Source organism: Algoriphagus sp. Y33, assembly GCF_014838715.1.
Classification (GTDB): Bacteria; Bacteroidota; Bacteroidia; order Cytophagales; family Cyclobacteriaceae; genus Algoriphagus.
This window is the reverse complement of sequence record NZ_CP061947.1, coordinates 2,997,697-3,113,039: the sequence shown is the minus strand read 5'-3', so window position 1 is coordinate 3,113,039 and position 115,343 is coordinate 2,997,697. Positions and strand designations below refer to the sequence as shown.

The window sequence follows — 115,343 nt, the reverse complement described above, 5'->3', positions numbered from 1 at the left end:
CGTAGGTATCCACTCTTACGTGGCTTCGCAGACAAATCCTGCCAAGGTGCTGAAGAGTGAGTAGTGTGGATTTGAGATTTAGGAAATCTTTGCTAGAAATCCCCCTAGCCCCCTTAAGAAGGGGGAATGGATTCAACGGTACTTCAATCTTTTACATTAAAATGGATAACTATAAAAGTTTAGCTTTGAGGTTCAGTTTGAGGTGAATCCCCCTTTACAAAGGGGGCAGGGGGATTTATTATTTGAAATCACTTCTATTAATCCCGTTTTTATCTTCCCAATCATCAATATAGAGATTTAGCTCATTCAAAACATATCCTATGTCCTTCTTAATATCTATATCCGAAAACCTTAAGAAATTTAGTCCTAAGTCCTCCAAGATTTTCTGACGTTTTTGATCATTCAGGATAGCCTCTTCATTGAAATGTGAGTCTCCGTCAATTTCGATGACGAGATTTAATTGTTTACAAAAAAAATCAACGATGAAATTGCCCAAAGGCTTTTGTCGATTGAATCCATATCCACGGAATTGGCTTGCTCTTATTTTTTGCCAAAGCAAAATTTCCGACAGTGTGCTATGCGATCTAAGTTCACGGGAAAATTCCTTTAGTGACTTGTTGTAGGGTAAAAAATACATAGGATAAATTTATAAAACTTTTAGATCCTATGAAAAAAATCCCCCTAGCCCCCTTAAGAAGGGGGAATAGCCTCAATGGAACTTTGGCCCCTCTTTATTAATATTTTTTATTGTATTGATTGATATCTGAGGTTCAGTTGATGCGACTCCCCCTTTACAAAGGGGGCTAGGGGGATTTATTAAAACAAATTCAAATTTCCGCCCTTGCGAAACTTGCTAAGGTCAAATTCGGGCATGGTTCTACCCGAAAAATATTTCCGTTTTGATGTGGCAAACAGCAGATTGATCATTTCTGCGACTTTGCCTTCACCCCGCATCCTTCTTCCAAATTGCGAATCATTGAGTTGACCGCCATGCATCGAGCAGATTTGATCGATAACTTTTTGGGCTCGGTCGGGAAAGTTTTTGTGAATCCAATCTTCGAAAATGGGGCCTACACTTCCGTTAAGGCGAACTACGGTCATTCCTGCCGTGAGTGCACCATGATCTGCTGCGGATTTGAGGATTGCAGGGGTCTCATGATCAGTCAGACCCGGGATGATCGGTGCGCACATGACCCCCACGGGGATACCTGCTAAAGAAAGTTCTTCTATTGTCTTTAGCCTCTTGGATGCACTGGCAGTTCGAGGCTCCATGGTACGTCTTACATGTTCATCGAGTGAAGTAATAGAAATAAAAACTTTGATCAGCCTATCCTGAGCCAGATCCTGAAGCAGATCTTTGTCACGTAAGATCAGGCTGTTTTTAGTGATCATTCCTACCGGGTGACGATACCGGGCAAAGACTTTCAGCAGACTTCTGGTAAGTTCCATCTTACGCTCCAGCGGCTGATAGCAATCGGTGTTACCTGCGACGCTGATCGGAACGGGTTTCCAGCTTGGCTTATGAAATAATTTTTCCAGAAGCAGGGCTGCATTTGCTTTAGCTATAATTTTGCTTTCGAAGTCCAGTCCTGCATCAAATCCATAATACTCATGTGTATTTCTTGCATAGCAATAGCTGCATCCGTGTTCACAGCCTTGGTACGGATTAAGTGAGTACATCATGCCCAAATCAGGACTTTCAATTTTGTTTACAATCGTTTTGGAGTGTTCTTGGTAAACTTTTGTCTGTGGGGACTGGATCAGCGGTTCATCCAGTCCCTCAATATGCTCGCTGACATAACGGTGCTTGAGGAATTTATTGTCAGTCTTAATCTGCGACCCACGTCCTTTGAAATAACTGTCTTTCAATTCATTTTCTTTTATCACACCTCAATATACCGGCAGTTTGGCATACGAAAAAAGGATGAAGAATGATGGCGACAGGAGATGTCTGGAAAGGTGGAAATGCTTTAGTCATTTAAGGATGAGGACTGTAGACTCCAAAGGAAATGAAAGCAGAGTTACAAGCTCTGCTTAAGGGTAAGATAAGAAAGGATGTGATTGTAAAAGAACACCGTAGGTGTAACACATTTGTAGCCTCAGGTTGACGGAATGAATTACGATTTCGGGTTTTGGCCTAAGGGATAGCTATTGGAAAGATAGTAGTTGGCCAAAAGGAGGATAGGCAAGGATTTTAAATTACAAAAAATAGGAGGATGGAATTACGAACCCCACCCGGTGTCCAACCAAAAATCTGTGGAGTAATAAGTTGCGGTGACAGTGCAGTTTTGGATAATTATAAAAAAACACCTTTCCCGAAAAAATCAATAAATAACCTAATAAGTAAATAAAATTTTTAATTAAGTTTTTTATCCCATAATTCACATGAAAGGTTAAATTGCATTATAAAACTAATCGGATCCCAATTAAAAAGGATAAATTTTATCGCATGTCCAAATCTAATTCTTTTGTTTTTTTGGCGTTAATTTCTACCGCTATAGTAGTAGCATGTAGCAGTCAGAAGCAAAGTTCAGACGAGGGCTTTACTGAGCTTTTCAACGGGAAAAATCTAGATGGTTGGGTAGGGGACAAGAGTTCTTATAGAGCTGAAGGTGGGATGATCGTCATAGACCCCAAAGGAACTGGGGGAGGAAATTTATATACAGAAAAAGAGTATGGTGATTTTATCTTTCGATTTGAATTTCAATTGACATCTGGGGCAAATAATGGTTTGGGAATTCATGCTCCTCTTGAAGGAGATGCAGCCTATGTGGGAAAAGAACTACAGATTTTGGATAATACAGCAGAGAAGTACGCGGATCTTCAAGCATACCAATTCCACGGTTCTGTTTATGGGGTGCTACCTGCCAAGCGTGGATTTCTTAATCCTGTGGGAGAATGGAATACTCAAGAAGTGATAGTAAATCATCCCCGCATCAAAATCATTCTGAATGGAGAGACTATTTTGGATGAGGATTACTTGGAATCAAGCAAAAACGGCACCTTGGATCAAAAAGATCATCCGGGTTTGCAGCGCAGTTCGGGACATATAGGCTTCTTGGGGCATGGAGATGTAGTCCGCTTTAAGAATATCAGAATCAAAAAACTATAAAATAACTTAGAAATAAATTTATTAAAACATGAGTAAGAATATTGAAAGTATTGATCGTAGAGACTTTGTCAAAAAGAGTGGTTTAGGACTGTTAGGCGCTGCGTTGGCTCCTTCACTTTTAGCGAGATTAAATGCCGGTGAGCGTCTGAGAACGGCTCATATCGGGCTTGGAATGATGGGAATGGCGGATCTGGATGCCATTTCATCCCATGAGCTGGTAGATGTGGTGGCACTTTGCGACGTAGACACGGCCATGATGGACAAAGCGAAAGTTCTTCATCCAAATGCAAAGACTTATACTGATTATAGGGAGCTTTTGAAGGAGATGTCTGATGAGATTGACGCCGTAGTCGTTTCTACTCCGGATCATACCCATGCGCCGGCTTCCATCATGGCTATGAAGATGAATAAGCCTGTGTATTGCCAGAAGCCATTGACTCATCATGTGAGTGAGGCAAGGGAGATGAATGAGCTTGCTGCCAAGAAGAATTTGGTGACCCAGATGGGCATACAGGTTCATTCGTTCTATGATTATAAACTGGCAACCTTACTTATTCAGTCGGGAATTATCGGTAAAGTCCATACCGTTCGTGCCTGGTCACCAAAAGACTGGGGTTACGATGGGCCTGAGCCGGAGGGATCTGATCCTGTGCCTGCCAGTTTGGATTGGAACCTGTGGCAAGGAACTGCTCCGGAGCGTCCATACAAGGAAGGTTTCTATCATCCGGGGAATTGGAGAAAAGTGATGGATTACGGTTGTGGTACACTTGGTGATATGGGTGTGCATATTTTTGACACCCCGTATAATGCGCTTGAGTTAGACGTGCCCCGTACGATTATCAATGAGTGTCGTGAACCTACCGGATTCGGTTTTCCTGCAAACAACGTAGTAACCTATGAATTTCCCGGGACTAAGCATACTGCTGAGACCTTGAAATGGGTTTGGTACGATGGAATCGGAGCACCGGAAGCTCATGAGGATTTGGTGTTGCCTAATGGAGATGAGTTGCCGGATCAGGGAGCCATGTTTATGGGGGAAAAAGGAAGGTTGTTGTTGCCACACTTCCAGCAGTTACCGCGTAAAATCGTGGATGGCAAGTATGTGGAAATGGATATAGAATCATTCAATTTGGGCAAGCCGGTGAAAGATTACGATTCCGAAAGCAAGAAGCACTACCACCAGTTTGTGGATGCCTGCCTAGGCAAGGGTCAAACAACGGCACCATTCTCCTATGCATCTAGATTGACAGAGACCATTTTACTTGGTGTGATCGCAGGGAGATTCCCTAATCAGACACTTCACTGGAACAGTAAGAAGGCTAAATTTGATGAGAAGGAAGCAAATAAGTTCTTGAAAGGAAAGTATCGCAAGTTCTAGTCCGGAGTAGTAAGTAGCTAGACACAAGATTCAAGATTCTAGAACTAAGAATCAAGAGCCAAGATTCGAGATCCGGGAATGGGGTTTAAATATTGAGAATTGAACCTTGGGTTTGATCATTGATTTTGTTCGCCAGCGAACAAAAATGTTCGAGATAGTAAGCATGCCTAAAGTATAAAAATGCCTCTGGAGTTTATCCAGAGGCATTTTTTGTGGCATAAAAGTGGAAAAGAGTACAAGCAGTAGTAAGCTGTAGTCACACTGGCTAGGAAATCAGGTACCCAAATGCGTAAATAGAATTAAAACTTAGAATAAATAATTGGATTAACTTAATCTTCCAATATTTCAATTTTACAATCTTTCAATACATTAATGATACAATTAAAAGAAGTAGATAAATACATAGAATCACGGTTTCAGCGTGTGTTTATTCTCAAGGGAATAAATCTTACAATAAATGAAGGGGAGTTTATCACGCTTATGGGGCCAAGTGGTGCCGGGAAATCCACGCTGCTGAATATCCTTGGTTTACTGGATGAGGATTATGATGGGGAGTACTTTTTTGGTGATAGAAACATCAAATCAATGAGGGAGCGAGACCGTGCAGCACTTCATAAAAGTGAGTTCGGTTACATCTTCCAAGCTTATCATCTGATTGACGAATTGACTGTATATGAGAATATTGAGACGCCGCTTTTGTATAGAAAAGTATCTTCCAATGAGCGCAAAAGCATTATAGCAAATCTCTTGGATAGATTCAATATGGTGGCCAAAAAGGATCTCTTTCCGGCCCAGCTTTCCGGAGGGCAGCAGCAGTTGGTAGGTATCGCAAGGGCGGTGGCGGGAAAACCCCGTGTACTTCTTGCAGATGAGCCTACGGGTAATCTCCATTCCGGACAGGCAAAGGAGATTATGGAGGTTTTTCAGGAATTGCACAGGGAAGGAACAACCATTATTCAGGCTACACATGCAAGAGAAAATGCGGATTACGGCACACGATTAATCGATATGCTGGATGGTAAAATTGAAAAAGATGAAGCGATTGTTCATGTATAGAAAGAATTTAATACTGATTATGGCTGTCCTGTTTGCGGGTACTATTCAGGCTCAGGATACATTGAGGATCAATTTTCGTCAGGCGGTAGATTTGGCTTTGGCTGCAAATGTTGACTACCGAACCCAGTCCAATACTTTGGAAGTATTAAAACTGGAGAAGCAGTCTGCTCTGCTTTCCCATCTTCCGAATGCAAATTTCAATAGCTCATTTGGTCGACAATCAGGGCAACAGACCCAACAAATAGAGGGTGAGATCGTAGTGACAAGCGTGACCAATGAAGTGGTAAATGCAGGGTTGAACATGAATATGCCGATTTTTAATTCGGGCAGGAGAATTCTGGATACGCAATCTGCAAAACTTGCCTATGAAGCTGGCGAAAAGGGGCTGGAAAGAGCCTCTCAACAAGTGATGTTTGATGTGTCCAGAAGATACCTTCAAGTGCTTTTGGATAAGGAATTGGTCAGAATCGCTATTGAGAATCTGGAGAACCAGAAAGAAACTCTGAGGCAGATTGATGGATTTGTGGATGCAGGGCTTCGTACCCTGTCTGACAAATACAATCAGCAGTCTGAAGTGGCGAGACTGGAATCGGTGTTGGTAGATGCGGAACTACAATACGAAAATGATCTATGGGATTTGTCAGAATATCTTCAGTTGGAGGCAGGGGTGATGCCTCTTTTGGAACCGGTTGATCCTAGGACGGCTGCTGTAAATATTGAGGGGATGAATATGCAGGATCTATATGAACTAGCGCTGTCAAATCGTGCCGATGGTAGGCAGCAGAAACTTTTAGTGACTTCATACCAAAAGGATATGCAGGCTATCAAAGCGATGTATTACCCAAGAATTGGTGCGTTCTACAATTACAATACGTTCTTTACTTCACTTGATGATAGGAATCTTCGGGATCAACTCCTGAAAGTATATCCCCAGAATACAATTGGGCTTAGCTTGTCGATACCCATCTTCAATAATTTCCAAAACAGATTGGACGTAAGTAGAAGTCGGGTAGCTTATAAAAATCAGATTTTGCAGAAGGAATCCGTCGACAGAAAAATCTATCAGGATGTGAAACTTGCCCATCTCAATTATATGGCCGCTGTGAAAAAAGAAGGAAATACAGGAATTCAGGTACTGGCGGCAGAAGAAGCTCAAAATGCGATTTCAGAGCGTTTCCGTTTGGGGATTTCCAATTTTGTGGATTTGGCTACTGCCAATCAGCAACTTGTAAGTGCACAAGCTGATCAGGCACAGGCCGTTTATACCTTGTATTTCCAAGAAGTCTTGATGCAGCACGCCTTGGGTACCTTGAATGTGCTGGATTGAAACGAACTAGGTTTTGATCACATAGGCACATAGATTTCATAGGAAATGAAATTCTACTTCATTTGTTAAGTCTATGCTTTCTATGTGCCTATGTTGTGTTATAGTTTTTAAGTGGGAGGCATGATGATTTCTCTGGTACGGTTTTACATTGTCAAGTCTTTCGTAGTACTTATTGACAAATGTTTTTTGACCATTATGAAAAATGTTTACCACGTTAAAATTTATAAGTACTCCCTTTGGCGCCTTTAACAAATTGAGGTAGTTAATAATTTGCGCTTGGTGAATTGGGAGAATCTCTGAAACTGATTTTATTTCAACTACAATTTGCTCTTCGACCAAAAAATCGCACCTGAGCTGAGCGTCTAAAAAGTGACCTTTGTACTCAATGGGAATGACGAGTTCACTTGCGAAGGGAATGACGAGTTCACTTGCGAATCTTATGTTCTGGGTCGCTAATTCGATGGCCATACACTTATGATAGATACTTTCTAAAAGACCTGGTCCTAAGCGTTTATGTACTTCTATTGCAGCCCCGATTATTTGGTAGGAGAGCTTGTCAATTGATTTTTGAGTAGGTAGCATCCCATCTTTTTATCAAAATATACCAATTTTTAGAAAGAAATCCACGTCTTACTAATGCGTTATATAATATATGTTCAGGAAGAAATTAAGCCTAGTTTTATGTTTAAGAGGTGAACTGGAGTATTTATGACCCTTCTCATCTTCTCTGGTAAAAGCGAAAAAAGCAGGCTCGGAAGCCTGCTTTTGGGTTGTGGTGGTTAATAGTAGTTGGTGGTTTTAATCTTATAGCATCGCAAAGAACATGTCCAAGTCAGGGATCAATACGATTCTTGTTCTTCTGTTGATTGCCATATTTTCAGGAGTATCATTTTCCACAAGTGGCATATAACTAGCTCGGCCTGCAGCTATCATTTTCTCAGGTGCAACACTGTAGTCCTCTTGAAGTTTTCTGACGATGCTGGTTGCTCTTTTTACCGAAAGATCCCAGTTGTCCTGAACCACTCCCGTAGAAATCGTTCTTGGATCAGTGTGTCCCTCGATCATCACTTGTAAGCTTGGCTCGGCATTGATCACCTCGGCAAGTTTTGCCAAAAGAGGATCCGCTTTGCTGTTAATTCTATAGCTGCCTGTATTGAAAAGTAGTTTATCAGACACAGAGATCATTACTACAGTTTGGTCAATACTGATGCTGACATCATCATCTTCACCGTCTACAGTGGTTGCAGTGATGTTTTTCTTCAAATTATATTCTACTGCCAGATTGACTGAATCCTCCAAAGTCTGCGCTTGGGCCAATTTATTGGGGTCTACATTGGCCAAAGTCTGCTTCATCTTCTCTTTGGAGTTTTTGGACATGACAGTTGCGCCTTCTAAACTAAGCATGCCATCGTTCTGCATGGTCAATGCGTCATTGGTGTCGCGAAGAGAGTTGATTCTTGCATTATATTCTGCAACTCTATTCTCGATGATTTGCATTTTCTCTTCAAGCTCAGCTTTTTCTTGCTCAGTAGTGGCCAGTTCAGTTTGGGTTTTAAAAAGATTGCCTTCCAGCTCAGTGTATTTTTTCTTTGAAACACATGACACCATCACAGTGGCACTCAACAGTCCGGTAACAATTAGTGATTTTTTCATAGTTAATTTCTTTGTATTTCGATCACCTGTTTCAAAGCAATTGCCACAACTGTAAATTTGTTGTATTTTCAGGTGAAAGTCCTGAAAAGACGCAAATGGAGCCTATAAATTGGGTTTTGACAAAAAAAAGAAGCTCCAAAACAGGATTGGAACTTCTTTAAAAAACTGTGGAACGACTACACAACCTGCATAGTAGATTACTCATGAATCCAAGCTTGTTATTCCAGTTGCCTGTTTAGAACTTTAAATTCATTCATCACCCGATATGCCGCTCTGGTGATGTCTGATTGGAAATTTGGGGAATCAGAATCAAAACTGGCTGCAGTGTAACCTTGCCATATTGTATTTCCTCTTTTGCTATCAATTACATAGATTACGAGCATACCTTGATTTTGGGTATATCTTACCTGATTGTATGTCTCATCTTTTTCCTGCTCTTTGTCAAGTTCGCCCTCGGCTGTTTCAGGTACAGTTCCTACACGCTTTAGCCAATAGTCGAATTCCGGCTGGACATATCCGCGGTATCTGATAGAGTCCATGAAAATCTTGTAACTCACCAGCAAGTCCGGCTTAGTGTCATGTTCTCTGAAGCCTTGCGAACCTAATCTAGCCCCGATGGTAGCGCTCAAAACGGGCGAAATCATGCTGGTGTCTGTTTCGGTCGGAACTACAAAGGCAAAGGTTTTGTACTTTTTAAAGGATGCCTGATAATTGTAGTCGTAGTCGGTCACATAATCTTTGGAGGAAAAGCATCCCGCACAAATGAAAATTAGAAGAATAAAAAGGAGGTAAGTGTTTTTCATGGCATAAAGAAATGAGTGGTTGAAAGGTATTTCACTAATTACGAACCCGGGTGGTTAGATGGATTTAACTAAAATTAACATAGAAATGTTTGAAGTAATAAGTTGAATTTCAGTTGACTAGCCCATTAATTTACTATAAAATCAATATAATAAGCAGGTCGACGGTGTATTACTTTCTTTTTCTGTTAAAAAATGAGTAGAAAATGATAATTATGTTGTTTGATGAATAGTTTTCTGAGATTAAACGCTGAGGCACAATCTTGTACTTTATGCAGGGAGTTTTTACCGCTTGGGCCCCGTCCTGTTTTTTCGATTCATCCCAAAAGCAAAATTCTGATTATAGGCCAAGCTCCGGGAACTAAAGTACATGCTACAGGGACTCCATGGAATGACGCCAGCGGGAATGAACTGCGTCGATGGCTGGGAGTAGAGCGAGAGCAATTTTATGATCCGAAGATATTTGGAATAATGCCAATGGGATTTTGCTATCCGGGAAGGGGCAAAGGCGGAGATATGCCGCCCCGGCCGGAATGTGCACCTACTTGGCATGCTCGTATGAGGGCAGAGATGCCGGAGATTCAATTAACCTTGTTGATTGGACAATATGCACAGAAATATTACTTAGGAAAGAACAGTAAGAAAAACCTGACAGAGACGGTGCGGAATTATGAGGCGTATCTTCCCGGGGTTCTGCCTCTTGTGCATCCCTCGCCCCGCAATCTGATGTGGAGGAGGAGAAATCCTTGGTTTGAAGAGGAGGTGGTGCCTACCTTAAGAGATATTGTCTCTTCATTTCTACTTTAATACCCTTGGGTAATCGTGACTTCTGCCTAGCTGATATGAGGAGAGGGCAGTGGTAGCGTTCCGGTTTACATTTCAGGCTTTGTCTTGATATATTGAGACGAATATGCTTAAGCGTTTAGCCGGGATTTTGTGTTAGGCTTCCTCGCAGCTATAGTAGAAATACCAATGAATAAGAAGATTTAATCCTCCTGATTCTTAAGCATCCACATATTTCGTTTAATCAGGGATTTATCAGAGGGGTTGTGGGCCAGTTCTAAGGCAGTTTGATAGTGCGAGAGGGCGAGTTCCGCATCGACATCAGAATAGAGTTTTCCCAGAAGCGAATAATAGAATTGATCGTCTTTAAGGTCTAGTTTTTCTGCTTCTTTAATCGCACTTTTTGCGCCTGATACTTTGGAGACCGCATAGACTCTATTGAGGGCTGCTATCGGAGAATATTCCAGATGCAGCAGATGATCATAGCTTTGCAAGATTTGTTGCCATTTGGCCGGAGTATCCCTTTTAAGGGTGTGACAGGCTGCTATGTCTGCTTCCAGATGATATTTCGAAAGATGGGTTCCGTTAGCAGCATTGTTTAGAAAGTAATTCCCACGTTCAATGAGTTCTTGGTTCCAAAGGCTTTCATCTTGCTCGTGATATAAGACACTTTCTCCCAGGTTATTGGTGCGGGCGTCAAATCGGGAAGAATGATAGCACATCAGCGCCATCAGGGCATTTACCTTTGGGGAATTGGTAGCGGCATTTTGGATCAGCATATAATTCAACCGCATAGCCTCCATACATAGATCCTTTCTGAGATTGGTCTGCTGTGAAGTAGAATAATAGCCTTCAGAAAATAAAAGATAAAGCGTAGTTAGGACAGTTTCTAATCTTTGGGAGATTTCTGCTAGACTCGGTTGGATGATCGGAAGATTAGCTTTTTTCAGTGTTTCTTTTGCCCGCTTAATGCGCTTATAGATAACTTCTACATTGGTTACAAAAGCATCGGCGATCTCCTGTGCGCCAAAGCCACAAAGTAAATTTAGGGCTAAAGCAATCTGGGATGCAGGCGGGATGATGGGGTTACAGACTGCGAATATCATTGCCAATTGGCTGTCGGTGATATTCTGATAAGATAGATCCAGCTCGACTTCCTCACTTAAGGGCGAATCCCTTTTTAGTTGAGGGGAAAGTTTTGAATCAAATAACAGGCTTCGTTTAAGATGATTTTTTGTTTTGTTTTTAGCCACGGTATAAAGCCAGGCCGTAGGATTGTCGGGTAATCCATGATGGCTCCAGTTCTCAGTGGCTGATAGAAAAGTATCACTTACAATATCTTCTGCCTCCTCCACATGGGCTATTCCAAAAAGATTAATTAAGACAGAGACGATCTTCTGATACTCATTTCGGAATATATGGGGGAGTAAGTCTTCTTTGTCCGACATGATTTGGGGCTAAACAATAAAGTTTCTATAAAATTAGAGGGGAAAAGCGATTACTAAAAGTCGCTTTCCCCAATACAATTAATGATCTGCAGGTGTCACTGCTTTTCTGATTTCCACATTGCCGCCAAGTTCCAAAACCGGACATCCATTGGCAATTTCGGCGGCTTCATCATAGCTGGAGGCTTTGATGAATATCATACCTCCAATCGCTTCTTTGATCTCAACATAAGGGCCATTGAGAATCTGATTCTTCGATTTTATAACTCGTCCTTCTCGGTCCCAGCGCTGAACCGGACGGGAAAGTTTGTCTTCTGCGGATAACTTTGCAAACCAATCCTGCCACTGCTTCAGATGATTTTGTAAACCTTCTGCAGATGGCTGACTTTCTTTTGAACCAAAATCTCTCCTGAATATCAATAAGAACTCTTCCATAGCATTTTTTTTAAAGTTACTGAATCAACCGAATTGGCCCACTGTATAAGAGCCTGGTTTTACGGGAAAAGCTGATTGCAACCGGTTCCAGGTGTTGATGGAAGTAGCGATGAGTGTAAGATCAATCAATTCCTCTTCAGTGAAATGTCCACTTACTTTCGCGTAGACTTCATCACTAACTTTGGCTGCGGTAATCGCTTCTGCCCAGGCCAAGGCAGCTCTTTCACGATCTGTGTAATAAGGAGTTTCTCTCCATGCACTTAGACCATACAGTCGCTGCTCAGTTTCTCCCGCTGCCCGGGCATCCTTGGAATGCATATCCAGACAAAACGCACAGCCATTGATTTGGGAAACCCGAAAGACCACCAACTCCTGTAATGATTTTTCGATGCTTGATTTTTTCAAATAGGCTCCCATTGCAAAGATTGGTTTAAGACCATCTGTTGCTTTTTCAAATAAATTAATTCGCTTTTCCATAATATTAGAATTTTGATTGTTATACCTCTATGACAATCAAATTTTCGGATCTGGACAAAATCGAAATCTTTTTTAAAGTTTTTTTGATGCCTTAGAAATAGTTCCCGCTGAATAGCGCAGAAAAAAACGTAATTCCCTTCTGTTAAAATGGGTTAAGCTGCATAGGAATTAGTTGGATATTTGTCTGATATGTAGTTTTTTAAGAATGATTTTGAAAAGTGTACTCCGCTGACTTTAAGATTTTTCAACTCTAAGTTTTCCTTATGAAACGCTTCATAGTCCCACTGGCAATTTCCACATGGGTAGGTTGCAGCCTTTTTTCCTGTTCTAAAAGCACCGAAAGTAACTCCACTCCTAAAAACTTTACTCTGGAAATCACTGATTCTGTTGAGATCGACTATCTCGGGGAAATGATGTTGATCGACTATGATCCTGATGAAGACAAATATCTGTTGACTACGGATGTATATTATGAATATCTCGAAGTGGATGATAAGGGGAAAATCCTGAATCATAATAAATTCAATCCTGAAGGAATAGACGCTGTTGAGACATCCTTGGGCTTAGGATATGTAGATGGAATGGTCACAGTTTTGACGCAAACCAGTGGGTACTATCAATTTGTGGATTCTTCCAAAGTTGGTGAAATCCCTATTCCATATAATTACCAAATATTCATGTTTTACCCAAAGCTTGGAGTTTTTAGAGATAAGGACAAAACTTATTTTCCATCACTTTGGCCAGAGACATTTGCGGTGAATATGGATGAAGGAGACTTTTATAGAAAGTTGTACAGACTTCCTGTACTCAGTTCGCTTGATGAAACTACCCGGGACACCATAGGAGTGGTGAGATTACCGGAAACTTCCAAACTATTAGATGGACAAGTACATGGATTCCCTATACCGGTATATACCAAAATTGAAAATACCCTCCTGTTGAGCATGTGGCTTGAGCCGAGGTTTTATGTTTACAAACAGTCAGGTGATAAATTTGATTATGAAAGGACTGTTGAAGTGGATATTCCCGGCTGGGTTCACTATGATCCAGTCCCTGCGGATAAGGCAGAGCAATTTTTTGAAGGTTTTTCAAAGAAATTGTCAGGCAATTTGACCAACTTCTTTAAGGTGGGAGATAATTATGTGGTTGTCTATAACAAAGGAATTTCAGCAGAGCAGATGTCTGAACTTGGCCAACCAAATGACGGTGGGCTTGCCCGACGGAAAAAGAATCCAAACTATGCCGCGATTTTTGATAAGGACTTCAACCAGTTGGCTACAAATGTCCCATTTCCCGGCACAAGCAATTACCCGATGGTGGTCAATAAGGAGGGAGAATTGGTCGTCTCCAAAGTCGCAGGTATGTCCGAGACAGAAGATGATGGGGTTATTCTTTACAAATTGAAATTGACGCAGAAATAGTGGATTGATATGTTTTTAAGTAATTTATTATTAGCATATTAAATCAGATTTTTACTTTAACCCAAACTCCCATATGAAAAGTCCTTTCAACCAAATAACAATCCTTGTTCTGTTATGTAGCTTTTTTTCCTGCGCAGAAAAAACTCAATCGGGGAACGCACCAATCACTTTTTCTTTAAAAATCACTGATTCGGTGGAGATAGATCATCTTGGGGAAATGAAATTGCTGGACTATGAACCAAAGACCGAGAAGTATTTGCTTGCTACAGAAGAGCCTAGGGAATATCTTGAAGTAGATTGGCAGGGTAAGATTTTAAATCACAATGAATTCAATCGGGACGGAATAGATGTAGTGGGCCGTGCAGTAAGTCTTGGGTATTTTAATGGAGACGTGACTATCTTTGATTTTCAAAAGGGCTACTTCAGATTTCAGGATTCTACCAAAATTGGCGAAATCACTTTGCCCTATGACTATGATGTTTTTCTTCCCAATCCAAAGCTGGGCTTGTTCGAATCGGGTAATAAAATCTATTATCCAAAGCCAGTTCCAAATTCATTGATGGCCAATCATGCAGAAGAAAATATGTTTCAGCTTATGTATGATCTTCCGATCATTGAATCTCAGGATAAAACCACCGGAGATACCTTAAGCGCACTCAGATTACCTGAAACCTCCGAAGTATTCGATAATCAAGTTCACGGGTTTCTTATGCCTGTTTATACTATTGATAAGGATAAGTTGCTTCTCAGTATCGGAATTGAGCCAAAATTTTATGTGTACAATAAGGAAGAAGATCAGTTTGTCTATTCAAAGACTGTAGAGGTTACTATCCCGGATTGGGTAGGCTATACACCTGTGCCAATGGATAAGCCTGAGAAGTTTTTTGAAGAAATCAGGAAAATTAGACCTGGAAATCTGGGTAATATATTTGCAGTAGGAGACTATTATTTAGTTATCTATCACAGCGGAATTTCAGAAGAAGAGTTAGCTCAGCTTGATCCATCCACCAGATATGGGGTGGGGGCACTCAAAAAAGATCCTTATTACGCCGCAATTTTCGACAAGGACTTTAATCAATTAGCCACAAATGTACCTTTTCCTATTACCAGCAATTACCCGATGGTAGTGAATAATGAAAGAGAATTGGTCGTGTCCAAAGTCGCCGGCTTATCTGAAACAGAGGACGATGGGATCATTCTATATAAATTGAAATTAACGAATGAATAGCACTAGCTTTTCAAGCACTCCCTTAATCCCTCCTTCATCTTTGTAGGCTTGAGTCCGTAGGCTTTATCAATTTTCGAAGAATCAAAGCAGTAGTCTGAATCTGTTTGGTAGCGAAGTTCGGCGATTTCTTTCATCACCGGCATAAAAAGCCCAAGGATACTGACTAGCCAAGCCGGCATCACTTGCAATTTGAGCTTGGTGCCAAGTTGTTGATTGGTCATTTCTACAATTTCTTTTACCGAAGGATAGGAATCATCGGTGGGCAAATTCCATGTTTGGTTCCAGGAATCTTCCTGCAAGGCCAAAAATGCCGTAGCTTTACCTGCATCAGGTATATAGATGAAGGAATGTTTTTTATCTCCTGAATAGAGCCATTGTGCGTTTTTACCGGCTTTCATTCGTTTGATTACCAGTTCATCCAACACGGAATTGCTGGCATCGGGGCCATAAAAATCCGGGGCTCTGGCCACAATAGCGGAAATTTTTCCGCTTTTCACCTCAGCCCATAGCATATCCAAGATTTGCTTTCTTGCTTTCCCCTTTCTGCTTTTTGGATTGAGCGGGGTTTCTTCGGTAAGATGACTAATATGGTCGGGATCGCAGGCGTACATATTATCAAAAAATACCAGTTTGGCTCCGTGAACAATGCATGCATCCAGCGTATTCCTCATGATAATAGGCCAGTCTCTTTCCCAAACAGCTGATTTGTATTGAATACCAGCCAATAGAAATACTATGGCTGAGCCTTTTACTGCTTCAGCCACAGCACTAGCATCCAACAAGTCACCGGAAATCAGTTCATCTGTTGGGTTTACTTTTTTGGGAGTTCGGCTGAACTGACGTATGGCTATTCCTGAACTGCCGAGTTCTGCAGATACGATTTTGGCTATGTTGCCATTGGCACCGAGGATGGTATGGACTGACATGGGAAATGGATTGATAGGCAAACGTGGATAAACTACATTATTTTGAGTATATGACTTTTGAAAAGTCAACATTCAATTCCCCAAGATAGGTTATTCACTATGAAATTTTTCCCGTGTTTGTTTATCCTTCTATTAATCTTTGGTGGTGAGTGTAAAACTGCTGGCGGGTATGATCCGGATTAGATCTTCGATGGAGGAACTTTTGTTGCCAGTCAGGCTCAAAGAAAATAGCCTTGAAATTTTGCCTTTCATTTGTTTTACAAATATGAAAATAATGTATTACATTTATATTTGTAAATATAATAAAGGGACTTATGAAAGGGTATCATTTGGGAGAATTAGAAGAATTGATTCTACTGACAGTAGGGATCTTGGATCAAGAGGCTTATGGAGTCGCTGTATTGGAAGAGATCAAAAATCAAACGGGTAGGAAAGTCAATATTTCTGCAATTCATACAGTTTTGAACAGATTGGAAGAAAAGGGTTTTTTGAAATCCTATATGGGAGGTGCTACCGAAGAGAGGGGTGGAAGGCGAAAGCGGTTATTTACACTTTCGGCTACAGGCAGATCGGCTATCGAAGAAGTCAAAAATCTGAGAAATAAACTTTTTGATCAACTTCCTCCATTGGCTTTGGACTTTTCCCATGGATACTAAATCCAAACATTTACCTCCCAGATGGCCGGATCGCTTTCTGGAATTCTACTGCAATCCCGACCGATTGGAGCAGATACAGGGAGATGCGCATGAACTTTTCTATCTGGATCTGGAAGAAAAAGGCTTAAGGTACGCCAAGTTCCGATTTCTTATCCATGTGTTCAGTTTTTTCAGGTGGGGCAATATCAGACGTACAAAAACCACTTATCAGTCATTTAACCAAGGAGCTATGTTAAAGAATTATTTTAAAATCGGCTGGAGGAATCTCGTTAAGCAAAAAGGCACGACGTTCATTTCTGTGTTTGGACTGGCCTGTGCGGTCGGTTGTTGTATGGTAGCCTACTTGTTTATTGCCCAGATTTGGTTCAAGGGTATGCTTCAACCGAATAAAAATGAGATCTATCAGCTGACCTATACTGCTGAGGGTGAAAATGGCTTGGTGACGTATGGAGCTGTTGCAGAACCGATTTCTGAGTTTATCCCTGAGGAACTGAGCCACGTGAAAAAGCATACACGAGTCTCTAGGGAGTTCCCCATTTTGATTCAAAATAATGAGAGCTACAGGGGACGTTCCTTATTTGTAGATCCTGCATTTATGGACATGTTTGTTTACCGGATGGAATACGGATATCCGGGAGCTTTGAGGGAGCCAAATCAGGTGATTTTAACGAAAGGGCTATCTGAAAAGCTCTTTGGAGATACACATCCCATAGGCCAGGAACTTTCTTTGGTGGTCAATGGGCAAGAAAAACTCTATAAAGTTGGTGGTGTCTTGGCTGATCTGAAAGATATGGATATGTTCAATTTTGACCTTTTGGTAAATATTGAGACACATCCATCTTCTAGTGCTAATTTATCGCTTAAAGATGCTTGGGAATCAGAGTTGTGGACGTTTGTCCAATTGGAAAAAGGTACCAATCCAAGCGTACTGAATTCCGGCTTAGCCGTACTGAAAAAGCAGCAAAACCAGATTAATCCTGAGAAGCCTTACCAAAAATTGGAAGTAGTTGCCTACACGGATTTAGTCTATAAAATAGGTGAAATTGAAAATGGAGTAAGGGATTTTTTGGGATTGGCTCCGCAGATTCTTCTTGGAGCTATAGGGCTCTTTATTCTGATTTTGGCAATATTTAACTACATCAATATATCCGTGTTGATGGCTTCGAGAAGGCTGAAAGAAATAGGGGTACGAAAGGTGATCGGAAGCAGGAAAAGTCAGCTTGTATTTCAGTTTCTGAGCGAAAACCTTATGGTCTGCTTTTTTGCCATTTTGCTGGGATGTCTTTTTGCAGGTTTTATTTTCCTTCCGGGATTCAACGATATCGCTTCTAAGAACCTCAAAATTGATTTGCTTAATGATCGGTATGTCTGGATGTTTTTGGGAGGGATGCTTCTATTTACTACGCTAGTTTCCGGATTGTATCCTGCTATCTATGTTTCCTCTTTCAAGCCAATCAGCATCCTTAAAGGCAACCAGAAGATTGGAAGCAAAAGTTTCTTTACCAGCGTATTGCTGACTTTCCAGTTTACCCTTGCGATCATCAGTATTGTGGCCGGAGTGGCTTTTGTCCAGACAAATTACATCAATGCAAACCGGGACTGGGGATATGACAGTGGGGATAAGATTTTTGTGAATGTACCTAGCGTGGAGGATTATTTGCCTCTCAAAAACAAACTTTCAGTACTTGCATCAGTCAATGAAATCAGTGGAAGCCAGGATTACATAGGTAGTTGGATCCGGGAAGATGAGTTGGTTTATGAGGAAGAAACGTATGAAATCATGCTGTTGAATGCAGAAGCTACCTATCCTGATGTAATGGATTTGAAACTGAAGGAAGGTCGGATGTTTAATCCGGAGCTGATTTCGGATACGCAAGAGTCGGTCATTGTAAATCAGACATTTCTCGATCAGCTTGGATTGGAGTTTCCTGTCCGGAAAAAGATTGAGTTGGATAGTTCTAGCTATACTGTAGTAGGAGTGGTGGAGGATTTTCATACTGTTTTCTTCCAAAATGGAATTGAGCCCATGGTGATTCGGGCTTCTCAGGACACCACTTTCAACTACCTCACCTTAAAAATGAGCGCCGGGACTGCTGCATCATCTATAGAAGCAGTCAAAAAAATATGGCATGAAACTGTCCCAAAAGGATTATTCACAGGGGGATTGCAGACAGAAGTATTTAATCGAGAGAAAAAAGATGTACAAGGAGTAAGTACTATTATCCTGTTTTCAGCTATCCTGGCCGTTATCCTGGCTGCATTGGGTCTGTTTGGCTTGGTGTCGCTGAATATGGGCTCACGTATCAAGGATTTCTGTGTAAGAAAGGTTTTTGGTGCCGCTATGGGTGATTTATCCATAAAGGTTGCCAAGCGATACCTAATTATTTGGGGGATAGCTTCCGTTTTGGGTACGGGGATATCAATTGTACTGATTTCTGCCTTTTTAAACAGCTTTTTTGCTTTCCATGCCGGGGTTGGAGTAATTCCTGTCGGTTTAGGATTGTTAATTCTGCTTTTGGTAATTGCCGTGACGGTTAGTACACAGATTTGGAAAATAGTGAAGGCAAACCCAGCCGCGATTTTGAAAGCAGAGTAGGAACTCGCGAGCATGGGAAATGCATCTTTCGGCATTAACTAATGAGTGCTAAACAAAACATACATTACATGATATCCGTAATATCCCTTCAGGACAGCCATTAAGATGGTCTCTTCAATTTGTCTGTTTCCGAAGATAAACTGTACATGACTTCTTCAATTATGATGATCTACTGGATAAATCCAGCATAATTCAGGGAATACGTCTGCCATTCTGACCACTTCCCCCTTTGGCATGCACCTTGACCTTTTAGGAAGAACCTTCGTATTTTGAAGGTTCTTCTTTTATTTTAGCATAAAACAGACAGCCCGGCTGTCATTCTGTCTATATGAGCCAATTCGAAAATTCTGTGTTTCAAAACTTGATGGTCGGTGAGTTTGCCGGTGAGGGAGATCTGATCCAGCTGATTACCGACGAAGAGGATGATGCACAAGGAAAGGAGATCATGGATGAAGAGATTCCTATCCTTTCAGTACGAAACACAGTCCTTTTTCCCGGGGTAGTAATCCCTATTACAGTCGGTAGACAACGGTCCATCCGTCTGGTCAAGAAAGCGCAAAAAGGAAACAAAATGATAGGAGTGTGTGCTCAGATCAATCCTAATATTGACGATCCGGGATGGGAGGACATCTACCAATTCGGTACAGTTGCCAAGATTATCAAAATGATCGTGCTTCCGGACGGAAATACCACGATTATTATTCAGGGTAAAAAGCGTTTCAAAATCAGTGAACAGATCACTGACGACCCGTATTTCATAGCGAAGGCGGAGTATTTGGAAGAGAATTTTCCCAAGAGCTCCAAGAAAATCCAGGCACTTGAAGAATCCCTAAAGGAGTCTGCCACACGTATCCTTCACCTTAACCCGGAGATTCCACGCGAAGCCCAGGTTGCTTTGGATAACATCGACAATACTCCTTTCCTTACCCATTTTCTCTCCTCCAATATCAATGCTCCGGTAGAAGCAAAACAGCGTCTGCTGGAAATAAATGATGGAGTAGAGCGGGCGACACTTTTGCTTGAATTTATGATGAAGGATATCCAGATGCTGGAACTGAAATCCGAGATTCAGAAGAAAGTCCATACTGACATTGATCAGCAGCAGCGGGATTATTTCCTTCGTCAGCAGATGAAAGTCCTACAGACCGAGCTTGGTGATGAGGGACCCGAGAAAGAAGTGGAAGATTTGAGAGTTCGCGGAGCTATGAAAAACTGGCCGGCTGAAGTGAAAAAACACTTTGAAAAAGAGCTGGATAAAATCCTTAGAATCAACCCTTCTGCAGCTGAATATCCCATAGCGCTCAATTATGCAGAAACCATGGTGGAATTGCCTTGGAACGAGTATACCCAAGATAATTTTGATCTGAACCATGCCAAGAAAGTCTTGGATGGCGACCACTTCGGGTTAGAAAAAGTCAAGGAAAGAATCATTGAATACTTGGCAGTATTGAAATTGAAAAATGACCTTAAAGGTCCGATTCTCTGCTTGTACGGACCTCCGGGTGTAGGTAAGACTTCTCTGGGGAAATCCATTGCAGCTGCGCTGGGAAGAAAATATATCAGAATGTCCCTTGGGGGCATGCACGACGAAGCGGAGATCCGTGGTCACCGTAAGACCTACGTGGGTGCAATGCCGGGGAAGATCATCCAAAATATGAAAAAGGTAAAAATCTCCAATCCGGTGTATGTGCTGGATGAGATTGATAAGCTTTCCTCTGATTTTCGGGGAGATCCTTCTTCTGCGTTTTTGGAAGTGCTGGATCCGGAGCAAAACAACGCTTTTTTGGATAACTATCTGGAAGTGGAATATGACTTGAGCAAAGTGCTTTTCATTGCTACGGCCAATTCACTGGATACGATTCAGCCTGCATTGCGTGACCGTATGGAAATCATCGAGGTTACCGGCTACACCCAAGAAGAGAAAGTAGAAATTGCCAAGCGTCACTTGGTGCCTAAGCAGAGAAAAGAACATGGGTTGAAATCCAAGCAAATCACCTTTGACAAGGCTGCCTTGGTAAAATTGATCGAAGATTATACCAGAGAGTCCGGCGTGAGAAGTTTGGAAAGAGCGATAGGAAAAGTAGTGAGAAATATTGCCAAATCCATTGCCATGGAAGAGGAGTACAGTCCCAAAATCACTGCTGCTGCTGTCAGGAAAATATTGGGCTCTGAAATATTCGACAAGGAATCATACACGGATAATAGTATCGCGGGAGTAGTTACAGGCTTGGCATGGACAAGTGTGGGTGGTGAGATTTTGTTTATTGAAACTAGCCTGAGCAAAGGAAAAGGAAAACTTACACTTTCGGGGCAGTTGGGCGATGTGATGAAAGAATCGGCGATGACGGCGTTATCCTACCTGAAATCCAAAGCTGACAGATTGGGGATCGATCATAGAGTGTTTGACCAATATGACCTTCATATACATGTCCCTGCGGGAGCTGTTCCAAAAGACGGGCCTTCAGCCGGCATCACCATGCTCACTGCGATGGCTTCGGTGTTTACCCAGCGAAAGGTGAAAGCCAAAGTGGCCATGACCGGTGAGATCAGTTTGATCGGAAAAGTAATGCCGGTGGGCGGGATAAAGGAAAAAATACTTGCTGCCAAGAGAGCAGGAATCAAAGAAATCATCCTTTGCAGTAAAAACAAACGGGATATTGAGGAAATCGATGAGCAATATGTGAAAGGTGTGGAATTCCATTTTGTGAATAAGGTGGAAGAGGTGTTGGAGATTGCCTTGCTCAAGACTAAGGTCGAAAATCCACTGCATTTCAATCTGCAGTCAGAAAACGGAAAAGATAACAAATAGGATACATGCTTCCTTTTTGGGAGATACTTTCCTTTAAATAACATACCTAATTAAAGCCCAGACCTAGAGTGACCACCACGGTCTGGGTACATTTTAACCTAACATCATGGAAAAAATACTTTCGCTGACTCCGAGACAAATCGTCGCCGAGTTGGATAAATATATTATTGGGCAAAATGACGCAAAACGGAACGTTGCTATTGCCCTGAGAAACAGAATTCGCCGACTGATGGTGAAGTCCGATATCCAAAAAGATATCGTACCGAACAATATCCTTATGATCGGATCTACCGGAGTAGGTAAGACTGAAATTGCCAGAAGATTGGCAAAAATAGCCAATGCACCCTTTACAAAGGTGGAAGCTTCCAAATTCACAGAAGTTGGTTATGTAGGGCGTGATGTGGAGAGTATGGTACGGGATCTTGTGGAGCAGTCGGTAGCATTGGTGAGAGAGCAGAAAAATGAGTCGGTGAAAGCGAAAGCTACTGAAGCTGTGGAGGAAATAATCTTGGATATTTTGATTCCACCGGTGAAAAGTGCCGGTTTTACACGTGCTATTTCTGTAGATACCGATGAGAATGCTGAGCCAAGCAATGATGCGGAATTAAACGAAAGAACTCGTGAGCGATTCAGAGAGAAGCTTCGTGACGGAGAATTGGATGATCGCAAAATTGAAATAAACGTCAAAGCCGGTTCGCCGATGGGCGTAGGGATGATTGGAAACGGTATGATGGATGATGCCAGTATGGCAGGTCTTCAGGATATGATTTCCAACATGATGCCTAAAAAAACCAAAAAGCGAAAGGTTAGTATTTCTGAAGCAAGAAAGATTTTGCTTGAAGAGGAAATGTCCAAGTTGGTTGACTTCGAAGAAGTGAAGGAGGAAGCGATCCAACTTGCCGAAAATAACGGAATCATTTTCATAGATGAGATAGATAAGATCGCATCCAAGTCCGGTAAAAATGGCGGTGGCCCTGATGTGAGCCGTGAAGGTGTGCAGCGGGATTTGCTTCCTATTGTAGAAGGATCGGCGGTCAATACCAAATACGGTGTGATTAATACTGACCATGTGTTATTTATCGCAGCAGGAGCATTCCATGTGGCAAAACCTTCGGATTTGATTCCGGAATTACAAGGAAGATTTCCTATCAGGGTAGAGTTGCAAAGCTTGACACAGGAGGATTTTTCAAGGATTTTGAGAGAGCCCAAAAATGCTCTTACCAAGCAATATCAAGCACTGTTTGAGTCAGAGGAAGTGTATCTTGAATTCAATGACGAATCTATCGAGGAGATCGCCCGATTGGCATTCCTGATCAATCAGGAAGTGGAGAATATCGGGGCAAGAAGACTTCACACAGTCATGAGTCATCTGCTCAATGATTTCTTGTTTGATGTGCCTGATACCATTACTGCCAATTCCAAAATTATGGTAACCAAGGAAATGGTAGCAGAACGATTGAATTCCCTTGTACAAAACAGAGATCTGTCCCAGTACATTCTATAAAATTCAATATCATGCAGAAATCACTTCTTATACTTACTGGTCATAGCAAGGGACTTGGGAGAGCTATTCTAGATGCTTATCTGCAACATGATGAGTTTGAAATCATAGGCATTTCCAGAACCAAACTTGGACTGGCTAATCCCAATCTCACCGAAATCAGCATTGATTTTGGTGAGATTGATTTATTGGAAACTGAACTTCCTAAGTTGTTCCCTTCAGGAGATTACAAGGAAATTATACTGGTTAATAACGCGGGATTGATAGGGGAGATCAAGCCTGTTGGTAAGCTTCAATTGGACAGTCTGAGAATTCAACTCAATGTCAACGTGCTGGCTCCCATGTATCTGATGAATGCTTTTGTGTCGACTTTCAAGAATTCTGCAGCACAAAGGATTATTTGCAATATCAGTTCCGGGGCTGCTTCCAAACCGGTAGAAGGCTGGGGAGGATATTGTAGTACCAAAGCTGCGTTGGCAATGTTTACCCAAGTAGCGGCTAAAGAAAATGAAGAGATACGGTTTTTTAGTGTTGCCCCGGGAATAGTAGATACACGGATGCAGGGTGAAATCAGACAGGCTGATGGATTGGATTTTCCCCAAATAGAGCGATTCAAAAACTACAAGGAGAATGGGGATCTTGCTTCACCGGAATCAGTAGCGTCAAAGATCAAGTACATGCTGGAAAATGAAAGCGGGTTTCAGGAAGTAATCCAGGATGTCAGGAGCTTTGAATTGCCGATGTAGCTACTGGGACTGCGATTTAACCACAGTGGGTACAGCGTTTTTCGCGGAGGTCGCAACTAGCTGGTTTTAACCATTCGTCTGCTACTATTTTGATGGAACGTGAAGTGTCTGGTTGAGTAACAAAAATAAATTTAGAACTCACTAAAGAATAATGACTGTAAGGGATTTAGGAACAAAGTTGGGGTCACCCTGAGCACCTGACCGACGAGAGTCGGGAAGTACGAAGGGGCCTCGATTTCGCTCGGACTGACACAACATTTGCATACTTATTTAAATTCTGTCATCGGTAGCAGCCAGTCTGCCGAAGGCATGAAAGTCGAAGCCTTTTTTTGAGTAGCCAAGTTTTTTTACAGAGGTGGCATTTAGTTTTTTGTTGGTCTGGATGTTATGTCCCGAACATCGATGCTCAAGACTGACACACTGCAACTGATCAGTTCTCATCAGATTTAACCACAGGTGTATGCTGAGTTTTTCGCAGGTGTATGCTATTACAATCTTGTATCCTTATGGCTTTTCCAAAGTTCGAAACTTTGGAAAAGTGCAACTGACCAGACCACTAATTCCTTCTCGCTTCTCACCATATTTTACTACTTGCTTTCCACCATACCCTACTTTATCACCCTTTCTTAGGGTAATCAACAAACCAGAATGTTGAGTTTTCAGGACGTAGGTTTTTCCAATGGTCTGTATGCAGGAGCAACCCGTATTGTCCTGAGGTGGGGAGATTGTCCAAGTTTCCTCCGAAATACGCTATGAAATCATTCATTCCGGGATTGTGTCCTACCAAAAAGATCAATTCATGGGAATCGTCTTGTTTTTGAATGCATTTCAGCAAAACACTGTAAGATGCATGGTAGAGATTAGTATCATATACCACGTTAGATTTAGGCACAGCCAATACTTTAGCGAGTATTTCGGCTGTTTGGGAAGCTCTTGTGGCGGTGGAGCTTAAGATCAAGTCGGGGAAAATTTCTTTTTCCCTTAATCGAGACCCTATTTTAGGCACATCATTCAAGCCCCTAACCGCCAAAGGTCTGTCGTGATCGCTCAAATTAGAGTTGTTCCAGGCGGATTTTCCGTGTCTGACCAATATTATTTTCTTCATTTTCTGAAAACAGGAATGATTATTTTGTTTTTTTTAATCGAATATTTACATTTAACTCTCTTTCAATTCCAATTTATCACAATTTATTATGTTTACCGGAACAGTAAAATTTTACAATGAAGCCAAGGGGTTTGGATTTATCGTTGACGATGAGTCTCAAAGCGAAGTATTCGTACACGCAACCGGTTTGGTGGATCAAGTCGCACAGAATGACAAAGTTACTTATGACATCAAGGATGGCAAAAAAGGACCAAATGCTGTCAATGTAAAAAGAGCTTAATAAAATCTTTTTTGTTTGCGAGAATCAATCCTCTGGAGACTAATCTTCAGAGGATTTTTTATTCTCATCATCAGAATTGCTTTTTAGCTTAGAATCAGGAGTTGTCGGACTTATGTCTTCTCCGGGTTTTGAGATTTTTTCCTGCCAATTGGAAGGGACACTTTTTAGATAAAGATCCCTTTTTGGAAATGGAATTTCAATGTTGCTTTCAGCGAATTTCTCGAAAATAGCATTCATTACCTCGCCCCTCACATCTATCCAGATATCTATACTTTCTACCCAAAATAGCACTCGAAAGTCCACAGAACTATCGTTGAAAGTTTGCATATAGACACGTGGTGAAGGGGCTTTAAGTATTCGGTCCCTTGTCAACACTTCTTCTAACACGGATTTCACCAGCTTCATGTCAGATCCGTATCCTACTCCAATAATCAGTTCTACTCTTCGCTTTTTATCCGAAAGTGTCCAATTAATCAAGCTTTGTGATAGCAAGTCACCATTGGGGACCACTATTTCGGAACCGTCGTATGCTTGGATTTTACTTGCCCGTATTCCTACATCTTTGACCGTACCTGCATTTACGCCTACTTGGATTTCATCCCCGATCTGAATGGGACGTTCGAAAGCTAGGATCACCCCTGACACCAGGTTGTTTATAATTGTCTGCAAGCCAAAACCAATACCTACCGACAAAGCTCCCAACACGATTGCTATTTTGTCGAGAGGGATTTTGGCGGCGGTCATCCCTATAAAAAAACCTGTAACCAACACCGCCAGACGGATTAGAAGGATGGAACTTCCCAATCGTTGTTTTCTTGAAGTTGCCGTTTTCTGATCTTTGACTGAAGCAAAGTAGGCGATGTTATTTGCCAAAAATGTAGACACATAGAGTATAATAATGAAAAGAAGAATACTTCCGAACTGGAATACAGTGTCTCCAAGTGTACGGTCTTGACGCAGAAATTCCGAGAACCAATTATAGATTTCGTCAAAATACCCCAGGTGCCAGATTACTCCATATACCCATGTCGCAGTAGCAAATATGTATAGAAAACCTTTCATTCGCTTCTGCAAGTCCTGAAAGTCAAAATAGGAGGTAAATACATCATTCTCTTTCTTGCTGTGTTCTATAAAAAGATAGATGGCTTCTAGAAATACATTGACAAAAAGGAATAACCCTATACCACGATAGAATAGGATGGCTCCTGTGACAGAGTAGGTCTTTGATAGGTTAAACCTCCCCATAACATTGGCTATGAATGCAAATCCTTCTATCGCTATCAGAAATACAGCGAGGTACTTTATCAGCGTATGGTATTTCTCTTTACCGGCAATGGTATGCCTTAAAAGTAAAACCCCCATTCCCAGAAAAAGCAAGGAAGATAAAAGTATGTACCATCTTTCTTGGTAAACTACTTTCCAATTCAAACTGGTAAGTGCCAATAGTAAGTAGGGGAGAAGAAAGGCAAACCAGATTTTATTGAAATATTCACCAAACTGCTCTTTGACAAGAAGGCTTGAAGCCACCACCATGGAAAACGAGAGGATTGAAATAAAAACCAAGGGCGGTCTGTTGAATATAATCAAAAATATAGGAAGCAGAATTAGTAAGGTGGAGGAGAATGTATGTCTTTTGAAATATTTGACACGGTCAAGAATAAGGGAGGCAAACTCTTTTTGCTTGCCTATCTCGTTGATTGTGGATTTGATTTTGAGATATATAAGAATCAGTATAATGCTGCATATTAAAAAAACGTACCCGCTCCGTACCATATACGCTTTCATCAGTTTTGCATTGAGCCCAACTGAGTCTATGGCTACAGAAGACAGATTGGTTAGTTCAGGATAATTAATAGGTTCCCAAGGGTAATTGATCTCCTTGGTCCAATAGAGTCTGTCGAGCCTCTTCTTGCTCTGGGACAGGTATTGGTTCAAAGTCAGAAATACTAAGGTGTTTTCGGAAACTCTGGCTTGAAATCGTGCGGTAACAATTTCCTGCTCCAGATAAATACTATCAACTGTCCGCAAAGATTTTTTTAACATGTTGAGCTCGCTGTTGATAGCCGGGACCAGCGTAGTATCCCGAAGGGTCATGGCAAAAACAGAGTCAGACTTTATGGCATTCAACCTATTGCCTACTTCAGAGAGCTTATCGACTCTTTCTTGGATTTTTTTTTGGTAGGTGTTATTTAAGTCCCCAATAGTAGATACCAGGTTCTCCATGCCTACCAAGTAGCGATGATTGAGGTATTGTGAGTCCGCTTCAGTCTTATTCTTTATCATTTTAGCCGCTAGATGGATTTCCGGCAGCTTTTCAGACATTTCTGCAGTATCCAATTGGTCAGAGAGTACTAGGTTTAGTCCATTCAGGTCAAAAGCGTAGCGTTGCACCTTACTTATGACTTGGTGAAGTATCGTTCCGGCGGATTTACTTGTTTTAGCAGGTATATTTACAGAATCGGTGTAATTAAAAAGGGTATCAAAAGTTTCGGCAATCGGGTCTGCTGTGGTGTTATTTGAGTTGTCCCCTTCCCCTTGGGCTAGCGAAAAGGAGGGAACAGCGAGAATAAGAACCAATAATGTTAAAAAGCACTTCATAAAATCAAATTTGGGCTTAATATATGGAAAATCGATCTAAATGAGCAGCCGTGGGGTATCAAGCTAGGTAGAATGGAGTAACTCATCCTGCTGAAGTCAATTCTTTTCTTTACAAGGATGCGTGTTCTATATTGTCGGGTATTAAACCCGCATTATGCATTAGCATTTCTACGCCACGGCGTACAAGTTATTGCGACCAATAATTGCTTCAAAATCAGTCACCGCGTTGCAATTTTCGACTTCACCATATCCGCCGCGGCGGACTTAGTCTCCAAACAGCCTGATTTTAGTGCAATTAATGGTCTCTTAACGAAACCTAATGCAAAATCCGGATTAAACCATAGAAAACATCGGGACGTATAGCTTGTTAAGGGTAGAGATTGTCTATTACGGAGTGGTAACTTTGATTTGTATGTTGGATCTGCTGGAAAAGCGGTTAAATCATGTTAATTTGGTGCTGTAGCCTCTTTTTCAGGTGTAATATTTGGATCTATTTCAGCTCCATCCTGTTTAAATACTTATAAAATAAACCTTAAGAAATATGAGCAAAAAACAATTCTTTCTGGGAATGATTCTTGCCTCGTTGATTGGCGGAATTGTCGCTTTGGCGGGCGTGAGTTTTCTTTCCCAACCGCAAAATGCAACCACCTTTGATGAGAAGCAGCAAGCCAGTTTTGTGAATTTATTATCGGGGGAGAATTTCACTATCCCTGATGGGATCAATTTTGTTGCGTCTGCTGAGACAGTCACTCCGGCGGTTGTCCATGTGAAAAGCAAAGTAGCATATACCGGTGCAGGGAGAACGCAACGGGATCCATTGCAGGAATTTTTCGGGATTCCACCTCAGGGAGGAGGGGGGCCGACCCAAAGGGCTATGCCTATTAGTTCGGGATCAGGTGTAATTATCTCCTCAGATGGTTATATAGTCACTAATAATCATGTGGTGGATAAAGCGACGGAAGTAGAGATTTCTCTCGAAAACAACAAAAGATATACGGCTAAAGTCGTAGGGACAGATCCCACTACAGATCTTGCTTTGCTGAAAATCGAAGATACCGGACTTCCGTTCGTGAGATTTGGTGATTCTGATAATACTAGAATTGGTGAATGGGTATTGGCGGTAGGGAATCCCTTTGACTTAAATTCCACGGTGACCGCCGGGATTATTTCGGCAAAAGCAAGAAATATAGGTATACTCAGAGATGTAGAAAACAACTTGTCAGTGGAATCGTTTCTTCAAACTGATGCGGTGGTGAATCCCGGTAATTCCGGTGGAGCATTGGTGAATCTGGCCGGTGAGCTGATTGGTATTAATACTGCGATAGCCTCCCAGACAGGGACTTTCAATGGCTATTCATTTGCCGTACCAAGCACATTGGTGAAAAAGGTGATGGATGACCTGATGAAATACGGTACAGTACAGAGAGGTCTGCTCGGAGTTAGCATCCAAAATGTAAGTCCTGAGCTTGCTGATTATTTAGAGGAGGAATTTCCTGTAGAGCGAGGTGTGTATGTAGGAGGAGTGAATGAAAATAGCGGTGGAGAAGAGGCTGGTCTCAAAAAGGGAGATATTATCATCAGTGTGGATGGACGTATAACGAACAACGTAGCACATCTTCAGGAAATGGTGGCAAGAAAACGTCCTGGAGATAAAGTAGAAGTGGAATATATCAGAGGTGGCAAAACATTTAAAACCCAAGCTACTTTGAAAAATTTTGCCGGGGATACAGATATAGTAAAAAGGGAAATACCAAAAACCTATGAGTTTGAAGGAGTGGCATTTGAGGATGTTAACGATAAGGTAAAAGATTATCTTAAGATTAACGGCGGAGCAGTAATAGCAGGCGTCAACAGTGACAAATGGAGAAAATCAGGCGCAAAACCGGGTTTTATTATCACTTCTGTAATTACCGAAACGGGACGGGTGAAAATATCAAATGTGGAAAATCTGCTTGAGGTATTGGAAGCTGTCAGCGGTGAATCAATAGTCGTTCTGGGGATGTTTCAAGATGGAACAGAATATTATTTCGAGGTAGATTAATTGATTTTAAAAATTAAATTAAACAGGCCGGTGATAAGTCATCGGCCTGTTTTTTTGCCATTTTCTTTAGCGGGATAATTATTTGAATGGGATTCCCTATTTTACTTCTTAAAATCAAACCCTTAACCGATGAAACAACACATAGCCATTTTAAGCTGCTTTTTTTGCCTTATTATAATGAGCACGGATAGCTTCGCTCAAAGTTTCCTGACCACTATTTCTCCACAGGGAAAGCAGCCCTTGGTAGGGATTTCTGCTGAACGTCTGGACAGGATAGATCAAATGCTGAATGAGACAGTCCGTTCTAATCAAGTCCCAGGATTGGTAGCATTAATCGTAAAAGACGGCAAGATTGTCTATCATGAAGCCAAAGGCCTGGCGGATGTTCGGTCAAAAACAGCAATGGCGAAAGACCAAATTTTCAGAATAGCATCCCAGTCAAAAGCAATTACTTCCACAGCGGTAATGATGCTCTGGGAAGAAGGGAAGTTCAGGTTGGATGATCCTATTTCCAAGTACATCCCCGAGTTTGCGGATCCACAGATTTTGACCGGATTCCGTTATGGAGATTCCTCTTATTCTACCTCACCTTCACCTCGGGAGATTACCATCAGGCATTTGCTTACCCATACGTCCGGGCTGGGGTATGGGGTGATCGACGGTAATGAGCAGATGAAAATGATTTATCAAAAAGCCGGAATAGTGGATCTATTCACCACAGAGGAAGTTACAATCAGCGATAATATCAAAAAGCTGGCGAAACTGCCCCTCCATCATGAGCCGGGAACAAAATTCACCTACAGCGAGGGGCTGGATGTGCTGGGCTATTTTATTGAAGTGGTGTCTGGAATGCCCTTTGACCAATTTCTCAAAACCCGGATTTTTGATCCTATGGGCATGAGCAACACCGGCTTCTATCTGACAGATAAGCAAGGTGAAAAATTGGTTACTATCCATCACAAAGTAAATGGGGAGTGGGAGCCTTTCCCTGTTACCTTTTATGATCCTGATTATCCTAAGACCGGCGCTAGAACTTTTTTTTCCGGAGGGGCGGGACTTTCTTCGACTACGGAGGATTATGCCAAATTTCTTCAGATGTATCTTAATGGCGGAGTGTATAACGGCACAAGATTTCTGAGTCCAACTACAGTGCAGGCAATTATGAGTAATCAAGTTGGAGATTTGCTCGGTGATGGAGGGAAGGACTATGGATTGGCGTTTGGACTTGTAGATGAAAAAGGAGTTGCTCAAGGGGGAATCGGAAGCTTGGGCACCTTCGATTGGGGAGGCTATTTCAACACCCAATACTTCGCCGATCCGGTGACTAACACGATCGGGATTGTCATGAAGCAGACTCAAGGTGGTACAGGGGATGAATCCGGATGGAAGTTTCGACAGATGGTTTTTTCAGCAATAGAATAAAAAAGAGGCTGTCAAATCTGAGACAGCCTCTTTTTAAAGTTAAATGGTTAAAATTAATTATTTCCTCTACTTCTAGATGAAGAACTACGGGATGGTGTGGTAGAGCTTCTGGCAGGAGTCGAAGATCTGGAAGAAGAACTCTTAACCTCCGAAGTAGAACGGGGAGAAGCCGGTTGCGCTTGTCTGGTTTGTGTAGAGCGGCTAGGAGCATTTTTTACCGCTGGACTAGGAGACTGCGATCTTGAAGTTGCCGGCTGAGTTCTAGGCTGGCTTGACCGCTGCGCTGGCGCACTTTGAGTTTTGGATTGTCTTGGACTTGAGCTCTGTGTTCTTGGCTGAGCGGGGCTAGTCCGGGACTGTCGTCCATTTTCCTGTCTAGTACTTGGCACAGAAGTTCTAGTTTCGCTGTTCCTCGTAGCATTGGGAGTTGTAGTCCGGGTTTGAGAACCGTGATAAGGCTTAGTATCGAAGTCACTCTTTCTGGTAGCAGGAGTGCTTGATCTTCCGGAATTGTCAGATCTGCTTGGTACAGTAGCTCTTTCAGATGATCTGGAGGATCCTGCAGGGGTACTTACATATCTTCCGGATACAGTTTCTGATCTGCTATTTACTCTTGAAGGAGTATTTGCAGGCTGTGTTCTGGCTTCTCCGGAAGACAAAACTCTAGAAGGTCTCGCTGCGGTAGTACTTCCTCTTGCGCTTTGCAAATCAGGTCTGTAAGCTCTTACAGTGTTTTTAGAGGCAACTGTTCTTCCTGGAGTTTTGCTGCTTTCTATTCTACGCTCTGGGTAGGATCTTCTGGTTACCCGTTCTATGTCTCTTCGAGCCGGTCCTGCATAGTAGCGGTTATTGTTGTAGACCACCGTGTTGTTTATGATAGTTGTATTATTATAGATTCTGACACGATTTGCTCTAGGGACACAATAGTTATACACATTGTGGTAAACAAATCTGTTTTGTGGTACGAATACCCAATAAGCAGAAGGTATATTGACTCTTACGCTCAAATTGAAGCCTGGCCCCATAGGTGCCCATCCATAATATCCGCCCCCTGTTCTCCAGTCTACCCATGCCGGTCCCCAATCGTAGTCAGGTATCCATGCCCAGCTTCGGTAATTATCGTCAAAATACCATCTTCCATAGTGGAAAGTTGCCCATCCCCAATCGTAATCAGAAACCCAGGTGTTGCCATAAGAGGTCATGACCCAATGTCCGTTTGTTCCATAAGGGTGGAAGTCATCATAGACTGCCGGCAGCCACACATAGCCATATCGGGCATCTTTAACCCAGTCACCATAGGGCATTAATTCATCATAGAAAACCTGAAAGGATACGCCCGCCGGAGTATCGGCTTTCGCATCTTTGGGATTAATCCAGACAATTGCCAAGATTCCCATCATCAGATTTTTTATCCATCGTGGTACTTGCGGAGTTTTCATTGCATGTGGGTTTAGTGATTAAATTAAAGACTGGTAATTACTAGTTGGTTTCTTTTTTGCCTCCTGTTAGGTAGATGCAGTTTTCTGTAAAAAGGATGTATGCATACTAAAACCAAAATCAAGCCAATTTTTCAGTCTTCTTTAAAATGAGCCTTTTGTTGGGTTAGTTTACGTTAAAAATTAGATCAATGGTTGGGATTTATCTTAAGATCTACTTAATAATGTTGTAAAATTTTCATACTTATATAAAAATATATTTTAAGTTATTTTGAGCAAGGCGATTATTTTCAGGATGGATCTTAGCTTTTGCCAGAAAAATGAGTGTGAGGTGCTGTAAGAAATTTTCAAAAAAATAAACGTCTCGCCGGCAAATTATGACCGGAGATCGAAAAAGTAGGGGAATTCCGGTTGGATGAGTTTGTAATTACAGTCTAATATTTCCCGGAATTTGTAATTCCATTTTCAAAATGTTCAACCGCCTTCGGGGTTGTCCACCACCATCTTGTCCGCCATTTCCCTAGGTTGCACCTAGGGTTATTGAGAGGTTCGATCCTTTCAGGATCGTTGATTCTCCTTCAGGATTGAGCCTTGCCAAGACGAGTCATCAGCCTTAAATCACCCGGTTTTACCTAGGATTATCGAGAAGTTTGATCCCCGAAATCGCGGCGCTCATCGGGACAGGCATTTCAGGATCATGATTTTTGACCGATGATGTATCCAATCCCGACCACGAAGTGGTCAAACCTTTTAGTAACCGCGGGTGAAACCCGTGGGTGGACTAAGGTGCTATCCCAACGACCCAACGACCCCAAAGGGTGTCGAACTCTTCCTAAGGCCATTTGTCAAAATCATCCAAAATTCCGAAATTCATTCACCTCATTTTTCCACCGAAACCTGATTTTTATGGGAACCCACACTCAATTGATTTACCACATTGTCTACTCCACCAAACACCGCGAACCAACAATCGTCCGCGATGAGAAAAAGAGGATGTTCGGATTTATCCACCACCTGCTGACCAATAAAAATTGCCATCTCTACAGAATCAATGGCGTGGAAGATCATGTTCATATATTGACGCATGTGCATCCTACGATTGCTATTTCATCCTTGGTGAAAGACATCAAATTGGCAAGTGATGATTTCATAAGGCGAGAAGGGATTTTTCCAAAATTCAAAGGTTGGCAAGATGGTTATGGTGCTTTTTCAGAGTCGATAAAATCAAAGGAACGATTGATGAATTATGTCAAAAACCAAGAGGGACATCATAAAAAAAAATCGTTTATAGACGAATACAAGGTATTGTTGAGGGAATATGAAATTGATTTTGAAGAGAAATATTTGTTATAGGTTCAACCGCCTTCGGGGTTGTCCACCACCATCTTGTCCACCATTTCCCTAGGGTGCACCTAGGGTTATTGAGAGGTTCGATCCTTTCAGGATCCTTTCTCTAAGCACAAATTATCATCAATTCTTACTGGTGCTTCAATTTTTAAATTCACCAAAATCCCGACCCCGAACGGCGTCAAACTTCTCAATACTGCGTCCGCCGTGGCGGAACCGCGGGTGCAACCCATGGAAAAAGACGTCATAAAAATCATCTGGCCCGACCCTGACTGGGTCGAACATTTTACCATAAATGGGGGGCTTCATAGGTAGAGTGGGTACAACTAACGGAGAAAAGAAGAATGGGAAGCATTGTGCTTCCTTTCAACTGTCTCAATAGCAGGGTGACAATGTTCCTTTGTTCTTCAGTTTTTAGGAGTAGAGAGGGGAGATCGCTACTTGTCTTTCGAGGATAAGAAGTGTCTGGGTTTAGTAGAGAGTTTGTCGTTTTTTGCAACTTCACCCGAATGTTCTTTTCAATTGGTGATTTATTTTGATCCAGATTACCAATTGGAAGTTGGACGAAATAGAAAGGTGTAAGTACATCCGACTGCTATAGGGAATTATGCCTTGTCTAGACTCATTAGGGATTTTTAATTTTCTCCCCTTTTATTGGTGAATAATCCGTTTTCAGTTCTCCATTCACCAGAATCTTGTCAAAATAGGCTTTCGTTCCGGTAGCTTTAGTTATGCCCTCTATATTCTGTATATGAAAATGCAAATGAGCTTCTGAAGAATTGCCTGAGTTACCACAAAGACCTAATAACTCGCCTTGTTTTCTTCTTGTAGCTTTCTTTCTCACTTTGGCCAAAGCCCAATAATGGGATGAGAAATAATACTGGTAGGAATAGGGGCTTGATGGTTTTCATAAGTCAATGATTGTGAGATTTAGTTTTTGAATCTAATAGTTTTATTCAAGAGCCAATTACCGTATATGAGCAATTAGAACTGTCCAAACGAAATACACACTTCGCCTTCTTATATCAAATTCTTTTCTTTGCTGAATTTGACATAAGAATAAATCACAGGGATCAGTGTAATTATTCCTGTAATTATCAAAAACACAGTTACGTTGGTGCGTTTCTCCAAAATCAAACTCGCTAGTACGACTATTATTCCGCCGGCAAGCCACATTTTCCCCGCGATCTTATGCGTTTCTTTCCAAACGTTCTCACTTTCCAAGGTCCAAGGGGTTCTGATGCCAAAGAAGTAATTAGGCTTTATGGTTTTAAAATAATTCCCGATTATACTAAATAAGATGCCTATGCCTAATATGGGGTAGTTTGGGTTAGTCAAGGATTGGTTTTTTGATGAGTAAATGATAAACAAAGCCAACGCTGACATGAAAATTGTCAACAGTACTTTTATGTTTTGAAGTTTACCTCCCATTTGATTTAGCCTGTTCTTCGGGTCAATTTTTGGGATAACTAAGAATATCACATACACTAGCAATGGTAGCAATATCGGGATGGTAATGAGCATGGCTTTATTTGCATATCCATCAATCTCCCCATCTATATTCCAATGAATAGGGACTTCTGCCGGTAAATTATTCCAGATACAAGCCAAGTAAATAAAGGGGAGTAGCACTATCGCAATAATTGGCAATTCACTTTTAAGGGTAGGGCTCATGACTTATTTTTTTAAGGTTAAAATCCATGCTATTAAATCTTCTAGAATTGTTGTGTTCAGAGAATAGACAATGAACTGCCCTTTTTTTTCGCTGGTCACCAGGTCGGCTCTTTTGAGAATATCAAGATGATGTGAAATACTTGGTTTGGATATATTAAATTCCTCTGCGATTTCACCGGCATTCATATCCCTTTCCTTTAATAGATCGACAATTTGCCTCCGGGTTTCATCATTTAAAGCTTTGAAAAGAGAATTCATTTCATGTGTTTATAATTTGATTCTTAGCGGCCACATGGAATCTCGCATGCATTATTGTCATGCCTCTGTGTTTCGATCTCGACATGCTCGATTTCATGTGTTTATAATAGTCTTTTAATTGCCATCCCGAAAAGTCGGGACAGGCTATGGAATCTCGCAAGGTTATAATCATCCCTGTGGGGGATTCTGGAGTTATGCCTGCCTGTGGCAGGTAGGCTCGATTTCATTTAGGTATTTAGACAAACATCTAAATATTAATTTAGATTTCCAAATAATTAATTCAACTCTCAGAAATTGGAGACTTTATATATTTTTTATGCCCAGCGCTGTCGAGCTGAGCTTTGTTATAACAGGCTTTCAGCCCTAATTATGAAAAAGGGAGCTAAATCCGGCTTCTCCAGAAGCAGGATAACCAGGCTTTCCATGAAAAACTCCGGGATCCTTTTCGGTTTAAAAAAGCCCTGTTCTCCAATGAAAAACAGGGCTTTTGATTGATAATCAAGATTTACCTGAGTGTATTCGAGAACTGCACCTCGTTCACACTCATCAGAATCTCTTCGTCTTTTGCTTCAGGGTTTTTGAAAATAATGTATACATCATGTCTGCCGCTGACGGGCGAAAGTGTTACTTTTCCCAGACTGGAGTTTTGCCTTCTCCAATCTATAAAGTTCATATTAGGCGGCGGTCTGAAACCTACTACTTGTTTTGCTATCAGCCGTTCTGTCTGCCCGATTACTTCTCCGGTAGGTGAGTCAATTCTGATTTCTATAGACCCGCCTTTGGCATCTACTCTTTCGCTAATGCCGGCATATACTATGATTTCCCTGATACCGCTTAGATCCAAGTTTTTGAAACCTATGTATGACTGATCACCCACCATAAAGAAATTCACACTGGGGGTGGTCATCAGATTTACGCCTTTTCTTAGTTCAGCACTTTGCGGATCCAAATAGGGATTTCTCAAAGCTATAAAATCACTTCCTGATAAGGCAGGCACGTCTCCGTTGCCTTTATCTGTATAGGATGCCTGTAAAAGGAAACTTCCTTGACCGTCCTCTCCTTCCGGGATTGTAGTTTTTACCGATCCGGACAAAGGCAGTGATCTAACTGTTGCCTTCACCGTATTCATATTCATGATATAGTCCACCATACGTTTTGCATCAGCTTTGGATAGCTGGGGATGTGCGCTCATCGCATGCTCTCCCCAGATTCCGGCTCCACCGTTGATGATCTTGTCTACCAACATATCGACAGTTTCGGCAGTATTTTCGTACTTGGTCGCTACGGCTTGATAGCTTGGTCCGATGGATGTTTCAGCATATTGGTGACAAGATTTACAGTCGCTGGCTTCGATCAGATTTTTGCCGATGTTTTCCAAAGCTTCGGATTCCACGCCACTTTGTTTGGAAGCGATCTCGATCGGGTCAAATCCGGAAGGGACATAGTCAAAGGTTACTGCCACTTCATTTGCATGTATTCTACTGTCATCAGTACTTCCATCCTCATCGTCATTTACAGTAATGCTGTATGGAAGAGGATTCTCCCCGAAATAGAATGATTTATTGGCTCCTTTGAAGTCTATAGTGACTTGAGGCCTGTCATTTCCCGCTATTACATCGAAGGAGGAAGTGTTGGACTCACCCTTGGTATCGGTCACAGTCAAGGTTACCTGATGTTTTCCCGCTGTTTCAAAAGTATAAGTTGCGTCAGCTCCTTTCAATTCGGTAGTCGCTCCATCCGCACCATTTATTTTCCACGTGTAATCAAGTTTACCTTGGTCATACTCATCGAAGTCGTTTGAGCCTTCTGAAGAGAAATTGGCAGTAAATGGAATTGCTCCGGACAATTTATCAGAAGTGGCGACCACGTTAGGTTTACGGTTGCCTGCATTGTATTCGATTTTTACGATTCGGGAATTGGCATTTCCACGGAACCAAGCACTACCATATTCTAAAATGTATAATGCGCCATCCGGGCCAAAATCCATGTCAATTGCCGAACTGAATGTGTCATGTGGTAGGAATCGCTCCATGGATTCATAGTCACCATTGTCATTCATGGTCACCGACATGATCCAACCTCTCATAAAGTCTACTATTAGCCATTTGCCTTCATAGTAAGCTGGGAAAACATAAGGGGCATTTGATTTGAAATCTGCTTTTCTAAATACCGGTCCTCCTGTAGCACTTCTCCCGGAGCTTCCCAGAAGTGGGAATTCTTCAGAAACCCCATAAGGGTACCAGATCATGGCCGGAACTACAGGGGTTGGCAAGTCACGTAGTCCCGTATTGTTTACGGATTCATTTACAGGCTTATTCACATCGTATGGCTCCCCATAGGTATCAGTTTCTAAATCATGACGTGTATAAGGGATATTATCACCGATGAAATAGGGCCAGCCGAAGAAGCCGGGTCCCTTGGCTTGGTTGAATTCATCATACCCGCGAGGACCCCAAATGGAGTCTTTTGCAGCATCAGGACCTACTTCCCCCCAGTATAAATAGCCGGTTTTACTGTCCAGCGTGGGTCTCCAGGGATTTCTGTGTCCCATGGTGTAGATCTCAGGCTTTGTTTTTTCTGTTCCTTCAGGAAAAAGATTGCCTTTAGGAATAGTATAGCTGCCGTCATCTTCCGGGTGGATTCGAAGGATTTTTCCTCTCAAATCATTGGTGTTTCCGGGAGCGCGCTGATCATCGGAATTTTCATGTCCCGGACGCTCGTCCAGATTTGAAGTTCCGGAACTCGGATTCACCGTGTTGTTTCCTACAGTTAAGTACAAGTTGCCTTCTTGGTCAAAGACCATCCCGCCGCCTGTATGGCAGCATTCTTCCCTCTGTGTAGGAACGCTTAAAATGACTTTTTTGGATGATTCGACCAACGTGTGCCCGTCCAATTCCCATCTAGCGAGTACGTGTTGCTTGTCTTCAGGATCAGCATAGTAGAGATAGATCCAATGATTTTTCGAAAAGTCGGGATGAGCAATGACTCCCATCAGTCCTTCCTCTGCCTCACGGACTACCCCTTCTTTATTGGTATATTTGGTATTGACAGGGATAGTGGCTACGAGGGTGACTTCGCCGGTGTTTTCATCCAGAATTTTCACTCCGCCTTTTCGCTCTACAAATAGGATTTTTTTGTCAGGCAGAAAAGTCATTTCCATAGGCTCATCCATTCCTTCGGTAAGGACTACTTTTGTGAAGCGGTTATCTTCAGGTTTCTCGATTGATTCTTTTTTTTCGGGTTCCGAACAGGAAAGGAATCCCAGCAACAGGGCTAGGCTCAGCACTGTAATTGATCGGTAAGTTTGTTTCATATGGTTATAATTTGTCTTTTAAAGGCCATATGGAATCTCGCATAGTTAAATCATCTGAATGTGTGTTTTACAAGACATGCTCGATTTCATCGGTTATTGGGTTGGGTATAGTTAAAGCAATATGATTATCCGCAATGGAGTCATCATCCATTTTCCTTGTTGGAAGATGGATGACGCCTGCCAGTCAGGAAGACGGAAGTGGCCTCAACACTTACGTTTTCTGAATCCTAAGATGCTTTTACTGGCAGAAAAGCGGATAGCTATACATGGAATAAGGTTACCTGCTTTTTTTGACTTTCATCTAATATCTGCTAAAAGACACAGATAAAACAAGTTATAAGTTGCTTTGCGGTATTTACTTGGGATAAGGTGCCTTAATGTTAAATATATTGTGTCAAATTGAAAAATTATAAAGTTGAGCCAATTTTTTTTTGGCATTTGCTATTAACGAGGGACCTTACCGACAGGCAGTTTTAGGCAAGTCAGTATGGGATTTTTCACTATACCTGCCAATCACCACAGGGCAAACTAGCTTTTGGAGCTGAACCTTTGTGAGTGTTTTTGATGGGAAAAAGGTTGTTGAAGGCCGTTCGTGAGGACACGAACGGCGGCAGAGCTGATGAAAGGAACGGCGGCGGAGCTGATGAAAGGAATAGTGGCAGAGCGCTGTTGACACAAGCTTCGAAGAAGTGGTGACATGAACGGCGGCATCGGAGTTTCACGCCAAATTCTGATTACAGTATGGATCTTACCAGTCCTCCTTCTACCCTGATAGAAGCTCCGTTGGTGGCGGAAGCCAGAGGGCTGGAATAATAGACCACCGTGTCCGCCACTTCTTCCACCGATGCAAATCGCTGAATCAATGAAGTAGGACGCATATCCTGAAAGAATTCTTCCTCGACTTTCTGTATTGATTTACCGGTGGATTCAGATAAGTCTTCTAAGAATTTGCCCACACCTTTTGACTTGGTCGGGCCGGGAAGGATTGAGTTTACCGTGACATTGCTTCCTTTGGTGAGCTCAGCCAATCCCCTTGCCACTGCCAATTGGGCTGTTTTGGTCATGCCGTAATGGATCATTTCGTCCGGTATGAAAACGCCTGACTCACTGGAAATGAAGATTATTCTTCCCCAGTTTTTAGCAAGCATTTTCGGAAAATATTGTCTAGAAAGGCGGATTCCACTCATGACGTTCATCTCAAAGAATCTAAACCAATCTTCATCAGGAATTTCTGCAAAGGCTTTTGGCTCAAAAATCCCTGCATTATTGATCAAAATATCCACTTCTGGAAGAGTGCTCAGCAAATGATCTATCTCTTCCACTTTAGAGAAATCAGCGGGGATTCCACTAACTTTATCACTGCCGGTTTCTGATTTGAGCGCGGCTATAGCCTTGTCCACACTTTCTTGTGATCTGCCGTTAATAACTACTGAGGCTCCTTCTACTAAGAATCTCTTTGCGATAGCAAACCCAATCCCTGCGGTAGATCCGCTGATAAATGCTTTTTTGTCTTCTAATTTTAAATCCATTACTTTACTTATAGTTGTTAAAAATGGTTAGCTGAAAAGTAGCAAAATGCTACCTGCTAGAGTAAACTCAAGTGAGGGTAAGAAAATTCGGATGATGGCAAGGAATATTCAAAGATGGCCTTTATGCATTCAGGAGGGTAGGTGTCCACCAACAGCATTTCTGTTTGTGGAGCCATAAACCGGGGCGGAAGATTAGCTTGTGTGCCCTCTGCGTAAAACTCTGCGCTCACCGTGGTTAATTAAACTCTTTCCTTTACCAGTTGATCCATCACCCAGTTTGCTCTTGCTCCACTGATTCCTGTACTTTTGCAAGTTTCGGTCCCCAGTAGATCGCCTACAATGGTTTTGATCAACGGCTCCTGAATATGTTTAGGAAGTTCAAAGTTGAAACTTTCAATTCCTCTTTCATCTGTAATGAGGGTGAATTCTCCCTTTCCGAAGGTCTCAAACTGGATGGTTCCTTTACTTCCATAGATTGTAGTTTCGTCGATCTCAGCATTTGCAGCGGTAGTGAAGCACCAATTTCCACTACCCAGAACTCCGCTTTCGAAAACAAAACTTCCAACAACGATATCTTCAGCTTTATAAGTGTTTGCTTGATTCGAGGAAAATCCATTTGCATGGATGATTTTCCCAAAGAAGAAATCCAACAAGTCTAGCTGATGAGAGGCTAGGTCAAAGAAGTATCCACCGCCGGCTAGCTCGGGGTCTACACGCCAATTGGTTTCCACTTTTGTGATCAGAGAAGCATTCAGCTTTTGCTTGAGATTGATGTGAACTGTACGGATATCTCCAAGTATTCCTTCCGAAATCAGCTCTTTGATTTTGCGAAAGTGCGGTAGTTCTCTTCGGTAATAGGCGACGTACAGTGGAACATTCGCTTTCTTGCAGACATCTATCATCTGCAGACATTCGGCATAAGTCCTCGCCATGGGTTTCTCCACATATACAGGTTTGCCTGCCGATGCCGCAAGTGTAGCAAGATCCAAATGGGCATTTGGAGGGGTGGCAATGTAGATTGCGTTTACTTCAGGATCATTGACAAGGTCACTTGCTGAAGTATACCATTTGGCAATTCCGTGTCGCTTGGCGTAGTCTTTTACTTTTTCTTCTGAGCGGCGCATGACTGCCACTATCTTACTGTTGGGAATGAGATTTATTGCCGGTGCGGATTTGACTTCGCAGACATTGCCCACGCCTAGAATTCCCCACCTTACTTCGTTACCTTGGATTTTGCTCATAACCTAAAAATAGGGCATGCGGTTTAAACCAAAACTATTTAATGTCTTAAATTTTAAGATTGTTTATTCTGCCGGAGGAGGATTCCTTCTTTTCATAACCAGGCTGTCCGGCGGATAAGTCGCCACCAAGTAAGCCATTTGGTCTTTTGCCCAATCAACAATCACTTGACGGTCCGCATCAGAAAGATTTGCTTCAGGATGAAGTCCAAAGTAAGTGTAAGACTTCAAGGGCATCTCTTTATTTTCCACCAGTTCAGCAATTTCTTCCAATTTATGGTTTTGCCAAGCCAACGGTCTCCCAGTGAATTCATCAAAGTTCAAATCACCTTTTCCCTCTTGTATGTGGCTGTTTAGCCAATAACCTATGGGTTCCACACTTGCATACCATGGATATTGGGAGGTATTGGAGTGACAGTTATTACAGGCGTTTACAAGAAGCTTATTCACATTACCCGGAATATCGTAGCTACCGGAGATAGGGTGCCCAGCAGGCTTACCCTCATTTTTCTCATAAGGAATAAACTGGATTGCAAGTAGGACAACCAAAATAACTAACCCGATTTTTTTCAGCATGGTTTGGATATTTGCTAGTTAGAATCCCGGAGCTTGATTGGCTTAAAGAAGCAAATAATTCATTGAAAGACAATATGTTTTGAGACTTGGGGCTGAGTAGTATTTACAATCAGCTTTCCTGTGTTCAATTTTTGAATTGTAATTCAATTAAATTATTTGCTTTAGAATCTCCGGTTACACTTAATTTTTAAGCACAATTAACTCTTCAAACTATGGGATGTAGTACTGCTTGACAACTTCTTACATGCATGATAATCTGGAAACCCAGAATAAACACTATCGCTTATGCCAGGATTTGCCTTTATTCTTGGAGTAAAAACTCCCTTTTGGACTTTCTCCCAATAACTCTTTGCCTCCGTCAGCAAGGTCTGTAAACTCCCCCGGACTGGCAGGATTACCCATATATCGTTGATTCCAAGTCTCGCCCTCATCTACAGAATATTCAATTTTAAGCGAATTGGTAGGGCAGATACGAATTAGTTCTTTCCCTTTTTTAATCATTTGTGCCATTTATCAATTATTTAATTCTCGCCAATCTAAGAATGCTTGCCGTTTAAAAAAAAACTAAGCAAAGTATTTATGGATAAAATCCTATTTATTATTACTTCCCTCTACAATTTTTTTTTGTTTTTTTACTCAAAAAATTGTATTTCCCGCCCAAAGTCATCTTAATTTCGCTTCAAATTAAAGAAGACGTTACGCCTTTGGTTCCGGAGGTTCTTGAATTGGCTAATTTGTTCTTCTATATTAAAATATCGAAACCCGCTCAAAATCAGTTTGAACGGGTCTCGAATGATTTGTTTTTAGGGATAGATTACATTTCCCATCCTTGTCTATACGTCCTTCCTACGAATTGGTTGGCTTCTTCGAAGTTCGTAATGAGAAGTTTGTCGCCATCCCAAAGCAATTTCTTACGGCCATAGAATTCCGGCTGACCTTTGCTGTTTTCCCTACGGAGCATATAGCTACGAATAGCAAGATTACCCATCAATACAGTTTCGGTCATTGGCCCTGCATAGTCAAACGAAGAAGTCAATCCTTTATGTTCTTCGCTTCCAAAACCTGCTTTGCACGCATCCACCCATTTTCTCTGGTGACCGTATTCAGGTTCGATGTTTTCTTCGGTTTCCGGACCGAACTCCTGAGTGCCATCATTCAGATACAATTTTGGCATCAGCGGAGAACTGTCGTTGATATTGGTAGATATTATTCCTTTCTCTCCGATGATCAGCACACCGTTTGCTCCGCCGCCGATTTCCTGATCCGCAGGAATGATGTCTGGATGAGCAGGCTTGATTCCTCCGTCCATCCATGTCATAGTGATGGGAGACTTGCTTTTGGAGGTAGCCGCAAAATTCAATGTGATGAACGAGGAAGCAGGGCAACCATCAGGATGGTAATCCGGAGTCCACATTCCACTGTATACAGATCCTACGCTGCATTCGGCATCGGTAGGGTAGTGTAAGCCTAATGTTCTAAAAGGTATATCGATCAAGTGGCACCCTACATCGCCTAGTGCCCCTGTACCGTAATTCCACCAGCCTCTCCAGCTGAACGGGTGAAGTTCAGGAGTATAGGGGATCTCGGGAGATGGGCCTAGCCATAGATCCCAATTCAAGGCATCAGGCTTGGCACCCGGCTGAGGCTTGGGAAAAGCACCGCCCTGAGGCCATACCGGTCTGTTGGTCCAAACTTCTACTTTGGATATTTTGCCGATTTTATCATCGTCTACCCATTTTTGAACCATTTTTAACAGTTCATTTGAGCCGCCTTGGTTACCCATTTGAGTGACCACTTTTTGACTTCTGGCCATCTCAGTCAGCATTCTTGCCTCCTTGATGTTATGGGTCATGGGTTTTTGCACATATACATGCTTTCCACGTTCCATGGCATACTTGGCTGCCGGACCATGGACATGATCAGGAGTAGAAATAGTCACTGCATCGATGTCCTTTTCTTTGTCCAGCATTTCGCGAAAGTCAGCATAGCGCTTGGCGTCAGGGAATCTCTCTACGGACGCTTTGGCAGATCCCGAAAAATCAACATCACAGAGTGCAGCGACACGTTCACGTCCATTTACTGATGCGTTTCTAATATCGCTGGCACCTTTTCCGCCGGCTCCTATCGCTGCTAAATTCAATTGATCACTTGGAGCTATAAATCCTACTCCACCCAGAACATGCCGGGGAACAATCATAAAAGAGGAGGCTATTGCTGCATTTTTGATAAAATCCCGCCGGGTTTGTCCCGTAGAATTTTTCTTGGGGTTTTGCATGAGGTTATTAAGTTAAGGTCAAATAAGTATTCTAAAATAGTGAATTATTTTTATGGATGATTTCTGTTTGTTTTTAACTGTTCAAATGCAATGATCAGCGGTAGAGCCTTGAATCAGTCAAAAAATCAAATTCTAAGCAAGATAGGGTGTTTGTCGGGCGTGTATATTATAAAAAAGTTAACATATCCTGTAGGTAGGTTATGGATTTCGTGCAATCAACAACATTTTTATAGAATATCTTGGGTTTAGGGTTGAGTCATATGCTGTTGTTTTTTTAATTGACACCATAAAATATCATGAAATAGTAAAAAATCAGGATAATGCAGGTAGCCTTTGCAAATAAATCCTAGTTTCTTTGAATATATTGAAACACAATAGCTTTGAGGGAAACAATTCAACAAGCCTAAAATGAAAATAGGAGTTTTAAAAGAGATAAAAGAGGGAGAACACAGGGTTGCGCTGAGCCCTGATGTCATCAAACAATTAATTAAGAAAGAGTTTTCAGTTACTATAGAACAAGGAGCCGGGCTGGGATCCAATTTTTCTGATGAAGACTACAAGGAGGCAGGAGCTACAGTCGCCGGTACACAGGAGGTTTTTGGCTCAGATGTGTTGCTGAAAGTCAATCTTTTTTCAAAGGAAGAGGTATCCCAAATGCAAAATGGCAGTGCTTGTATATCCATTATGTATGCCTATAACTATCCGGAAATACTTGATGAAATGAATAAGAAATCCATCATGTCTTTCTCTATGGATGCGGTACCTAGGATTTCCCGGGCACAGAAGATGGATTGCTTGAGTTCGCAGGCAAATCTTGCAGGATATAAATCTGTGATTTTGGGAGCCAATTATTTGGAGAAGATTTTTCCGCTTATGATGACTGCCTCAGGTACGATTACTCCGGCGAAGGTCTTGATTTTCGGAGCAGGTGTGGCCGGTCTTCAGGCTATCGCTACTGCCAAGAGACTTGGCGCAGTGGTGGAAGTCACTGATGTGAGACCTGAGACTAAAGAGCAGGTGGAGTCTTTGGGCGGTCGGTTTTTGACAGTTGAAGGAGCCGGAGATGTGAAAGTAGAGGGAGGATATGCTTCCGAGGTTTCAGCGGAATTTTTACAAAAACAGAAGGAGCTAATACAAAGTAAAATCAAGGATGCTGACCTGGTAATTACCACTGCATTGGTCATGGGGAAAAAATCGCCAATTCTAGTGACAGAGGAAATGGTGAAAAGCATGAAAAAAGGAGCTGTGATTGTGGATATGGCGGTAGAGTCCGGGGGGAATTGCGAAATCTCCGAGAAGGATCAAGTGGTGCGCAAATATGGTGTGACCATCATAGGCGAGTCCAACTTGCCTTCCTTGATGTCTACCAATGCAAGTCAGCTTTATGCTACCAATATCAGTACGCTGCTGCTTCACTTGACTACCAAAGACGGATTTAATCTCGACCGTGAGGAAGAAATCACCAAAGGCGTTTTGATCACTTATAAAGGCCAGGTGGTTCATGAATTCACAAATAAAATATTAAATAAGTAAGAAATAACCTCTTTAAATTATGAGCTCAGAAGCATTGATTATTCTGATTTATATACTTGTTCTTGCAAGTTTCCTGGGATTTGAGCTGATCGCAAAAGTTCCCCCCACGCTGCATACTCCATTGATGTCCGGTTCCAACGCAATTTCCGGGATTACCATCGTGGGAGCACTTTTGGCCTGCAATGAAATGGGATATACTACCCTGAGTAAATGGCTGGGAATGGCAGCCCTGGTGCTGGCCACCATCAACGTAGTCGGCGGCTACACAGTCACAGATCGTATGCTTAAAATGTTCAAGAAAAAATGAGTTTAGCAATAGAATTAGCCTATTTGATCGCCTCCATCTTGTTTGTGCTGGGGATCAAAATGTTGAATAAAACCCAGTCAGCCAGAAAGGGAAACCGTATTTCGGCGTTGGGGATGTTTATAGCCATATTGGCTACTATGGTTCAGATAGATGCCATCTCCCTGGTAGAGATTTTTGCATGTATTGTGTTGGGATCAGCTATTGGCCTGTATTATGCCAACAAAGTCGAAATGACCAAAATGCCCGAAATGGTCGCGGTTTTCAACGGGTTTGGTGGATTGGCCTCATTTTCTGTCGCTTTATCAGACTATTTCCTTAGGACGGATGTCAATTTGGAATCTATCGAACTGGTGACAGTGATCAGTATCATTGTCTCAGTCTTTATCGGTGGACTTACATTTACCGGTTCCTTGGTGGCTTACTTGAAGCTAAACGGAAATATTTCAGGTTCGCCGATTACATTCAAAGGTCAGCATCCAATAAACCTGATTTTATTTTTGGGATTTTTGACAGCAGCAGTCTTCACTGTAATTGACCAAACTGACCCTATGCTCATTATCATTCTGATAGTGATTGCGTTGGTGCTGGGTGTCTTGACTGTGATTCCTATCGGAGGTGCGGATATGCCGGTAGTGATTTCCTTATTGAACTCTTACTCAGGAATGGCGGCTTGTGCTACGGGTTTTATTCTGAACAACAATGTGCTGATCGTAGCAGGTTCTCTAGTGGGAGCGTCGGGGATTATCCTGACGCAGATCATGTGTAAAGCCATGAATCGATCGTTGATCAATGTGCTTTTGGGTGGATTTGGGCAAACGGTAAATGAGGCTCAGGGTGATGGCCCATCTATTTCGGTGAAAGAAATAGGAGTGGAAGAGACGGCTATGTTGTTTGATGGAGTATCTTCTGTCATTGTGGTTCCCGGTTATGGAATGGCCGTCGCCCAAGCACAGCATGTCATTCGTGAGCTGATGGAGCAATGCGAGAAGCGAAACATCGATTTTAAATTTGCCATTCACCCGGTGGCGGGAAGGATGCCCGGCCACATGAATGTCCTTCTGGCTGAAGCAAATATCTCTTACGACAAGCTGATAGAAATGGAATCCATCAACGATGAATTCCCAAATACTGATTTGGTGCTGATCGTAGGAGCAAATGACGTGGTAAATCCTGCTGCAAGGAACAATCCTCAAAGCCCGATCTATGGTATGCCTATATTAAATGCGGATAAAGCCAGGACGGTAATCGTCAGTAAGAGAAGTATGGGCAAGGGCTATGCAGGTGTGGAAAATGAGCTGTTCGGCTATCCAAACTGCCTGATGCTATTCGGAGATGCAAAGCAGACTATTACTAAAATAGTCTCTGAAATGAAAGAGATGTAATCAGAAGACTGGAATGCGGTAGGTTCAAGTCATGAGACTTGAACAGGTTCTGTGGCCTAGTCCAAGTTCTTCGGACTTGGACTAGCTTTGCTGCAGCCTACAGGCTGCGCTTCGGCAAGAAGAATCCTGCTGATTTTAAGAAAGTGTAAATGTTCTGGTCTTAAACTATATTAAATTGAGTTTGCTTTTCGGGATTGTGAGAAAAATAAGGCAGTCTGGAGGCTGTAATGCAGTGGGTTCAAGTCATGAGATTTGAACCGATTCTGGCCAAAATACATGTACATCGAATGTCGAAAATGCCAATGCTTACTGACTTTTAAAAATCAATTGTAATTGATCAATGAAGGCTGCTCTACGTAAACATCCGATTTTCTAAACCGTAGGTTTTTGCGGAAACTAACGGCAAACTTGGAACTTCCTTCATCATCGGTTGGGATAAATGTCCCTTTTATTTCCATGGTCCCAAAAATAAGGTTTTCATTTCGTGTTCTCACTCCAAGACTTATCCCCGTGAAATTCTGGTATTTATTTCCGCATGTTGGGCATTTTAACTTTGCCCAGTAGAAGGAAGAAAAAGGCGCTATACGGAATCCGATAAGTGACCATGGGGTGAATAGGCTAGATTCAAATCCAAAGGAGATCCGCTGGGTGGCATCTACTTCCTCTACCCGAAGACCGGGAATGGTATTGCCGCGAATCGTCAGCCATTCATTGGTGACTCCGTCGAAAAGCTGGGTATAAAATGCTGATGCATTACTTCTGATTTTGTACTTGCCTATAGAATAGGCCTGCGTGTAGAAGGTTCCACCGGTTTGGATTGCAATGTCTTCTGAACTTCCATTGCGAAAATAGCTGGCAGCATTCAAGGTGACTTCGTAGAAACTACCGCTGCTGTTCGCTCCTTTGTAATTCAGATTGACATCTGCATAGGGTCTTGCAAATTCCAAGGTCTTTGTATAACCTAATGTAGCTGAGAGATTACACCCAAAAGGAATATCTTCTGTACGTCCAAAGCCATAGACATATTGGGTTTTGAAGAAGTCCTGCTCATAGAGTGTAAACTGTGCCAAAACCCCTCTACTGTTGCGGTACTTCCTCTCCAACCCCATCTCTTCTTGGTCTGGATAACTGAGAAAGTACCCGTCAAAAGCCCGAAGTGCGACAAACTTTCTGCTTCTGTCCTGAAGTGCTTTTTCGGATCCAAAATTATACCCCAACCATAAGTTGCTTACATTGTATTTGTAGTCAAGGAAAACTGAATCCGGTCTGGAATCCACATTCTTTGACCAGTTTTGACTCCATCCGGCTCCTCCTGCTAATTTGGAATAAGGTGAGACCAAAGGCCTTTCCAGACTAATTCCCATAGCATATTCTTTTTCTTCGCCCAGGCTAATTCCAGAGTTCAACTGGGTGTAATAGGTTGAGAAATCAGCCAGACTTCCCATCACGCTACTTTTGGTGTAAGCAAATCCGATCCCGGTCTTTGGCTTTCTGTCCATATCATATAGGAAATCAAACTCGAATCCCTGAGCCCTTCCATCTACATTGGCATCGTAAACCTTGAATAAGGGTGCGGTAGGCAGGCTTCCTCCCACAGACCCTCCTATACTGAAAACATCCCGGCTGATTACTACCAGATCCACTGAGTCGGTACCGGGAACTTGTGTGGCTATGATCCTGCTTTCTAAAATAAAAGCCTGATCTCTAAGAAATCGCTCGTTGTCACCGATTTTATAGGGATTCAGACGCTGGTTAGGTTTGATGAAAAGATGTTGGCGGATTGTTTTTTCGCGAGTGTTGGTGTGCAGTTTATTTGCAATTCTGCCTACTTTCCGGACTATTGGTTTCTGTCGGCCATAGATAGAAAATTCAAAACCCAAGTTCTCTACTGAAATATTCCTGATGATCATTCCTTCATATGGAAGAAATTTTTCTTCTGCTTTTTCTACAAGTACAGTGTCCCTGTTCGATCGTGTAATAAAGTCCATTCCTTTGTCCAGGGCTCTTTGGGTTATCGAAACTTTTGAAGTGTCATTCGCATCTTGGGCAAAAATGTCTACATGTATGCAGAAAACTACAAACAACGCAAAAAGTGCTCTAAATGTCATATTTGACACATTTGTGTGGATAGATCTTTTGATTAGAAAGGATAAGTTTCGTTAGTGAAAGAATGTTATGGATTCATTACATTTTCTTTGCCATACTTGCAAAGCTACCGGGAGTTTGAGAAAAAGATGGTTTTGACTTGGCAGATTAAGAGAAAATAACAAGCCCCAGCTTAGGATTCAAAGTCAAAACTACTAACTCTGCGATTTGAATGTTATAAAATAATATTGTATATATAGCATGTGTTTGTTTTGGTTTGTACTGTATTGGTAAACAAAATAAATATAATATTTTGTGATATTTAATGTTTATGATGCTTGGCTTGTCTGGATCATACGAGGGGTAAGCTAGGTTCTTAAGGTAACAGGCATCCTTAGATAATTATTGGATGCAACATATTTTAATATAACCCTAAAGATAGCTTAACAGGCTAGTATCACATATAGAATACTTTTGAGATTGGAATCAAAAAGGAGTTTGCTACAACATGCTTTCCAAGATCAATTATTGAAAATTCTTAGTTACCCAACATTTAAATTTTATGCATTCAAAATTACCATTATCTAAAATCATCCGTGCTTCCAGCTGTATGATTATATGGGCTGGATTGAGTACCGGTCCATCTCATCTAGTCGCCGGGGAGATCAAAAATATGGGAGGGCTAGAAGTGAACAGCCCTATTACCGATGGAGTATTTATACTGCAATCCATCTCAGGTACGGTGACTGATGAGACCGGAGAGCCACTTCCCGGCGCAACGGTTCGGGTAAAAGGATCAGTAAACGGTACGGTTACGGATCTTGATGGGAAGTTTTCCCTTGAGGTAGGAGAAGATGCCGTCATTCAGATTTCTTATGTAGGATATATGCTGCAAGAGATTTCGGTGGGTGGGCGATCGACTATTGATGTCCAATTGGAGCCTGATGCTACGCAGTTGGATGAGCTGGTGGTGGTAGGCTATGGAACCCAAAAAAGGTCAGATGTCACAGGAGCTATTGGCTCTGTCAAAAGTGAAAACTTCAATAAAGGTGTGGTTTCAAATCCCGTAGATCTTTTGCAGGGAAAAATTGCCGGTGTAAACATTGCCTCCACCAGTGGTGAGCCCGGTGCCGCGCAAAATGTGATTATTAGAGGTGTAGGAAGCTTACGTTCAGGTACTCAGCCTCTTTATGTAATAGATGGCTTTTTGCTGGATAATTCCGATACAGGAATTGCCTCAAATCCCCTAAACTTCCTTAATCCTAACGATATAGAAAGTATCGATGTGCTAAAAGATGCCAGCGCTACAGCCTTATATGGTTCAAGAGCCTCTAACGGAGTAGTAGTAATCACTACTAGAAAAGGGAAAAAAGGAACTACTCAAATGAATTTCTCAGCTTCCTCAGCGTGGTCATCCTTGGCCAGAAAAATAGATGTATTCGATACAGATGAGTTTCGTCGCCAAGTAGTGGCTGCGGGTGGAGCTTTGCTGGATTTCGGTGGAGATACAGATTGGCAAGATGAACTGACCCAAGTCGGATTTTCCCAGGATTACAATTTCTCGATGAGTGGAGCCAACACCGAGAAATTTTCCTATTTCACCTCAGTGGGCTATCAGGGTCAAGAAGGTATTCTGAAAAACAGTGAGCTAAAACGTTATTCCGGAAAATTAAATATGAACCAGAAGGCATTCGACGGTAGATTGATCGTAGATTATAACCTGACTGCCGCACACACCCAAAATTTACGGCCTAGCATTTCATCCATAATCAGTGATATGCTGAGCTTAAACCCGACGATTCCGGCATATACAAACGGCGAGCCAACTTTGTTGGAAACCAATACTTTGAATCCACTGAAGAGGAATGAATTATATAGTGATAACGCCTCAAACAACCGTATTTTGGCGACGATTTCCCCTTCTTTTGAACTTGTTGACGGACTGACGTACAAGGCGAATCTTGGCGTGGATTACTCCAGTACAAACAGATATCAGCAGTACAAACCCTATACAGAAGTGATCAATGAGTCGAATATTTCGGATGGGGCACTGGACGAAGGAATAAGTGCCAATACCAATCAGCTTGTCGAGAATACCCTTACCTATAATTGGAATACAAATATCCACAAGCTGACTGTGTTGGCGGGACATTCTTACCAGACATTTCTGGATGAATACAGACTAACCTCATCTAAAGGGTTTGCAGATAATAATATTGAACCTAGGTATCAAGACCATAACAGTACAACCAAATATCCTACCACAGTCAATTCATCTGCGGTGAAAAACGAATTACAGTCATTCTTTGGTAGACTGAACTACACTTATGCCGACAAATATCTGTTTACGGCTACAATTCGGGCTGATGGATCCTCCAAGTTTGGAGACAACAACAAATATGGATACTTCCCTTCACTGGCTTTGGGCTGGAATGTAAGTAAGGAAGATTTTATGGCTAACTCATTCTTCAACAACCTAAAAGTTCGGGGAAGCTGGGGCAAAACAGGAAATCAGGAAATTCCATCCAAGATCACAAAAGCCAGTTATTCGGAAGATAGACTCTCTGAAGGATCGAAAAGTTACAATACTTATCCTATTGATACCGATGGCAATTCATTGGATGGTTACCCATATGGGATCGTTTTTACACGCTTGGCAAACCCCGATTTGCAATGGGAGGTATCTTCCCAAATAGATTTGGGAATTGATTTTGCGTTCTTTGACTACAGACTTACCGGTACCTTGGATTACTTCAATAAAGTGTCTTCCAATATATTACTGGAAGTAGTTCCTGCCGATCCGGTCCAGCCTACATCCACTTATTGGGACAATATAGATGATATGAAAATCCATAACAGCGGGATCGAATTGGCATTGGATTACACTAGCGATGAGCAGCGTGCCTTCTCGTATAACATCGGTGGTAATGTTACTTTTATCCAGAATGAAGTAAAAGACTCACCGTATTCTGTATTGACTACCGGAGCAGCTCAAGGTGCGGGCCAAACAGGTGCCACTATCAATGGATACATCAATAATCATCCTATCGGCGCATTCTATATGGTTCAATTTGACGGCATCACCGAAGATGGGGTGAATAGATTTAGGGACATCAATGGAGATGGTGAAGTCTTGGACAATGACCGAAGTGTGGTAGGAAGTGCTATTCCTAAATTCATTTACGGATTCCACACAAACTTTAAATACAAAGGCTTTGATTTAGGCTTGAATTTCAACGGTACAGCAGGAAATAAGATTTACAATCATACGGCCATGTCACTGTTCACCAAAGCTCAATTGTCCAGATCAAACAACACCACTGATTTTGCAGCTCAATATCCTGAAGAGTCTTTTAATAATTCCAATACGGTCTCTACCAGATTCTTGGAGAACGGCTCCTTTTTCAGATTGAATAATGCTACGCTAGGATATAATCTGAAATCCGAGATGATCGGATTGGGGGATGCTTTTCAAAACATCCGACTTTCTGTTACGGGACAAAACCTGTTTGTAATCACCGATTATTCCGGCTTTGACCCGGAAGTGAATACAGGTTCCACATCAGCCGGGATTCAAACCTTTGGTATCGATCGCTTTACCTACCCTAGAGCAAGAACGTTCTCCGTCAACCTGAATTTAACCTTCTAAAAAGAAAGTAGATGATTATTAAATCATTTAGAAAATCATAATCAAAATGAAAAATTTCAGATTTTACAACGTACTCCCCATTGCTGCTTTCTTATTCGCTTTCCTCGGTTGTACTGACTTGGATGAAGAAGTTCTTGATGAGTCACTGACAGGAACAGGTCAAGCGGAAGTGATAAGCGGATCCATTGCCCCGGTATATGGAATGCTTAGACAGATATGGTTGCACACCGTCAATTTCGGACTGCAAGAGGTAGCTTCTGATGAGGGTATACTTCCTTATCGGGGCGGAACAGACTGGTTTGATGGAGGCAAGTTTATTGCAATCCACCAGCACCTAATGACTCCTACAAACAGTTTGGTCGGAGATACATGGACCTCCATCACCCTGACGTTGTCCAGAGCGGTATTGGCAGAGGAGAGATTGCGATTGGAAGTGGAAAATGGCAATTCAGCCGCGCAAGACGCATTGTATGAAATGATTGCCATGAAGGCCTACCTGAATATGCTGGCACTGGACAATTGGGGACTTGTTTTCAAGAAAAATGCTTCTGACCAACTATCAGAAATTCTCAGAGGGCAAGAAGCAATCAGCTATATCGAGACCGAGTTATTGTCAGTAGTGAATGTGATCAATAGCAATAAGGGGCCCGGTAGGTTAAACAAACATGCAGTAAGTGCTTTGTTGGCGCGCTTATACCTGAATGCTGCCGTGTATAGAGATCCATATGGTACACCTGATTTTAGGTCGGAAGATATGGATAAGGTAATACAATACACAAATGAAATTATCAGTGGACCCTATTCATTGTCCGCAGAATACTTTGAATTGTTTGATGACGGTAACAATACCAATGCTGAAATCATATTTTCACTTGATCAAAGAGGAGTACTTCAGACCGAACATAGCCGATGGGCTTATTGGCCAATATCCGGAGACCTGATCCCAAGACCGGAATTCCCAAATACACGCGGAACTGATGCGGTAGGGGTAACACCTGATTTCTTTCAAACATGGGTAGAAGCTTATGGTAATGTAGATCCAGCTGATGCTGATGCCCGTTTTTTCAAGGAAAACACGATAATTCCTGAAAATCTAAAAGATCTGACCGGAGTAAATCCTACGAATGATGCAAATCATTTCTATACTATTGACGCAAAACAATTTGAAATAGACAGGGGAATTCTCAGGAATATTATATGGGGACCGAGAAAAGATGGCAGTGGAAATATAATGACTGACGGAGATGGAAAGGTGAAAATATATCCGGTGATCAACAGAAGAAGCAGCGGTGCAGACATACGCTATGTGGATCATACACTCAAAGTTGATTTTTCAAATGAGGGCAGCTTGCATAATGCCGGATACCGGTTCTCAAAGTATCAGTTTAGCCACACTGCTCCCGATTGTTGTAACTATAGTAGTGTTGACTTGGTCTTGATCAGACTTGGAGAGATTTATTTGATGCGTGCTGAAGCCAAGTTGAGAAAAGGAGATAATGCGGGGGCTTTAGAAGATATAAATACCTTAAGAACTTCCAGAAATGCACGTCCGGCGCAGACACCGGCTCCATTGAATGCTATTGATCTGGATGTGTTGTTCAGAGAATCCGGATTTGAGCTGTATTGGGAAGGACACAGAAGAAACTACCAAATACGCTTTGGTAAATATGAGGATAGCTGGACGGAGAAGAATGATTCCGATGTCAATAAGCGGTTGTTTCCTATTCCCCAAAGAGCTATGGACGGAGCGTCAAGCGAAACAGGCTTTTTGGTCCAGAATCCGGGGTATTAAAACATTTTTTTCCCCGGTTTGTGTCTCCACAAACCGAAATGTAACCCGTTCGTGAGGACACGAACGGGGGCATTTGGGCTGATCGTGAAGAGAAGAATGTGGCATGGATTCATTCTTCACCCTGGTTTGAGTATTCACAAACCGAAAAATAGCCTGTTGGTGAGAACTAATGAGAAGGGATGGGATTAAAAACTGCTGTCCTTGGGACTGAAAACAAAAAGCCGATGAGATTTATTTCTCATCGGCTTTTATTATAGCCTTGAGTTCCTCTCATCGTCCCGGTTTTTGTCTTCACAAACCGAAATGTAGTCCGTTCATAGGACACAAACGGCGGTGTTTGGGCTGTTAGACAGGAACGATGGCACGTGCGGTATGTGCATCCGTAAAGCACAAACGGTGCATAAAGAGAAAGTTAGTCTATTCTCTGGATGGTGTTATTTCTTAGATCAATCTGGAAATGATCAGAAGGAAGGGAGTTTAAGAGTTTGCAAAATATCCCAAAGAACTGAAGAAGGTCATTGTTTAGATTGGATTCAGTAGTAGGGGTTTTGGAGGAAACTGTCGCAAGCAGCTCTTCATAAAAAGCAATCCTATGGGTTGGAATTAGCTTTCTGCCAAGTTCATCTCCATTTTTTAACAAGTAGAAATCATCAATTATATGCCGGTTCTTTCGGGTGGAATGGTCTTTGGTATTCAGCAACTTCAATTTTTTGTTGAGAAAAACTATTCCATCTTTCTCATCCATTTTGCTCCATTTTACCAAATCCTGCATAGTTAGGTCTTCTAATAGCAAGGCGAGATTTTCCGGCCAATCGGAAGGGATAAATCTTGATTTTGTCAGTTCAAGCAGATGGTTTCTGGTGTACTCCAAGTAGTTCTTGGAAGCCAAAATTGTACTGTCCCAAATGCCCGGACTCTGATTTTCCAGCAGCCAGCGATGCTCCATCCGGTATAGGTCGAAGAATTCATTCATGTGTTCTACTTCGGTAAGCGAAATGGTTTCAATCTCAAAATTGCTTTGCTTGGTGATTTTTGCCGTTTTAAAGGCTGGCGGAAAAGCAGCCAAGGAAGGTACTTGGATATTATACATGGTATTGTTGGATGATTGATCTTGGTATAGGCCGGTGTCATTGATATGCATATGCCCGGCAAAGTGAATCTTGATGCCTGCTTCTGCATATAGCTTGCTGGTTTCTGTAAGCGGAACACGTTCGAGTTGAAATTTTTTTGTCCCAAAAAGTGATTCCATGGCATCAGAAGCTCCGTCATGGAATTCTACGAGAGGATAATGGCTAAAGGAAATCAGCGTTTTCCCTCTTTTCTCTGCTTCTGATGATACTTTTCTAACCCAGTCAAGCTGGTGTTTTTTATTGCTTATTGCTTGGTTGAATCCTACAGATGAACCTTTCCAATCGGGATTTGATTCTACCCCTGAATTGGTGTATACATTCCCGTCCAGGGCCAGCAACCAGATTCCTTCTACAGGCTCTACCACATAGCTGGCATCAGGTAACGTTAATTCAGAGTCTTCTATGGAATAAACCCGACTAGCTAGATTAGCGGAATTTCTTGTCTTATGGAAATCGTACTTATCATAGTCGAATTCTTCGAACGGATGAGCCCAAAACAGATCTTGTTCGCTTGGGAAAAAACCAAAATTCTGCAACGCATGCGTGATTTCCCCGTACCCCCAGAAGTTGATTTGGCTAGATATAGCAACATCTCCGGAGGAATAAAAGTCTGCCGATCCCGCAATGGTTTGCTGTGATCCGTCAGTTCCGAGAAAGTCAGTTTTGCCGGCTACTCCCCCATATGGCTTCACGGGGTCATGATTTCCTGTGGTCAAAAAGAAACGCATTCCTGAATTCTCCGAATAGTGATCCAGAATTTTTTTCAGAGCCAAGACGTTCATCGGCTGCCCGTCATCAGTGAAGTCTCCCGGAAGTACGACGATTTGTATGCCTTTTGTTTTCAGGTCTTCCAAAGCACTGAAAAAGGCAAAGTAATTTTCGTTAAACAGCCGGGTGGAATTTAGCTGGCTTTTCATTGTCCGGATAGTGGCAAATTTGCCGGTTAAAGGATTGAAAACCCCCTTGAATTCATCAGATTGGAGTTCTGCATAAACATCTTGGAGGTGCACATCAGAGAGAAAAGCGATTTCTGTAGCATCCGTTTGTGCCTGCAATGGAGAATTGAAACAGACTAATTGCAATGCCGCTCCTAATATCGTGGGAATGAAATGGTTTTTATTCAAAATCGGGTGAAGTATTAGTTGTTGTTCAAAACCGGATTCGGTCTTTCGTACACGTTTCCTTCAAAATTAACTTTGTAATCCGATTTGAAAAAAGTTGAAGTGTGGTAATAGTCCGTGGTGATAACTTGTGCTCCCGAAGCTTTGGCTCGTTCGAATGTAGTGTAATCTTCCGCTCGGGCCTCTTTGGTATCTGAATCTGCGCGGGTTCTAACCATATATCCTTTTCTTACCAGATCACAGATGTATGCTTCATCTTTTATGGGATTATTTATTATTCTGAACCCCGCAGTGGGATTTCCCTCCTTCTTATTTACAAAGAGTACAGCATCTTTCAGTCCGGGTTTGACGCTGAGATACCGGTCAATTTTTTCTTCATTTTCATCTAAAACAAAGAGAAATTTGCCTTTTACCTCATCCACGCTTGGCCAGTTTCCGGCGAGGACGGCTGTTTCCAGATCATCGTAATTTCCTTTTACCAGATCGGGGGTAATAAGCTTGTCCATTCCCAAATGCATCCTGATTTCCAGGTCAATACTGTCGAGCGCTGTAGCAGTAAATAGAAGTGTAGGACGGGTGCCTGTGATATTTGCATCTTTTGCATTGATCAAAATAAAGACAGGAGAATGATCAGGATTGCTATCACTCCAATTCTTAAGTGCTGTCAATGCATCTGCAAAGAGTAAGTAATGGGATTGAAAATCAAGATCTTGGATATGAAACAATTTTAATCCGGGCTTGGAGAGTGCTGCGCGGGGATCGTAGTTGGGAATTGTTCCTCCGCCGGTTTTTATGATTTCCAGTCCTTTGGGATTGGCATATCTTTCCCCTTCCGGATCATGGAATACATCCAGTTCCAGATTCCTTAATCCCAAGTCTAGCTGTGCTTCCAATGGAATATGCGCATATTCCAGGCTTTGCGAGGCCGATGGGTTCACTTTGGTCAAATATTCTAGCAGTTCCGGAGCCATTTCACTTTTGTAGCTGTTATGGCTACCGATTACCTGAATCTGATTGAGTTTTAGGTTTTGTGCGGAAAGATGCAGTGAAAAGAATAGGCAAAGGGTACTAAGAATGAGGGAGAAACGGGGTTTCATGGTGCTGGGTTTAATTGGCAATATTCAATTTTTTTGACAGTAAATCCCGAAATAGTGCTTCACCTTTTTGTTATGAATTCATCGGTGCCTAAGAGTGGGAGACTGCCTGTAATTAGTTTGTTTTAAGGGAGTTTCAACACCCATACCCACAATGGCATAAGTTTCAATAGACTTTTGATTTTATCAAAATGTTAAGGCTGGGGCATTTCGCTTTCGATATGGCTTCTTATCTTATTAAAAACCTATTTTTGGAAATGCGTAATTCCTTTTTTCTTCTCCTTCTTCTGGCAGCCTTTAGTGTTTCGGCACAGGACCATACACAATTTCAAATCCACTCGCACAACGATTACTTGCAAAAAGTGCCTTTTTGGACAGCTTTTGCAGCTGGGGCATCTTCCATCGAAGTAGATGTGATTTTGAAAGATGGAAAACTAATGGCTGCTCATGAAGCTGAGAGCATTGATCCAAAGCGGACAATTGAAAGTCTATATTTAGCCCCGATTTCTGAGGGGGTAAAAAATGGTTTGCTTTCCCACCTCAATTTTCATTTGCTGGTAGATCTGAAAACCGAAGCGTATGCTACCCTGAAGGTGCTGGAGGAAGGCATGAAAAACTACAAAGATGTACTCTATAGTGCGGATAATCCGGATGGATTGAAACTGATAATTTCAGGAAATAGACCAAAACCTGAGGAGTACAAAAACTACCCTGACTGGATGCTCTTTGACTATCAGAGCACGGAATTGACCGAGGATTTGCCATGGAGCAAAATAGGAATGGTAAGTTTGAGTTTTAGCCGGTTTTCTGTCTGGAACGGAAAAGGAAGAATGGTGGAAACTGAGCGTGAGAAAGTTCAGGACTTTATCGACTTGGTTCATAGTTTTGATAGACCCGTGAGATTTTGGGGTTCTCCGGACAGTAAGTCTGCCTGGAAAGCATTTCATGAAATGGGGGAAGACTACATCAATACCGACCATCCGATAGATGCTGCAGAGTACTTAAGTAAGTTGGAGGAAAATAGCTATCAAAACACTTCAAAACATAAAGTTTATCAGCCAAAATTCGATGTAGACGGAGCGGAAGTTCCGGTGAAAAATGTGATTTTGATGATCGGTGACGGAAATGGATTGACCCAGATAGCTGCAGCTCTATTTTCTAATGACAATCAGCTCAACCTGACCCTGCTGAAGAACATGGGATTGATCAAAACTCAAGCTGCGGATGACTTTACCACAGATTCGGCTGCAGGAGCAACGGCTTTTGCGACTGGAGAGAAAACAAACAACCGGGCACTGGGAGTGGATCCGAAAGGAAGAACTCTGAGAAATTTACCGGATATATTGGATGAGTACGGATTCTCAAGTGGAATTATCACTACTGATCAACTGACTGGGGCTACTCCGGCGGCGTTCTATGCACATCATCCCGAGCGTGATGATTCTGATCAGATTGCCGCTTATTTGCCAAAGAGTAAATTAGACTTATTCATAGGTGGAGGCGAAGCTAATTTTATAACCCAGAAAGAAAATCTGAAAAGTGCGGGATTTACTGTGAAAGACAGTTTACACCATACAGAAGCGGATCGTATCGGCTATTTTGCAGCATCGAAATCCTTGCCTAAAAAGCTGGATGGGAGAGGTGACTATTTGCTGAAAAGCACCGCTTTTGCGCTTGAGTTTTTTGACCGGAAAAGCCTTCCTTTTTTCTTGATGATAGAGGCTGCAAATATTGATTCGGGAGGGCATTCCAACAGTACCTCCATGATCGTATCCGAGATGTTGGATTTTGATGAAGTCATAGGCAGCGTAATCCAATACGTCGACGCAAACCCAAATACCTTGCTGATCGTCACTGCGGATCACGAGACAGGGGGAGCATCCATTCCGCAGGGAAATATCGCTTCTTCCACAGTGGAACTCGGGTTTCACAGCGATGATCATACGGGGATAATGGTTCCTGTATTCGCTTATGGGGCGCATTCCGGAGATTTCAGAGGGGTGTATGAGAATACTGCCATATTCCATAAGATTATGGAACTGATCAAAGAATATCACGGGAAATAAAAACAGCAGACCCTACCTTTTTCCCAGCAATGTGAATGGCAGCATAAAGAGGTTTCGTATCAGGTCAAACGACAAATCTATTGCAAAGCCCAAAAGCCTAAACGGAAGGAGCAGTAGCCAGAAGATAGGGTAAAGAAGTAAGCCTATAATCGCCAAGGGCCAGCAGAGCACAAAAAGAATACACCAGAGTAGGAAACTGATCATGTTTAATTTTTCCGATTTTATAGACAATACCTGTTCCGGTATGTAAAAGTCTGCTTTTGGCATTGCTGAGGCTGATAAGCCGTCATAAAATGTATCAATATCGTACATATCTCTACCTATATCGGACGATATACAATTCTCTGGTCCATTGCACTTGAGTAGTGGGTAGTAGTGCATTTGATCTCGCCTGGACAAGCTTTCTATAGCCACTGGGTTTATGGCTTAATACAAGTTGAAGTTTAGCCGGATCTGTTTTTCAAGCTAGTTTTGGCAAGTTGATCTTACTTCAATTGTAACAAAACCGACTGTATCAATAATAGGGATTTTGATAAGGAAGGATTAAGTTTTATGATTTTTTTTATTAAAGAGATCTAAAAAGATGAATAATTTCTCTAATTTGGTGTGAAGAAAATCTTTACTATTACTTGGTTTTTATGAATTTATTGAAAAAATGAACCGATATTCTTTGAATAAAGAGTTCACTTAAAGATACAATTGGTTTTTCTCATAGAGTAGTGGGTGAGATGTGTTTTTTTATAATGCATAAAGGTGTTGAAATAGTAATTAGGTTTTTAATTGTATGTAAAATCCCTGCAATGGGGTCAGATAAGTTGATTTTAATATAGTTTGCTTAAATCTTGAAGTAAAAAGTTTTGGTGTGTCTAGTTGATTTGCAGAATTTTTTAATTCTGCCAACCTGTTTTTATTTAAACGAATAAAGAATAGCAGTGCTGATAAGAGGACTTCGAAGAGAAGTCAGAGATTTTTAATTGATTGATAAATTAGAACTAATTGCCTATGGTCCATAGCGGAAGACCTTTGTAAGGAGCAGTTGATATTTCAGGAAATCCCTCGCTGCACAATACCTACGGCTGTATTATGTGAGCCATGTACAGTATTAAATTAAAGTCAATAACTATAATAATAAACCTCCCAAAATATGAAAATATATTTACATAGACGACTCTTGCAGAAGTCTAAAGGAATTCTCTACGGATTCTTGTTTCAGCTGTTATTTACCCCTTTGCTCATCGCAAGCCAAGGGGGATCGAATCAGGAAATTAGTGGGGAAGAGAAAGTACAAGCGGGTATTGAAAAGACCGCTGAAGGAGATGCATTTAATATAACCGGAATCTCCTCTAAGGATGCGAGTGAATCCGCTATGGAAGTGGCAGATGTTACCGTCACAGGAAAAGTTCTGGACGAAACAGGATTGCCTCTTCCAGGTGCTACAGTTTCGGTGGTAGGTACTACTCTTGGAACTGTGACAGATATAGATGGGCAATTTACCATTACAGTTCCTGATGATGCCGAATTGATTATCTCTTACATTGGATATGAGCCTCAGCGTGTAACTGTCGGAACCCAAACTGTCATAAACGTTACACTTCGACCGGATGCAACCGCTCTAGATGAGGTGGTTGTAATTGGTTATGGTACGGCTAAAAGAAGCGATTTAACCGGCTCGGTAGGCTCAGTGGATGCTGAAGCACTTAGAGAACGTCCGGCGACATCTTTAAATCAGGCTTTAGCCGGTAGGGTGTCCGGTGTACAGGTCAACAATAACTCGGGACGTCCGGGAGGAAGAACTACAGTTAGAATCAGAGGCTTTAGTTCTATTAACTCCTCCAATAACCCGCTTTATGTAATTGACGGTGTGCAGATGCCTATGGGTACTTTGGATCAAACAACGAATGCTATTGACTATATAAACCCTAATGATATTGTCTCTGTGGAAGTTTTGAAAGATGCTTCTTCTACAGCGATATATGGTTCCAGGGGGGCAAACGGTGTGATCTTGGTGACCACCAAAAAAGGCAGGGCAGGTGAAGGAAGTGTAACATACAATGTGGATTTGAGCGTACCGATCATCGGGCCAAACAGGCCTGAAGTATTGAATGCGAAGCAATATCTCGCGGTGGAAGATCTTGCTTGGGCAAATATGGAAAAATATGATCCTGAAGGGTGGAATGATGGCAAATGGGCCTACCTCAACCCGGCACTGAGAAGAACCGATCCCCGCATTTTTGATAGCAATGGCAACCCGCTTTATGATACAGACTGGTTGAAAGAGACTACACAGAATAAACTTTCCCAAAATCATCAACTTGGATTTACAGGAGGAAATGAGCGTACGTCCTATTCTCTTTCCTTGGGTTATAGAGATGATGAAGGCCTGGTGCAGACTTCTTATTTAAAGCGTTATTCAACAAGATTTACCATAGAAGATAAGGTGAAAACCTGGTTGACCGTAGGCGGCAGTCTTAACTATAATAATCAGTCAGAAAATCTGGTAGATGTGAATGATGCTGTTGCACGTCAGATGGTGGAGGATTTTCCATTCCTACCGGTAAGGTATGAAGACGGAACATTTGCCAATAACCGTGATTATCCGTTTGCCGAAGGTACGATGAGTTCTATGCATAGACTCCAGGGAAGAAGGTATATTCTGAATACCCAAACTACCCTTGGTAGTATGTACACCAACATCAAATTCTCGGATGCTTTGGAAATGAGAACAGCCTTGGGCGTCAATATTCTGACCCAGGAAAACAATCAATCGCAGACAAGAACTTTGGCTATCGGTCAAAATGGTACTGCGTCCAAAAGTATGAGAAAAGATACCTTTTGGTCCTTGGAAAATTACCTGACGTATAATAAAGTCTTTGCTGAAAGACATGCTGTCACGGGGCTTCTTGGGATTTCCTGGCAGGAGAATAATTATACGGCTATGAATGCCAGTATCGAGAACTTTGCAACAGATTACTTCGAGTATAATAACCTGGGAGCAGGAAGTCAGCTGCCAAGAGTAGGGTCTGGTGCAGCTCGTGAAGCGTTAAATTCCTACTTTGCCAGATTAAATTACATTTTGGATGATAAGTATCTGTTTACTTTCACAGGCCGTGCGGATGGTTCTTCTAAATTCGGAGACAATAATAAATACGCCTTTTTCCCATCTGCGGCATTGGCTTGGAGAGTTTCCGAAGAGGGATTTCTGAAAGGAAACCAAACAATTTCCAACTTAAAAGTAAGAACTAGTTACGGACTCACCGGTAACTCAGAGATCCCTCCTTATTCTTCTCTTTCTCTACTGAGCTCTAATTACTCTGCGATTTACAATGAAACCCAAGTAGGTGGAACTGGAATCAATAGACTGGCTAACCCTGATTTGAAATGGGAAAAAACTGCTCAGACAGATTTTGGAGTTGAGTTGGGAATGTTCAATAATCGCTTGAATATAGAAGTTGATCTCTATTACAGAAAAACTACAGATATGTTGCTGGATGCGCCTGTTCCAAGAACAAGTGGCTATGCAACGATCCGAAGTAATGTAGGATCAATGGAAAATAAAGGAGTTGAGTTCACGCTTAATTCTGTGAATATTGATCGGGAGAATTTTAGCTGGAATACTTCGTTTAACTTATCGCTAAATAGGAACAAGGTGCTTTCACTAGCGACACCGGCAGATATTTTCGGAGTAGGTGGTCCTAATTTCACCAACCAGACCAATATCATCAGAGTAGGAGAGCCGGTTGGGTCTTTCTGGGGCTTGGTGAGATTAGGTACTTGGAGTGAAGCCGAAAGGGCTGAAGCTGCGGAATTTGTGAGTTATAGAAATGGACTTACAATTCTTCCTGGAGATATCAAGTATTTGGATGTGAATGGAGATAAAGCAATCAATGATTCGGATAGAATGATTATAGGCAATGGTAGTCCGGATTTCTGGGGAGCTATTTCCAACAGTTTCAGACTATACAATTTTGATCTCACAGTAGAGCTTCAATACAGTGTTGGAAATGACGTATTGGATATGACACTACACCCAAGTGAAGACCGTCAAGCCCTTGCGAATAGCTATATATCTGTCTTAGACGCTTGGACTCCTGAAAATCAGGATAGTCAAATTGCCGAAATCCGTGATACACGTGCGGGGTACGTTACCAACGTGGACTCCCGCTGGGTAAAAGATGGTTCGTTTTTGCGTGGAAGAAATCTGCTGTTGGGTTATAATTTTCCATCGAATGTGACCAGTGCCATCAAATTGAGCAGGTTGAGGGCTTATGCTTCTGCCCAGAATTTCTTTCTCTTGACAGGTAAGGATATTGTCGGTGATCCGGAAGTTACTCCGACCAACGGGAATGTATCCAGTAACGTATTTTCTCAGGGAATGAACTGGCATAGTTACCCTAAACCAACCATCTTCATGTTTGGCCTACAAGTAACTCTTTAATTCTTTTATACTTAAAGTGATAAACAAATGAAAAATTACATATATAACAAAGCAGGCAGATTATTCCTGTTTGGAATGTTGGTAGCAGGATTTGTAGGTTGTTCGAGCTTCTTGGAAGAAGAGGATCCATCTAATTTGACACCTGAAAGCTTCTACACGATTCCTGACCACGCAGAAGCGGCACTTGCGGCTGTTTACGCTGATACGCGGTTTATCGGAGGAGGGGCAGGGATATTTTCAGCTAACTGGCAATTGCTTGAAGCTCCCACAGGAACTTCTACAACTGAAACAGCCCAAAATTCAGATTTAAACAATTTATATGGGCTGATCTATGATGCAAGAACCCAGCACATGATCAACTGGTGGAATGGATTGTACCGGGTTATTGCCCAGGCAAACCTGGTGTTGGAGAAGGTTCCGGGCATTACCCCTATGGATGAGGCCCAGAAGACCAAAATTCTCGGTGAAGCTAGATTTCTTAGGGCATGGGCCTATTTCTATGTAGTCAGACTATGGGGTGATGCGCCATTGATTACCACTCCTCAAACTGCTAGTTCAGAGGATTTTAAGCCGTCACCTGCTACCCAGGAAGCACTATATGCATTGATTGTGGAAGATTTAAAAGCAGCAGAGGCAGCGGGCTTGCCTTGGATGGATGAAAGCGGAAGAGCGTCTTTGGCTGCCGCCAAATCACTGCTTTCCAAGGTGTATTTGACTATGGCAGGTTTTCCTTTGAGTATGGGAGCATCTCACTATCAGCTGGCTGCTGATAAGGCCAAAGAAGTTATTGAGTATGGGGCGAGCAATCCATCATTGATCAATTTATTCCCTACTTACAAAGCAATTCATAACGAAAACAATGACAATAGATTAGAGCATATTTTTATGCTTCAATACAATGTGGTGGTGGCCGGAAATCCGATGAACGACATGTTTCCGAACTTCAAGCCGGTAACTTTTGCCGGCCCATCCGGAACTGGAAGCACAGTGCCTACAGAGGAATTCTACAATTCTTATGAACCGGGTGATCTCAGAGCAGTCAATCAGGAAGGATATTTCTATACGACTTATTATGAAAATGGCAGTGGGGCAGAATTTGATCTGGGAGCTCCTTATATCTTCAAGCATTTTAATCAGATAGCTCTCGGATCTAAGGATCAACCCGGTACAAGGGCAAATAACCTGAACGTACCTTTGATCAGATTTGCAGAGGTATTGTTGATTTATGCTGAGGCACAGAATGAAGTTGGTGGACCAAATGCCCTGGCAGTTGAGAGTTTGAAAAGAATTCGGGACAGGGCTGGACTGACTACACCATCTTTGGGTGGATTCACTTCAGATACATTTCGGGACGCTGTCTTGAGAGAGAGATGGCATGAGCTCTGCTACGAGCAGATTACCTGGTTCGATATGCTTCGCTTGCGCAAAGTGTATAATGAGTCTACCAATGGATTTGATAATTTTGAAGGACATGTAAACCCAAGCTCTAACCAAGCTCTTCAGGCGAGACATTACCTGATGCCTTACCCACTTCCGGAAATGCAGAACAATCCTAATCTTGTTCCGCAGAATCCGGGTTATTAAGAGGTATTGTAAGATTTAATCACACGGAGGGATGATTTTATGCCGCGCGGGATTTTCCGAATAAATTTCGGTGCCGGTTATACCGCTTCCTTCGTCACGGAAGTTATGATCAATTAAAATTTATACAAACACAGGAAAAGGGCTCCAAAATCGGAGTCCTTTTTTGAAGTGACTAATTGGTTGATTAATAAACCGTAACAAATGTTGTCTGTGGTTTTGTACAAGTACCTTCTTAACTTACCTTCACATTAAGAACATTCTGGGGATTGGATCATATCCCTAAACGTATCGTTAATGATGGAATTAAAATAATATGGACAAGTTTAAAAAAGCATACATTGCGGGAGGCTGTTTCTGGGGGATGGAAGATCTCTTTAGGACACGTCCGGGGATTGTGGATACTGAAGTTGGCTACCAGGGAGGTCAAAATGAGAACCCTACCTACAGAAATCATCCAGGTCATGCGGAAGGCATTGAACTGACGTATGATCCCAATGAAACTTCCTTCAAGGAGATCTTGGATTATTTTTTTAGAATGCACAATCCCACTACCGTTGATCAGCAAGGGAACGATATAGGATCGAGCTATCGCTCTGCGATTTTCTACCAAGATGAGGAAGAAAAAGCAATTGCCGAAGAAATGATAGCCATCGTAGATGATTCCGGAAAGTGGCCTAATAAGGTTGTGACCACTCTGGAGCCATTTTCCCCTTTTTGGCCTGCAGAGGATTACCATCAGGACTATTTGGTGAAAAACCCCAATGGATATACCTGTCATTTCTTGAGATTTGAGGACAGTTTTATTAAGGAGTAATTATTGGTAATGATGTTTATTATGTAACCTGTGCGCTCTGACGGAAAATCGAAGAAGGGAGACAGAAGTGGCCTAAAATCTAGAGTAAAGCATTTCTTAATGGTTTTTAACCTCTGCTCATAGAATAAGTGATACGCTTCTTCCAGGGCATAAAACTAACCTTAATCCAAAATAACCAATTAACGAATGAAACATACATTAAAATCAATTTTTCTTGGCTCACTTGCCGTCCTTGCTTTTTCCTGTAAAACCGAAGAGGGAGAGAAAACCGCAGAACGCCCCAATATAATTTTCATTATGTCGGATGATCATGCCTATCAGGCAATTTCTGCTTATGACAATAGCCTGATCGAAACACCGAATATCGACAGAATCGCAGATATGGGCATTTTATTTACCAATGCATCCGTTACGAATTCAATCTGCGCTCCATCAAGAGCTACTATTTTGACCGGAAAACACTCCCATATCAATGGAAAAATAGATAATCATTATCCTTTTGATACGACTAATGTGACGTTTCCCCAACTCCTCCAAGACGCAGGCTATCAGACAGCCATGTTTGGTAAGCTTCATTTTGGTAACAATCCGAAGGGGTTTGACCAATTCAAGATTTTGCCGGGACAGGGGTCGTACTACAACCCTGACTTTATCACCAAATATGAAGGTGAAATCCAAGTGGAAGGATATGTGACGGATATCGTGACCGACATGACCTTGGAATGGCTGGAGAAGGAGCGGAATACAGAGGATCCATTTATGCTGATGTATCTGCACAAAGCTCCCCATAGATCGTGGATAATGGCCGAAAGACATCTGGAGGAGTTTACTACTAGAACTTTTCCTGAGCCTACTACGCTGTTTGATGATTACTCGGGCAGAACACATGCTGCCGCAGAGGCGGAAATGAGCATTTTGAACGATATGGGTTGGGCAGGAGATAATAAAGTTTATCCGGCTGTAATGGATGAATTGGGAGTAGAAGAAGTGAGGTATGATAAAATCCGCTTTGAAAACGACTACAAAAGATTGACTCCTTCCCAGCGGGAAAACTATGACAGAGCGTACTCCAAAGTCAATGAAGAGTTCAAGAAAAGCTATCCTTCCATGACCGATGAGGATAAAATGAAATGGAAGTATCAGCGGTATATGCAGGATTACTTGGGGACTATCAAGTCAGTCGATGAAAATGTAGGCCGCTTGTTGGATTACCTGGAGGCTAATGATCTTTTGGAAAACACCATCATCGTTTATACTTCGGATCAGGGGTTTTATCTGGGAGAGCACGGTTGGTTTGATAAGCGTTTTGTCTATGATGAATCATTTAAGACACCACTTCTTATGGCTTGGCCCGGAAAAACAAAGGCGGGAATCAGGTCCGATGCGATGGTTCAAAACCTGGATTTTGCCCAGACATTCTTGGATTTGGCAGGAGTGGAAGCTCCGGCTGATATGCAGGGTGAGAGCATGCTTCCCCTACTGACGGGCAATGAGGATCAATGGATCCGTGATGCGGTGTACTACCATTATTATGAATATCCGGCTGAACATATGGTCAATCGGCATTATGCTATCGTAACAAAGGAGTACAAGCTGATCCACTATTATTTTGTAGAGGATGAATGGGAATTGATTGATCGGGAAAAAGATCCCAAGGAGTTGAAAAATGTTTATAACGATCCGGAATATGCTGAAGTAAGAGCGGAGCTACATGCGCAGTTGGAAAAACTGCGGGAGAAATACAAGGACAATTCAGAGCTCAGCCAACAGTTTGTAGATCGCTTTGTCGAGGATGCTTCCGAAGGAAAAATTTTTGGGGCCAGCAAAGAAAAAGTAGAGGAAATTCTGGAAAGACGTAACAAATAAGCCGTATTAAACCTCAAGGGGGCTCTGAACGATTGATTTAACCGCTGTGAGCACGGAGGTTTACGGGGAGAGTAGGGATTACGTCATTGCGAATGACGTAGGAGTGCGGCAATCTCACTGTTGGGTACCGGGAACTGAGTTTTTTTTCGGTGTGTGTTATCCTGCTTCTCCAGAAGCTGGATTCAGTTTGGTTTTTTATGTGCGTAGGCAAAGGTCTAATTCATAAGTTGTTTTCTGAAAGTTTCTTGTAAATCCTATCGCAGGGTAAGCACAGGATTGCGGAAGTGGGAAAAAACTCTATTTTATCACTTCGATTTTACGCTTTATCCGAAACCCAAACCTGAACCCATGAAGCCTACCTATTCTTACAATCAAACGTACATTTGGCTGATCAGTTTCACCGCAGCATTGGGAGGGTTTTTATTTGGGTACGATTGGGTGGTGATAGGAGGGGCAAAGCCATTTTATGAGCCGTTTTTCAATGTTACATCCGCAGCAGATCAGGGTTGGGGAACGAGTTCAGCGTTGATTGGCTGTATGATAGGGGCAGGAGCTTGCATACTTGTCAGCGATAAATTGGGCCGCAAAAGACTGCTGATCTTCTCCGGATTACTCTTTTCATTGTCTGCGTTCGGAACAGCCATGTCGGGCACTTTTTGGGAATTCAATTGCTATAGAATCATCGGCGGTGTGGCCATGGGAGTGGCGCTGAACCTTTCCCCCCTTTACATTGCTGAACTTTCCCCTCCGGAAAAGCGGGGGAAAATGGTGACTATCAATCAGCTGCTGATTATGATCGGAGTGCTTTTGGCTCAGTTGATCAACTGGCAAATATCGCTGGCCGATACACAACTGGCCGATGATGCTAGTTTTGAGATGATAGCAGCGAGCTGGAGCGGGCAGATTGGCTGGAGATGGATGTTTGCGGCAGAAGCTATTCCTGCGCTTCTGTTTTTCGTATTGATGTTTTTTGTACCCGAGTCCGTGCCTTGGTTGATTAAGAATAGGAAAGAAGCCAGGGCAAGACAAATACTTGTAAAAATCGGAGGTGAAGCGTATGCGGATGATACTATTGCTGAAGTAAAAACAACATTGAGAGAAGGTGATTTTGGCCATGTAAATCTCAAAGAATTGTTTCAGATGAGAGTCATGAAGCTACTTGGGATCGGTATTTTCTTGGCTTTTCTCCAGCAGTGGAGCGGGATCAATGTGGTGATTTATTATGCCGCAGATATCTTTCAGGCGGCAGGTTACAATCTGAAGCAAATGATGCTGAATATTGTGGTAATCGGTGGAGTGATGGTCCTTTCTGTTTTTATTACCATCTTCACCGTAGATAGATTTGGAAGGAGGAAACTCTTATTGATTGGTACTTCTGCGATGGCCATGCTTTATGGATTGATTGGCTATTTTTTCTTTATCGATCTTGGAGGAGACTTGGTAGTATTGGCTGTTTTGACCAATGTGATGTTTTATTCTTTCACACTGGCACCGCTGCTTTGGGTGGTGCTTTCAGAGATTTTCCCTACCCGGATTCGGGGCGCCGCTATTTCCATCGGCGCTTTAGCGCATTGGATTGGGAATTTTACACTGACCTATTTCTTTCCCGCGATTCGGGAGAATCTCGGTTGGGCGAATAATTTTTGGTTGTATGGAGCAATATGTGCGTTCGGTTTCTTGGTGATTTACTTTGTATTGCCTGAGACCAAGGGCAAGTCTTTGGAAGAGATAGAGAAGGAGTTGGTTGGGTGATACTGGATATTACCTTAGGTGTTTCTCATTGCGTACGTAAACCGACCTGATTCCATACAGTTTGTTTGAACCGTTCCAGGTAGTGTCCTGCTTGTTTTTGAGTTAGAAACTTAAATTACACTTAACAGGGATTTTTAGCATTTGAGCAAGAGACCGCACAACTTTGCTTTGAGCAACTTCAGAAATGGAAAACTTGTCAGATAGCGAATTGTATGCCTTGATCCAACAGAGGAATTATGTTGCATTTGATAGGCTGTTTGACCGATACTGGGATAAACTTTTTAAGTATGCTTACAACATCTTGGCAGATAAGCAACAATGCGAGGATGTGATCCAAGAGGTGTTTACCAGTGTGTGGGAAAATGCCCCCACTCGAAAAATACAATTCATCCCCACTTACCTGTATAACTCAGTCAAGTACCAGACTGCCAATGTGATCAGAACCAAAAAATGGCACCTGGAATTTGAGTGGACAGAAGAGGTTGAAAGCCATGATCCGGAGGAAGCTTCTTATGATATGAAGGGAACACGGCTGATACAGCTTGAAAAGTCTCTGGCAGAATTGCCTCCTAAGTGCAGGGAGGTAATGGAGCTAAGAGGTAAAAAAGGACTTACCGCAGGCGAGATAGCTGAAAACTTGGGGATTTCTACGCGGACAGTAGAGGGGCATATGCAGAAGGGAATGAAGCTGTTGAAAGCTTCTTTGACGCAAGTTTTTTTGTTCTTCTGAAAGTTTTTTAACCACTGATGCATAGAGGATTATGCGGAGAATACAGTTGTAAGTTCTTTGTTTGGCAGGTTCTCCCTATCAAGACTAATGGGCGTTTATCAGGCTGAGTCCTGAAAATTAGGGGATATACAAGTGGCATCATTTCGGAAATATGTATATCCGCTTTTCTGCCAGAAAAACAATAAAAGCATTATAGGATTCGGAAAAGACTAGTGTCACGGCCACTTCGGTCTTCTATCATCGGTCTTCCTGCTGTTATACCAAAGAAAATGAGGATACTGGCATCGTTGCGGATAACCATACTTATTAATTCTATGACGTGGTACTGTTACCCTTTTATTACCTGTATTATCAAATTATTACATCTAAAATCCGACCGAGTATTTTTTAAAGTTCATGTGACTACTCTTCAAAAGAAATACAATGGACAAGAGGCAATTTGTAGAACTCCTTCATAAAAAGGCATCAGGAAAGGCCACTGCTTCTGAGTTGAAGCAGGTAGAGGAGGTTTTCGAACGGTTGCAGCAGAAGGATCAAAACCTGGTCTGGACAGAGGCTGAACAAGAGGAAATAAAGCGGAGAATTAAAAGTAAGCTGCCACAAGCTGTATCCCGGGAGCTCGTTATTGACTGGAAAAAATACCTGATTGGAATCGCAGCATCTGTATTGGTTTTTGTGGCTGGTTACACGGCATACCAAGAGTATAGTTTTGAACCTGAAATCCCGATTCTTCATCGCAGCACCAATTCTTCCCAGCGTGGGAAAGTCATATTGCCAGACGGAACCCGTGTTCATTTGAATGTAAACTCCAGCCTGAGTTTTCCTGAGTTTTTCGATACGGATAGGCGTGTGGTTGAGTTGGAAGGGGAAGCTTTTTTCGAAGTGACAAAGAATCCGGACAAGCCTTTTATCGTCCGGACTGAGAGCCTGACTACCACTGTCCTGGGAACGAGCTTTAATATGGTAGTGATGGATGGAACCGCTCCTGCGGTCACAGTAAATACAGGGAAGGTACAAGTGGTGCCGGCAAACATGAATCAGAAGGAGGTGACTTTACTTCCTGACCAGCAAGCCATTTTATTACCATCACTGGAGCTGGAGGTTTCCCGGGTAAATAGCCAAGCGGTTTCTGCCTGGAGATCCAATGAAGTGAAGTTTGATTTGTTGCCTTTCGACGAGGTGGTGGCACTGTTGGCCAAAAGCTATCATGTGAAAATTGAGTTGAGGGGATACGCTAAGAATGGCTGCTTAATCAAGGCAGCTTATGCAAATAGTGGAGTGGAATATATACTCTCCGGGCTTCAGCATTTAGCGGATTTTGACTATGAAATCCTACAAAACGGAAATGTGATCATTAACTATAAAAACTGCAAAAATTAATTCGAGCCTATGAAAAAATCCTTTTGAAGAATTAAATGAGGGTCGAACTGCGCCAACAGCCCGACCACTCTTACCGGGGACTAGCCCGGTCTATTTGAAATCGAGCATGACTCAAAAGTCACACATTGGAATGATTATAATGCATGCGAGATTCCATGTGGCTATTGAAAGATAAAATATAAACACATGAAAATCAAACATTTAAAAATATGAAAAATTATTTACCCAACAATGTAGTGGGATTTGGTAAGGGCTGTATACTACTAGCCTTACTTCAATTCCTTTTTGCCCAGAGTCTATTTGCAACTTCCGCCGGCCACCAAGATCTTGCCAGCTACAAAGTGAAATTAGCTGTAGTTGAAGTAAAGCTGGTGGAAGTATTCAGGCAACTGGAAAAGCAGACTGATTTTGAATTTGCTTATAATCAGGATTTGGTCCGTTCCAAATCCAGAATTTCCTTGAATATAGATTCAGATCTAAGACATACCCTTCAGAAAATTTCGGAGCAGAGCGAATTTGATTTTGACAGAATCAATCAGATTATCTATGTGAAAAATCACAAAGCTGCGGTGGAGAAGATCTTTGAAGAAAGGACAATCAGTGGAGTTGTAGTCAGTGCAAGTGACGGGGAGCCTATTATAGGAGCTTCTATTCTAGTGAAAGGAACTACTACGGGAGTGATCACTGATATGGACGGCAAATTCACCCTCACAGTAGAAGATGAGGCCACAGAGTTGGTGGTGTCTTATGTGGGATACAAATCCCAAACCATAGCCCTAACCAACGCTGACGAGATCACGGTTTCCCTGGAAGGGGAGGATTCTCTTCTGGAAGAAGTGGTGATCATGGGATATGATTCTCAAAAGAAGAAAGACCTGACGGGATCCGTATCCGTGGTGAATGTGGAGGAAATGAAATCTCTGCCGGTAGCAAATGTGGAAACTATGCTTGCCGGTCGTGCCGCAGGGGTGCAAGTACTTTCTGATAACGGCCCTGGTGGAAATGTGACCATTAGAATCAGGGGTTTTGGAACGGTAAACAACAATGATCCTTTGTATATCATTGATGGTACTCCTGTCACCAATGGTCTCAATACTATTAATCCCCAGGATATAGAGTCTCTTCAAGTGTTGAAAGATGCCGCGGCTTCCTCTATATACGGCTCCAGAGCGGCCAATGGTGTGGTAATCATCACGACAAAGAAAGGAGGACGATCTGAAGAAGCTACCATCACCTTGGATGCTTACGTAGGGATGCAGAATGCTTATAATCTACCAAGAATGCTATCTGCCCAAGGATATGGTGACATGCTATGGCAGGCGTTTGCAAATGATGGAAAAACTCCCGCCAGTGACGTGTATGGTGCTGATCCAACTAACCCGGTTGTTCCACAGTACCTCGATGCTGCCCAAAGAATACCTTCTGCCGATGTGGATTGGGTGGATGAGATCTTCAAGACTGCGCCTGTACAGTCTTACAATGTGAGTGTGGCAAAAGGAGGAACTAAAGGAAGTCAGGTGATGACTCTGGGGTATTTCAACCAAGAAGGAATTATTAAGCATACAGGATTTGACCGTTTTTCTGCCAGATTCAATTCCGATTATAAGATTAAGGATGTTCTAACTGTGGGGGAAAACTTTACGGCTTCTTTCACAAGAACAAATGATGTAAGTACCAATTCATCTCTTGGAAGTATAGTTTACGATGCATTCCAATTCCCAAGTATTTCACCGGTAAAAGATCTGGACGGTAATTTTGGAGGAAATCCCCTCAACGATATTGCTAACCCACTGGGAACGCTTTATCGTCAGAAGGATAACACCAAGAATCGGGTAAAAGTGTTGGGGAATTTCTTCGCAGAAGCTACGCTGGCAGAAGGACTGACCTTCAAAACCAACTTGGGGATAGACTACGAAAATCAAACCAGCCGTGCTTTCTCCCCGGCATACAATGAAATCCTTTCCTTGCGCGTAGTGAATAGCTTGTCAGACAATAGCTCTTTTTACTATCAATTAGCTTGGACCAATACACTTTCTTATACCAAAGAGATTGGTAACGGTAACCTGGATGTACTACTGGGACAGGAATCCATTGAGAATTATGCGGAGTTCAAAGGCGCCTCTAGACAAAGTTACCTTTACGAAGATCCAAATTTCCACTATTTAAGTTTCGGGACGGAGAATCAGCAGAATTCAGGCGGTGCGAGCAAATGGAACCTGACTTCCTATTTTGGGAAAGCAAATTACAATTGGGCTGACAAGTACCTGGTGTCTGCGACTGTCAGATATGACGGCACTTCCAGATTGTCCAAGAATAAATGGGGTGTTTTTCCAGCTTTCTCAGCAGGATGGAGAATCAGCAATGAGGATTTCTTGAATATGGGAGAAAAAGTGGATGAATTGAAGATTCGTGCAAGTTGGGGACAGACAGGAAATCAGCAAGTTCCCACTTATTCGACTTTAGCGAGCTTTCAGAACAATATCTCTTATTCCAACTATGCAATTGATGGCGAAAATGAAGCAGTAGCAATAGGTCTGGTGCAAACCCGTGTGGCAAATGAAAATCTAAACTGGGAAGTGACTACTCAAAGTGGCGTGGGGGTAGATCTGAGCATGTTTGGTGAGCGGTTTTCGGTGACAGCGGATTATTATAGTAAGGTGACCAAAGATGTGTTGATCTATGCTCCCATTCCTCTGACTTATGGCGGTACCAATGACGGTGTATGGGTCAATGGCGGTGAAATGCGGAACCGTGGCTTTGAATTGGGTACAAAATTCAGCGGTTCGGCAGGAGAGGTGTATTACAATTTGGGTTTCAACTACACCTTCTATAAAAATGAATTGCTTTCTCTTAGCGATGGAGTGAAATACCTGGGGATCCCGGGTTCTTCACTGCACAGTGTGAATTTTGGACAGGAAGTGTCTAGAACACTCGTGGGTCAACCGATCGGAACCTTCTTCGGATATGAGTCTTTGGGCATATTCAAAACAGATGCGGAAGCCGATGCCTATACGGCTCAGCCACTGGCTCAGGCAGGAGATTTGAAATTTAGGGATATCAATAATGACGGCGTGATCAATGATGAAGACCGTGCAGCTATAGGCTCACCCCATCCAAAGGCAATTATTGGCTTCAGTGCGAATTTCCTATACAAAGGATTTGATCTGGGCTTGTTCTTTAACGGTTCCTTTGGCCATCAGATTTATAATTTGACCAAATACAAAACACATTTCTTCAATCAATCTTCTTACAATAAATCTGATGCAGTTCTTGGAGCCTGGACTCCTGAAAACTCAAATTCAGAAATTCCAAGATTGTCACTTGATGATCAAAATGATAATATCAGGCCATCGTCGTATTATTTGGAGAATGCTAGCTTCTTAAAACTGAACAATCTTCAATTGGGCTATACATTTCCCGGCACTTCCATCAAAAACATGGAGCTGAGACTTTACGGACAGGCTTCCAATGTATTCACACTCACAAGTTATTCCGGGATGACTCCTGAGATCGGACTGCAAAGTTATTCTTCCAGCAGTAGAAACCTTGATATCGGGGTAGACAGAGGGATTTATCCTCCTTCCAGAACATTTGTAATTGGTGTAAACGTGAAATTCTAAGACTAATAACATGAAAATTATACTAAATAAATTCCGTACCCTTTGTTGTGCAGTAGCCATTTCGGCTACAGCCGTGTCTTGCTCTTCCGACTACCTTGAGGAAGTGCCCTATGGAGAAGTGTCTCCTTCCGAGATGACTTCGCCTACCAATGTAGAACGGGCTATCATTGCCGCATACAGTGTGCTTAATGGTCAATTCGACGCTGCCACCAGCGGATTCAATTCTCCCGCTTCCAATTGGAGCTTTGGAGATGTAGTCTCCGATGATGCATACAAAGGCGGTGGAGGCACAGGAGACCAAAGCCAAATCCATCAAATGGAGATTTTTGGCACAAGTGCTACCACTACGGATGTTCAGAGAAAGTGGCTGGCACTTTATGAAGGGGTAAAGCGGGTTAACTATGCCCTCAATCTTCTGAGAGCAAGTGAGTCATTTGATCCGGCACTTCAGCCACAGCGGGAAGGGGAATTAAAATTCTTGAGAGGGCATTATTATTTTGAACTTAAGAAGATTTACAACAGAATTCCATACATCGATGAGAGCGCCGTGACAAATGAGGATTTTTACGTATCCAATACCGTCTTGTCAGATGAGGAACTGTGGGGTAAAATTGAAGCTGATTTTTCTGCTGCATATACTGCTTTGCCGGAAGATCAGACGGATGCGGGCAGACCTACCAAGATGGCGGCCATGGCTTATCTGACCAAAACCTATGTATTCCAAAATAAGTGGAATGATGCATTAGCCTCAGCCAATGAGGTGATTGCTTCAGGGAAATATACCTTATTGCCAAATTTTAGGGATGTATTCCTTCCTGATTTTGACAATAGCAGTGAAGTTATTTTTGCCGTACAGCATTCCGTCAATGACGGTGAGCCGAGCAATTACAATGGATCTATTGGGGATAGACTATCAGCTCCGGGCGGTCCGTATTACAATCAATATGGATTTCACAGGCCAAGTCAGAACCTCATCAACAGCTTCCAGACCCTAAGTGATGGTACACCGAATTTTGATGCGCAAAACAATCCCAGTGTACTTATGGATCCTAGAGTGGACCATACGGTGGGGAGACCGGGGATTCCTTACTTGGATCTGGGAATAAACTATGAAAGCAATTGGGCTAGAGATTTGGCTACCTACGGTCCTTATGGCCCAAAGAAGCGTATTGTCTCGGCTTTATCCAGCCTTCAGATCAAGACTTGGCCATATATTTCAGCCTTGAATTATTACGTGATTCGTTATGCGGATTTGCTGCTTTGGAAAGCAGAAGCGCAGGTAGAGTTAGGAGATCTTGAAGGAGCTAGAGCTACGGTGAATATTGTAAGAGAGCGTGCAGCTACCAGTGAGCAGGTGAAAATGATAGGTTCGGATGCCCCTGCTGCGGATTATGCCATAGCGGCATACCAGTCTCCTTGGGCTGATGCGGCTGCGGCACGGGCAGCGGTCAGATTAGAAAGACGGTTGGAGCTGGCAATGGAAGGCCATCGATTCTTTGATCTGGTACGTTGGGGAAATGCTGCAGAAGTGATGAACACGTATTTCGCCAAAGAGAAAGAACTTCGATCACACCTGGCAAATGCTAGTTTTAAGCAAGGGGTGAACGAGTATTTTCCTATTCCGCAAGCTTATATTGACTTGGTTGGAAGAGACTTAGTTGAGCAGAATCCGGGTTATTGAAATCCGTTCGTGTCGCCACGAACGGTGGCAGAATTAGAGGCCGTTCGTGATGAGACGTATGGCCGAAAATAGAGTATGGAAAATGCAAATATTAAAAGCATGGGGGAAACTCCATGCTTTTTTTCTGAAATTACCTATTTGATTCCCGCAGATAAAAGCACAATTGATTATTATAGTAATAAGAAAGGAATGTCAGCTTTTTTTATCCTAATCAAACGGCTTTTAAATAGTCTCTCCGTGCTGGGAAATATCCAGTCCGATTTCCTCGTATTCTTCCCGTACTCTAAGTGTCACGAATTTATTCAGCAGGAAGAAAATCACATAAGCCATTCCGAAGGAGAAAAGAGACACGCCTACCAGTACCAGCATATGGGAGCCAAACACCGCCCAGCCTCCGTGCAGCAGGCTTGAGCCTTCGTTCCCTGCAAAAATCGCCGTTAGGATCATTCCCATAATTCCGCCGATTCCGTGGCAGGCAAATACATCCAGTGTATCATCCATTTTCTTCAAAAACTTTGCATTCATCGCAAGATTGGAGACAATGGCACCGATTCCCCCGAAGAAAAAACTCTCGGGAACTGTAATATATCCCGCAGCCGGGGTGATGACTACCAGCCCGACCACAGCTCCAATACATGCCTGAAGAGCGGATATTTTTCTGCCTTGGATTCTGTCAAACAGCACCCAGGTCATCATTGCAGTAGCTGAACTGATTGTGGTAGTGGCAAATGCCACGGCTGCAGTGGCATTTGCCCCGAAAGATGAGCCGGCGTTGAATCCAAACCAACCAAACCACAGCATTCCTGTCCCCAAAAGAACATAGGTGATATTGGATGGTTCGTGGTGAGGTTTCTTTCTTTTTCCCAAGAAAATAGCTCCTGCCAGTGAAGCTAGACCCGCACTGATATGTACCACTGTACCGCCGGCAAAATCAAGCACACCAAAATAGGAGCCGATAAGCCCGTTTGGATGCCAGACCATATGGCAGAGCGGCGCATAGACGAATATGCAGAAAATCCCGATAAAGAAGAGGTAGCCTATAAATCGTACCCGCTCCGCAAAAGATCCCGTGATGATTGCCGGCGTGATGACGGCAAATTTCATCTGGAATAAGGCGAACAGAATAAAAGGAATCGTGGGTCCGAGTGTTTTGTGCGGTAATTCTGCTACCTGATCAAAGAACAGGTATTGAAATGGATTTCCGAAAATCCCGTATTTCACACCATCTATGGTAATACCGACCGGATCTCCAAATGCGATGCTGAAGCCTACCACTACCCAGAGCATAGTGACTACTCCAAGGGAAATAAAACTCTGAAGCATGGTGGAAATAAGGTTCTTCTTACCTACCATTCCTCCATAAAACAAGGAAAGCCCCGGTGTCATCAGCAAAACCAAACAGGATGCAGTGAGTAACCAGGCGATATCAGCAAAGACCAACTGATCTTCTGTTCCAAAATTTTCAATGATCGGTTGACTCTGCTTCCAAAACAATCCCACGACAGGAGCTGCAATGGTGATAAGAAAAGCTACTTTCCATTTGAATTTCATTCCACTTTTTTCCATGCCGCAAAAATAATATTTTTAATTTTTTATTCTGCATTTGAAATAAAATTCAGAATAAAAAACCAAAAATTTCAGATTTACTAAATGAATGTAAGGCGGGGGTTGATTTATAAATACTTAAAATACAGGTTTTTATATCCTGATTTGGGTATTTTTTTATCCATAAAATTAATATCAGGCCACTTAAAATAGAAATCAAGGATGGTTAAAATAAGGGAATTGCAATTTTCCGGATTATTGTTCTTAACTTAGGTTACTTGATATAAACTAGTGTTATGTTAAGTGTAAAAAGTACCGGATAAACCTGTCAGGTTTTGCTGTTAGAACCGTAATAACCTACTTATTTATCAAAAATCGATGGTGTAAACCTGACAGGTTTTGGTTAACACTATACTAGGCAGCAAGATGACGTTTTTTGAATTTGCCAAGCTGGTAAGAAATAGTTTAGGGATTTTGAGTTTGGGAACCCTTATTTCCTGTGTTTCTGAACAAGGGAACAAAGTAGCACCTGCTCTTTCATTTGACGGGGTAGCATGGATTGATCTGAGCCACACTTTTGATTCCACCACCCTGTACTGGCCGAATAACCCGGATGGGTTTCAGCACAGAGTGGACGCCGAGGGAATGACGGAGCTTGGATATTATTATTCTTCCTTTACAATAGTAAGTCCAGAGCACGGCGGTACACACCTGGATGCGCCGATTCACTTTTATGAAAAAGGAGAAACTGTAGATGAACTTTCACTTTCCAAATTGACCGGTGAAGCGGTAGTCATAGATGTCAGTGACCAGGCTCTGGAAGATAGGGATTACTTAATCGATTCGGCGGCGATTTTGAATTGGGAAGCGGAGCATGGAAAAATCCCCGGGCAGACAATCGTTTTATTCCGTACAGGATATGGCAAGTTTTATCCTGATCGGGAAGCATATTTCGGTACTGCAAAGACTGGGGCGGAGGCCATTCCCGAGCTTCATTTCCCGGGAATTCAGCCCGAAACGGCTGCCTGGTTAGCAAAAAACCGCAAAGTGAAGGCAGTGGGGTTGGATACCCCGAGTTTGGATTATGGTCAGTCCAAAGACTTTGCAACGCATCAGGCTTTGATGGGAAATCAGATTCCCGGGTTTGAAAATGTGGCCAATTTAGACCTCTTGCCGGCCAAAGGGATCTATGTGGTGGCACTTCCCATGAAAATCAAAGATGGGAGTGGAGGTCCCTTAAGGATTATCGCAGCGGTGATGGAATAGTCTAGAATCAGAGCGCTTCCCAGACCTTGTCTTTTGATTCATTCGTATTGAAAAATCTCTTCAATTGGTTTTTCAAATAGTCTTGACATCTTAAAAGCAGTCGGTAAACTTGGATCAAATTTTTCTTTCTCTATGGCATTAATCGTTTGCCTGGAGACTCCTATGATTTCTGCTAAATCTTCCTGAGTCATTCCCTTTGCTGTGCGAAAATCTCTGACGCGATTTTTCATTTGAAACGTCTTGAATTGATGACCATAGATACCAAGTAGGTAATGCCTATAAACATGACAAGAAAGCCTATATCAGCATCGAATGAGATTAAATTCAGTTGGTCAAGAAGCGAGAATGTAAGACCTACTACTACGGCAAGACCGAGGGAAATTGCCATGCTTTCCAGGTGAATTTTCTTTTCGAGTTCATCGAAATGATTGAAAAGATCTCTGTTGGCAAGGATCATCAATATGCCATTTGATAAATTAACTATGACCGCGAAGTAGGTGAGGAAGGCATTTTCATCCCAAATAAACTTAGGCCCAAATGTGGCGATTGCCAAGGTAGCTACCCATGACCATGTCCAAAGTGCTAGTTTTTTTAATCTTTTGTTTCGTTCCAATTTCATTGTTTCCATTGTGTTTTTGTAAAGTTGACTTTACAAATGTAAATAAGACTTTACAAAAGTCAAGTTTTGTTTACATTTTTTTATTCCGGAGATGAGTATTGAGGTCTTTATGGTTTTTTACTTACCGGTAAGTCGAGAGACAATAATCCCGGATTGGGATTTATTTCCGGCAAGGTATTCACTGAGTGGCTTTTCGGATATTTCCACTTTCATATTCTTGGAACTGGCATGTAGGAGATGAATTCTACCGTTTTGCTTTAGTGCAAAACCGGTATGAACTATATCCAGATTCGGCATGGAAGTAGTGATGGCGATGATGTCCCCAGACTTGATGTTCTCTTCCAGCCTGCTGATTTCAGCTTTAGGAATATAGAAATAGTTTCGTTTTTGGATTTGGTTTTCCGTGATCTGAATTGCTTCCAGATTCTCTGATTCACTGAGCTGAGGGTAGAATTTGGGGTTTTGGGACATAAAAGTCGGGGTATTTGGATAGGATGTGCCTCCAATCTCCTGTGTCATGTCCTTTATTATCCCCTTTTCCTGATTTTCATACAACCAATCCGAAAAGTAATGCAGCCGGGAAGGATAGCCTTCATTTTTGCCACCACGATAGCGCAGGTGCTCCAGTTCCTTTCCAAAACTGTTAAATGTAAAATCTGAAAGTGAGGAAAGTCTGGTGAGGGTGATAACAGTTTCCACAAAAGTAGTGCAGTCAACACCCTGAAGATTTATTACCAGTTTCTCTGTTCCCGGAAGCTCCAGCGTCTTCTCTACGTAAGGGGTTTCAAGAAACCATTGCCCGATTTCTGTCACTAGCCCATTCGTGGATTTTCCGCTAAAATCTCTTCGGGAAAGTTGGGTAAGCATTTCTTCCAGCTTCTGTCTACTTTCAAGTGTGCATACTGTTTGGCCCTTGGAGAGGAAAGGGAGAAGTAGAAAAAGGCTTAGTGCTATAATCTTGTACATGAAGGATAATCTATAAGATCAGATAAATGGAAACGAATTTAAATTACTCCCAAATAAACCGAATCTGAAAGTTTTCTTCTCATAGTTCTAAAGCTTTCATAAAATACCTCTGCTTAATACTATAAACTCAGGATAAATGCGGATATTTCGTCTTTAGGGATAGATAGGCAGCTCGTGTTTTTTTCAAAGCGATAATTCTATAGGAATAGGATTCTATATTTTGGAACGAATTGTTGTAACCGTTCTTGAGGACACCAAACGACAGCATACAACACTTAAATTCTTCAAAATGGCAATCAAAAACACCCCTATTTCTCAAAATTTGGCATTTAATACGCACGTGGATTACGTTGCAAAGGAATTTGGTTTTTTAGTTTCGGAATTTGGATTTGCTGTGTCCAAAAATGAATTCATAGGCAGAGAATTTTGGATAGTTTATTCCAATACACCTATTGATATAGAGATAGTGTTTGAAATAGGTGGACTCCCATTTGTGACCTTGAGAAATAATAACATGCCTCATGATGAATCAGCATACATCGATAACGGAGATAGCGTAGAAGAATTCAGTGTAAGAGCTCAACAAATCAAGAATAGTAGATATGAACGAAGGGAACAGCAGGATAATCACGTCATGACAAACACGGGTGGCCTTATTTTAAACCAAGAAAGTGACGACTATCTCTTGTGTGGATGCGACGAGCATATTGAATATCTGAAAGAAGCTGCTAGTACAGTTCGTAAAAACATTGAATTTAAAAGAGGAAATATAGGGATAAGAGGATACCGCTAACGGTAATAAAAGAACCCATCCAAGCAATAAGGACTGTGGATTTGAACTGCATGCCAAATGGGAGTTTTTTCCCATTTCCTTAAAAGAAATACCCCGTATAGGAGGACAGGGATATTTTAGCGATAGGTCCGGCTTGTACGCTGGGATTCTTCCATTTTTTCCTTTTCTTGCAGCGATAACCTTTTGGTGGACTTCTACTCTCTGCAGGAGGCAATTCTTCTGCATGATCTGATTAGCCTTAATTATTTGGAGATGATACTTAGAATCAGCTTGATTACGATTTGTTTAGTTTTTGTTTGGAATATCGCATCCAGTCAAACACATTTTTTTACACTTACAGGGCAACAGATTGACTTACCAAACTACTCTTTCAATGTAACAAAAGTGATTGATGAAAGAGTTGATAAAAGCAATATTGGTTGGACACAAAAGGGAATGGCTAACATTAAAGTAAATGCCGGTTTCACTGACTCATTTGAAAATGAGATAATAGATTTTATAAACCACAATCTTAGAGCAAATGGTCCAAATATTCAATTGATTGTTCGAAAATTGAAAATCTCGGAAAAGACTGGACTTTCTAAGGAAACAGGGTTTTGTGAATTGGCAATTGATTTTCTATTGGAGGAGGAATCTCAAAAATTTATGGCCTTACAAACATCAGTGACTACTGAAGTTACCGGAATGGATGTAACTAAAAAACATCCTCACAATATTGCGAGTGCCTTTAAATTGAGCTTTGAGAAACTAGCTTTGGTTGATTTGTCCGACACAGAAAATTTTTTAGCATTGCCCTCAGATGGATCATTCACGCAGATTTCCGATTCTTTAAAATATAGCTTCCCGGTGTTTCTTCAAGAAATCAAAACCGGTATTTATGCGGATTATGAAGAATTGAAAAATAACTCGCCTTCGAACACGGAAGATTTCTATATCGAAAAGAAAGAAAGGAAAGCAAATCCTTGGAATGGAACATTTGAAGTGATCCCAAAATTTCAAGAGTCAGCCCAAAAAGTTAAAAAAGTATGGGCAATTGCCCTTGATGGACAGATTTATGTTTATCACCAAAAAGAGTTCTTCCCATTGACTATTGAAAAATATAAACTTTACTTCTATGGATATGGGGTTCCCGATTATCAAAGCCTATCGACAGGAGCTATGATCGGTGGCCTAATTGGTGCTGGAATTGCTTCCGGGATTGAAAATTCCAACGCCAAAAAGCAAAAAGTAAAATACTACCTTAATCCGAGCACTGGAGAATTTGAAGAAATAATTCTGGAAAAAGAAGTGAAATAAGCCTCAAAAATACTAAAGCAGATACCTTGGGAATAGCTTAACCCCACCCCGCCATCATGAACGATCTGACTACGCCGAAAGGGGATAGGCAGTACGGGGCTCGTATACGACGGTTCATCACGCATAGAATGACCGCATACTACCGTCAGACTCTAGAATCCAACGCAATTTTAAATGAAAAAAATGACTTGAAATTGTATCATGAAATCGAGCATGTCGAAGACGACACACAGAGGGATGATTATTCACCGGGCGAGATTCCATGTGACCTTTGAAAGACAAAATATAAACACATGAAAAAAGTTTACAAAATGCCCCTTTCCGCAATTTGTGCCACATCTTCCGACTTTTGTATAAATAACAGGATAATTTAATGCCTCACCTTTGCCTCATCATTTAACGACATAAAAATTAAATAATGAGCAAGACAACAGATACAAAACAACTATTCCAAACTTTTACATTTAAAAATGGGATAGAAACCAAAAACAGGATTGTAATGGCACCAATGACAACTTGGGCAAGCAATGATGACTATACAGTATCGGACGATGAAATAAGGCATTATGAAGCTCGAAGCGGAAACGTTGGGGTGGTAATAACGGGCTGCACAAGGGTAATGGCAAACGGAATTGGCTTTAACAATGAATATGCCTCTTACGATGATTCGTTTTTACCGAGCCTTAAAAAACTGGCCGCAGCTGCAAAAAAAGGTGGGTCACCTGCAATACTTCAAATTTATCATGCCGGGAATAAAGCGGTTTTGGATCTTATTGCTAATGGTATTCCTGTGAGTGCAAGTCCTATAGCATTAGCACCATCGGCGTTTTATGCAGGAGGTGTAGTATCACGTGAACTTACGCAAGAAGAAATTCTGGAAATGATAAAGGCTTTTGGTGAAACTACTCATAGAGCAATAAAGGCAGGTTTTGACGGAATAGAGTTGCATGGAGCTCACGGATTTCTATTGCAAAATTTCTTTTCGCCATATTACAACCAACGAACCGACCACTGGGGTGGATCTGCCGAAAAAAGAATGAACTTAGCGGTAGAAGTAATCAAAGAAGTTCAAGCGGTAATTAAAAAGTATGCAGACAGACCCTTTTTGATAGGTTTCAGAATCTCACCGGAAGAGCCAGAAAGTTATAGAGTGAAAGATACTTTCCCATTGATTGATAAACTAATCGACTGCGGAATTGATTATCTGCATGTTTCACTTGCTGATCTACTTGCACAAAGGCCGATAGATGATGAAAATGGAGATGTTACTATTTTAAAATTGGTACTCGATCACGTTCATCACAGAGTTCCAGTGATTGCTGCAGGAGGTGTCAAACAGTTCAATGATGCAATAGAGGCGCTAAAAATGGGGTTATCATTGGTGGCTGTGGGACATGGTCTTATCATCAATCCGAATTGGGTGCAGCTTGCATCTAATGAAGAAAAAGCAGAGGAAGTTTTAAGTATGTCTAAGGCTGATAAACTTGCGATACCTAAAAAACTTCAGGAATTCATTCACGTAGCAAAGGGATTTTTTCAGGTGAAGGACTAGCCTTCAAATTTTATATATTACAAATAAATAAACATTGCTTATGAAACATTACAAAACGATAAGCGAACTCTATAAATCAAACGGATTTTCCCCACCTGAAAATCCGCTGATTGGTATATTAACATTTGAGGAGTCAGAAAAATGTACTTTCATCGAGAGGGAATTTACGATGGGATTTTATACGATTGCATTGACAAAATTAAAATCAGGGACTTTTCAATATGGTAGAACAAAGTACGACCACGAAAATGGGTCTTTGGCATTTCTAAAGCCACATCAGAAAATATTGATGAATAATGTAGAAACAAGTGAAAAAGGATTTCTACTAAATATCCACGAAGATTTTTTAGTGAACCATAACCTTCATTCAGAAATAAGTAAATATGGATATTTTGATTACGAAGTGAACGAAGCTTTGCATCTGTCGCCAAAAGAAGAAGATATTGTATGGGAATTGTTCAACAAGATAAAGTTGGAATATTACAATAATCAAGATGAGTACAGCAAGGATATTATGCTTACTCATATAGATTCCATTTTGAAATATGCTCAACGGTTTTACAAACGACAATTCTTGAATAGGTCTGTTTTATCAGGCACCATAATCACGAAATTTACTGACATACTGAAACAATATTTTGAAAACGGAGGTCTCCAAAGAGAAGGTTTACCGTCTGTAAAATATATGGCTACAAAGCTAACCTTGTCACCTAAATATTTAAGCGATTTATTAAAACAAGAAACAGGCAAGACAGCTTTAGAACATATTCACATTGCATTAGTTATCGAAGCAAAAAATATTCTGATGAGTACCGACAAAACAGTAGCCGAAACTGCCTATCAATTAGGTTTTGAAAATCCACCTTATTTTTCAAGACTTTTCAAGAAAGAAGTAGGCGTAACACCTACCGAATATAGAGAACAGTTTTTGAATTAGGGATAGAATGTGATCCTGAAATTACATTGGTGGCACCAAACATGCGCGTTCTAATGCAGATGAGGTGGGGATGCCAATTGAAAATGATACATGGGTAGGATAAGGTTGCCGGCAGGGCAAATTAAATCCTATCAACCTGATAAACTGGCTACTCAGAGCGGGTAACAGACAACAATACCACAAAACTGGGAAGAGTTTGTTCTAAAAATACCTTCGTCTCTTTTTGCTATCTCTGAAGATTGTTTATTATTTACTTATAAGATGGAATTAGAGCAATCAAAATATAGTAGCTTAATCAATCAAATCGGTGATTTATTACGACAAGGCAGACATATTGTGGAATATGAGCAGGACGGTAAAGAAAAGGCCGAATACGGAATTTTTTCCTATTTCCTTAAAAGAAATACCCTGTATAGGAGGACAGGGATATTTTAGCGATTGGCTGTTCCATATTTCTAATCTATCCTAGAAAATATCCTTTCCCAACGAACCTTATCCAGTCCTTCACCATGTTCGTTTTTTGAGAACAATACCATGACCGGTTTGCCTACAATATGACTCTCGGGTACAAATCCCCAGTACCGTGAATCGATAGAATTGTCCCTGCTATCGCCCATCATAAAATAGTAGTCCTTCTTGAATGTGTAGTTATCAACCTCTTTTCCATCAATTTCCAATTTCCCCTTGGTAAGCTTCACCTGCTTATTTCCCTCATATTTTTCAATCAGTTCACCGTAGAAGCCCATCGTCATATCATTGATTTGGATGCTCGTTCCTTTCTGGGGGACAGTCAGTGGACCGTAGTTGTTAAGATTCCAAGAATTGCCCATAATCTCAGGAAACAGGGGAAAGCCAACAGGTGAGTCTGAACCGGTCTCAATAGAAACTACATCAGGCGCTTTTTGGATTATAGCTAATTGTTCATTTGTTAAAAACATGCTGTAAATGATTCTGTTTTCAGTGCTATATCCGGAAATCCAAAAATCATCTTTATCCAAACCAACGTTGGTCAGGTGATGCGATTGAAGTGGGTAGTTCGTAACGACATGGTATTGGAACTTTATCCCGGGAGGATTGGCCATTTGTTCACCATTGATGAAGATATTTCTATCCCTGATTTCAAGTATATCCCCGGAAACTGCGACACAGCGCTTGACAAGGAAAGTCATCAAGTCACTTGGCCGGTCTTTTGGATCAAGTAAGTCTTTAGGAGTATTGAAAACCACTATTTCACCTCTCTCTACATTCCTTAAGCCCGGGAGCCGGTAAGAAGGAAGTTGAATCCAATCAAGATACGAGGGTATTTCAGTACCCCATATTTTCTGGTGGGTCAACGGTACCTGCAACGGGGTTTGAGGTGTTTTGGGGCCGTAGTGGGCTTTGCTCACCAGGATATAATCTCCGACCAATAGTGAGTTTTCCATTGAGCCGGTAGGGATGACATAGGCTTCTGCCAGTGACCACCGAAATAAGGTGGCAACTACCACCGCAAATACCAGTGCATCCCGCCACTGGATCAGTGTTGATTTTTTGGTTGTAGGTTCAGTTTTCATCAAAAAGGATCATGGAAATAATGAAGTGGTCATATAGGATTAAAAATATAAGTTGGGATCGACAAAAGCCATTCAATTGTACCGGTTTAAAGGAATTTAACAATTCTTCTTCGGGGCAGGCTAGCCGACCTTGAAAAATCAATTATTAGCAGATGAAATCGAGCATGTCGAAGACGACACACAGTGGGATGATTATAAACCGTGCGAGATTCCATGTGGCCAATAGAAAACAATTATAAACACATGAAATTCTGGGCGATTTAGCTGTCCCATCCGGGGAATTGCTTTGTGTCGGGTGTTTTACCTTCAGGGTAAAGGGGGCCGGATATAGCCGTTCGTGGAGACACGAACGGCGGCGAGGGGTTATAGCCATTCGTGCGACATGAAATGCGGCGAGGATTTGTGGTGCACGAACGGTGGCGGGGATTTGTGGCCACACAAAGGGCGGCGCAACTTTCTTTCCAATCATTTGCATTTTAATTCCTACCGAGTAAATTTATTACTCAGTCATTGATAAGTTCTAAAAAGGGACTGAAGGGGCGAAGCTGTAGTTTAAGTAGCAAGATTCTAGACCCAAGAAAATAAGCTGCAAGCCGGAGATAACGGGAAATCATCAAGTAGCAAGAACCAAGAATCAAGATTCTAGATTCAAGAAGGTAGAAAAGGGTCGACAATAAACAGTAGGGGAATTCTCAGTAGTTATTCCCCGACACTGGTTTTAATTCTTTAGCCTTTTGACGATTAACCTTCAAGTAGCAAGTAGCTTTATATTTCCGGAAACCTTTTCAACACTTCAATACCCATGGCTCTAATATGCAGATGAATGACGGCTATCAGATTTGTCGGATAATTAACTTTCATGTCTAAGACAGTAATAAAAGTAGAAAACCTCTCAAAACGCTATCGTTTAGGATTAAAAGAGAACCAAGCTAAAACATTAGCTGGCCAAGTGGCAAATTTGATTAAATTCCCTTGGCAGAATTTAAAGCGACTTCGCGAAATGAATCGATTTGGTACCGAGGACGATTCTGTGTTCTGGGCATTAAAGGATATCAATTTTGAAGTAAAAGAGGGAGAGGTATTGGGAATTATTGGCAAGAACGGAGCAGGGAAATCTACTTTACTCAAAATACTGTCTCAGATTACCGAGCCAACTTCCGGTAAGATCGAAATATATGGCCGTGTGGCTTCACTCTTGGAAGTAGGAACCGGATTTCACCCGGAGCTGTCCGGTCGGGAGAATATCTATATGAATGGGACTATTCTGGGAATGACCCGCAGAGAGATAGATTCTAAGCTGGAAGAGATTATCGATTTCTCGGGTGTGGAGAAATTTATCGACACGCCGGTCAAATTTTATTCTTCCGGAATGAAGGTTCGTTTGGGATTTTCTGTAGCTGCTCATTTGGAGCCGGAGATTTTGATTATCGATGAAGTGCTGGCGGTAGGGGATTATGAGTTTCAGCAGAAATGCTTGGGAAAGATGGAGGATGTAGCGGGACAAGGAAGGACGGTTTTATTTGTTAGTCATAATTTGCAAGCTGTAACTACCTTGACAAATAAATCTATAGTATTAGAAAATGGTGTTTGTATTTACCATGGAGATACAGATGGTGGAGTGCAATCTTATCTCAATACTGGCAGAAAAAACAGTTTAAATTTTGAGAGTGATCATAAATCCGGAATTATAAAAGTAGAATTAAAGACCTCCGAGCCAAATAACGTCCATAGATTCGGCAAAATGTTGTCAATTAAAATTACCGTAGAATTACCTTTGAGATTAGTTAATCCTGCAATAGCATATCAAATTTTTGACGAATATGAAAATGCTATTATTCATGAATTATATATAGGTTCTGAAATGAAGTTCACTAGAGATGGGAATCAATTGACAGTCAAATCAGAATTGAATGAATTGAAATTATATCCAGGATCATATACTTTAAAAATCCATTTTGCAGACAATTTTACAAAAACAAAGATTGATACCGTCTCAAATGTTTGTCCTTTCAAAGTTGAAGTAATGGGGGAAACGAGAGATTATTATTGGCAGCAAGGTGCTGCAAAATATGTTGCAAATGGAAAGTGGTCTGTTTAATGCAAAATCCAGTTAATAATAAGTATAAATTAAAAGTCGAGGATTCATTTAGGGTTGAAGATATAATTAATCAATATAGACATCAATTCAATCAGGATGTTAATAGGTATTTTAGAGATGTTGAAAATGTAAAAGTTTATAAATGTCAAAAAACAAAATATAGATTTTATTATCCTTTTACAATTGTAGGGGATGGACAATTCTATGAGTTTTTGAGTGTAAATAAAAGTAATTATTACCATAGCAGATGGGAACATAAATTGGCCTTAAATTTTGCTAATAAATCCGAAAAATGGCTTGAAATTGGTTCTGGAAATTCGTACTTCCTCACCCAACTAGCAAGTAGAGGAGTAGAAATTTTAGGCCTGGAGCTTAATCAAGTGGAAGTAGATAATGCCAGAGCCAATGACTTAAAAGTTGTAAATGAAGATTTTTTTAACTTAAAAAAGGACTTTGGAAAATTTAATGTAATTGCATTATTTCAGGTTTTAGAGCATATGTGGGATATATCTTTATTTTTTAAAAAAGCATCTGATTTATTAGAAGCAAAGGGCAAGATTATTTTCTCTGTACCTAATTCAAATCCATATTTATATGTATATGATAAATTGCATACCTTAAATCTTCCTCCCCACCATATGGGACTCTGGGACATAGAGTCAGTTAGATTAGTAGGTAAGGAATTTGGATTTAAGCTGATTGATTGTCAAACAGAGAAATTGTCTTATGATGAGTTAATTTATATATTTAGGAATTCCAAGGTATTTGACTTACTTAAGCTGAATTTTAAATATGGTGTTTTGAAATTAATATATGTGATAATCCCATTAAAATTAAAACCTAAAATTGCTAATTTGTTGAGAAATAGATTTTTAGAGGGAAGGAATTTATTTGTTGTTTTAGAGAAGATATGATCGATTTTAACCCCCAAGAAATAACTTTTGAAAATATTGATAGATTCTATATTAAGCGTTCAATTTTTAAATTTCTTGAATCAAGAAAGAGCGTTTTGAAAGGAGATTTTCTTGATGTTGGATGTGGAGAAAAGCCCTATGAGTCTTTGATATTGTCGAATTCAAAAGTAAGTTCTTATTCGGGAATTGATTTGATAGGTGGGTATGAATACAAAGAAGGTGTAAAGCCTGATTTTTATTGGGATGGGATTACTTTTCCTTGTGAGGAAGCAGTTTATGACTCTGCAATGGCTACAGAAGTATTAGAGCATTGTCCCGATCCATCTATTACTTTAAGAGAAATCTATAGAATTCTTAAGAAGAGTTCCCCTTTGATATTGACCGTTCCATTTATTTGGCCTACACATGAGGCTCCCTATGATTTCTATAGATACACACCGTTTGGACTCAGGCATTTATTGACAAAGGTAGGTTTTGAAGATATTGAGATTACTTGTCTGGGAGGTTGGGATGCTTCTTTGGCTCAAGTTCTCGGGCTATGGCTAAAGCGCAGAAAAATGAGTAAAGTAAATCAAAAACGGCTCTTTTATATAATAAAGCCTGTTTTTAAGTATTTATTGAAAAATGACAGGATTTTAGATGAATCGAGTGAGCAGAACTTGATAACTAGCATAGGGGCAGTGGCATGGAAAAAGTAAGAGTTTGTTTTACTTCCACGGCTTTGAATGCTTATTCTGAAACATTTATCAAAAATCTTAAAAGTGGATTGAAGGGTGAAACTTTTCATTGTTTTGGTGATTTTTTCCCCTATTTATCAGAAGATAAAAATCTTCAAAGCTACAAGACTCCACCACTATTTGATTTGATTAAGCAAAGAACCGGATTAATTAAAAGACCCTTAAAAGAATATTACCTGATCAGGTACCTCAAGTCTCGGCGCATTAATTTAATTTTTGCTAACTATGGGCCTTCTGGCGCAGAACTGGCTCCTATTGCAAAAGAACTTAATATCCCCTTGATTGTGCATTTTCATGGATTTGACGCATCTATTTATGAAGTGTTGACAAAATATCAAAATGCTTATTATCGCATGTTCACTATTGCCAAAGCAATTATTGTCGTATCAGAAGAGATGAAAACAGATTTGATTGCATTGGGAGCTCCTGAAGAAAAGCTTTTCAAGATTACTTATTCACCAAATCAGTTGTTCTTTGATGTTACACCTAATTATCAGAGTAATCAGGTGTTGGCTGTTGGAAGATTTGTAGAGAAAAAGGCACCATACCTGACCTTATTAGCCTTTCAAAAAGCAAAGGACAAATGCCCTGATTTAAGTTTAAAATTTGTTGGCACAGGTGAACTCATGTCAGTTTGCCATGACCTTTGCAAGGTTTTAAAAATACAAGATGTTCATTTTGCAGGGGTTTTAACTCCTGAAGAGATAGCAACAGAAATGAGTAACTCTTTATGCTTTATTCAACATAGTAAGAAGGCTACAAATGGGGATAAGGAAGGTACTCCGGTAGCGATATTGGAAGCTATGGCAGCAGGACTTCCAGTGATTAGTACAAAACATGCAGGTATTCCTGATGTGGTGAAAGATGGAATAAATGGATATTTGGTAGAGGAAGGCGATGTGTACAGAATGGTAGATCTGTTAGTTAACCTTGCACAAAATAGAATTAAGGCAGCTGAATTAGGCAATAGAGGCAAGGCTCTGGTTTTGCAAAACAACTATCCAAAAGGATACAATGAGAAGTTAAACTTGATCATTCATAGTAGCATTGCAATTGACTAGGCTAGTATCCATTTTAATTCCCAACTTCAATAAAGCTCCTTATCTCCAAGAATGCTTAGAGTCTGTACTTGCTCAGACTTATAAAAACTGGGAATGCATCATTGTGGATGATAGTAGCACGGATGATTCGTGGGAAATCATTAATGATTTTTTAGCCTTAGACTCTAGATTTCAGATTTTCAAACGGCCTGGTCATTTGCCAAAAGGAGGAAATGTTTGTCGTAATTTTGCTTTAGAAAAGTCAAAAGGTGATTTCATTTTTTTTTTAGATTCTGATGATGTGCTTGCTCTCTATTGCTTAAGCCAAAGAATGGAACACGTTTATAAAAATTTAAATCTTGATTTTTGGGCATTTCCAACTGCTTTATTTGAAAAAAAAGTATCAGATGCTCAATTTCTATGGAATATAGATGAGTTAGGGGAATCTGATTTAAGCAGATTTTTAAGAATGGACGCACTGTGGCAAACTTCGGGGGCTATTTATAAAAAGGAGTTTTTGGTTGCTCTTGCAGGGTTAACTCCTTCTAGAAAATTCTGGCAGGACTACGAATTACATCTAAAAGCAATTATTCGGACCAATTCGTATGAAAAATTTTTCAATTTACCTCCTGATGTATACATCAGGAATGGGGACCCTTCTTCTCTAAGTCGTTCTACACCATTTGCAGGAGATTTGAATATTTTGATAGCGAGAATTAAATTTTTAGAGGAAATTGAAATATTTACTGAATCCTTAGGTAAAAAATTCTCATGCGAAGAATGGCATTCGTTTGTATCATTTAAATACTACCTTATTCTTCAGCTCTGGATCAGGCATGGAAAATATAAACTTTTTAAAATCAGGTGGAAAGATTTATGTTATAAATACAAATTCCCATTCTCATGGATATTGTTTGGCTATTTTGAAGCCTTTTTCTTAAAAGCTAAAAACAGATTGAGCATTAAAGAAACAGCAAATGTTATTTCCCTAAGAATTGCGCCTAATCACTATTTGAACAGAAATATTCTTCAACGATCTCAAATAGGAGTACATTTAATAAATTAAAATTGAATTTACATACTATTTACTTTACACTTTGTTCCAATAACTATCTAGCTCAAGCTAAGACGTTGGGTGATTCGGTGATAAAGATTTATCCTGATTGCCGTTTTGTTATTGGCTTAGTAGACCTCCGAGATTCTTCCTTTGATTATTCTTTATTCGCAGAAATGGAAATTTGGGGCTTTGAGGAATTGGGCTTTGAGGAATTTGATGACATGCTTTCTCGATACAATGTCATTGAGTTTAATACGGCTGTAAAGCCTTTTTACATCGACTTTTTATGGAGACGCTACGGACAGGATAATTCAATTATTTATCTCGATCCTGATATTTTACTTTATCGTCCATTGGATCATATTTTTAAGGCTTTAGAGAAGTTTTCTGTGGTATTGACACCCATGTTCTGTGAAGTCACAGAGAAAATCTCGTTGGACGAACTAGTAGCTTTGCGACACGGGATGTTTAATCTGGGATTTATTGCATTAAAGTATTCTGAGGATAGCCACAAGCTGATTGCATGGTGGAAGGAACGTCTACGTACCCATTGTCTCATTGACAAGCCAAAAGGAATATTCGTAGATCAAAAGTGGATGGATTTGGCACCATTACTTTTTGAAGGGGTATATATCTTAAAGCACCGTGGTTATAATATGGCTTGGTGGAACTTCTCTGAACGGGTTCTTTTGCATAGTCAAGGTGAGTTTGCGGTTAATCAAGCTGATCAGTTCCTCCATTTTTTCCACTTTAGCGGATTTAAGCCAGGAAGCGATTCCATTACAGGAAGATCTGGCGAACCAGAATTTGCGTATTCCAACAAACCGGAACTCAGGCGTCTAGGTAAAGCTTATGAAGAATTGCTTCTTGAGAATAAATATGATTTTTTCAACGCCCTGTCACCAAAACTGACTTTTTATACTCCTAGGATTACTTGGAAAACCAAAGTGAAAAAGAAACTGAAAAGTGTTTTAAAACTTCTCGGATAAACATGGAAGTAGGCGTTTCCATAGTCATTTGTACTTTCAACGGCCAACAGCGTTTAAAAAAAACACTCGACCATGCTACAAATCAACTTACCACTTTTCCCTATGAGATTTTGGTGGTGAACAATAATTCTACAGATGATACTGGATTATGGGTTGAATCTTACATTGCTGAATCCGATTCTAAAATGCCAGTCCGGTTATTAAAAGAAGAGCGGCAGGGCTTGTCTTTTGCCAGAAAGAAAGGAATAGAAGCGGCAAATTTCCCATTTATCCTTTTTTGTGATGATGACAATTGGTTAAATTCAGATTTCATTCAAATAGGGGCTGACATCCTTTCTGCTAATTCTAACATAGGAGTTTTGGGCTCTTTTGGAATACCTAAAATCGATGGAACTAAGCCTGATTGGTTCGATCAATTTTCGCATTCCTATGCTGTAGGTTCTTTGGGGAAGTCTTCAGGAATACAACCTAAAGGATCTTATCATTACGGCGCGGCTTGTTTTTTTCGGAAGGAAGCGCTTGTCAGATTAAATTCTATAGGATTTGAGAGCTTACTTACTGATCGAAAAGGTCAGAATCTTAGTTCGGGTGGAGATGTAGAATTATGTTACGCAATTCAACTTTTAGGGTATGAGCTTCATTATGATGAACGTTTGAGATTTTTCCATTTTATTGAAAAACATAGATTGGAATGGGAGTACTATGTTAAATTAAAAAAAGGGATTTCGGCTTCATTTCCTTTACTGGAAAGCTATAGTTTCAAGTGTTTTCAGAATAAATCTGAGTTTAGGAATCATTTATGGAATAAGTTTTTTATAGTTCTCAAAGGAATAGTAAAATCAGGAATTAGTTCGGTAGTCTCTCAAAGTAGTCAGAATGAGTTGAATTGGATTAATACTACTTCAAAATTTACTGCTTTTGTCACAAACTATAAAAAAACAACTAGTGCCTTTGTGAGGAATCGACAGATTTTTAATGCGTGAGTTCTCTATAATTATTCCTGCTTTTAACGGTGCTGATTTGATTTCAAGATCAATCCTATCTGTGATAAATCAATCCTACCAAAATTGGGAACTTATCTTTATTGATGATGGTAGCACCGACCTTACCTATCAGCAGACATTATTTTATTTGTCAGATAAAAGAATCAAGTATTACTACCAAGAAAATGCTGGTGTTAGTAAAGCTAGGAATTCAGGCGTTGAAAAATCGAATGGAAAATGGTTGATTTTTTTGGATTCAGATGATGAGTTGGATACAGATGCCTTATTGAATTTTAATAGCCATATAGATGCTCACCCTGATTGCGTACTATTTATCGCTGGAAATTTAAGGATCACATCTTCAGAAAGGATAATCAACCTTCCTGAAAATGGTAAACATTCCACATTTCTTGCAGGTACTTTTTGCTTAGACAAGAGTGTTTTCTCCAAAGCGGGAGGGTATGATACAAGGCTTCGATTTTCAGAAAATACTGAATTATTCCATAGGGTGTTGATAGAAAGGATAAAACCCTCTTATTTGAATGATATATCACTTATCTATCATAAGAGCGAATGTGGTGGAAGCAAAAACCTCCTAAATATGATTGATTCACTTTTGATTATTTTAGATAAGCATCAAAATACACTTACACATAAGACTAAGTATCTCTACCATCAGATAATCGGAGTCAATTATATGCGCTTTCAAAACTTTTCAGAAGCAAGGAAACATCTTTGGAAAGCATATAAGTTACAACCAACTAAAATGATGACATTGGGAAGGCTCGTTCTATCTTATTTTCCTCAGCTTTCCAAAAAGATGTATAAACTAATTATTAAGTAAGTTTAATGTATCGATTCATATATGGATTTGGCTATGGAAATCTAAATGCTAAAATGATGTTCTTGGCGTTTTACCATTATCACCAAGGAATAAAAGGTAAAACGCTGCCTCTTTAATGATACTTTCTAGGGAGACAGTTGGAGTTGTAGTAGTTACTTTTCAGAGAAATACACAATTGGCCAAAACCCTCAATTCTATTATTAACCAAGGGCTTGAGGCAAGTCATATATGGATTGTTAATAATGACCGAAAAGATAATTTATCCTTCGTTTCGCAGTCTGAAAAATTTCAAGGAGTCAACATACTTCATACGAAAGAGAATATAGCCTCTGCAGGTGGGTTTGCACTCGGAATGAATTCTGTTTCCGATGCGGGGTTAAATTGGGTATGGTTGTTCAACGATGATTCCCGCCCTATAGTAGGTTCGTTTGATTCACTTTTGGGACATTCAGAGATTTTGGGAGATGGAAAAACAGGTATGGTCAAGTTGGCCAATTTAAATGCTATGGGGTCTGCTATTTTGCAAAATTGGAAAGGAAGACGGGTTCCTAGTTACGTACCGGTATCTCAAAACCTAATTGAAACAGATCTTATTACTTTTGATGGTTGCTTGATAGCAACTCAAATGATAAAAGAGATCGGTACTTGTGATCCAGAATACTTTATGGGTACATACGAATTTGATTTTTGCTTGAAAGCAAAAGATAATGGGTTTAAGATTTACACCATTCCTAATGGTATGATAGAAGATGAGAAATCTGGTTCTGTCGGGGGAACACCACCTTGGAGACAATATTATAACACAAGAAATCATTTACATCTAGGAATTGCAAGAAAGGATCTACGTATTATCTGGGCTTGGATCATACGAGAAGCAAAGTTTACGTATGCGATATTGAGATTTCAAGATCAGAAATTGAGGAGATTAAAGCTAAAATTATTGGCTCTGTTCCATGTAATCGGTGGGAAAAGAGGTAAAGTTTTTGATCCTGAGCATTCGTGATAATACTTATATTATTTTCTAATCTCTCATAAGCTTTTTCAAAAATATTTTTGCAGATCGAAAAGTGACTATAGGCAGACTACCTATTAGTTGAGAAAAGTTAGAAAATTTGGGGTGTGAAATTTGAATTTGTCTAACAAAAACATCCGGATGAACTATCGACCAAATATTTCTAGACTCATCCAGAAAAGGAATAAGAGAAGGATACTCTGAAACTTTATTTTTGTGAATAAAAAGAATCGTATTTTGTTTGTACCAACTTTTGATTTTGGATTCATTCCAGATAGATGGCCTGATTATATCGATTGCAACATAATTTCTTGACTTGAATTTTTCTATCCAATATTCTGGCCATTGTTCATTTACATGTCCAGAACCCCTTTGACCTGGAACAGCGGCAGAAAACAATACGATTTTGGAAGCTTTGGTTAAATTATTAATAAATATTTCAGAGGATTTTTCGTCAATATGCTCTGCCACCTCTAGAGAAATGGCTAAGTCAAATTGATTAGGAAGGTCAATTTTAGAAGCTAAATCCTCATACCTAAAATCATTTTCTTCGATCACGAGATGACGTTTATGAAGCCAGTTTCCTTCAATACCTAAGCTCTCCTGTACTCCTAATTCTTTTCCGGTTTTAACCCAAGTTCCCACGCCACAGCCAAAATCTACCATGGATTTCGGCTCTATATACTTGAATAACAGGGAAAGAATCTGAAATGCAGATTCTTTAGTATTTAAGTTTCTGGATTTATAAAAACTTTCCTTATAAAGTTTATTTGAAGACATTCTTATAGTAATTTCAGACCTAAAAAGTGATTAGCAAAATAAACATTCTAAAATAACTTCCACAGTGATTTTAAAAATTAAGACAATTATCCTTCGTTTTAAATCCTACTTTGTTCTTTGAAACTCCTCTTCACCCAAGATGCTCTTAATAACGGAGGTGCTGAACGGAGCCATCTGGAAATCCTTTCCCGGTTTTCTGCGGAAGTGGATAGTTCCTTTGTCTATTTCTATCCCAGACACGACTTAAAAGCAGCATACAATAAAGCCGGGATCCGGCTTATTTTTTTGGATATTCCCGAATCCTATCACTTTTGGCTGGCTGTTTCCCGCTTGGTAAAACTCATCCGGTCCGAAAAACCGGATCTCCTAATCTCTTGTCTCTGGAGAGCAGATATTATTACCCGTATTGCTTCAGTGATTACCGGTGTTCCCTTGATTGGAACTTTGGTCAATGACAGTTATGCCCCTTTGGCTTGGACCGGTAAAAAGGGACTTAAGTACAAAGTGGTGTATTGGCTGGATCGTCTGACTTCCGGAATACCCATGCATTGGATTGCCAATGCACGGGCTTTGGCAGATTCGCATAGCAAGACTTTGGGATTGGATCCAAAGAAGATTTCTGTGGTTTACCGGGGTAGGGAAGTCCCCTTCATTGCGAGTGAGGCACGAGCCCGGCAATCCCAGAATCCGGAAGAATCCCTCTCTTCGCCCCGGTTTGTGTCTTCACAAACCAAAACTACTAATAAACAGGAGTTAGAGCCATTTCATTTTTTATCCTACGGCCGCCTTCTGGAGCGAAAGGGCTTCCAAGATGCGATTCAGGCCTTTTCACAAGTAATTCAGACCTATCCTAACTGCACACTTACGATTTATGGTGAAGGGCCGTATCGCGCTGAGTTGGAATCCCTTATTTCAAAGTTGGCACTTGAAGATAAAGCAAAACTACCAGGGGAATTTAGTAATAGCACGTCATTGCGAGCGGAGGGACGGGGCGAAGCAATCTCATCAGGTGAAACTGGTATTGAAAAAAAAGAGAGTGAAAGTCCCCTTCCGGGCAACTTCACGTCAGATTCTACTATTGGCCATAGTTATAAAGATTTATCAAAAAGTAACCGGATTGCCGCGTCGTCTTTAGGAACCCCTCGCAATAATGCAACTAACCTATTGCTCGAACATGACTGCTTCCTCTTTCCATCCCTGTACGAAGGGTTTTCAGGCGCACTGCTGGAAGCGATGATGGCCGGTGTCCCCATTATCGCTTCGGATATCCCCATGAATCTGGAGGCTGTTATTCATCAGGAAACCGCCCTGATCTATCCTGTGAGCAAGCCTAAAGCGCTGGCAGAGCAGATGTGCTTTGCAATGAATAATTCTGAAATAATGGTAAAACTTGGAGAGAAAGCGCGCAAAGTAGCGATAGAGAAGTTTGCTGTAGATAAAATTGCCAGGGAATACGAAGCAAGGATTTACACGATTTATAACTCAGTCATACAGCATAGAACCACGAAGCGGTAAGATGAATAGGGGAAATCTGTGCTATAATCCTGACATCCCCGCCACTGCGGGCAAGCGCAAGTTTTCAGGCTTTGTGCCTAGACTTACTGCAGTCTTCAGACTGCTGTGTAGTGAAAAGAAATTGAAAGAAGTCGGGAGACTTCAATATTAAAAGTCCAAGTCTGAAGACTTGAACTAATTGGGTCAGGAGACTTTTCGCCTCGGTTTGTGTCTTCACAAACCGAAATACCATATAGCGCAATCACAAGGTATTCAGACTCATGCCTAGACTTACTGCAGTCATCAGATTGCTGTGTCGTGAAAAGAAATTGAAAGAAGTCGGGAGACTTCAATATTAAAAGTCCAAGTCTGAAGACTTGAACTAATTGGGTCAGGAGACTTTTCGCCTCGGTTTGTGTCTTCACAAACCGAAATACCATATAGCGCAATCGCAAGGTCTTTAGACTCATGCCTAGACTTACTGCAGTCATCAGACTGCTGTGTCGTGAAAAGAAATTGAAAGAAGTCGGGAGACTTCAGTATTAAAAGTCCAAGTCTGAAGACTTGAACTAATTGGGTCAGGAGACTTTTCGCCTCGGTTTGTGTCTTCACAAACCGAAATACCATATAGCGCAATCGCAAGGTCTTCAGACTCATGCCTAGACTTACTGCAGTCATCAGACTGCTGTGTCGTGAAAAGAAATTGAAAGAAGTCGGGAGACTTCAGTATTAAAAGTCCAAGTCTGAAGACTTGAACTAATTGGGTCAGGAGACTTTTCGCCTCGGTTTGTGTCTTCACAAACCGAAATACCATATAGCGCAATCGCAAGGTCTTCAGGCTTGTGCCTAGACTTAATGCAGTCTTCAGACTGCTGTGTCGTGAAAAGAAATTGAAAGAAGTCGGGAGACTTCAGTATTAAAAGTCCAAGTCTGAAGACTTTGGACTGATTGGAACCGCAAAGTGGTGATATATACGTTACGTATTGTATGTGTATAATAGTATAGGCTACATCAGTCTTTCGTAATGGGCTCCCCTCGCCGTGGCGGGTCTTCTAATCCGACTGGCAATATTTCGAAATAAATACAATAGTTATACGAATTCCGTTATTTTTGAAGCCTTTGTGCCTACATTAAAGTAGATTTGTGATACTTTATAATTAGAAGAAGCGAGGGGATTTCTCTTCGCTATTGCCCTATTTAAGCTATGGATAGAATTCGTGTCAAGAACTTCGGCCCTATTAAATCAGGATTATCTGAACAAGATGGTTGGATGGATATACCCAAATTTTGTGTGTTTATTGGAAACCAAGGCTCAGGAAAAAGCACCATAGCAAAGCTTTATTCTACGTTTTCTTGGATAGAAAAGGCTTTGGTTAGAGGAGATTTCACCGAAAAGTGGTTGGGTAGGAAAAATAAACTCGTCAACCAATTTTTACCTTATCATAGAATCTCCGATTATTTGATTGATTCGGGAGATGTTTCTGACCAAACTGAGATTGACTACGAAGGTGATGCTTATACTATTTCTTATAGGCAAAGTGTACTTACCGCAACGCCTAAAAATGAGGGGTCTTATAAACTGCCTCAGTTAATGTATGTTCCGGCAGAGCGAAATTTTATTGCTTATGTGAAGAGTCCAAAGGAGCTGAAGCTGTCATCAGAGTCACTAAAGGAATTCTTGACTGAATTTGAAAATGCCAAACATGAGTTGAAAGCTTCTATAAAATTGCCGGTAAATGGAGTGGATCTGGATTATGATCGGTTAAATGATGTCATGAATATTAGATCATCCACCTATAAAATAGGTTTGACAGACTCTTCTTCGGGGTTTCAGTCTATTGTCCCAATGTTTTTGGTAAGTAGATATCTTTCCAATAAAGTAAAGGAGAGTATAAATGGTGGAGAAGCGGGAGAGCCCATGAGCCCTAAGGAACTGAATAGGTTTCGAAAATCAATTGCGGAGATTTTTTCCAATAAATCATTGAAGGAGGATCAGAAACGGGCAGCCATCCAAGTTCTATCTGAGAAATTTAACAAATCGGCTTTTATTAATATTGTAGAGGAACCTGAGCAAAATCTTTTTCCAAGTTCCCAATGGGAGATGTTGAAGTCTTTGGTTCGATTTGCCAATGATTTGCCGGACAACAAATTGCTGATCACCACGCATAGCCCTTATATTTTGAATTGGTTTAGTATTTCTGGTTTGGCATTTGAAATTTCTAAGAAAATATCAAATAATGACGAGCTTAAAAGAAAACTTAAACAACTTTTGGAAAGCAGTGAGCGTGTAGCCCCATCTGAACTTGCTTTTTATGAATTTTCAGAAATACACGGCACGGTCAAAAAACTACAGACTACAGAAGGCGTGGTGTCTGGGAATAATTTCCTAAATGAATATTTGAGGGATTCGAATACTATGTTAGATGATCTTTTGGAAATCGAAGAACTGGCAGTATCATGAATTTCCATGAACAGAAGTGTCAAGAACCATCCCGGACGGAAGAAGAGTTTGGGATAAAAGATGGGGAAATTGCCTATTCTACACTTGCTGATCCGGAAAGCTGGATAGCAACAGTGAAGAATACCTCAGACCTGCCTGCGACCCTAACAGCGATAGATGGTTGTGTTATTTTAGGTGAAGAATTGCTAGGAATACGGCGTTGCGATTGTATGTTGACTACTAGTGAACATCTTTATCTGATTGAATTGAAGGATGAGAATAAACATTGGAAAACAGGTGCAATAGCTCAGCTAATTAGTACGATCAAACTATATATTGATACACATGGAAGAGGTAGCTTTAAGCATCGAAAGGCTTTTGCATGCAATAGGCAATTTCCAAGATTTCAAGAAGTAGATCATGAATTAAATCTTCTAATGTTTCGGAAATACGGGTTTCGAATAGATGCTCAAGCTACAATCGTAGTGATTTGAACATCCTCCAACTTATCCAGAAGCCTCAGCGTAGGGGAGCGGAGATATTTGCCGCCCAACTGAGCGAACAGCTTAGCCGGTATGGAAATGAGGTGTTGCTGGTAAGTATTTTTGAGGGGGATGCTGAACTGCCCTTCGGGGGAAAATGGATCAAGCTGAATAGACCGGCTTCAAACCGGTTTTTTGATGTGAAAGGCTGGAGCGATTTTGCCAACTTAGTGAAGCAGTTTCAACCCGACATCGTCCAGGCCAACGCCGCTGACACACTGAAATTCTCCGTGTTTTCCAAGATGCTTTTTCGATGGGAAGCTCCCATTGTCTATAGAAATGCCAATCAGATGGGGGACTTTATCCGGAGCAGCTTCCATCAGAAATTCAACCAATTTCTTCTCAACCAAGTGGCTGCGGTAGTCTCCGTGTCCGAAGCTTCCCGAAAGGATTTTCACCGGACATTCAGATTTCCAGAGCGTAAATCAGTAGCCATTCCTATTGGCATAGTTCCCGGAGAAATTGAGCTTATGCAGCATGAGGAAGGCATGGATGTGAATCTTACCTCGCCCTATATCATACAGATCGGCGGGTGGGTGCAGGAAAAAGACCCCTTGGGCATGCTTGGGATTTTCAAAGAGGTGCTAAAATCCCGCCCCGGTCTTCAGTTGGTTTTTCTGGGTTCGGGTCCATTAGAATCCCGGATGAGCGAACATATTCAACGTTTGGGGATAGAACAGTCTGTTTTTCTAGTTCCAAACCAGCCCAATATTTTTAAGTACCTGCGAAAAGCAGAAGCCTTGGTTATGCCTTCCCGGATTGAGGGACTGCCTGGGGTAATTCTGGAAGCCATGTATTGCAGGATTCCCGTTGTGGCGTTTGGAGTAGGGGGTATACCTGAGGTGCTGACCTCCGGACAGACGGGCTGGTGTATTGCACCCGATGACCAAGTGGCTTTTTGCAAAGCCCTAGTGGAAATCACGGGCTTGTCAGAATACCACAAATCCGCTGTCCTGGAACAAGCCCATGCACAGATTATCAACGATTTTAAAGTTTCTCAGCTAGCCTCCCGCTTTGGGGATTTTTATAAGGGGCTGTTGCAATAGTCTTTTGATTAATGCGGGTTGAATTAATAGTTACATGTAACCTGAAATCTCTTTACTACAAAAGACAATCTTGGCAACATTCCCAACTACACTTAACCACTAACTTTCATTTTACCTCCCGGGATTATTTGGGGTCTTCTGTAGCGTTTACGTTTTGGTTGCGTCTGATAAGAAATAGAAAACCAAACCAACGGTTAACTTTGCGGTTGAATTCCTTTCCATCAGCTTAGAGCAAGATAGGCTGATGGATTAGGTTTCTCCAGTTTTATCTAGTCTCATTTTCTGCGAAAACGCGCCAGCGAACTACCGATATCAGTCCCGATTCCACATTGTCCCTTATGTCCATCAAGAAGAGTGTTTCCATCATAATACCCAATTACAATGGAGTTTCCCTACTTGAAAAATACCTCCCCGATACGCTTCGGGCGATCCGGTATGCCCATGTGCCGTATGAAGTAATAGTGGTGGACGATTGCTCTGCCGATACTTCAGTGGATTTTGTCAGAACTACTTATCCGGAGGTGAAGTTGCTGGTGAATGACTCAAATCGTGGGTTTTCCTATACTTGCAACCGGGGAATCCGGCTCGCTAAAATGGATCTGGTCATGTTGCTGAATTCAGATGTTTCCCTTACCGGGGAATATTTCTCTAAGCTTTGGCGTTATTTTGAAGATCAGGATGCGTTTGGGGTGATGTCAAGGATTATGAATAAGGATAGGAAAATTGAGGATGCTGCACGGTTGCTCGCTTTCAGCGGATTGAAGTTCAAGGCAACCCAATTTTTCTACAGTAACGATTTGACCAAAAGAACCCCCACAGCCTACCTTTCAGGGGCAAATGCATTGATTTGTAGGGAGAAATTAATGGAACTTGATGGTTTTGATGAAGTGTTTTCTCCTTTTTACTGTGAAGACGTAGATCTGAGCTTCAGGGCTTGGAGACTAGGCTGGAAGTGCTACTATGAACATGAAGCCATTTGCTTTCATGAAGTGTCTACGAGCATCCGTAGGGTGAAGACCAAAAGAGCGATCCAAGCAGCGGTGTACAAAAACAAATTTATCCTTCACGCCATTCATCTTGACGGGCTGCCGCTGAGACTCTGGTACTGTCAATTGATTATTGTAGAGGTGTTTTTACGTCTATTGATCGGGAAATTTTGGATTATAAAGTCCCTTATGGCGTTCTATAAAAGCAAGGATCAAATCCGGGTTTCCAAAGAAAAACTAAGACAGCAAATGGCTGCCAAGAATTCTGATTGTAGCCTCCATGATGTAAAAAAAATATACTTTGATCCAATCCGGAATAGGGATAGTAGTTTTGTGCGATTAAAATAGATTATAAACCAACTAGTTCCATTGCTGTAATATATTAATGAAGACTTATTTCAGGTTATTGGCATTTGCCAAACCCATAGAAAAATTTGCCATTCCCTACCTTGTATTCACTGTACTGGGGGTGATATTCAATACGCTTAATCTTGCGATGCTTGCCCCGCTTCTTAGTACGCTTTTCAACACTGAAGGTACCGGGGCTTCTGCCACAACAAAGCCGGAAAACTGGACGGATGTTTTTGGGTACCTAAATTACTACGCGCAGCAGGCCAATTTGCATTACGGTCCGTTGGGAGCTTTGCAGTTGGTATGTGGAGTCATAATTTTGTCAGTTCTTCTTGGGAATCTTTTTAGGTATTTCTCAGAGCGGGTGATGGAGAATATGAGGATCCACACCTTGCTTAATTTGAGGAAGCGGGTGTTTGACAATGTCATGAATTTGCACGTGGGCTATTTTAGCAATCAGCGTAAAGGAGATATTATTTCCAAGATCTCTTCCGATGTCCAGGTGGTACAGTTTTCCGTCACGGCTACGCTTCAGGTGATTTTCAAGGAACCCTTACAGCTAATCGCCTATATATTTATGCTGTTTGCCATTTCTTATAAATTGACGGTATTTTCTCTGTTGGTAATTCCGGTATCTGCATTCTTCATTGCGAAAATAGTCAAGCGGCTTAAAGCTCAGGCTACCCAGGCACAGCATCTTTATGGCGTGATGATCAGTTACCTGGACGAAGCACTGTCGGGGATCAAGATCATTAAGGCCTTCAATGCTACCGAGCTGATCAAAGATAAATTCCACAATGAAAATGTGAAATATTCCCGGCTCGGAAAGAAGATGGCCAAGCGACAGCAGTTGAGCTCTCCCGTGTCGGAATTTCTCGGTGTCACCATGGTGACCGGAATTGTGCTTTATGGAGGTTCGTTGATCATCAATAACCAGTCTGAGCTTTCGCCTTCCGACTTTATCGCTTATATCGCATTATTTAGCCAGGTAATGCGCCCAGCCAAAGCGCTGACCAATTCCTTCAGTACAATTCATTCAGGATTGGCCGCGGGTGAGCGGGTTTTGGAGTTGATTGATGAAAAGCCGGAGATCGAAGATGTTCCAAATGCAATGGAATTGACCGGGTTTAAGGAAAAGATCGAAATCACAAATCTTTCATTCTCCTATCCCGGAAGGGCAGTGTTGGATGACATAAATCTGGTCATCCCCAAAGGTAAAACTGTAGCGCTCGTAGGACCATCAGGAGGAGGAAAATCCACGCTGATGGATTTGCTGCCCCGGTTTATTGAACCCCAGCAGGGAACGATCAGCATTGATGGTCACGATATCAGGAAAGTAACCATGGATTCGCTCCGTGGGATGATGGGTCTGGTGAATCAGGAATCCATCCTTTTCAACGATACCATTTATAATAACATAGCCTTTGGAAATCCTGCTGCAAGCGTGGAAGAGGTGGAAGCGGCGGCAAAAATCGCCAATGCCCATGAATTCATTTTGGAGACGGAGAATGGCTACCAGTCCAATATGGGCGACAGAGGCCTCAAGCTTTCAGGAGGGCAGAAACAGCGGATTTGTATCGCTAGGGCAGTGTTGAAAAATCCACCGATTATGCTCTTGGATGAAGCTACCTCTGCCTTGGATACAGAGTCCGAAAAGCTTGTACAGGATGCGTTGAATAATCTGATGAAAAACAGAACCTCGCTGGTGATCGCACACAGACTGAGTACAATACAGAATGCGGATATAATCATCGTGCTGGAAGGCGGTAAAATCATCGAGCAAGGCAACCATCAGGAACTTATTGAACAGGATGGGCTTTATAGCAGGTTGGTGAATATGCAGCAGTTTAGTGAGATAGAATAAAATTGCGGTTGTCAATAGCGAGTCGATTTTCCAAGGGATGAACTCATTTATAAAAAAAATACATTTTCTGATTGACCAAGAGTATGCTCGCCATGTGAAGGAGGGAAGAGTGTTTAATCCATTGCTTAGGCCATCGTTGTTTAGGCTGTATGTACTTGGCTTATTAAATCAAATCTTTGCCCCATCTAGGATTCATGATAGTAAATCTCTGCCTTGGAAGAGTAAATTAATGCGTTTGTTTGGTCACAGCTTTTATCCAAATAAATTTAGCTTACCAAAGCTTTCAGATCAGGAGATTTCTGAAAGAAAATTTTGTTTCCCTGTGCAGGAAAATCCTAAGGTTACCTTGGTGATATTGTGCAGGGATAACTTAAATAAGTTGGTTAGACTTCTGGAATCCGTAGAAGAAAATAGTTCTGGGATTAAAGTAGAAGTGATGCTAATTCTGCATGTAGCTAAGGATGACGTAGCCCGGTTTACAAAGGATAATGTGACAGGAGCCACTTTAATCCAGAGTTCCGAACAGGTTAATGTCTTGGAAACCCTAAATTATGTTGTAGCCAAAGCCCATGGGGAATTTTTTGCAGTGTTGAATCCATTATTTCTTTTACAGCCTAATTGGTTAAGTTCACTACTGACAGAAATTAACGAAGATCGCCGTATAGGAATAGTTACTGGAAAAGTGCTTTCTATAGATGGGCTTTTGGACGAGGCAGGGATTTTTTTGGATTCGGAATTCCATTTTCATAGCTATGGGAAATCGGATTTTCCTGAGCGTCCCAAATATAATTTTAAAAGGGAAATTGAATGTGCTTCCGTAAGCAGTAATTTGGTCAGAAAATCCGATTTTGATAATTCTGGAGGATTTGATGTAAGGCAATCATCATTGTCTATAGCATTCTGTAAACTTTCTCTGAGTTTTCGCCAAAAGCTTCAAAAGTCTATTTTGTATATTCCTCAGGCTAAAATAGTTAATTATGGTGTCGAGTCAAATGCTGAGATGTTTGATGTGTCTTTACCATTGGATGGGATGGATGAGGATTTAATAGTCAGGTCATCGGATAAGGAGCAGAATGCCCGTGTTCTATTGAACTCAAAAAATGTACTATTCATAGATATTGGTCTTCCTGAGTATGATCGGGATTCAGGTTCACTACGGGCATTTTACTTAATAAAGCTTTTGAATAGCTTAAGATATCACGTGATAGTGGTTCCGAGAAAAGGGCAAGTTGCTACTCCTTATCTTGAAGAGCTGATAAGTATAGGTATCGAGGTGTTATATGTATTTCCTGACCGCAAAGGGATGATGAAGGAACTTAGGGACCTTTTACCATCAGTAGATCTTGCGTGGATTTGTCGTCCTCAACTAAATGTAGAATTTGAGTGGATTTTCAAGGTAAATCCCCAGATAAAATGGATTTATGATACCATTGATTTGCATTTTGTACGATTGGCAAGAGAGGCAGAACTTTCCAACAGTAAAAAGTTGAAGCGTAAGTCAGTGCGTTTCAAAAAACTAGAATTTTCAATAGCTCAAAAAGCAGATTTGACGCTAACAGTCACAGAGGATGAAAAAAAGATATTGGAAGATCTTGGGGTGAAGAAAGTTGCTGTGATACCTAATATTCACGAGACGCATCAGCATAATAATTTCCCCGGATTCTTTCCCCGGGAAGGACTTTTGTTTATAGGATCATATCATCATCCTCCTAATGTAGATGCGGTCAAATGGCTAATAGAGGAAATTATGCCAATTGTTTGGAAAAAATTCAGAATTTCTGTTACACTTTTGGGAGATGCTCCTGATAAGGAGGTAAAAGCATTAGAATCGGAGCTGGTTAAAGTGCCAGGATATGTCAAAGATGTTGAACCTTATTTCACCAGCCATAGATTTTTCGTGGCCCCTTTGAGATATGGTGCAGGCATGAAAGGAAAAATTGGACAGAGTCTGGCATATAAGCTGCCTATTGTAACTACTTCCATAGGCGCTGAAGGGATAGGATTGACACATGGTTTAGATGTTTTGATTGCAAATGATAAAGAATCATTTGCTCAACAAATAATCAATGCCTATGAGGATGAGAAGCTTTGGCAGAACCTTTCCTATAATTCAGGAAAGGTGCTAAATAATTATAGTCCAGATCGGGTTAGGGAAAAATTACAAACTATTTTTGAAGGTTTAGTTTGATATTTGTTTTTTTTGGAACATTAGAATTTAAGTATAATGAAGATACATAAGTGGATAGATAAGTATAATAAAAGGTACTGTTACAAAATTAACAATAAATATTATAGAGGTAGGGATTCGGGAAAAAGTATGGTTTTCCGATTGCATCCCAAGCTGATTTTATATTATTTAATAAGGATTATTATAGTATTTGTAGGACTTGCTACGCTTAAGAAGACTATTCTAAACGAACTGATAAAACCAATTCAGTCTACACGCTCTGTTTTCTTTTCCCGGGATTCTTATTCCATATTTTCCATTAAAATACAGGAATTTATCCTTACTCTTTTAGGATATAGATTTTTTGTTTCACCCACAACCCTTCCACAGTTGGGCAAGAATGAATTAATGCGTCAAAAGATAGGATTTCCCAAAGTTGATAGTCCGGATGTATCTATAATCATCCCAGTATATAATCAGTTATCTTATACGTTCAATTGTCTAAAATCGCTAGAAGACAATTTGCCTGATGGAGTAAAGCTTGAAATTATAGTAGTGGACGATTGTTCCACCGATGAGACGCCGATTTTTCTTACTAAGAATGTTGCTGGAATAGTTTATGTCCGAAACAAAAAAAACAAGGGTTTCCTTTTGAATTGCAATGAAGCTTCTAGCCTTGCAAGAGGGAAGTATTTGTATTTTTTAAATAATGATACTCAGGTAACGGCCAATTGGCTGCAACCTATGCTGGAGCTTTTTGAGGATGAGAGAGTCGGCTGTGTAGGAAGTAAATTGATTTATGCGCATGGGTTGCTCCAGGAAGCAGGAGGTATTATTTATAAAAATGCCGGTGGAGCCAATTATGGGAGAAATGATCTGCCTGATAGACCGAGATACAATTACATCCGGGCAGTCGATTATTGCTCAGGAGCAAGCATTATGATAAGAAAATGTGATTTTAACCAACTTGGCAAATTTGATCAACGTTATACTCCTGCATATTATGAAGATACTGATCTATGTTTTGCAGTGAGAAATGTGCTTAAAATGAAAGTGATGTATCAGCCTCTATCTGAGGTAATCCATTTTGAAGGAATCACATCGGGCAAAATTATCAAAAAGAATTCGGTAAAAGCTTATCAGGAGGTAAACCGCGAAAAATTTCAGGAGAAGTGGCAAAATGAATTACTTGAAATTCACCAGCCTAAAGGTGATGTGTCAGAAGATAGCCGTAAATTTTTACCACCTAAAAGACTTTTGTTTGTAGACAATATCATACCTGCTCATGACAAGAATTCTGGTTCGTTTAGGGCCTATCAGTTGATTAGAATGCTGAGGGAGCTGGAATACCATGTTACTTTTATTCCGGATGATGCTAATAGGACAGAACCGTATTTTACTGATATGGTAAAAATGGGGGTTGAAGTTCTTTATCGATATCCCAATAGGCCGGCTATGATCAGAGAGTTGAATGCAACGCTTGAAAAGTGTGATCTTATCTGGATCAGCAGACCGGAAATGAACATGGGGTTTAGATGGCTCTTCAAGAAATTCCCCAATGCAAAATGGGTTTATGACACTATCGATTTGCATCATCTCAGACTGCAGAGGCAATCACAGCAATCAGGTGATGAGAATTTGATGGCTGAAGCTGAAAGGGTGAAAAAGGATGAACTGGAGATCGCAGAAGCTGCCGACCTGACTCTGACTGTAACATGGGACGAAAAGGTACTGCTGGAAAAAGAAGGAATATTAAATGTGTCTGTAGTTCCCAATATTCATGATCCTATAGATATCTCTTCTGGATTTCCATTTGATAGGCGAGAAGGAATTCTATTTATTGGAGCTTATGATCATCCGCCAAATATTGATGCAGCGCTCTGGCTTGTAAATGAGATCATGCCTGAAGTATGGAAAGTGTTACCATCCCTAAAACTAACTTTGCTCGGTAGCAAGCCTACTTCTGAAATATCTTCTCTGGCAAATAACCTCGTATCAGTGCCTGGGTATGTTCCGGATGTTTCAGATTATTTCCATACCCATAGACTGTTTGTTGCCCCGTTGCGATTTGGAGCTGGTATGAAAGGAAAGATAGGACAGAGTTTGGCGTATAAGCTTCCGATAGTTACTAGTAATATTGGTGCAGAAGGGATGAATTTGATTGATGGAAAAAACGTTCTTATCGCCCATACCAAAGAAGAATATGCCTCTAAGATAATTATGTCTTATGAATCCAAAGATTTATGGACCACTTTGTCAATGAATTCCCATAGAGCTATAGAACAGTATAGTTTCCCTAACATTAAAAAGAATATTCACATTCTGTTGAGAAATTTGTTAGAGTCACCTCAAAATCAATTCATAGATGAAGATTTGTTTGACAAATGAATGAAAGTAACAGGATACTTTCTATATGCAAGTTAAATGCATTCTACGCTGTTTTTTTTACTTTAGCAACAAATAGTAAGAGTGATGAAAATAGGGATAAGGACATGATTTTGGATTTTCTAGCAGCCCAAAGTATATCAATCATCCTTTTTTTTGACCAACCTTTTTCGCAAAGCCTAACCATAAACAATTTAAATAGGCGTTTTTCAAGACGTATTACCTCCTTTTTATCAAGTCCTACTTTGTTTATGGGAAGGATTCTGCTCCATTTTTTATGGACTTTTAGGATTTCCAACAGCCACAGATCTTCGAATTTCCCCTCCGACAAATGATGGATCAAAACATCAAAAGTGACTCCAACAGTATATTTCTGCCCAACGGCAATGGAGTAATCTATATCATAGCCATGAAAGCCTTTTAGGAGCATTTCATCAAATTTGAGTGTGGTTGAGATTGATTTTTTAGTACACATCCATAAGCCATCTACACAAGCTACTTCTGCCAGTTTTTGATCTTTTGGATTACAAAACTCAAGCACGGGTTCTTTGTGAACAGATTTAAACCCTTGGATGAGATTTACATACTTATTTCCAGGGAATACTGCTGGAGCTTCAAAGTTGAACCAACTTGAAGGAGCAAGAGATTTATAATCCCCTCCAGCTACTCCCAATAAACCCAGAGAAGGATTTTCAGAAAAAGTCCTTAAAACAATTTTGCCCCAATCCTGAGTTTTGTATTCTATGTCTTCATGCATAAAACATACTATATCATACCTTGCCTCCGCAGCCCCTTGGTTATATATTTCACATATCCCGTGCTCACCTTTAGCGTTTTCATAAGATAAAATCTCATACTCACAGCCTATAGTTTTGGCAATGCTTTCTTTGACTGCATCCAGATATGGTTTATTTGCTGAACAGATAATAATTGAAATCATTATACTTTCGTTTTATGGTATAGATAGAAGTATTTGCGAAGGTGGAAATAGCAATTAAGCACATTATTTTCTGGCCTTCAATTTATGGATTTGTTTTGTTGTATGCTCTACTCTGGATACATTTACCCATCCTGCGGGAAGCGGGAAGTTTGCACCCACAATTTACCTTTCATGAAATTTAACTTCCTGTTTCAGAGCAAAAATAAGAACCAACAAGTGAAATCCGTTTCAAAGGAGTTGGAAAGGATCCAACAATTGCCCCAGGATGTTTCAGGATCCACCACAATTTTTGGTAATCCTTTCCGATTTCATCACGCCGCAAGTTTTGCTGTCACCTACAAGGAGCTCTTTCAGGATGAACTGTATAAATTCAACCCCGCAATATCCGAAAATGGAGTCATTTTGGATTGCGGAGCCAATATGGGACTGAGCGTGCTATATTTCTCCCTGCATTACCCCAATCATCAGATCATTGCTTTTGAGCCTGATGAGACCATTTTCGAAATCTTACAGGAAAATGTCCGAAATTTCAACTTAAGCAATGTGACTCTCCACCGAAAAGCCGTCTGGACGGAAGAAGCCGAACTGACTTTTCATTCGGATGGGGGAATGGGCGGAACTATTGACCATATCTATCAGGACACCAATGAGTCTATTACCAAAGTCAATGCAGTCCCCTTAGCGG

Annotated in this window: 86 protein-coding genes (2 of these 86 only partly in view); 55 read left to right on the top strand and 31 right to left on the bottom strand. The window is 41.2% G+C overall.

Features of this window, described 5'->3' with window-relative positions; all coding sequences use genetic code 11:
* Positions 1–64, top strand: partial view of an ABC transporter permease gene (locus ID165_RS12510; protein WP_192351077.1) — the 3' end only. It extends 2,354 nt beyond the left edge of the window; the window shows 64 of its 2,418 coding nt (coding positions 2,355–2,418); its start codon lies off the left edge, out of view; the stop codon is at positions 62–64.
* Between the two features lie 174 nt (positions 65–238).
* On the opposite strand, the gene ID165_RS12505 is transcribed toward ID165_RS12510, so the two are convergent.
* A complete protein-coding gene (locus ID165_RS12505) occupies positions 239–637 on the bottom strand; it encodes an endonuclease domain-containing protein (protein WP_192351075.1) in 399 nt (132 codons plus the stop codon).
* 179 nt (positions 638–816) lie between these two features.
* The gene (locus tag ID165_RS12500) at positions 817–1,869 is read right to left on the bottom strand and encodes a PA0069 family radical SAM protein (RefSeq protein ID WP_192351072.1); all 1,053 of its coding nucleotides are present in this window, start codon (positions 1,867–1,869) and stop codon (positions 817–819) included.
* Between the two features lie 580 nt (positions 1,870–2,449).
* Between ID165_RS12500 and ID165_RS12495 the strand changes: the two genes are divergently transcribed.
* From ID165_RS12495 to ID165_RS12480, 4 genes are all read left to right on the top strand, one after another.
* The gene (locus ID165_RS12495; RefSeq protein WP_192351071.1) at positions 2,450–3,112 is read left to right on the top strand and encodes a DUF1080 domain-containing protein; all 663 of its coding nucleotides are present in this window, start codon (positions 2,450–2,452) and stop codon (positions 3,110–3,112) included.
* A 28-nt stretch (positions 3,113–3,140) separates the two neighbouring features.
* Positions 3,141–4,490 (top strand): Gfo/Idh/MocA family protein, encoded by a 1,350-nt coding sequence (locus tag ID165_RS12490; protein ID WP_192351069.1) that lies wholly within the window; start codon positions 3,141–3,143, stop codon positions 4,488–4,490.
* A gap of 372 nt (positions 4,491–4,862) precedes the next feature.
* The gene (locus ID165_RS12485) at positions 4,863–5,546 is read left to right on the top strand and encodes an ABC transporter ATP-binding protein (protein WP_192351067.1); all 684 of its coding nucleotides are present in this window, start codon (positions 4,863–4,865) and stop codon (positions 5,544–5,546) included.
* On the top strand, positions 5,524–6,873 hold the full coding sequence (locus ID165_RS12480) for a TolC family protein (protein ID WP_225587114.1): 1,350 nt from the start codon (positions 5,524–5,526) through the stop codon (positions 6,871–6,873). The genes ID165_RS12485 and ID165_RS12480 overlap by 23 nt, the downstream gene beginning before the upstream one ends.
* A 36-nt stretch (positions 6,874–6,909) precedes the next feature.
* On the opposite strand, the gene ID165_RS12475 is transcribed toward ID165_RS12480, so the two are convergent.
* From ID165_RS12475 to ID165_RS12465, 3 genes are all read right to left on the bottom strand, one after another.
* Positions 6,910–7,455, bottom strand: coding sequence for a GxxExxY protein (locus tag ID165_RS12475; RefSeq protein WP_192351063.1), 546 nt, complete (start codon positions 7,453–7,455; stop codon positions 6,910–6,912).
* A gap of 222 nt (positions 7,456–7,677) precedes the next feature.
* Positions 7,678–8,526 (bottom strand): OmpA family protein, encoded by an 849-nt coding sequence (locus ID165_RS12470; protein WP_192351061.1) that lies wholly within the window; start codon positions 8,524–8,526, stop codon positions 7,678–7,680.
* Between the two features lie 218 nt (positions 8,527–8,744).
* A complete protein-coding gene (locus ID165_RS12465; RefSeq protein ID WP_192351059.1) occupies positions 8,745–9,329 on the bottom strand; it encodes a DUF4136 domain-containing protein in 585 nt (194 codons plus the stop codon).
* A 222-nt stretch (positions 9,330–9,551) separates the two neighbouring features.
* Here ID165_RS12465 and ID165_RS12460 point away from each other — a divergent pair, with 222 nt between their 5' ends.
* A complete protein-coding gene (locus ID165_RS12460) occupies positions 9,552–10,133 on the top strand; it encodes a uracil-DNA glycosylase family protein (protein ID WP_192351056.1) in 582 nt (193 codons plus the stop codon).
* A gap of 179 nt (positions 10,134–10,312) precedes the next feature.
* Here the strand turns inward: ID165_RS12460 and ID165_RS12455 are convergent, their stop codons facing one another.
* The 3 genes from ID165_RS12455 to ID165_RS12445 all read right to left on the bottom strand — a co-directional run bounded on the left by ID165_RS12455 (position 10,313) and on the right by ID165_RS12445 (position 12,466).
* Complete coding sequence (locus tag ID165_RS12455; protein ID WP_192351054.1) at positions 10,313–11,557, bottom strand: RNA polymerase sigma factor; 1,245 nt, start codon at positions 11,555–11,557, stop codon at positions 10,313–10,315.
* Positions 11,558–11,635: 78 nt separating this feature from the next.
* Complete coding sequence (locus ID165_RS12450; protein WP_192351053.1) at positions 11,636–11,989, bottom strand: YciI family protein; 354 nt, start codon at positions 11,987–11,989, stop codon at positions 11,636–11,638.
* A 24-nt stretch (positions 11,990–12,013) separates the two neighbouring features.
* Positions 12,014–12,466, bottom strand: a complete 453-nt coding sequence (locus tag ID165_RS12445) for a carboxymuconolactone decarboxylase family protein (RefSeq protein WP_192351051.1) — start codon at positions 12,464–12,466, stop codon at positions 12,014–12,016.
* Between the two features lie 263 nt (positions 12,467–12,729).
* Between ID165_RS12445 and ID165_RS12440 the strand changes: the two genes are divergently transcribed.
* Complete coding sequence (locus ID165_RS12440; protein WP_192351049.1) at positions 12,730–13,887, top strand: hypothetical protein; 1,158 nt, start codon at positions 12,730–12,732, stop codon at positions 13,885–13,887.
* Positions 13,888–14,080: 193 nt separating this feature from the next.
* Positions 14,081–15,115, top strand: coding sequence for a hypothetical protein (locus tag ID165_RS12435; protein ID WP_225587113.1), 1,035 nt, complete (start codon positions 14,081–14,083; stop codon positions 15,113–15,115).
* A 2-nt stretch (positions 15,116–15,117) separates the two neighbouring features.
* Here ID165_RS12435 and ID165_RS12430 read toward each other — a convergent pair whose 3' ends face one another.
* Positions 15,118–16,041, bottom strand: coding sequence for an NAD-dependent epimerase/dehydratase family protein (locus ID165_RS12430; protein ID WP_192351045.1), 924 nt, complete (start codon positions 16,039–16,041; stop codon positions 15,118–15,120).
* Positions 16,042–16,355: 314 nt separating this feature from the next.
* On the opposite strand from ID165_RS12430, the gene ID165_RS12425 reads away from it, so the two are divergent.
* From ID165_RS12425 to ID165_RS12405, 5 genes are all read left to right on the top strand, one after another.
* The gene (locus ID165_RS12425; protein WP_192351044.1) at positions 16,356–16,697 is read left to right on the top strand and encodes a PadR family transcriptional regulator; all 342 of its coding nucleotides are present in this window, start codon (positions 16,356–16,358) and stop codon (positions 16,695–16,697) included.
* Positions 16,687–19,293 (top strand): ABC transporter permease, encoded by a 2,607-nt coding sequence (locus tag ID165_RS12420; protein ID WP_192351042.1) that lies wholly within the window; start codon positions 16,687–16,689, stop codon positions 19,291–19,293. Before ID165_RS12425 ends, ID165_RS12420 begins: the two co-directional genes overlap by 11 nt.
* 328 nt (positions 19,294–19,621) lie before the next feature.
* Complete coding sequence (gene lon, locus ID165_RS12415) at positions 19,622–22,102, top strand: endopeptidase La (RefSeq protein ID WP_192351040.1); 2,481 nt, start codon at positions 19,622–19,624, stop codon at positions 22,100–22,102.
* Between the two features lie 106 nt (positions 22,103–22,208).
* Positions 22,209–23,606, top strand: a complete 1,398-nt coding sequence (gene hslU, locus ID165_RS12410) for an ATP-dependent protease ATPase subunit HslU (protein WP_192351038.1) — start codon at positions 22,209–22,211, stop codon at positions 23,604–23,606.
* A gap of 11 nt (positions 23,607–23,617) precedes the next feature.
* Positions 23,618–24,349 (top strand): SDR family NAD(P)-dependent oxidoreductase, encoded by a 732-nt coding sequence (locus ID165_RS12405; protein WP_192351036.1) that lies wholly within the window; start codon positions 23,618–23,620, stop codon positions 24,347–24,349.
* Positions 24,350–24,965: 616 nt separating this feature from the next.
* On the opposite strand, the gene ID165_RS12400 is transcribed toward ID165_RS12405, so the two are convergent.
* A complete protein-coding gene (locus tag ID165_RS12400) occupies positions 24,966–25,454 on the bottom strand; it encodes a histidine phosphatase family protein (protein ID WP_192351034.1) in 489 nt (162 codons plus the stop codon).
* A gap of 88 nt (positions 25,455–25,542) precedes the next feature.
* Here ID165_RS12400 and ID165_RS12395 point away from each other — a divergent pair, with 88 nt between their 5' ends.
* Positions 25,543–25,734, top strand: coding sequence for a cold-shock protein (locus ID165_RS12395; RefSeq protein WP_057935595.1), 192 nt, complete (start codon positions 25,543–25,545; stop codon positions 25,732–25,734).
* Between the two features lie 39 nt (positions 25,735–25,773).
* Here ID165_RS12395 and ID165_RS12390 read toward each other — a convergent pair whose 3' ends face one another.
* A complete protein-coding gene (locus tag ID165_RS12390; protein ID WP_192351032.1) occupies positions 25,774–28,332 on the bottom strand; it encodes a mechanosensitive ion channel family protein in 2,559 nt (852 codons plus the stop codon).
* A gap of 541 nt (positions 28,333–28,873) precedes the next feature.
* On the opposite strand from ID165_RS12390, the gene ID165_RS12385 reads away from it, so the two are divergent.
* Both ID165_RS12385 and ID165_RS12380 read left to right on the top strand, forming a co-directional pair.
* Complete coding sequence (locus ID165_RS12385; RefSeq protein ID WP_192351030.1) at positions 28,874–30,373, top strand: S1C family serine protease; 1,500 nt, start codon at positions 28,874–28,876, stop codon at positions 30,371–30,373.
* 129 nt (positions 30,374–30,502) lie between these two features.
* A complete protein-coding gene (locus tag ID165_RS12380; protein ID WP_225587112.1) occupies positions 30,503–31,795 on the top strand; it encodes a serine hydrolase in 1,293 nt (430 codons plus the stop codon).
* Between the two features lie 53 nt (positions 31,796–31,848).
* Here ID165_RS12380 and ID165_RS12375 read toward each other — a convergent pair whose 3' ends face one another.
* Positions 31,849–33,234: a DUF6600 domain-containing protein gene (locus ID165_RS12375; protein ID WP_192351028.1), complete on the bottom strand. Its 1,386-nt coding sequence runs from the start codon at positions 33,232–33,234 to the stop codon at positions 31,849–31,851.
* A gap of 903 nt (positions 33,235–34,137) precedes the next feature.
* On the opposite strand from ID165_RS12375, the gene tnpA reads away from it, so the two are divergent.
* Positions 34,138–34,584 carry an IS200/IS605 family transposase gene (tnpA, locus tag ID165_RS12370; RefSeq protein WP_192351026.1) on the top strand — a complete coding sequence of 149 codons (447 nt, stop codon included), beginning with the start codon at positions 34,138–34,140 and terminating at the stop codon, positions 34,582–34,584.
* A gap of 619 nt (positions 34,585–35,203) precedes the next feature.
* On the opposite strand, the gene ID165_RS12365 is transcribed toward tnpA, so the two are convergent.
* The 9 genes from ID165_RS12365 to ID165_RS12325 all read right to left on the bottom strand — a co-directional run bounded on the left by ID165_RS12365 (position 35,204) and on the right by ID165_RS12325 (position 45,441).
* Positions 35,204–35,422, bottom strand: a complete 219-nt coding sequence (locus tag ID165_RS12365; RefSeq protein WP_225587111.1) for a M23 family metallopeptidase — start codon at positions 35,420–35,422, stop codon at positions 35,204–35,206.
* Between the two features lie 176 nt (positions 35,423–35,598).
* Positions 35,599–36,252: an SdpI family protein gene (locus tag ID165_RS12360; RefSeq protein WP_192351025.1), complete on the bottom strand. Its 654-nt coding sequence runs from the start codon at positions 36,250–36,252 to the stop codon at positions 35,599–35,601.
* Between the two features lie 3 nt (positions 36,253–36,255).
* The gene (locus ID165_RS12355; RefSeq protein WP_192351023.1) at positions 36,256–36,510 is read right to left on the bottom strand and encodes an autorepressor SdpR family transcription factor; all 255 of its coding nucleotides are present in this window, start codon (positions 36,508–36,510) and stop codon (positions 36,256–36,258) included.
* Between the two features lie 505 nt (positions 36,511–37,015).
* Complete coding sequence (locus ID165_RS12350) at positions 37,016–39,823, bottom strand: PQQ-dependent sugar dehydrogenase (protein WP_192351021.1); 2,808 nt, start codon at positions 39,821–39,823, stop codon at positions 37,016–37,018.
* A gap of 734 nt (positions 39,824–40,557) precedes the next feature.
* Positions 40,558–41,352: an SDR family NAD(P)-dependent oxidoreductase gene (locus tag ID165_RS12345; protein ID WP_192351019.1), complete on the bottom strand. Its 795-nt coding sequence runs from the start codon at positions 41,350–41,352 to the stop codon at positions 40,558–40,560.
* 239 nt (positions 41,353–41,591) lie between these two features.
* Entirely contained in the window at positions 41,592–42,593 is a 1,002-nt protein-coding gene (locus ID165_RS12340) for a Gfo/Idh/MocA family protein (protein ID WP_192351017.1), read from the bottom strand.
* 63 nt (positions 42,594–42,656) lie between these two features.
* Positions 42,657–43,166 carry a heme-binding domain-containing protein gene (locus tag ID165_RS12335; protein WP_192351015.1) on the bottom strand — a complete coding sequence of 170 codons (510 nt, stop codon included), beginning with the start codon at positions 43,164–43,166 and terminating at the stop codon, positions 42,657–42,659.
* Between the two features lie 276 nt (positions 43,167–43,442).
* Positions 43,443–43,676 (bottom strand): sialidase family protein, encoded by a 234-nt coding sequence (locus tag ID165_RS12330; RefSeq protein ID WP_192351013.1) that lies wholly within the window; start codon positions 43,674–43,676, stop codon positions 43,443–43,445.
* 304 nt (positions 43,677–43,980) lie between these two features.
* Complete coding sequence (locus ID165_RS12325) at positions 43,981–45,441, bottom strand: Gfo/Idh/MocA family protein (RefSeq protein WP_192351011.1); 1,461 nt, start codon at positions 45,439–45,441, stop codon at positions 43,981–43,983.
* A 408-nt stretch (positions 45,442–45,849) separates the two neighbouring features.
* Here ID165_RS12325 and ID165_RS12320 point away from each other — a divergent pair, with 408 nt between their 5' ends.
* From ID165_RS12320 to ID165_RS12310, 3 genes are read left to right on the top strand one after another with little or no spacing between them, the layout of a single operon-like run.
* Entirely contained in the window at positions 45,850–46,974 is a 1,125-nt protein-coding gene (locus tag ID165_RS12320; protein WP_192351009.1) for a Re/Si-specific NAD(P)(+) transhydrogenase subunit alpha, read from the top strand.
* A 19-nt stretch (positions 46,975–46,993) separates the two neighbouring features.
* Positions 46,994–47,281: an NAD(P) transhydrogenase subunit alpha gene (locus ID165_RS12315; protein WP_057935611.1), complete on the top strand. Its 288-nt coding sequence runs from the start codon at positions 46,994–46,996 to the stop codon at positions 47,279–47,281.
* On the top strand, positions 47,278–48,663 hold the full coding sequence (locus ID165_RS12310; RefSeq protein WP_192351007.1) for an NAD(P)(+) transhydrogenase (Re/Si-specific) subunit beta: 1,386 nt from the start codon (positions 47,278–47,280) through the stop codon (positions 48,661–48,663). Before ID165_RS12315 ends, ID165_RS12310 begins: the two co-directional genes overlap by 4 nt.
* Before the next feature lie 323 nt (positions 48,664–48,986).
* On the opposite strand, the gene ID165_RS12305 is transcribed toward ID165_RS12310, so the two are convergent.
* Positions 48,987–50,771, bottom strand: coding sequence for a hypothetical protein (locus ID165_RS12305; protein WP_192351005.1), 1,785 nt, complete (start codon positions 50,769–50,771; stop codon positions 48,987–48,989).
* Between the two features lie 539 nt (positions 50,772–51,310).
* On the opposite strand from ID165_RS12305, the gene ID165_RS12300 reads away from it, so the two are divergent.
* Together ID165_RS12300 and ID165_RS12295 are read left to right on the top strand one after the other, a co-directional pair.
* Entirely contained in the window at positions 51,311–54,397 is a 3,087-nt protein-coding gene (locus tag ID165_RS12300; RefSeq protein ID WP_192351003.1) for a TonB-dependent receptor, read from the top strand.
* 46 nt (positions 54,398–54,443) lie between these two features.
* A complete protein-coding gene (locus tag ID165_RS12295) occupies positions 54,444–56,189 on the top strand; it encodes a RagB/SusD family nutrient uptake outer membrane protein (protein ID WP_192351001.1) in 1,746 nt (581 codons plus the stop codon).
* Between the two features lie 412 nt (positions 56,190–56,601).
* Here the strand turns inward: ID165_RS12295 and ID165_RS12290 are convergent, their stop codons facing one another.
* Complete coding sequence (locus ID165_RS12290) at positions 56,602–58,443, bottom strand: metallophosphoesterase (RefSeq protein ID WP_192350998.1); 1,842 nt, start codon at positions 58,441–58,443, stop codon at positions 56,602–56,604.
* 14 nt (positions 58,444–58,457) lie between these two features.
* Positions 58,458–59,537, bottom strand: coding sequence for a phosphatidylinositol-specific phospholipase C1-like protein (locus ID165_RS12285; RefSeq protein ID WP_192350996.1), 1,080 nt, complete (start codon positions 59,535–59,537; stop codon positions 58,458–58,460).
* A 254-nt stretch (positions 59,538–59,791) separates the two neighbouring features.
* Here ID165_RS12285 and ID165_RS12280 point away from each other — a divergent pair, with 254 nt between their 5' ends.
* The 10 genes from ID165_RS12280 to ID165_RS12235 all read left to right on the top strand — a co-directional run bounded on the left by ID165_RS12280 (position 59,792) and on the right by ID165_RS12235 (position 79,462).
* Complete coding sequence (locus ID165_RS12280) at positions 59,792–61,600, top strand: alkaline phosphatase (protein WP_192350994.1); 1,809 nt, start codon at positions 59,792–59,794, stop codon at positions 61,598–61,600.
* Between the two features lie 1,144 nt (positions 61,601–62,744).
* Positions 62,745–66,035 (top strand): TonB-dependent receptor, encoded by a 3,291-nt coding sequence (locus ID165_RS12275; RefSeq protein ID WP_225587110.1) that lies wholly within the window; start codon positions 62,745–62,747, stop codon positions 66,033–66,035.
* Positions 66,036–66,110: 75 nt separating this feature from the next.
* Complete coding sequence (locus ID165_RS12270; protein WP_370539759.1) at positions 66,111–67,619, top strand: RagB/SusD family nutrient uptake outer membrane protein; 1,509 nt, start codon at positions 66,111–66,113, stop codon at positions 67,617–67,619.
* Between the two features lie 313 nt (positions 67,620–67,932).
* A complete protein-coding gene (msrA, locus tag ID165_RS12265) occupies positions 67,933–68,433 on the top strand; it encodes a peptide-methionine (S)-S-oxide reductase MsrA (RefSeq protein WP_192350991.1) in 501 nt (166 codons plus the stop codon).
* A gap of 186 nt (positions 68,434–68,619) precedes the next feature.
* Positions 68,620–70,299 (top strand): sulfatase, encoded by a 1,680-nt coding sequence (locus tag ID165_RS12260; RefSeq protein ID WP_192350989.1) that lies wholly within the window; start codon positions 68,620–68,622, stop codon positions 70,297–70,299.
* 348 nt (positions 70,300–70,647) lie between these two features.
* Positions 70,648–72,051, top strand: a complete 1,404-nt coding sequence (locus tag ID165_RS12255) for a sugar porter family MFS transporter (protein WP_192350987.1) — start codon at positions 70,648–70,650, stop codon at positions 72,049–72,051.
* A gap of 184 nt (positions 72,052–72,235) precedes the next feature.
* Positions 72,236–72,781 carry an RNA polymerase sigma factor gene (locus ID165_RS12250; RefSeq protein ID WP_192350985.1) on the top strand — a complete coding sequence of 182 codons (546 nt, stop codon included), beginning with the start codon at positions 72,236–72,238 and terminating at the stop codon, positions 72,779–72,781.
* 423 nt (positions 72,782–73,204) lie between these two features.
* Positions 73,205–74,161 carry a FecR family protein gene (locus ID165_RS12245; RefSeq protein ID WP_192350982.1) on the top strand — a complete coding sequence of 319 codons (957 nt, stop codon included), beginning with the start codon at positions 73,205–73,207 and terminating at the stop codon, positions 74,159–74,161.
* Between the two features lie 209 nt (positions 74,162–74,370).
* On the top strand, positions 74,371–77,781 hold the full coding sequence (locus tag ID165_RS12240) for a TonB-dependent receptor (RefSeq protein WP_192350980.1): 3,411 nt from the start codon (positions 74,371–74,373) through the stop codon (positions 77,779–77,781).
* A gap of 10 nt (positions 77,782–77,791) precedes the next feature.
* Positions 77,792–79,462, top strand: coding sequence for a RagB/SusD family nutrient uptake outer membrane protein (locus tag ID165_RS12235; protein WP_192350978.1), 1,671 nt, complete (start codon positions 77,792–77,794; stop codon positions 79,460–79,462).
* 222 nt (positions 79,463–79,684) lie between these two features.
* Here ID165_RS12235 and ID165_RS12230 read toward each other — a convergent pair whose 3' ends face one another.
* Complete coding sequence (locus ID165_RS12230; protein ID WP_225587109.1) at positions 79,685–81,028, bottom strand: ammonium transporter; 1,344 nt, start codon at positions 81,026–81,028, stop codon at positions 79,685–79,687.
* Positions 81,029–81,406: 378 nt separating this feature from the next.
* Between ID165_RS12230 and ID165_RS12225 the strand changes: the two genes are divergently transcribed.
* On the top strand, positions 81,407–82,273 hold the full coding sequence (locus ID165_RS12225) for a cyclase family protein (RefSeq protein ID WP_225587108.1): 867 nt from the start codon (positions 81,407–81,409) through the stop codon (positions 82,271–82,273).
* Positions 82,274–82,311: 38 nt separating this feature from the next.
* Here ID165_RS12225 and ID165_RS12220 read toward each other — a convergent pair whose 3' ends face one another.
* The 3 genes from ID165_RS12220 to ID165_RS12210 all read right to left on the bottom strand — a co-directional run bounded on the left by ID165_RS12220 (position 82,312) and on the right by ID165_RS12210 (position 83,858).
* Entirely contained in the window at positions 82,312–82,503 is a 192-nt protein-coding gene (locus ID165_RS12220; RefSeq protein WP_192350976.1) for a helix-turn-helix transcriptional regulator, read from the bottom strand.
* Complete coding sequence (locus tag ID165_RS12215; protein WP_225587107.1) at positions 82,500–82,892, bottom strand: hypothetical protein; 393 nt, start codon at positions 82,890–82,892, stop codon at positions 82,500–82,502. Before ID165_RS12215 ends, ID165_RS12220 begins: the two co-directional genes overlap by 4 nt.
* A gap of 117 nt (positions 82,893–83,009) precedes the next feature.
* Entirely contained in the window at positions 83,010–83,858 is an 849-nt protein-coding gene (locus ID165_RS12210) for an N-acetylmuramoyl-L-alanine amidase-like domain-containing protein (RefSeq protein WP_192350972.1), read from the bottom strand.
* A 289-nt stretch (positions 83,859–84,147) separates the two neighbouring features.
* Here ID165_RS12210 and ID165_RS12205 point away from each other — a divergent pair, with 289 nt between their 5' ends.
* The 4 genes from ID165_RS12205 to ID165_RS12190 all read left to right on the top strand — a co-directional run bounded on the left by ID165_RS12205 (position 84,148) and on the right by ID165_RS12190 (position 88,436).
* Positions 84,148–84,651 carry a hypothetical protein gene (locus tag ID165_RS12205; protein ID WP_192350970.1) on the top strand — a complete coding sequence of 168 codons (504 nt, stop codon included), beginning with the start codon at positions 84,148–84,150 and terminating at the stop codon, positions 84,649–84,651.
* 252 nt (positions 84,652–84,903) lie between these two features.
* Entirely contained in the window at positions 84,904–85,947 is a 1,044-nt protein-coding gene (locus ID165_RS12200; RefSeq protein ID WP_192350968.1) for a DUF6563 family protein, read from the top strand.
* Positions 85,948–86,365: 418 nt separating this feature from the next.
* Positions 86,366–87,499, top strand: coding sequence for an NADH-dependent flavin oxidoreductase (locus ID165_RS12195; RefSeq protein WP_192350966.1), 1,134 nt, complete (start codon positions 86,366–86,368; stop codon positions 87,497–87,499).
* 40 nt (positions 87,500–87,539) lie between these two features.
* The gene (locus ID165_RS12190) at positions 87,540–88,436 is read left to right on the top strand and encodes an AraC family transcriptional regulator (protein ID WP_192350964.1); all 897 of its coding nucleotides are present in this window, start codon (positions 87,540–87,542) and stop codon (positions 88,434–88,436) included.
* A gap of 455 nt (positions 88,437–88,891) precedes the next feature.
* Here the strand turns inward: ID165_RS12190 and lepB are convergent, their stop codons facing one another.
* Positions 88,892–89,989 carry a signal peptidase I gene (gene lepB / locus ID165_RS12185; RefSeq protein ID WP_192350962.1) on the bottom strand — a complete coding sequence of 366 codons (1,098 nt, stop codon included), beginning with the start codon at positions 89,987–89,989 and terminating at the stop codon, positions 88,892–88,894.
* A gap of 859 nt (positions 89,990–90,848) precedes the next feature.
* Between lepB and ID165_RS12180 the strand changes: the two genes are divergently transcribed.
* The 9 genes from ID165_RS12180 to ID165_RS12140 all read left to right on the top strand — a co-directional run bounded on the left by ID165_RS12180 (position 90,849) and on the right by ID165_RS12140 (position 99,654).
* Entirely contained in the window at positions 90,849–92,087 is a 1,239-nt protein-coding gene (locus ID165_RS12180) for a polysaccharide ABC transporter ATP-binding protein (RefSeq protein WP_192350960.1), read from the top strand.
* Positions 92,087–93,001, top strand: coding sequence for a bifunctional 2-polyprenyl-6-hydroxyphenol methylase/3-demethylubiquinol 3-O-methyltransferase UbiG (locus tag ID165_RS12175; RefSeq protein WP_192350950.1), 915 nt, complete (start codon positions 92,087–92,089; stop codon positions 92,999–93,001). Before ID165_RS12180 ends, ID165_RS12175 begins: the two co-directional genes overlap by 1 nt.
* Positions 93,002–93,096: 95 nt before the next feature.
* Positions 93,097–93,699 carry a methyltransferase domain-containing protein gene (locus ID165_RS12170; protein WP_192350948.1) on the top strand — a complete coding sequence of 201 codons (603 nt, stop codon included), beginning with the start codon at positions 93,097–93,099 and terminating at the stop codon, positions 93,697–93,699.
* Entirely contained in the window at positions 93,687–94,799 is a 1,113-nt protein-coding gene (locus tag ID165_RS12165; RefSeq protein ID WP_192350946.1) for a glycosyltransferase, read from the top strand. Before ID165_RS12170 ends, ID165_RS12165 begins: the two co-directional genes overlap by 13 nt.
* Positions 94,786–95,844, top strand: coding sequence for a glycosyltransferase family 2 protein (locus tag ID165_RS12160; protein WP_370539751.1), 1,059 nt, complete (start codon positions 94,786–94,788; stop codon positions 95,842–95,844). Before ID165_RS12165 ends, ID165_RS12160 begins: the two co-directional genes overlap by 14 nt.
* A gap of 2 nt (positions 95,845–95,846) precedes the next feature.
* The gene (locus ID165_RS12155) at positions 95,847–96,824 is read left to right on the top strand and encodes a glycosyl transferase (RefSeq protein ID WP_192350942.1); all 978 of its coding nucleotides are present in this window, start codon (positions 95,847–95,849) and stop codon (positions 96,822–96,824) included.
* The gene (locus ID165_RS12150) at positions 96,770–97,807 is read left to right on the top strand and encodes a glycosyltransferase (protein ID WP_192350940.1); all 1,038 of its coding nucleotides are present in this window, start codon (positions 96,770–96,772) and stop codon (positions 97,805–97,807) included. The genes ID165_RS12155 and ID165_RS12150 overlap by 55 nt, the downstream gene beginning before the upstream one ends.
* Positions 97,800–98,651 carry a glycosyltransferase family A protein gene (locus ID165_RS12145; protein ID WP_192350938.1) on the top strand — a complete coding sequence of 284 codons (852 nt, stop codon included), beginning with the start codon at positions 97,800–97,802 and terminating at the stop codon, positions 98,649–98,651. Before ID165_RS12150 ends, ID165_RS12145 begins: the two co-directional genes overlap by 8 nt.
* Before the next feature lie 115 nt (positions 98,652–98,766).
* Entirely contained in the window at positions 98,767–99,654 is an 888-nt protein-coding gene (locus ID165_RS12140) for a glycosyltransferase family 2 protein (protein ID WP_225587106.1), read from the top strand.
* Between the two features lie 18 nt (positions 99,655–99,672).
* Here the strand turns inward: ID165_RS12140 and ID165_RS12135 are convergent, their stop codons facing one another.
* Positions 99,673–100,443 carry a methyltransferase domain-containing protein gene (locus ID165_RS12135; protein WP_192350934.1) on the bottom strand — a complete coding sequence of 257 codons (771 nt, stop codon included), beginning with the start codon at positions 100,441–100,443 and terminating at the stop codon, positions 99,673–99,675.
* A gap of 117 nt (positions 100,444–100,560) precedes the next feature.
* Between ID165_RS12135 and ID165_RS12130 the strand changes: the two genes are divergently transcribed.
* The 8 genes from ID165_RS12130 (at position 100,561) to ID165_RS12095 (ending at position 113,721) form a co-directional block, all read left to right on the top strand.
* Positions 100,561–101,958 (top strand): glycosyltransferase family 4 protein, encoded by a 1,398-nt coding sequence (locus ID165_RS12130; protein WP_192350932.1) that lies wholly within the window; start codon positions 100,561–100,563, stop codon positions 101,956–101,958.
* Between the two features lie 1,183 nt (positions 101,959–103,141).
* Positions 103,142–104,398, top strand: a complete 1,257-nt coding sequence (locus ID165_RS12125) for an AAA family ATPase (RefSeq protein ID WP_192350930.1) — start codon at positions 103,142–103,144, stop codon at positions 104,396–104,398.
* Positions 104,395–104,871: a hypothetical protein gene (locus ID165_RS12120; protein ID WP_192350928.1), complete on the top strand. Its 477-nt coding sequence runs from the start codon at positions 104,395–104,397 to the stop codon at positions 104,869–104,871. The genes ID165_RS12125 and ID165_RS12120 overlap by 4 nt, the downstream gene beginning before the upstream one ends.
* Positions 104,868–105,965, top strand: coding sequence for a glycosyltransferase (locus ID165_RS12115; protein ID WP_192350927.1), 1,098 nt, complete (start codon positions 104,868–104,870; stop codon positions 105,963–105,965). Before ID165_RS12120 ends, ID165_RS12115 begins: the two co-directional genes overlap by 4 nt.
* 338 nt (positions 105,966–106,303) lie before the next feature.
* On the top strand, positions 106,304–107,299 hold the full coding sequence (locus ID165_RS12110; protein ID WP_192350924.1) for a glycosyltransferase family 2 protein: 996 nt from the start codon (positions 106,304–106,306) through the stop codon (positions 107,297–107,299).
* A 37-nt stretch (positions 107,300–107,336) separates the two neighbouring features.
* Positions 107,337–109,166 carry an ABC transporter ATP-binding protein gene (locus tag ID165_RS12105; RefSeq protein WP_192350922.1) on the top strand — a complete coding sequence of 610 codons (1,830 nt, stop codon included), beginning with the start codon at positions 107,337–107,339 and terminating at the stop codon, positions 109,164–109,166.
* Between the two features lie 379 nt (positions 109,167–109,545).
* Positions 109,546–111,354, top strand: coding sequence for a glycosyltransferase (locus ID165_RS12100; RefSeq protein ID WP_192350921.1), 1,809 nt, complete (start codon positions 109,546–109,548; stop codon positions 111,352–111,354).
* 36 nt (positions 111,355–111,390) lie between these two features.
* Positions 111,391–113,721 (top strand): glycosyltransferase, encoded by a 2,331-nt coding sequence (locus ID165_RS12095; protein ID WP_192350919.1) that lies wholly within the window; start codon positions 111,391–111,393, stop codon positions 113,719–113,721.
* Positions 113,722–113,764: 43 nt separating this feature from the next.
* Here the strand turns inward: ID165_RS12095 and ID165_RS12090 are convergent, their stop codons facing one another.
* A complete protein-coding gene (locus tag ID165_RS12090) occupies positions 113,765–114,658 on the bottom strand; it encodes a glycosyltransferase (RefSeq protein WP_192350917.1) in 894 nt (297 codons plus the stop codon).
* Positions 114,659–114,829: 171 nt separating this feature from the next.
* Here ID165_RS12090 and ID165_RS12085 point away from each other — a divergent pair, with 171 nt between their 5' ends.
* A protein-coding gene (locus ID165_RS12085) for an FkbM family methyltransferase (RefSeq protein ID WP_192350916.1) crosses the window boundary here: on the top strand, positions 114,830–115,343 show its 5' portion. It continues 287 nt past the right edge of the window; only the first 514 of its 801 coding nucleotides appear in the window; its start codon is at positions 114,830–114,832; its stop codon lies off the right edge, out of view.

Bases quoted from the DNA above. Each gene is read 5' to 3' on its own strand.
- ID165_RS12340 (WP_192351017.1), bottom strand. From the start codon at position 42,593: ATGAGCAAAATCCAAGGTAACGAAGTAAGGTGGGGAATTCTAGGCGTG.
- ID165_RS12285 (WP_192350996.1), bottom strand. From the start codon at position 59,537: ATGAAACCCCGTTTCTCCCTCATTCTTAGTACCCTTTGCCTATTCTTT.
- ID165_RS12405 (WP_192351036.1), top strand. From the start codon at position 23,618: ATGCAGAAATCACTTCTTATACTTACTGGTCATAGCAAGGGACTTGGG.
- ID165_RS12450 (WP_192351053.1), bottom strand. From the start codon at position 11,989: ATGGAAGAGTTCTTATTGATATTCAGGAGAGATTTTGGTTCAAAAGAA.
- ID165_RS12165 (WP_192350946.1), top strand. From the start codon at position 93,687: ATGGAAAAAGTAAGAGTTTGTTTTACTTCCACGGCTTTGAATGCTTAT.
- ID165_RS12420 (WP_192351042.1), top strand. From the start codon at position 16,687: ATGGATACTAAATCCAAACATTTACCTCCCAGATGGCCGGATCGCTTT.
- ID165_RS12335 (WP_192351015.1), bottom strand. From the start codon at position 43,166: ATGCTGAAAAAAATCGGGTTAGTTATTTTGGTTGTCCTACTTGCAATC.
- ID165_RS12205 (WP_192350970.1), top strand. From the start codon at position 84,148: ATGGCAATCAAAAACACCCCTATTTCTCAAAATTTGGCATTTAATACG.
- ID165_RS12495 (WP_192351071.1), top strand. From the start codon at position 2,450: ATGTCCAAATCTAATTCTTTTGTTTTTTTGGCGTTAATTTCTACCGCT.
- ID165_RS12245 (WP_192350982.1), top strand. From the start codon at position 73,205: ATGGACAAGAGGCAATTTGTAGAACTCCTTCATAAAAAGGCATCAGGA.
- ID165_RS12090 (WP_192350917.1), bottom strand. From the start codon at position 114,658: ATGATTTCAATTATTATCTGTTCAGCAAATAAACCATATCTGGATGCA.
- ID165_RS12395 (WP_057935595.1), top strand. From the start codon at position 25,543: ATGTTTACCGGAACAGTAAAATTTTACAATGAAGCCAAGGGGTTTGGA.
- lon (WP_192351040.1), top strand. From the start codon at position 19,622: ATGAGCCAATTCGAAAATTCTGTGTTTCAAAACTTGATGGTCGGTGAG.
- ID165_RS12135 (WP_192350934.1), bottom strand. From the start codon at position 100,443: ATGTCTTCAAATAAACTTTATAAGGAAAGTTTTTATAAATCCAGAAAC.
- ID165_RS12480 (WP_225587114.1), top strand. From the start codon at position 5,524: ATGAAGCGATTGTTCATGTATAGAAAGAATTTAATACTGATTATGGCT.
- ID165_RS12385 (WP_192351030.1), top strand. From the start codon at position 28,874: ATGAGCAAAAAACAATTCTTTCTGGGAATGATTCTTGCCTCGTTGATT.
- ID165_RS12145 (WP_192350938.1), top strand. From the start codon at position 97,800: ATGCGTGAGTTCTCTATAATTATTCCTGCTTTTAACGGTGCTGATTTG.
- ID165_RS12375 (WP_192351028.1), bottom strand. From the start codon at position 33,234: ATGAAAACTCCGCAAGTACCACGATGGATAAAAAATCTGATGATGGGA.
- ID165_RS12345 (WP_192351019.1), bottom strand. From the start codon at position 41,352: ATGGATTTAAAATTAGAAGACAAAAAAGCATTTATCAGCGGATCTACC.
- ID165_RS12210 (WP_192350972.1), bottom strand. From the start codon at position 83,858: ATGTACAAGATTATAGCACTAAGCCTTTTTCTACTTCTCCCTTTCCTC.
- ID165_RS12445 (WP_192351051.1), bottom strand. From the start codon at position 12,466: ATGGAAAAGCGAATTAATTTATTTGAAAAAGCAACAGATGGTCTTAAA.
- ID165_RS12220 (WP_192350976.1), bottom strand. From the start codon at position 82,503: ATGAAAAATCGCGTCAGAGATTTTCGCACAGCAAAGGGAATGACTCAG.
- ID165_RS12215 (WP_225587107.1), bottom strand. From the start codon at position 82,892: ATGAAATTGGAACGAAACAAAAGATTAAAAAAACTAGCACTTTGGACA.
- ID165_RS12320 (WP_192351009.1), top strand. From the start codon at position 45,850: ATGAAAATAGGAGTTTTAAAAGAGATAAAAGAGGGAGAACACAGGGTT.
- ID165_RS12255 (WP_192350987.1), top strand. From the start codon at position 70,648: ATGAAGCCTACCTATTCTTACAATCAAACGTACATTTGGCTGATCAGT.
- ID165_RS12095 (WP_192350919.1), top strand. From the start codon at position 111,391: ATGAAGATACATAAGTGGATAGATAAGTATAATAAAAGGTACTGTTAC.
- ID165_RS12390 (WP_192351032.1), bottom strand. From the start codon at position 28,332: ATGAAGTGCTTTTTAACATTATTGGTTCTTATTCTCGCTGTTCCCTCC.
- ID165_RS12360 (WP_192351025.1), bottom strand. From the start codon at position 36,252: ATGAGCCCTACCCTTAAAAGTGAATTGCCAATTATTGCGATAGTGCTA.
- ID165_RS12280 (WP_192350994.1), top strand. From the start codon at position 59,792: ATGCGTAATTCCTTTTTTCTTCTCCTTCTTCTGGCAGCCTTTAGTGTT.
- ID165_RS12235 (WP_192350978.1), top strand. From the start codon at position 77,792: ATGAAAATTATACTAAATAAATTCCGTACCCTTTGTTGTGCAGTAGCC.
- ID165_RS12425 (WP_192351044.1), top strand. From the start codon at position 16,356: ATGAAAGGGTATCATTTGGGAGAATTAGAAGAATTGATTCTACTGACA.
- ID165_RS12110 (WP_192350924.1), top strand. From the start codon at position 106,304: ATGTCCATCAAGAAGAGTGTTTCCATCATAATACCCAATTACAATGGA.
- ID165_RS12140 (WP_225587106.1), top strand. From the start codon at position 98,767: ATGATACTTTCTAGGGAGACAGTTGGAGTTGTAGTAGTTACTTTTCAG.
- ID165_RS12195 (WP_192350966.1), top strand. From the start codon at position 86,366: ATGAGCAAGACAACAGATACAAAACAACTATTCCAAACTTTTACATTT.
- ID165_RS12180 (WP_192350960.1), top strand. From the start codon at position 90,849: ATGTCTAAGACAGTAATAAAAGTAGAAAACCTCTCAAAACGCTATCGT.
- ID165_RS12295 (WP_192351001.1), top strand. From the start codon at position 54,444: ATGAAAAATTTCAGATTTTACAACGTACTCCCCATTGCTGCTTTCTTA.
- msrA (WP_192350991.1), top strand. From the start codon at position 67,933: ATGGACAAGTTTAAAAAAGCATACATTGCGGGAGGCTGTTTCTGGGGG.
- ID165_RS12430 (WP_192351045.1), bottom strand. From the start codon at position 16,041: ATGTCAGTCCATACCATCCTCGGTGCCAATGGCAACATAGCCAAAATC.
- ID165_RS12400 (WP_192351034.1), bottom strand. From the start codon at position 25,454: ATGAAGAAAATAATATTGGTCAGACACGGAAAATCCGCCTGGAACAAC.
- tnpA (WP_192351026.1), top strand. From the start codon at position 34,138: ATGGGAACCCACACTCAATTGATTTACCACATTGTCTACTCCACCAAA.
- ID165_RS12125 (WP_192350930.1), top strand. From the start codon at position 103,142: ATGGATAGAATTCGTGTCAAGAACTTCGGCCCTATTAAATCAGGATTA.
- ID165_RS12455 (WP_192351054.1), bottom strand. From the start codon at position 11,557: ATGTCGGACAAAGAAGACTTACTCCCCCATATATTCCGAAATGAGTAT.
- ID165_RS12330 (WP_192351013.1), bottom strand. From the start codon at position 43,676: ATGGCACAAATGATTAAAAAAGGGAAAGAACTAATTCGTATCTGCCCT.
- ID165_RS12475 (WP_192351063.1), bottom strand. From the start codon at position 7,455: ATGCTACCTACTCAAAAATCAATTGACAAGCTCTCCTACCAAATAATC.
- ID165_RS12300 (WP_192351003.1), top strand. From the start codon at position 51,311: ATGCATTCAAAATTACCATTATCTAAAATCATCCGTGCTTCCAGCTGT.
- ID165_RS12305 (WP_192351005.1), bottom strand. From the start codon at position 50,771: ATGACATTTAGAGCACTTTTTGCGTTGTTTGTAGTTTTCTGCATACAT.
- ID165_RS12105 (WP_192350922.1), top strand. From the start codon at position 107,337: ATGAAGACTTATTTCAGGTTATTGGCATTTGCCAAACCCATAGAAAAA.
- hslU (WP_192351038.1), top strand. From the start codon at position 22,209: ATGGAAAAAATACTTTCGCTGACTCCGAGACAAATCGTCGCCGAGTTG.
- ID165_RS12260 (WP_192350989.1), top strand. From the start codon at position 68,620: ATGAAACATACATTAAAATCAATTTTTCTTGGCTCACTTGCCGTCCTT.
- ID165_RS12240 (WP_192350980.1), top strand. From the start codon at position 74,371: ATGAAAAATTATTTACCCAACAATGTAGTGGGATTTGGTAAGGGCTGT.
- ID165_RS12490 (WP_192351069.1), top strand. From the start codon at position 3,141: ATGAGTAAGAATATTGAAAGTATTGATCGTAGAGACTTTGTCAAAAAG.
- ID165_RS12325 (WP_192351011.1), bottom strand. From the start codon at position 45,441: ATGCAAAACCCCAAGAAAAATTCTACGGGACAAACCCGGCGGGATTTT.
- ID165_RS12355 (WP_192351023.1), bottom strand. From the start codon at position 36,510: ATGAATTCTCTTTTCAAAGCTTTAAATGATGAAACCCGGAGGCAAATT.
- ID165_RS12470 (WP_192351061.1), bottom strand. From the start codon at position 8,526: ATGAAAAAATCACTAATTGTTACCGGACTGTTGAGTGCCACTGTGATG.
- ID165_RS12120 (WP_192350928.1), top strand. From the start codon at position 104,395: ATGAATTTCCATGAACAGAAGTGTCAAGAACCATCCCGGACGGAAGAA.
- ID165_RS12350 (WP_192351021.1), bottom strand. From the start codon at position 39,823: ATGAAACAAACTTACCGATCAATTACAGTGCTGAGCCTAGCCCTGTTG.
- ID165_RS12230 (WP_225587109.1), bottom strand. From the start codon at position 81,028: ATGGAAAAAAGTGGAATGAAATTCAAATGGAAAGTAGCTTTTCTTATC.
- ID165_RS12190 (WP_192350964.1), top strand. From the start codon at position 87,540: ATGAAACATTACAAAACGATAAGCGAACTCTATAAATCAAACGGATTT.
- ID165_RS12440 (WP_192351049.1), top strand. From the start codon at position 12,730: ATGAAACGCTTCATAGTCCCACTGGCAATTTCCACATGGGTAGGTTGC.
- ID165_RS12275 (WP_225587110.1), top strand. From the start codon at position 62,745: ATGAAAATATATTTACATAGACGACTCTTGCAGAAGTCTAAAGGAATT.
- ID165_RS12310 (WP_192351007.1), top strand. From the start codon at position 47,278: ATGAGTTTAGCAATAGAATTAGCCTATTTGATCGCCTCCATCTTGTTT.
- ID165_RS12200 (WP_192350968.1), top strand. From the start codon at position 84,904: ATGATACTTAGAATCAGCTTGATTACGATTTGTTTAGTTTTTGTTTGG.
- ID165_RS12380 (WP_225587112.1), top strand. From the start codon at position 30,503: ATGAAACAACACATAGCCATTTTAAGCTGCTTTTTTTGCCTTATTATA.
- lepB (WP_192350962.1), bottom strand. From the start codon at position 89,989: ATGAAAACTGAACCTACAACCAAAAAATCAACACTGATCCAGTGGCGG.
- ID165_RS12485 (WP_192351067.1), top strand. From the start codon at position 4,863: ATGATACAATTAAAAGAAGTAGATAAATACATAGAATCACGGTTTCAG.
- ID165_RS12270 (WP_370539759.1), top strand. From the start codon at position 66,111: ATGTTGGTAGCAGGATTTGTAGGTTGTTCGAGCTTCTTGGAAGAAGAG.
- ID165_RS12505 (WP_192351075.1), bottom strand. From the start codon at position 637: ATGTATTTTTTACCCTACAACAAGTCACTAAAGGAATTTTCCCGTGAA.
- ID165_RS12175 (WP_192350950.1), top strand. From the start codon at position 92,087: ATGCAAAATCCAGTTAATAATAAGTATAAATTAAAAGTCGAGGATTCA.
- ID165_RS12315 (WP_057935611.1), top strand. From the start codon at position 46,994: ATGAGCTCAGAAGCATTGATTATTCTGATTTATATACTTGTTCTTGCA.
- ID165_RS12460 (WP_192351056.1), top strand. From the start codon at position 9,552: ATGAATAGTTTTCTGAGATTAAACGCTGAGGCACAATCTTGTACTTTA.
- ID165_RS12465 (WP_192351059.1), bottom strand. From the start codon at position 9,329: ATGAAAAACACTTACCTCCTTTTTATTCTTCTAATTTTCATTTGTGCG.
- ID165_RS12250 (WP_192350985.1), top strand. From the start codon at position 72,236: ATGGAAAACTTGTCAGATAGCGAATTGTATGCCTTGATCCAACAGAGG.